The following is a 107,370-nucleotide window of genomic DNA, read 5'->3' on the forward strand; positions in this document are numbered from 1 at the left end:
CGCCGGCGAGCGCCTCCAGGGCCTCGCGGGCCGGCGCCATGTAGTGCGTGTGGAACGCGCCGGCGACGGCCAGCGAGCGTACGCGCGCACGCTCCGGCGGGGCCGCGGCGAGCTTCTCCAGGCCGTTCAGGGAGCCGGCGGCGACGATCTGACCGGCGCCGTTGCGGTTGGCGGCGGTCAGGCCGGCGGCCTCGATGGCGGCCAGCACGTCCGCCTCCTCGCCGCCCAGCAGCGCGGTCATCCCGGTCGGTTCGGCCTCGCAGGCGGCGGCCATCTGGCGACCTCGTACGCCGGCCAGGGCGACCGCCGTCTCGGTGGACAGGACGCCGGCCATCGCCGCCGCGCCCAGCTCACCGACGCTGTGGCCGGCGACTACCGCGGCATCGCCGACCGGCAGCGCGGCGGCGGCGACCAGCGCGGCCGCGGTGAGCAGCGGCTGGGTGGTCGCGGTGTCCTTGATCGCGTCGGCGTCCGCCTCGGTGCCCAGGTGGACGAGGTCGAGCCCGCTCAGCGCGGACATCCAGCGCAGCCGCGCGGTCGCGCGCTGGGCGCCGTCCCAACCGGACAGCCAGGGGAGCAGGAAACCGGGCTTCTGCCCCCCCTTGTCCGGGCGCGACGATGGCAAGCACCCCTTAACACTGCGGGTCAACGCCCGTTCAGCTCCATGCTGAGCGGGACCAAAGGCTGGGACGCAGTTTGTAGGTGTCCTACAAGTCGGGCTCGTCGAGGCGGCCGAAAGCCAGCGCGAGTCGGAGACTGAATGCATCCCGAGGCACTGTGGGACTAAGACCACACACCTCGCCGATCCGGCGCAGCCGGTAACGAACCGTATTCGAGTGTACGAACAGGACGCGGCTCGCCGCCTCCAGCGCGCCGCCGGTGTCCAAGTACGCCGTGAGGGTGTCGATCAGCCCGCCACCGGCCGCTTCCAGTTCGGCGTACACGCTGGTCAGCTCGCGTCTGGCCGCCTCGTCGCCGGACAGCACCCGCTCGGGCAGCAGGTCCGCCGCGGCCACCGGTCGGGGCGCGGTCGGCCACGCCGGAATGGCCCGGATGCCCGCGAGCGCGCGCGCTCTCGCCGAGGCCGGCGCGCCACCGAGGTCTTGTACGGGATGGCCAACCACGACCGGTCCGTCGCCGAATTCGCCGAGCAGCGCGCTGGCCGCCTTGAGGACGTTCTCGGAGACGCTCGAACCGCCGAACACCACAACCAGCCGTCCGCCGTGCACGCCGGCGAGGATCTCGATGCCGGCGTTGCGGCCGGCCCGCGTCACCGAGTCCAGGACCTCGTCGGCGTCGGCCTCGGGCGTACCGCCGATCGCGACCGCGACCGGCGCGATGTCCGTCCAGCCGAGCGCGGCGGCCCGGCTGTTGAGCAGGTCGGCGCTCTCGTCGCCGCCCGCAGCAGCAGGGTGTCGACCAGCAGGGCCTGCAACCGGGCGTCCCACGCGCCGCGCGTCTCGGCGACTCGCGCGTACACCTGCGCGGCGGCGAAGGCGACCTCGCGGCTGAAGACGAGCACGGCCTCTTTGAGCGCGCGTTCCTCGCCGGCCGCCGCGATCCACGGGACCTGCTCCTCGACGACCTCGACAGTGACCTTGACCATGGCCACCACCTGCTGCAACGTGACTGCGCGCGCGAGATAGCGGGGCGCCGCGCCAAAGACCAGCCCGGTCGCCTCCAGCGGGTCCTCGTCGGGCCGGCGGAGCCACTCGGTCAGCGCAGCTACTCCGGCCTGCGCGACCAGCGTGATCCAGGACCGCTGGTCGGCCGGCAGCGACCGGAACCACGGCAGCGTCTCGTCCATCCGGGCGACACTCTGGGTCGCGCGCGAGCGCGCCAGAGGACCGCTCGAGCTTGCGGATGGTCGCTTCCAGCGGGTGTGGCGGCGGGCGTTCGGGCACACGACCCATACCCTGCCACCTATGGGACTGTGGTTCGAGGAACTAGAGGTAGGCAGGGTTGTTCATCACGCCATCAGGCGGACGGTGACCGAGACGGACAACGTGTTGTTCTCGACGCTGACGATGAACCCGCAGCCGTTGCACCTGGACGCCGAGTTCTCCGCCGGTACGGAGTTCGGCCAACGCCTGGTGAACAGCATGTTCACCGTCGGGCTGGTGGTCGGCATCGCGGTACCGGAGCTGACGCTGGGCACCACGGTGGCGAACCTAGGCTTCGGGAAGATCGACTTCCCGGCGCCGGTCTTCCACGGCGACACGCTGCGAGTCGAGACCGAGGTCGTCGTCGAGGCCCGGGCGTCCCAGTCGCGGCCGGACGCCGGGATCGTCACTTTTGAACACCGCTCGTACAACCAGCGGGACGAGTTGGTCTGCCGGGCGCGGCGGGCCGCTCTGATGCACCGCAGGCCCGCCTCGTGAGAATGCGCAGCCTGTTCTTCGTACCTGGTGGCCGCGCCGCCGACATGATCGCCAAGGTGCCGCGTTTCGCCCCGGACGTGGCCGTTGTCGATCTCGAGGACGCCGTACCGGTCGCGGACAAGGAGTCGGCGCGGGCGGTGGCGGTCCAGGCTTTGTCCACTTTGGACACTTCAGTGCCGATGCTGGTACGGGTCAACGCAACTGACACGCCGTGGTTTCTTGATGACGTGGCGGCTGTCGCTCCGCTTGGGCTGGCCGGTCTGGTGTTGCCGAAGCTGGAACGTCCTGCTGACTTGGAAATGCTCCGATCGGCGCTTTCGTCGGCTGGATGGGAGCCGTCGGTTGTGGTCGCTGGGTTGGAAACCGCTCTCGGTGTTGCCGATGCCCGGGTTTTGATTGCTCCGCCGGTTACTGCTGTGTTTTTTTTGGTGCCGAGGACTATTCGGTCGATATGGCTGGGCGGCGTACGGCTGGCGGGTTGGAGGTCTTGTACGCCCGCAGCCAGGTTGTGTTGGCCGCTCGGCTCGCCGGGGTGCCGGCTGTTGATCAGATTGTCGCGTCCGTACGTGACTCGGATGCCTTCCTGGCTGACGCTGCGGTGGGGCGGGATCTCGGGTATGCGGGGAAACTGTGTATCCATCCAAGCCAGGTTTCTCTCGCCCATTCTGTTTTTACGCCTTCTGAGGCGGATGTTGCGCATGCTCGCGCTGTCCTGGAGGCGCATCGGGCTGCTGCGGTTGGTGGCTCCGGTGCCGCTGTTGTTGACGGCCAGATGATCGATGAACCGCACGTACGCTTGGCGACGGCGACGCTTCAGGCCGCGGGGGAGTAGCGCGGGCTCGAAGGTCAAGACCTTGCCCTTCGGGCGGAGCCTCAAGGATGACTGGGTTTGGCGAGGCGTGTTGCGTAGGTGGGTAGTTGGCGTCTGGTTCGTTCTCCCTGTCGGCGCCTGAGGGCTAGCACGTTTCTGGGCCGGGCGGCGGAGCTTGGGTGCGTGGTGGCGTTGTGTTTGCCGCCACCCGGCCCAGAAAAACGTGCCAGGGCTGTGCCCGCCGACGGGGGGAGAACGAACCAGTCGCCACTTTTGTCAGAGCCTCGGTGTTCGCTCGATTTCGGGGGGGCGCTTTTTCGTGGGGCTGGAGTGACTCGTGTGACTTCGGGGCGAGATTGTCCAGATGGTGGGACGCGTCTCCCGGCCTGTGGCATTTTATCTGGTCAGGTACATTCCATGGTTACCAGAGTGGCTAATGTGACCAATTCCTACGGCCGGTCACCGGATTTGGGTACATGTCCGCCCACCTATGTCCGATTGTAACTTTGCTGCCCTCCTGAATTGATCCAGAAGGCCAACAGCGTCCCAATCGGACATACCCACGGCAGGTATCCGCGCTCAAACCAGTGACGGAGCGTAAGGTGCGGAAAGCCGCCGAGTTGGGGTGCCTGGGGTTGCTTTTGAACAAGCAGACCAGCCACCCACCTACGCACCAATAGACCGCAGATCCAGTTCTTCCTTGAGGCTCCGCCCGAAGGGCAGGTCTTGACCTTGACCTTTCGCGCACGCAAGCCAGTCTGCAAGAGGTGTCGAGTTTTTGCGTAGAGGACGGTAGGCTCGATGACGTGACGAGGCTTTCGGCGGTGGCGAAGTATGCGGGCGTGTCGGAGGCGACGGTTAGTCGGGTGCTGAACGGCAAGCCTGGGGTCGCCCAGGTGACGCGGGAGTCGGTGCTGACGGCGCTGGATGTGTTCGGGTTCGTACGGCCGCAGCCGTTGCGTCGGGAGGGCGGACGGCTGATCGGCTTGGTGTTGCCTGACCTGCAGAATCCGATTTTTCCGGCGTTTGCCGAGGTTGTCGGGGTGGCGCTGATCCAGCGAGGGCTCGTGCCGGTGCTGTGCACCCGTACGTCCGACAGTGTGTCCGAGGCGAACTACATCGAGATGCTGCTTGCCCAACGTGTTGGCGGCATCATTTTTTTTGTCGGCAGCAGCTACGCCGACGCCGGTGCCGAGCAGGGCCGCCAGCTCTCACCGCACGAAAGTTGCCGATCGTGCTGGTCAACGCTGCAGACGAGAACCTGGACGTGCCGCGGGTGAGTGTCGACGACGCCGGTGCCGCGCGGCAGGCGTTTGAGCACTTGGCGGGTCTGGGGCACCGGAACATCGGGTTGATTCTCGGCCCGACCGGGCACCTTCCCTCGGTCCGCAAGCTGGCCGGTTTTGTCGAGTTCTGCCAGGCCAGCGGCGTGCCGGCGGACAACGGGCTGGTTGATCACACGGCGTTCACGGTGGAGGGCGGGCGTGGCGCGGCGAACCGGCTGATCGCGGCGGGCGCGACCGCGCTGGTGTGTGCCAGTGACGCGCTTGCGCTCGGGGCGATCCGGGCCGCGCGCCGGCGCGGCCACGACGTGCCTCGGGACATTTCGGTCATCGGGTTTGACGATTCGATGTTCATGGCGGTCACCGATCCGCCGCTGACGACCCTGCGCCAGCCCGTCCGGGCGATCGCGGCGGCCGCCGTGACGTCGCTGATGTCGCAGCTCAACGGGGACGTGGTCAACCGCAACGAGGTGTTGTTCGAGGCGGAGCTGGTGGTCCGCGGAACGATCGGACCTTGCCGGTTGCGTCCCGAAGTTGCATAGTTACGCAAGCTTCTGACGATCGATTCTCAAATTTTTGCGTTGGAACGATAGACGTAGCCTCGATTGCTGTCCTATCCTGCTCGCACACCGCGGTCGTAACCTCCCAGCGATCTGGACGCAATACGCAGTCAACAAACGCCGACACGTAGCGCCGGCGGACTCCCTGGTCACTTGTTGCCCTGGCGTGTGCGCATGAAGGGGACCGGAGTCCATGAAAAACGGCATACAACGCAAAATCGCGGTCGTACTGGCAGGTGCCGCGATCACCCTGACAGGGGCCTGCGACGCCGGCCAGCCGGCCGCGGACGGGATCGTGACGATCACCGTCAACGGCCTTCCGCCGAGCACCGACCCGCTCAACCGCGCGAACTTCCAGGCCGACCTCAAGACATTCCAGGCCCAGCACCGCGATATCAGGATCATCGCGCACGAAGGTTTCATGGATCCCCAGACGTTCGCTGCGAAGCTCGCTGGTGGGCAGCTGGAGGACGTCTTTTACGTCTATTTCACCGACACCCAGTCTGTGATCGCCAAGCACCAGGCCAGCGACATCACGTCGGAGTTGGCCGGCATACCGGCGGTCAAGGACATAAAACCGCAGCTGATGAAGGTCTTTTCGGACTCTGCCGGCAAAGTTTACGGCCTGCCTTCGGCCAATTACTCTCTCGGACTGATTTACAACCGTATGTTGTTCAGCAAGGCTGGTCTTGATCCGAACAAGCCGCCGACCAGTTGGGCGGACGTACGCGCCGACGCCAAGCGGATCTCGGCGCTCGGCGGCGGGGGGTGAACGGATATGGCGACTACAGTAAGTCAAACACCGGCGGCTGGCATTTCACCGCTGAGCTCTATTCAGTGGGCGGTGAGCTCGCGGTCCAACAGGCGGAGTATGGAAAGCGGCGTTCAACAATGACAGAGGCCGTCAGGTTCTCCAACAACTGCACGACATGCGTTTTACCGACAACAGCATGGGGGAGCGCCAGCTGCTGCAGTATGCCGACCTCCTGCAGGCGATGGCGGCGGGAAAACTCGGGATGTACGTGGGATCGGCCGACAACATTCCCACCATTGTCGACCAATACAAGGGAACGTACACAAATTACGGGTTGGGTTCCATTCCCGGCGGTCAGGCCACCCTCGGCGGTGGTGATGGCTACATGTTCAAGGCGGGCCTCAGTCCTGCGCAGATCAAGGCTGGCCTCGCCTGGCTGAGTTTCAAGACGGTAAACCCGGACCGCATCGCTTCGGACAACCAGAAAGCGGCTGCGAAGGGGCGGCCGGTCGGGCTGCCTGAACCGAACATCTGGACCGGAGCGTCCGAACGTAAACTCCTGGACGCCACCAAAAAGTACGCCACTGTGCCAACCCAGAACTTCGCGCCCTTTGTGGCCGGCAACGCCACCGTGACCCTCCGGCTGGAACCGCCAGATGCGCAGCAGGTCTACGCCGTGCTCGACACCGCGATGCAGAAGGTGCTCACCGATCCGAATGCGGACATCACCCAACTTCTGAATACCGCCGAAACGCAGGTCAACCAGATTCTCGCCACCGTCAAGTGACCGGCGGCCGGCAGTGCAGAGGAGGTCGAAATGGTGTTACAGGCACCGGACATCGTTGAGAAACCGGTGACAGCTCGCATGACGACCGTTCCGCGCGGTTCCGTTCGCAACCGTACGCGGCTGCGTCGCAAGCTCGCCGACAACGCGCAGGCGTACGTCTTCCTCGCCGCCGGCCTGCTGTGCTTTGCTTTGTTCTCCTGGTATCCGCTGGTCAAAGGCATTGTTCTGAGCTTTCAGCAGGACAATTTCGTGACCGCTCCCAGCTGGGTCGGCCTGGACAACTATCGGGCCGTCCTGGCCGACCCGCTGTTCGCCACGGCGTGGATCAACACGCTGGAGTTCACCGGCCTCGCCTTGCTGTTCGGCTATGCGGTGCCTTTTGTGGTGGCCCTGGTCATCAACGAGTTCCGGCACGCCAAGGGGCTCTTCCGGATCGCCGTCTACCTGCCGGCGATGCTCCCGCCCATTGTCAGCGTGCTGCTCTGGAGATATTTCTACGACCCGGGATCGGGTCTGTTCAACGCGATTCTCTCGTTCGTGCACCTGCCGCCCGGGGGCTGGACCCAGTCGCCGCGAATGGCGATGATCTGCCTGGTCCTGGTCTCCACGTGGTCCAACATGGGTGGTGCCACGATCATGTACCTGGCGGGCTTGGCGAATATTCCCGCCGAGCTTTACGACGCCGTCGAGCTCGATGGTGCGTCGATCTGGCAGCGGATCAGGCACGTGACGATCCCGCAGATGCGGTTTGTGCTACTTGTCCTGCTGCTCCTGCAGATCGTTTCCACCATGCAGGTCTTCATCGAGCCGTACCAGCTCACGCACGACCAATCCGGCCACCATCACCGTGATGATCCTGATCTACCGGTACGCCTTCACGGTCAACAACGACTTCGGCATGGCGGCCGCGATGAGCGTGCTGCTTTTCCTCGTACTGGCCGGATTCTCCGCCCTCTACCTGCGCCTGACGAGTCGGCCGGAGTAAGGAGCCCGATATGAGTACGACCGCCCGTACGCTGATCTCTGACGCCGACCTGCGCCGACGTCACGGAAAACTGGTCTATCGCCTCGGTTTTGCCGGAATGGCGATTCTATTCGTGCTGATTTTTGTGTTCCCGCTTTACTGGATGTTCGTCAGCGCGGTCAAGACACCGGTCGAACTGGCCCAGCCCACCCCGACCCTGATCCCGCATGAGTGGCATTTTGAGACTTTCCTCGTCGCGTGGCAAAAACTGGAGATCGGTCACTTCATGCTGAACACCGCCCTCTACGCGGTCGGCGGCTGGCTGATCCAGTTGACCGTCGACGTGGCGGCGGCGTACGCGTTGTCCAAGCTGCGTCCGTTGTTCGGAAACGTGATTCTCGCTGCCATGCTCGCGTCGTTGATGCTGCCGGCGGCAGCCCTGCTGGTGCCGGCGTACCTGACGGTCGCCAACGTGCCGATCATCGGCGTGAACCTGCTCAACACGCCATGGGCGCTGTGGCTGCCGGCAGCCGCGAATGCCTTCAACGTCTACATTCTCAAACGTTTTTTCGACCAGATCCCCAACGACCTGCTGGACTCGGCCAGTATCGACGGCGCCGGCCGGTTCCGGATGCTCTGGAACATCGTCCTGCCGCTTTCCCGGCCGGTTCTCGCGGTGGTCTCGATTTTTGCGATCATCGCGTCCTGGAAGGATTTCCTCTGGCCGCTGCTGGTGCTGCAGGATCCTCAGTCGCAGACCATCAGCGTCGCGCTCAGCCGGCTCTCGTTTGCCAGCTATGTCACCCAGAACGAGATGTTCGCCGGTCTCGCGCTCGCCAGTATCCCGCTGATCGTCGTCTTCCTGATCTTCCAGCGCAGCATTCTCAGCGGACTGTCGGCCGGCGCGCTCAAGGGATAAAAACCGTCCCATCACAGGCAAGGAGTCAGCAATGAAGCCCCATCGCTCAACTCCAGCTCTGCTCGTCGCCGGCTTGGCGGCTGTCGTCGCCCTTGCGGGCGCAGTCCAGCCATCCGCGGCGGCAGCTGCCACCACCACGTACGAAGCCGAATCGGCCAGCCTGTCCGGCGGTGCGGCCGTGGCCACCGACCACACCGGCTACACCGGCAGCGGTTTCGTCGGTGGCTACACCGATACGAACAAAGGCAACGCCACCACCAGTTTCGCCGTCAGTTCGTCATCCGCCTCGATGGCCTCGGTGGCACTCCGGTACGCGAACGGCACCGGCGTGAACATGACGCTCTCGCTTTATGTGAACGGCACAAAACAGCAGCAGATCAGCCTGTCCTCGCCGGGGGATTGGAACACCTGGGGCACCGAAACCGAGTCGGTCTCCCTAAACGGCGGCAATAACACGATCGCGTACAAATTCGACAGCACCGACTCGGGAAATGTCAACCTGGACAATCTCACTGTCACCCCGACCACTCCACCTGGCACGGGCCCGACGTACGACCTGGAGACCGCTTTTGTCTCTGGGGGACCGTCGGTCGCGGCAACCACCGGCGGATTCACCGGAACCGGGTATGTCACCGGTTTTACCGGGGTCGGCGCACGGGCGATCGAAACCGTGAACGCGCCGGCGGCCGGCGCGTACACCGCGACCCTGCGTTTTGCGAACGGCACCGGTGCCACCAAGACGCTCAGTGTCTATCTCAACGGCCTCAAAACCGGCCAGCTGTCCCTGCCTGCTGGCAGTGGTTGGCTGACTGTCGACCAAAACGTGTCCTTGCGAGCCGGTCTCAACCTGATCGGCTATCAGTACGATTCGGGCGACAGCGGCAATGTCTCGCTCGACAACGTCACCGTCGCCGGGTCAGCGGCGCTGGCCAATCGCGGCGCGACCGTGCCATACACCGAGTACGAAGCCGAGTCCGGCAGCACAAACGCCTCGGTCATCGGACCGGACCGTACCTATCTCACCCTTGCCTCGGAGTCCTCTGGCCGGCGTGCCGTCCAGCTCAGCAGCACCGGTCAGTACGTGCAGTTCACTCTCACCAAACCGACGAACTCGATAGTGTTGCGCTATGCCATTCCGGATAACGCGGCTGGTACTGGCATCACCGCCCCACTCGCGCTTTACGCCAACGGAAACAAAATTCAGGACCTGAGCCTGAGCTCGACGTACAGTTGGGTCTACGGCGCCTATCCGTACAACAACGATCCGGCCGGCGGCTCGGGTCACCATTTCTACGACGAAATTCGGGCTCAGATTGGCAGCTGGCCAGCCGGTACGGTCCTGAAGCTGCAAAAGGACGCCAGTTCCACAGCCTCCTACTACGCGATCGATCTCATCGACACCGAACAGGTCGCGGCGGCCCTCGCGATGCCGGCGAACTACCTTTCGATCACCTCGTACGGCGCGGTCGCCAACGACTCCGGTGACGACACTTCGGCGATCAACTCGGCCATCTCGGCCGCCCAGTCGCAGGGCAAGGGTGTGTGGATTCCGGCCGGAACCTTCATCACGACCAGCCGCTTTAACGTATCGGGCGTCAGCATTCGCGGCGCCGGCCCGTGGTACTCGACACTGCGAGGAACAAACGGGAAAGGCGGTTTCTACGGCACCGGCGGAAATGTACAGCTCGCCGATTTCACCTTCGCTGGGGACGTACGCTATCGCGACGACCAGAATTTCGACAGCGCGCTCGATGGGACCTTCGGCGCTGGCTCGCTGGTTTTCAACGTCTGGATAGAACATGTCAAGGTCGGTATGTGGATCGACTCGGGCACCAGCGGGTTTTACGCGGCCGGCGTACGGATCCGGGACACCTTCGCCGACGGAGTGAACATTCACGCGAATGTCAGCAACATCAGGGTGGATCAGAGTGTCACCCGCAACACCGGTGACGACGCGTTGGCGATGTTCTCCGAAGGATCCGCGGTCACCAACAGTGCCTACACATACGACACCGCCACCCTGCCGCTGCTGGCGAACACCGTCGGAATTTATGGCGGCGATGGAAACCGGGTCGAGGACTGTCTGCTCTCGGACACGGTGAACGCGAGTGCCGGTATCGCGATCAGCACCCGGTTCGGCCCGGTTCCTTTCAGCGGTACGACCTCCGTCCAGCGCAACACCCTGACGCGTACCGGTGGATACGAGCCGAACTGGGCGGCCCAGCTCGGTGCCCTGTGGATTTACGCCGACACCGCGGACATCACCGCGCCGGTTCTGGTCAAAGACCTGTCTATTGTGGACAGTCGCTACCAGGGGATCCTGCTCAGCTTCCAAAAGACCATCAGCAATCTCAGTCTCGACCACGTGGCGGTCAACGGCGCCGGTACGTACGGTATCGAGCTCAACGCCGCCGGCAGCGCCACCGTGTCCTATGTGACGGTCACCGGCGCGGCCAGTGGCGGGCTCAACAACCTGACCGGCTACACCCTCATCCGCGGCGCTGGCAACAGTGGCTTCTGACCAACGAAAGCAGGCACCAGTGCCGCACGACAGCACCCGCGACTGGTGGCGTCATGCCGCCATCTATCAGATTTATCCGCGCTCTTTCGCGGACGGGAACGACGATGGTGTCGGTGATCTCGCGGGCATCCGGGACCGGCTCTGGTATCTGCGGGAGCTGGGGATCGACGCGATCTGGCTGAGCCCCTGGTTCCCCTCTCCGATGGCGGATGCCGGCTACGACGTGGCCGACTATCGGGACATTGACCCGGCTTTTGGGACCCTGGCCGCGGCCGAGCAGCTCATCGGTGAGGTTCACCGGGCCGGCATCCGGGTCATCATTGACATCGTTCCCAACCACTGCTCGGATCAGCATGCCTGGTTCCAGCGGGCACTCGCCGAGGGTCCCGGCTCGGCGGCCAGGGAGCTCTTCTGGTTCCGGCCCGGACGCGGCGAAAACGGCGAGCGGCCACCGAACAACTGGAACTCGGTTTTCGGTGGCAGGGCCTGGACCCGGGCCGCCGACGGCGAGTGGTATTTGCACCTGTTCGCGCCTGCGCAGCCCGACCTGAACTGGCGGCACCCGCAGGTGCGAACGGAGTTCGCGGACATCCTCCGGTTCTGGTTCGACCGCGGTGTCGACGGCATCCGCATCGACTCCGCGGCGATGTGCGCCAAGGATCCCGAGCTGACCGACTTCGACCCGGCCACGCCGCCCGACCCGCATCCGTACGTCGATCGCGAGGACATCCACGACATCTACCGGGAATGGCGGCGGATCGCCGACGGCTATCCAGAACCCCGGGCGCTGATCGGCGAGGTGTGGCTCGCTGACAGCGAAAGATTCGCGAACTACCTGCGCGCGGACGAGTTGCACGCGGCGTTCAACTTCGACTTTCTCGGCTGTCCATGGGATCCGAAGATGTTGCGAGCCTGCATCGAAAACACGCTTGCATCGCACGCTCGGGTCGACGCCCCGAGTACGTGGGTCCTGTGCAACCACGACGTGACCCGCACGGTCACCCGTTATGGGCGTACGGACACCGGGTTCGACCACGCTATGCGACAGGCCCGTCATCTCAGCCCCTCTGATGAGGCCACCGGGTTGCGCAGGGCCCGCGCGGCGGCGTTGCTGACGCTCGCATTGCCGGGCTCAGTTTATGTGTACCAGGGCGAAGAACTCGGCCTACCGGAGGTCGAGACGCTGCCGGACGCGGTCCGCCAGGACCCGATGTACGTACGTAGCGGGTGCACCGACCCGGGCCGCGACGGCTGCCGCGTACCGTTGCCATGGTCCGCGCCGCGGCCCCGCGTACGGCTTCGGGGCGGCGCAGCCGTGGCTGCCACCGCCTCCCGGCTGGGCGGCCCGCTCGGTCGCCGCGCAGCGCCCCGATCCGGCCTCGATCCTGCGCCTCTACCAGCGGGCGCTGGCGATCAGGCAGGCAGGCGCAGGCTGGGCTCGGCGACGGGCCGATGAGCTGGCTGGACACCGGCGAGGACGTACTCGCCTTCGGCCGGCCCGGCGACTTCGCCTGCGTGGTCAACCTGTCCGCGGACCCGATCGAGCTGCCACCGCACCGCACGGTCCTGGTCAGCAGCGCGGACCTGGTCGGCGGCCGGTTGCCCAGCGACGCGGCGGCGTGGTTGTGGACGGGCTGACCCGGTGCCTGTCTACCATCGGACGGTGGCAAGGAAACTGGCCGATGTGGCCGAGCATCTCGGGGTCAGCCAGGCCACCGTGTCCCGGGCGCTCAACGGCAAGCCGGGCATCTCCGACGCCACCCGCGCCGCGGTCCTCACCGCCCTGGACGTCCTCGGGTACGAGCGTCCGGCCAAGCTGCGTGGGGAGACCGCGCGGCTGGTCGGCGTCGTGCTGCCGGACATGCAGAACCCGATTTATGCGAGCTTCGCCGAAGCCGTCGCCGGTGCGTTGGCCAAACGGGGAATCACCGCGGTCCTGTGTCCACGTACGGTTGACGGCGTCAACGAGGCCGACTTCGTCGAGTTGCTGATTGAGCAACAGGTTTCGGGTGTGCTGTTCGCGAGCGGCCTCTACCAGTACGCGACGGCATCGAAGGGGCACTACGCGCTGTTACGAGCGCGAAGCCTGCCGACCGTGTTGATCAACGCAGCCGTCCCGGGTTTTGACGTTCCGAGTGTGTGTACGGACGAAGAACACGCGGTCGGCCAGGCGTACAGCCACCTGACCCACCTGGGACACCGCCGCATCGGTGCCGTTCTAGGCCCGCGTGAGCACATGCCGTCGGCTCGCAAACTGGCCGCGTACCGCGCCCTCGGCGGCAGTCCGGAGCTGGTGGCGCACGCGGGGTTCACGATCGAGGAGGGACACAGCGGGGCGCTCCCACTCATCGCGGCAGGTGCGACCGGCGTGATCTGCGGCAACGACGTGCTGGCGATGGGAGCTGTACGAGCCGCCAAAGCTTGGCCGAGAGGTCCCGCGGGAAGTGTCGGTTGTCGGCTTCGACGACTCCGGGCTGATGGCCTACACCGATCCGCCGCTGACCACTGTCCGGCAGCCCATCGTGGCGATGGCGCATGCGGCCGTCGACCTGTTGCTGCGGCAGATCGACGCCGAGGTGGTGCCGACCGACGCGATGCTCTTTGAACCCGAACTCGTCGTACGCGCCTCTACCGCGCCGGCGCCTCGCTAATGGCCTGTGGGGCCTCACGTTGGACGCGGGCGGAGCGGGCCCAGCCGATCCAGCCGTAGATGACCAGGGCGGCGAAGACGACGTATATCGCGGCCGAGAAGTAGAGGTGGCCGGTGATTTGCAGGGGAACGCCCACCGCGTCGACCAGCAGCCAGACCAGCCAGAACTCGACCAGGCCACGGCCCTGGGCGAAGAAGGCAACGGCCGTACCAACGAAGATCCACGCGTCCGGCAGCGGCGCCCAGGAAGCGTTCAAAGCGTTGAGCAACCAGGCGAAACCCAGAGTGCCGAACACCATGATGCCGGCGAGCAGGCCGCGTTCGGGCCAGGTCGATCGGCGTACGGCTATCCCGTAAACGGCGTCACGGTTGTGTTGCCAAGCCCACCAGCCGTAAATCGAGATCAGCAGGATCAGCACGTTGCGGGCGGCGAGGCCGCCCAGATGCGCGGACGCGTAGACGGCGACCAGCAGGACGGTCGCGGCGATTTGTACGGGCCAGGTCCACAAAGTCCGGCGCTGGGCCAGCAGCACGACAGTGAGCGCGCAGATCTGGCCGATCAGCTCGGCCCACGAGATGAACTGGCCGAAGACCGTCAACCCGGTCGTCAACAAGATGTGCACGTCCCGCTCCTTCGCGACAAAAACGCCACGGGGACAGCGGAAGGCGTGCGCGCGTACGGCAGCACCGTCGCGCGTGCGCTGCCTCCCATCCGGACTTTCACCGTCGGTCCCGGAATTCCACCGGATCAACCACTACCTGGCTGGCAGCGGCTCGCGGACTGTCACCGCCGGTTCGGATTTACACCGACCCCGGAGCGCACGAACTCTTACGTGTCGATCTAGCGCCTGCGAGTGTCGCACTATTCCCGGGCGTACGCAGCGATTAAAACCACAGCCCCGACATGCGTGAGTAGTTGTACGCACGCGATGATGCGGCCTTGATGAATACGCTCGCCGCACGACGAGCGGCGAAGGCGGGGCGGCGATGGGCGCACATCTGGCCGGCACTGCGGTGCAGCTGGCGGAGCGGCGGCTGACCACCGCCGAGACCGAGCGGCGGATCCGGGCAGCGAGCGGCACTTTCGGGCCGCCGGAAGGGCTGATCAAGCGGCTGACCGGGATCGAGTCGCGCCATGTGATGGGCGACCATGAGCAGGCCTCGGACCTCGCCGTCGCGGCAGCGCGCAAGTTGCTGGCCGAGACGGGTACGAGCGTGGCCGAAGTCGACTTGTTGCTGTTCGCGTCCGCGAGCCAGGACATGGTGGAGCCGGCGACCGCGCACATCGTGGCGGCCAAGCTGGAGCTGCGATGTCCGGTGATGGATGTGAAGAACGCCTGCAACAGCATGCTGAACGGCATCGAGGTGGCGGACGCGCTGATCGCCACCGGCCGCTATCAGACCGTCCTCGTCGCTGGCGGTGAGGCGCCGTCCCGGGCGGTCCGCTGGAGCGTGCCCGACCTGGCCAGTTTCGTGCGTACCTTCCCCGGCTACACCCTGTCCGACGCGGGGTCGGCGATGCTGCTGACCGCTGGGGCGGCCGGCGAAGGCGTGCTGGGCTGCGGTTTCAGCGCCGACTCCAGCCAGTGGGAGGTGGGTACGCTGCCGTCCGGCGGATCCGCGCACCCGCGGGACGTGGAGTTCTCGTACTTCGCGATGGACGGCGCCCGGATGAAGGCCGCTTTTCTGTCCCTGGGGCCGGAAATCCTGGATGGGACGTTGGACCGGCTCGGCCTGAGCTGGGACGATTTCGCCGTTATTGGTGTGTCATCATCAGGTGTCGATGCCGTATTTGGCGGAGATCTGCCGGCGTACCGGGGTGCCGACCGATCGGCTGGTGATTACCCTGCCTGAGCACGGAAATCTCGCGTCCGCGAGCCTGCCTTTCCAACTGGTCAAGGCTCGAGAACTGGGCCGCTGCGGGCCCGGCGACCTGGTCGCGTTGGTCGGTCTGGCCGGCGGGGTGAGCCTCGGGATCGTGGTGATCCGGCTGTGACGGCCGCGGAGCGGCGCGTCCAGTTCGGCGCTCATCCAGTCGCGTACCCGCTGGTCAGAGGGCTCGGGCTGGTTTACCCAGTGGTACGCGTGCCGCGCGTCGGGGTCGTCGTCAGCGATGCCGCGATCGCCCGCCAGGTGCTGAGCGACCCGGTTTCCTTCACCAAAACCGGTCCTGGCTCGCCGGCGGATTTATGGACGCCGGTGGTGGGGCCGCGGGTGCTGCTCAACATGGAAGGCGCCGAACACGCTGAACTGCGCCGAAAACTCGGCGGACTTTTCACCGCTCGCGCGGTTTTTCTTCCTTGTGCGCGGAGGTGGCGGCGGCTCCGATGGCTTTCCTATCATCCGAGCTGCGGGCCGGCCGTCCGGTTGACGTGGTCTCGGTGGTGAAAGACCTGGCGGGCGCGGTGATTTGCGCGTTGGTCGGCTTGCCGTCGGCCGATCGCGCGGAGTTGGCTCGGGCTTTTGCCGCTGGCACGGCGATGACGTCGATGGTCCGGCTCGGACGGCCGCGGCTGACGCCCAGCCAGGTCGCCCGATGCCGGTCGGTGCTGGCCGACCTGACCGCACCGGCTGTCCGCGCGTACGCGGACGGAGATCCGTCGACGGTCCCGGGCCGGATGCGCGAACTCGGCCTGACCGAATCGGAGGCGCTCGGCGCGGTCGCTGCTTTTGTGTTGACCGGCACCGAAACTCTCGTCTCTTACGTGCCGCGGCTGATCGCCCTGGCGATCGACACCGGCTGGCTTGCCCGACTTTCCCTTGACCGTACGCGCCTTGACGATGTCGTCAACGAAGGTCTGCGATTCACCGTCCCGTCGCCGGTCATGCTGCGTAGTGTGGCGCGTGACGCTTTTGTCGGCGGTAAACGGGTGAAAGCGGGAGAGCGGGTAGTGATCGCGACCATTTCCTGCGCGAAGACGCTCGGTCCGTTCGATCCCGACCGGCCGCATTCGCCGGCGCTGCGCCAGCTCTGGTTCGGCGCTGGCGCGCATTTCTGTCTGGGCATGCCGTTGGCGTACGCCGAGATCCGTACCGTTCTTGAGACTCTGCTAGGCCTTGACGGACTGTCCATTGTGGAGCGTAGGGTGGCCCGGCGAGTGCTGATCCCGGCGTACGAACGATTGGTGGTGCGGTGCGGATAGCCGTCACTGGCGCGACCGGCTTTGTCGGTGGCGCGGTCTGCCAGGCCGCTCGGGCTCGTGGTTGGGAGGTCCACGGCTTCGGCCGCCGCCGCGTCCCGGGCATCGGTCACTGGGACGTCGATTGCGGGGTTTTGGCCGCCCCGCCGGAAGTCGACGCCGTCGTACACGCGGCCGCCGCGGTGACCGACTGGGGCTCACCCGCGAGGGTGTGGAACACCAATGTGGACGGCACCCGGAATGTGGCGCTTTCCTTCCGCGGCAAGCGTTTCGTCCATATCTCGACGGCGAGCGTCTATGACCCGGCCGTGCCGACCGTGGCCGCCGTCGAATCCCGCGCGCCCGTCACTCGATACCTGAACGCCTATGCCGCGTCGAAGGCTTCGGCCGAAGTTCTGCTGTCCCGATGGCCTCACACGATCATCCTGCGACCTCACGCCGTCTACGGTCCGGGCGATCCGACTCTGCTGCCACGAGTCCTGGGCGCGATCCGCGGCCCACATCTTTTCGTCGTCGGCGACGGTTCCGCGTTACATTCCTTGACTTTCCTCGGCAACCTGGTCTCGGCGATCTTGCTCGCGTGCTTGCCGGACGCTCCGGCCGGCACGTACAACATCGCCGACGCCGAGCCGATCTCGCTGAACTCCGCCTTGGAATCACTGATATCCGAACGCAAACTGCCGGTACGTGTACGCCATCTGCCCATCGACGTGAGCTGGGCCGCCGCCGGGTTTCTGGAGTCTGCCCACGCTTTTCTTCGCATTGGTCAATCGCCACGGCTCACCCGCTATGCGATCAGCCACCTGGCGTACGAACGGACGCTGGACCTGACCGCCGCCCGGCAACGCCTCGGCTACCGTCCCACCCCAACCTCCTTCGCCGGCGCCGCCACCTGGTGACTCAGCTCGTGAGAGTGGTGGCAGGAATCAGCCGTTGTCGTCGGAGTAGCCCAGGTGGCAGTTGTGGTTGGCGCTGTACGTACGAAAGCGGGTGACGGTGTCGAGGTAGCTCTTCGGCAGCTGGAGATTGCTGCCGTTGAGCATCGAGTCGGCCTGCTGGTCGAACTGGGTCGTCAGGATGGTCACGTCGGCCTTCGCGTCGGCCGGCGCGGCGGCCAGGAACGCCTTGTCGTCCGACTTGGCCTTGGCGACCTGGTCCGGCGTCACCTTCTTGCTGGAGGTGACCGTTTTCGCGAAGCCGTCCTGGTCGTTGAAGGCGTTGTTCGCCGGGCCACACCACGCCGGCTGAACGATCGCGGCGGGGCCGGCGGCCTTGCCGGGGGCCGCCTTGCCGGGTGCCGCCTGGCCGCAGCCGGTCAGCACCACGGCCAGTGTGACAACGCCCGCCAGCGGCAGGCTTCGGGCCCACCGGTTCGTACGACTCATCCCCATGATCGCTCCACTCCCCGCGCGGGGGTCTGGAAACGCCCCGCTCCGCTGGGACGAGCGTGGCAGCGCATGCCGTACGCGCCAACGCCAATGCGGGCACTCCGAAGGGCACCACCGTGACGCCCGAAAGGGACCATTTGCGGCGCCGAACGCCGCAAATGGTCCGGTGCTAGCTTTCGCCGCCGGGGTTTTCGGCTGGGGGAGCGGCCGAAACGTCGTCCAGGCGGTACTTCTCCTGGCGGTTTTGAGTACATCCGCCGAAATCGCACCGGAGCGGGTGAGCTGGCGCAGCGTCGCGATGGCGATCGACTCCGCGTCCACGTGGAAGAACCGGCGCAACGCCGGACGGGTGTCCGAGCGGCCGAAACCGTCCGTACCCAGGGACACGAAATCGTTCGGCACCCAGCGCGAAATGAGGTCCGGCACGGCCCGCATGTAGTCGCTGACAGCCACTACCGGCCCGTGCGTCTCGGCCAGCACCTCGGCGATGTACGGGGTGGCCGGCGCCGGATCCGTGGACAGCAGCCCGGCCTGTTCGGCGGCGACCGCGTCGCGGCGGAGCTCGGTCCACGACGTGACCGACCACAGATCGGCCGCCACGCCCCATTCCTCGGCCAACAGCCGCTGCGCCTTCACGGCCGCCTGCATCGCCACACCGGACGCGAGGATCTGCGCCGGCGGCGGGGTTGCTCGCGGCCACCTCGGGCGCTTTCGCGTACCGGTAGATGCCCTTGCGGATGCCCCTCCACATCTACACCTTCGGGCATCGCTGGCTGCAGATACGGCTCGTTGTAGATGGTCAGGTAGTAGAAGATGTCCTCGGGCTTCTCGCCGTACATCCGCCGGATCGCGTCCTCGACGATCACTGCGACCTCGTAGGACCAGGCCGGGTCGTACGAGACGACCGCCGGGTTGGTCGCGGCCAGCAGCAGCGAGTGGCCGTCCTCGTGCTGCAGGCCCTCGCCGTTCAGGGTCGTACGCCCAGCGGTCGCGCCGAGCACGAAGCCCCGCGCCATCTGGTCCGCGGCGGCCCAGAAAGCGTCACCAGTGCGCTGGAAGCCGAACATCGAGTAGAAGATGTAGACCGGGATCATCGGCTCGCCGTGCGTCGCGTACGACGTGCCCACGGCGGTGAAGGACGCGGTCGAGCCGGCCTCGTTGATGCCCTCGTGCAGGATCTGGCCGGTTTTGGACTCCTTGTATGCCAGCATCAGCTCGCGGTCGACCGAGATGTAGCCCTGGCCGTGCGGCGAATAGATCTTGGCGGTCGGGAACAGCGAGTCCATCCCGAACGTACGCGCCTCGTCCGGGATGATCGGCACAAACCGGGCGCCGATCTCCTTGTCCCGCATCAGGTCCTTCAGCAGCCGTACGAACGCCATCGTGGTGGCGACCTTCTGCTTGCCGGAGCCCTTCTGCAGCACCTTGTACGTGTCCGGACCAGGCAGGATGAGCGACCGCGACTTGGTACGCCGCTCCGGCAGGAAACCGCCGAGAGCCTTGCGGCGCTCCATCATGTACTCGTACTCGTCGGAGTCCTTGCCGGGGTGGAAATACGGCGGCAGGTATTTGTCGAGTGCGGAGTCCGGGATCTCCATGTAGAGCCGGTCGCGGAACGACTTCAGGTCGTCGACGGTCAGCTTCTTCATCTGGTGGGTCGCGTTGCGGCCCTCGAAGTGGCTGCCCAGCGTCCAGCCCTTGATCGTCTTGGCGAGGATCACGGTCGGCTGGCCGGTGTGCTCGGTGGCCGCCTTGTACGCCGCGTACAGCTTGCGGTAGTCGTGGCCGCCGCGCTTGAGGTTCCAGATGTCGTCGTCGGACATCGGCTCGACCATCTTGCGGGTCCGCGGGTCCTGACCGAAGAAGTGCTCGCGTACGAACGCGCCGTTTTCGGCCTTGTAGGTCTGGTAGCTGCCGTCCGGCGTGGTGTTCATGATGTTGACCAGCGCGCCGTCACGGTCGGCGGCCAGCAGCGGGTCCCATTCGCGGCCCCAGATCACCTTGATGACGTTCCAGCCGGCGCCGCGGAAGAACGACTCGAGCTCCTGGATGATCTTGCCGTTGCCGCGTACCGGCCCGTCCAGGCGCTGCAGGTTGCAGTTGATCACGAACGTGAGGTTGTCGAGCTCCTCGCGGGCGGCCAGGCCGATCTCGCCGAGTGACTCCGGCTCGTCCATCTCGCCGTCGCCGAGGAACGCCCAGACATGCTGCTGGCTGGTGTCCTTGATGCCGCGGTTGCAGGTAGCGGTTGAATCGTGCCTGGTAGATGGCGTTGATCGGGCCGAGGCCCATCGACACCGTCGGGAACTCCCAGAAGTCCGGCATCAACCGCGGGTGCGGGTACGACGGGAGGCCGCCGTCGGCGTGGCTGAGCTCCTGGCGGAAGCCGTCGAGCTGATGCTCGGTCAGCCGGCCCTCCAGGTACGCGCGCGCGTACATGCCCGGGGAGGCGTGGCCCTGGAAGTAGATCTGGTCGCCGCCACCCTCGTGGTTCTTGCCGCGGAAGAAGTGGTTGAAGCCGACCTCGTACAGGCTTGCGGACGACGCGTAAGTCGAGATGTGCCCGCCGACCTCGATGCCCGGCCGCTGCGCGCGGTGCACGAGCATGGCGGCGTTCCATCGCGCGTATGCCCGGATCCGCCGCTCGACGAACTCGTCACCGGGGAACCACGGTTCCTTTGCCGGCGGGATCGTGTTGATGTAGTCCGTGTTGCGCAGCAGCGGCACGCCGATCTGGCGTTCGCGCGTACGCTCCATCAGCCGCAGCATCAGGTAGCGAGCCCGGGTCTTGCCGACGTTGTCGATGACCGCGTCGAGGGACTCGATCCACTCGGCGGTCTCCTCCGGGTCGATGTCGGGCAGCTGGCTGGGAAGGCCCCCGATGATGACTGGTGGGCGCTCGGGTACGGACGTCAAGGCTCTAGTCCTTCTCGCGTTGGTGGTCGCGTCACTGCTGGTGCGGGCCCTGCTCGCCCGCGGGTCACGCGGGAAGTGGACACCATGGGTCCATCTTAGGGTCGCCGGTGGATTCGTAGTCGTGTCAGCCGGCCCGGTGAGCGTCCGTGGTGCACATTGGTGGGATGGAAAGCACCCTCATATCGGTACGGACCGGACCGCGGCCGGCCGTCGTGGACCTGACGACCCGGTGTGGACGGTTCGTGGAAGACCGCGGCGACGGGTTGCTGCACGTCTTCGTACCGCACGCGACCGCCGGGGTGGCCGTCCTGGAGACCGGGGCTGGCAGCGACAACGACCTGCTCACAGCCTTGGACGCGCTGTTGCCGACCGATGACCGCTGGCAACACCGGCACGGCTCGTACGGGCACGGCCGGGACCACGTGGTGCCCGCGTTCGTCGCTCCGTACACGGTGATACCGGTCCTCGATGGACAGCTCGCCCTCGGGACCTGGCAGAGTGTCTGCCTGGTGGACACTAACAGCGACAATCAAGACAGATCGGTCCGATTGTCGTTTCTGGCCGGCTGAGCGGGCAAGTGGCGCTACTTTGTGTCGCACGACTTGGTATCGAACGACACCGGGTTGGGTAGCCGTACCACTTGCGCAGGTGGGCCGGAGTGTGTGGACTACCGGACAAGCGTCGTGGGTGGACGGCACTGGCGAACAGGAGATTGGGGGGGGAATGGTGGGCGGTACCGCGCCTCAGACCGAGGGCACGCAGAGCCCGGCTGAACGACTGGGAGTGCAGCCGGACGCCATCGTGTTGGAGATCGGCTACGACTCCGACAGCGATGACGAGTTGCGTAAGGCGATTGTCGAACGGTCGGGCAATGAGCTGATCGGCAGCGACACGAACGAGGTCGTGGACGTCGCGCTGCTCTGGTGGCGGGACGGAGACGGCGACCTGTTCGATGCGCTGGTCGACGCGCGCGAGCCACTGGCCGACGACGGGGTGATCTGGGTGTTGACCCCCAAGTCCGGCCGGGACGGGCACGTGCCGCCGAGCGACATCAGCGAGGCCGCGCCGGCCGCCGGTCTGCAGCAGACGACGAACCTGAACGCTGCCAAGGACTGGACCGGCAGTCGGCTGGTGACGCCGCGTTCACCGCGGCAGAAACGCTGACGTAGCGTCCTCTCCGAGCGGTTGACATCCATTCGGAGGAGATAGCCATGGCGGTTGAGGTCGGCCAGCACGCGCCCGAGTTCACGCTGAAGAACCAGAACAACCAGCAGGTCGTGTTGTCGTCGTTCTTCGGCGATGACGGCAAGAACGTATGCTGGTGTGTTCTTCCCGCTCGCCTTCAGCGGCATCTGCACCAACGAGCTGTGCCAGGTGCGCGACGACCTGTCCACGTACCAGAACGACGCCGTCCAGGTGATTGGCGTCAGCGTCGATCAGACGTACGCGATGAAGACCTGGGCGGACAAGGAAGGCTACGACTTCCCGCTGCTGTCCGACTTCTGGCCGCACGGCGCAGTCGCGCAGAAGTACGGCGTGTTCAACGAGGTCGCCGGCATCGCCAACCGCGGCACCTTCCTGATCGACAAGGCCGGCGTCGTCCAGTTCGCCGAGGTCAACGAGCCCGGCCAGGCCCGCGACCAGTCCGCCTGGAAAGCCGCCCTCGCGAAGCTCTCCTAAGGGGAACCCTTTCGTGCGTTGAGCATGGATCCAGCAATCTTGGTGCGGGTCAAGATCAAGACCTCTCCTCAGACGGCTCCCTGTCGCCGGTACGCGCGGAAGAAGTTGTTGATCTTGGTTGGTTGGTCTACCCAAACACGACATTTTTCGGACCGATGTCCGCTTTGGGTAGACCAACCAACCAAGATCAACATCAAATATTACGCGATTTGGTGACGGGGAGTGTTGAGCCTAGGAAAGGTCCCATGTGGACCTCGGCGGGGCGTGGCACTGAGGGCGTTCGGTAAGGTGACGAAGCCAAGTTCGGGCGCATAGCTCAGCGGAAGAGCACTCGCCTTACAAGCGAGGGGTCGCAGGTTCGAACCCTGCTGCGCCCACCCAGGTCAGAGCACCCGATTGATAGTCGCACTGCTTTATCGGCGGCAGCTAAGACCGTTGCTTGCCCAACCAGTGCCATCGCCTCATACACAACCTCCCCAGCAGCCTTGGCCGGATCGACCTCTAGGGCCATGTACGCAGCCTTGTATCCACGTGCATAACTGGTGGGAGGTCGAAGGTTTCTGCGCGGAAAGTCGAGTCGTCGCCTAGGTGGAAGAACAGCTGGCCCTCGATCGTCTTGTCATCGATGAGTACTGCCCAGCCGCGACCGGAGACCTGGTCACCCTCGTCAGCGCCTTGCCAGGTGAACTCGACACCGACCCAGCCGTTCCTCTCGGCTGGCCGGCAGTCCAGCCAGCCACTGACGGCGATGAACCCAAACTGGCCGCTGCCGTCCCTGGCGAACTCGATGAAACCTGGTTCGACCAGGTCGATGGCGTCGATGTGGCCCGAGCGTCGATCTCCGTGCAGTTCTGATCTCTAGGCGACGCCGTTGTGCAGTCGCCGGCAGGTCCACGCCCGGCGGTTGGCGGCACTCCACAACATGCTGGTGATACGCATCGTCGCCGGATCGACGGTTCGCAGTGCTTCAAAGAAGCCAGTTTCAGATGAGTTCAACTCGTTGGGTTCATGCCGAAGTTGTAGCCGGGCGTCGGCGGACCCCGTTAGGGTGCCGGGCGTGATCGATGGCAGAACGACCCGTCCCGTGCGTCTCCTGCTGGCCGTCACCGCGCTGGTGATTCTGGTGTGCGCCGCGACGGTCCTCCTGCTGCGCATCCAGGTGTACGCGCGGTGCCGACCGACTCGATGGTGCCGACCTTGCGGCCGGGTGACCGGTTGCTGGCGGACACGGGATGGCCGGGGCGTTCCACGGCCAGCCGGGGTGATGTGGTGGTCCTGGCCAATCCGGTGTGGTCGAACGGGCCGAGCGACGGATTCCTCGTCAAGAGGGTGATAGGCACTGCCGGTGATGTTGTGTTGTGCTGCGACAACCGGGGGCGGGTGGTGGTGAACGGCGTTCCACTGGTCGAGCCGTACGTGGCGCCCGGTGATGACCCGTCGGATGTGCCGTTTTCCGTTCGCGTGCCGCCTGGGGCCCTGTTCGTTCTCGGGGACCACCGGTCCGTATCAGCGGATTCGCGCGCGCACATGGGCGAGCCGGGCGGTGGCACGGTGCCGGCGCGACAGGTACGCGGGATCGTGGTGGGGGTGGTCTACCCGCGGCTGGGCGGCGTCAGCGGTGCCTCGTCAGGGTGACGGAGCCGGACTGGTGATGTCGATTCGCCAGCCGGTGAGACGGATTGGCCCGCCGACGATCAGTGGCTGGTCGTAGGTCAGGTCGGTGGCCGACAGGAGCGGCACTGGTACGCCGGTCGGCAGCGACACCGGAAGCAGTGCGGGGGTCAGGGTCAGGGGCAGCAGCCCGAGGCTGGTGCCGGGCACGGCGATCCGCGCGGTGAACGTCGTCGTGTAGAGGTCGATGTTGGACAGGTCCAGCCGAGTAGCCAGCCTGATCACCCCGCCCGGACTGTCCAGCCGGTAGTTCGTCAGGCTGGCCGCGCCGATCCGCAGATGCAGGACTGCCAGCGGCCCGTTGATCGTTGGCACCGTCGTACGCCCGAAGATGGTCACGTTTGTCGCCGACATCGTGGCCGAGGTCACCCGGGTACGGCCGGTCGCCACGACTAGCTGCCCGGGTGGCGCCGAGGCGTCGAGCGGCGTCGTACGGGATGAGGGTGGGGTCCCGGCCGGCCGCGAACCCCCAGGAACGGCCGGTGGAACCGGCGGCAGGACGGGCAAGGTCACGCCTGGCGGCTGGACCGGCGGACCGGCCGGCGGTAGGACGACCGGCGGTAGGACGGGCGAGGTCGCGCCTCCCGGCGGCGGCAGGTCGAGCGGCGGGCGGGCCCAGTTGCTGGCAGTCCTGGCTCGCCGACGGCAGGACGCCGGGCAGCAGTGACCCCAGCAGACCGGGGGCCGCGGTCGCCGACGGGCACGGCGCCAGCGGCTGGGGGACGGTGCCCGTGGGCGTGACGATGACGAGCAATACCAACGAAAGAATCGCTGGGTGACCTTCGGTCGTACGTCCGTCGTGCGCTTCGCCGTCGGCTGGAGTGGTGGGTTTGCGGGCACGGTACGGCCGCCAACCGAACGCCATGCTCGACCCGATCAGCCCGAGCATCATCCCGACGATAAAGCCCCCCAGGTTCGAGAGCACCAGCGAGGCGAGCGAGCAGAGCATGGTGACGATCGAGATGAACATTCGTTGCTGGGGCGCGAACCAGAAGAACAATCCGGCGGTGATCAGAATGAGGCCGATCGTGAGCCCGGCGACCGCCGCGGTACCGATGCTGATCATCGTGGCCAACGGCGCCAGCGGATAGAAGACGATCTCGACGCCGGCCGCGATGACGAGAACGCCGGCCCAGAACGGCCGGCTGCGCCGCCAGCTCCGGAACGGGCGCCGGGCAGCGGCCGCCGGCAGGACGCGGTCCAGCCAGCCGGTCAGTAGCACTGGTGGTCGCCGGGCAGGACCTTGATCGACAGTCCGGTGAGCCGCAGCGTCGACGCGTTGACCGTCGCGGCCGACAGGTGGACGTTTGTCGCCCGTAGCCCGGAAGCCTGCAGGCCGAACACACCGGGCGGACCTTTCAGAAGGTTGTTCTGGTCCAGGGTGGAGGCGTCCCGGCCGAGTTGGGCGTTGGTCAGGGTGCCGTCGGGGGTGATGAGTTCGCTCGCGTTGGCAACCATGCCGTCGATGGCCACCGGCTCCTGCTGGCCGGAATGGACCTGGATCGACATCGCGCCGACGAGCGGCACTTTTTGCAACGAGGAAAGGCAGAGGTCCTTGCCTTTGGCATTCTTCAGAGCCAACAGCACCGCCGGTCGAGAGCCCGAGCCGCTTGGCACGGAGCTGGCGTATCCGGTGATGTCTCCGCCGTCGAGGCTGGAGAAGCTCGCCTTCATGTCCGAGTTCGCGGCGCCGAACGAAGCGGCCACGGCACCCTGGGCGAGCGCCACGACGATCGCGCCAACGGCGAACAGTGACGGGACCAGCATCAGCGCGGTGCGGCCCCAGCTGGTTCCGCCTTCTAAGGCGGCCTCCGACGATGTCCGGTCCATGGCGTGTGCCCCTTTCGCGACCAGCCGCGTCCTGGTCAGCCGACGATCGCCGGCGCGCCCTGGACCGAAACCGCCCGCCTAGTGACTCGGGTCACAACCGGCTGCGGATGGCGGTCATCATCGCACCGGATTCCGGCCGTTTGCAAGACTTCTCTTTGTGGATAACAACTTGTTTGTACGTTCTTGTCGCGATTTTCGCGGTAAGTCGCCTTACCAAAGGCTTGATCTGTGACGCCGGCCACACGTACTGTCCGGATCACCGATCGGCACGTCCGGCGAAGGGGTGGCGGAAATGGCGATCCTCGCGTCGTTGCTTCCATTGGTGCACACGAGCGGCTGGGTTCAGTATCTGACGGTGCCGCTGTTCACCGGCGTCATCGGATACGTCACCAACTGGAGTGGCGTGTGGATGTTGTTCTATCCCATCACCTTTAAAGGACTGCGAATTCCTGGCCTCGGCCTGCTCGCACCTTTCCTGCCGCGCCGCCTGCAACAGGTGCCTTTGGGGTTGCGGCAGGGAAAGTTCGGTTGGCAGGGCATCATTCCTTCCAGGGCCGCGAAAATGGGCAGTATCGCGATTGACAAGGGTCTGTCGAAGCTGGGCAGCCAGTCGGAGTTCTACCAGCAGCTGGACCCGAACGCGATCGCCGAACACATCCTGGCCACTGCCCGGCAGGAAATCCGCGCGGTCGTCGACCGGATCATGGCGCGTACCTATCCGGCCGTCTGGGCCAACGTGCCGCAGAGCGTCCGCGAGACGATCCATGACCGCGTCCAGACGCAGCTGCCGTTGATCGTGCACCAGGTCACCGACGGGATCGGCGAGAACATCGACCAGCTGCTGGACGTGAAGCTGATGGTCATCAAGCACATGGAGGCGGATCCGACGCTGGCCAACAAGATCTTCCAGGAGGTCGGCAAGAAGGAACTCCGGATGATCATCAACTTCGGCTTTGTGTTCGGGTTCCTGCTCGGAATTCCGTTGCTGTTCCTCACGTTCGTCGTTCCGCAGTGGTGGGTGGTGCCGGTCGCCGGGATCATCATCGGCTACCTCACAAACTGGTTGGCGCTCTATGTCATCTTCGAGCCGGTCAACCCGGTCCGGATCGGCCCGCTGCGGCTGCAGGGGCTTTTCATCCGCCGGCAGCACGACGTCTCGGCGATTTACGGATCGATCATTGCCGACGACATCATCACGTTGCAGAACATCGGTGACGAGTTGTTCGACGGCGAGCGGGGCGACCGTACGAGCAAGATGATCGAGAACTACCTGCGGCCGGCCGTCGACCGGGCCGTCGGCATGGCCAAGCTGCCGGTCAAGGTCGCGATGGGGGGCGCGCAGCTACGAGCAGATCACCCAGTCCATGGCGGTCGAAGCGACAGGTTTCACCAGGGCCCCGCTGCAGGACGAGGAGTTCAACCGGCTGCAGAGCGGCAACATCCGCAACCTGATCACCAGCCGCATGCGGGTGATGAACCCAGTCGACTTCGCCGAAACCCTGCGGTCGGCGATCCGCGAGGACGAATGGCTGCTGATCCTGCACGGTGCGGTGCTGGGGCTCGCCGCCGGGCTGCTGCACACCGTCATTTTCGGAGTCTGACCGATGACCGAAAACGGCGACCCGGCGAACCCGGCGTACGCGCTGACGATCGGTACGGTGCTTCGCGCGGCGCCCGACCTCGCCAAGTTCGTCGCAAGCGCGGTCTGGCGGACGAACCAGTGGGCGGCCAAGGCCGGCGTACGCGTCGGCACGATCGCCCTGCAAGGCGCGATCTCTGGTCGACCACCCAGTGAGATCATCCAGCAGGTGACGGCGGATGCCCGCGAAGTGATCCGGGTGGCGCTCGGGGTCGTCGACGCGCCGGACCCGTTGCCCAAGGCGCTGCGTGACCGGGTCGTCCCGGCGGACTCCAGCGCGGACCGCAAACTCACCGTGCCGGAGCGCCTCGCGGCCCTCCTGGACGCGTCCGCCGACCTCACCTACCACGAGGAGAGCCACCCGGCGTACGTCCGGCTGCTCAGCGAACTTTCCACCGACGAAGCCAGAATCCTGCGTCTGATCGCCCGGCGCGGGCCGCAGGCGGCGGTGGACGTACGCACCAGCAAACCCTTCGGCGCCGGTAGCCGGCTGGTCGCCCCCGGCGTCACCATGATCGGGCGCTACGCCGGCTGCCGGGAGGTCGACCGGGTGCCGGCATATCTGAACAACCTCTTCCGGCTCGGCCTGGTCTGGTTCTCCCGCGAGTCGCTCCCCGAACAGACCGCCTACGACGTGCTGGAGGCGCAGCCGGAGATTAAGGACGCCATAGACGAGGCGGGCGGCAAATGCACCACCGTGCGGCGCAGCATCGAACTCACCGCCTTCGGCAAGAACCTCTGCGCCACTGGCGGTCTGTTGCCCGCCTCGGCCGCCCTCGCCCGAGCCACCAAGGCCGAGGCCACCCGCCAACTCCCCCCGCCCGACGCCCGCTAGCCCGTAACGATGGTGGCTGACAACACTGGGGGAGAGCTGCTCGAATGATCACGTCATACAAAGGAGGCACCGGAAACTCGTGTTCGCCACGAACGATGACACTGCGCCAAGCCATTAGCCAGAACTCGCTTGTCGGGATTTCGCGCGGCTACTTTGTGCTCAACCTGCCTTTTGCGTAGCGCTGGGGCCAGTTCGCCTTACCAGCGAGGGGGCCGCGCAGGTTCGAACCCTGCTGCGCCCACCTAGATAGTCTGAACTGCAGATACTACGCAGAGTAGTCGAAGAGATGGTGAGCGCAGCGCTCAGACAGTGGTTCTGGATCGGGGACCTGCTGGAGACCGCCAGCGCCGGGATGCGAACAACAAGTACCGGTCGATCCAGCAGATGTTCCAGTGGCTGATGATCGAAGAGGAGATCTCCAAGAACCCAATGGAGGGCATGTCGCCACCGAAGGTTCCGGAGAAGCTCGTACCAGTGATTCCGACCGACGATCTGAGCAGGCTGTTCAAATCCTGTGACGGCAAGACCTTCGTGGCGCGCCGCGACCTGGCGATCCTCCGTACGCTCGCGTCCACCGGGTCACCGACCGTGAGCAGCAGATCCAGGACCGGCTGAGTGACCCGATCCGCTGCCGGATCATTATGCGCGAATCGGGCCGCCGCACCAGCGACGGCCAAACCCGCCGAGATCACTGCCGCTATACGGCCGCAGATCGAGAACGTCCTCGCCGAGCTGGACCGCTGGCTGACCAGGTAATGGGCGCCCCTACAGAGCTGCCGGATCTGCGTGACGAGCCGATCGTTGGGTGAGGATCTGGGGGCCGGTTTCGGTGATCGCGACTGTGTGTTGGGAGTGGGCGGTGCGTGAGCCGTCAGCCCGAGCGGATGGTCCAGCCGTCGGGGTCGAAGACGATCTGGTCGGTCGTACGCGCGAACCAGGGTTCGAGCGCCAGGGTCATGCCCGCCCGGAGCTCGGTTCAGCTGGCCTGGTTTTTTTTGCGCCGAGAGTGGGGAATTTTCCCTCTCTCGGCGTCGAGTGTGGGGTTTTGTCCCGCACTCGACAGGTGTGCCGCGACGGAACGGTTCCGGTGGGGCTGGTGTGACGTGTGGGGCCGTCCTTGCTGACAGCTTGTAGTTGATCATGGAACAATCGACGGCGTTCCGTTTGGTCAACTCGCGGGCTGCAACCGCTGCGAGCAGGGCCTCCTTGTCCGGGAAATGCCGGTACGGCGCGTTGTGGGAGACCCCGGCGCGGTGACCGACCTCGCGGAGGGTGGCCGCGGCGACCCCGCCGCCGTCGAGCAACTTCGCCGCCGCCTCCTCCCAGCGCGTCGCACGTGTTCACCGCCATCGGGTGATCGAAGGACAGCACGACGCTGCGCTTCTTACCCGCGTGACCCGCCGATACCGCTGTCGTGGTCGGCTGGCGATCGCGAAACGGCGGCGACGTGCAGGTGGACGATGTCGTACGCCGCGGGGATCGCTTCGTCGGGCCAGTCATGGTCGGTCTTATGGATGCGCAGCGAGACGAGGCCGTGCAGGGCGACCCACAGCCGGGTGGCCCACCGGAGGGCGTGTTCGGTGTCCGTGGACGCGAGATCGGCGAGCAGCTCCGCGGTGTGGACGATGATTTCCCAAGCAGGGCCCTGATTCCGGTCATGCGGCGAGGAAGAGATCCAACCGATCCTTGCTCTCGAAGAGCAGCTGGTACGCGCCCGCATTGCCGAATCCCCACTCGACGTACGCGATCGCGCGGCGCTCCAGCCGTTCGGTGACCGGAAGCGTCAGGTCGTCGGCGTCGGCGAGATGCGCGGCGAAACGGCTGTTCAGGTCCTCGACGACCGCCTGGATCAGCTGCTCCTGGGAGGAGAAGTGGAGGTAGACGGCGGTCGGCGAGACCCCGCATTTCCGGGCGACAGCGCGTAACGAGGGAACGGCCGGCGGCTGTGGCGCGAAACAGCAGCTCGCTCGCCGCGGCGACCATGTTTTTTCCCGCAGCCGTACCCCCTCGCCTTTCGGATTCTGCAGTCGCGCCATCTCCTTGCATCCTCCCGGTTGTGGGTGTACACATGTTAACCATACAGGGTTGACAGGCGTAAACCTACTTTTGGAGTGACGTTGCGATGGCACCAATCGACTATCGGACACAGACCGCCCTGATCACCGGACCCAGCTCCGGCATCGGCGCCGAATGCGCGCGGCAACTTGCGCAACGGGGCGCTGCTCTTGTCCTCGTGGCTCGGCGCGAAAGCAAACTCAAGGACCTCGCCGGCGAGCTTCACAGCCGGTTCGGCGTTTCGGTGACGGTCATCCCGGCCGACCTCGGCGCGCCGGACGCGAGCACCCAACTGGCGCATGAGGTCGCGCGCTTGGGCCTCACCGTCACCACGCTCATCACAACGCCGGCTTCGGGACCTACGGCCCGTTCGCCGATGAGGATCCCGAACGCATTGCCGCGGAGGTACGGCTCAACGTGGAGGCAGTCGTCACGGTGACCCGGGCGTTCCTCCCCCAACTGCTCGCCGCCGGCAGCGGAGCGCTGGTGAACGTCGCGAGTACGGCCGCCTACCAGCCCGTACCGAGAATGGCCGTCTACGGAGCGACAAAAGCCTTCGTCCGGAGCTTCACCGAAGCACTTTGGCAGGAGACAAAGGGAAGTGGCCTACGGGGGTGACCACCCTGTCGCCCGGGTCGACCCAGACGGAGTTCTTCGATGTCGTCGGTACGAAGGAGGCCGGAGTCGGCAATTTCCAGACTTCCGAACACGTCGTCAGGACCCTGCTGTCCACTTTGGACCGCAGGAACCCGCCACCCGACGTCATTTTGGGCTCCAGCAACAAACTCAATGTCTTCGCGTCACGATTTCTGCCCCGCCGGCTGTTGATCTCCACCACCGCGAAAATCATGCAGCCAAAAGAAGCCTGAGACGGCGGAAGTGCGGTGACCAAGAGATTTTCCGAGCATGTATCGCTACATGACCCGGCAAGTCTCTTGATCACCCCGCCACGTCCGAGCCACCGGGATTACATTGGGAAACGTCATTTATCGAGGGAGTGCCACCATGCCCGAGTCGTTGCCGGCAACCACGGTCGTACGCGTCTCACGCGGCAGCTTCGACCCGGGCCGGTTCGCCGAGGTCGACGCCGTGAACAAGAAGACCTCGCAATACCTGGTCCCCCGGCCATCAGCCGACTGCCGGGGCTGCTTCACTACTACGTTGGCATCTCGCCCGAGGGCTCGATCGTGAACGTCAGCGTCTGGGACTCCCACGACCATGCGGCGCAGATGGGCCAGCTGAAGGAGATGGCCGTTGACGCGCGCGGGGAGATGGAAGCGGTCGACGTGTCCTTCGCTCCGATCGTCAACTACCCGATCAGCTGGAGCATCTGACCTGTGTACGCAGATCAGTCGCCCGGCGCCGGTACGGACAGGTGCTGGTGGATCATCTGCCAGTCGCCGTCGCGCTTCTGAAAGACACGGGTGCCGCGGGACCGGACCTCGACACCGTCCATGACGATGCGGTCGAGTCCCCACGCCACCGCGAGGTCGCCGGACGCGCGGACGGTGAGATCGGGGATGTCAAAGGCAATCTGCTCAGGTGACGACTCAAGACCGCGCCGGCAGACCTCGCGGGCGTCACCGATGCCGACGTACTGCAGCGGCCCGGCGTGTTCGTACGACACGATGTCCGGCGCAATGTGCTCCATCAGCCCGTCGAGATCCTTCCCAGCGGTACGGGAGAATCACTGCTCGTGCACTGCCTGGACCTCGGCGGCGGAAGTCTCGGGCGGCTCGGTGGCGTCGGCGAACGAGTGGTGCTCGTGGGTGACGATCCATCGGCCGTCCACTTTGGTCAGGCCGATCGTCAGCCGCAGCCGGTGCTCGGGGTCGCGATCGAAGTCCTCGGGCGTACCGCACCTCAACAAAGCGAAGGCAAACGCGACGTCCGCGCCGGCCGTGACCTGAAGCGACTCGATCTCGAACACCGCGCCGGATGCCTGCCACTCGAAGAAGCCCGGCCAGGTCTCGCGGTAGGCCTCGATGCCACGTACGCCCTGCTCCGGTGGCGGGACATCGAACATCACGATGTCGGGCGCATGGTCGGCCAGTACGGCAGACATGTCTGCGTCCTGGACGGCGGTGGTCCAGCGTTCGATGAGTTCGTGGATCTGCTGTTCGTCGGTCATGGCCAGTTCCTCCTTGTGGATGCTCTCTACAGGTGGAACCCCGGGCACCGCGGGAATTCATCGCAGCGGCGGCGACGATCGGGCACGATGGGCGAATGACAGCGCCCGCCGAGCTCGTCGCCGCTGCTCGCGGCGGTGACGCGGAGGCGTTCGAACTTCTCGTCGCGCCATACCGAAGCGAGTTGTTGGCCCACTGCTACCGGATGCTCGGCTCGTTGCACGACGCGGAGGACGCGCTGCAGGAATCGCTCGTACGAGCGTGGCGGAGCGTCCAGAATCTCGACGACCGCGCCTTTGTACGAGCGTGGCTCTACAAGATCGCGACCAACCGCTGCCTCACCGCAATCGAGCGGTACGGCCGCCGCGAGCTGCCAGCCGACCTCGATCCAGGAACATCCGCCACCGAGATCAAGTGGCTCGAGCCGTACCCGGACACTTCGCCCGAGGAGCACTATCTCGCCCGCGAGAGCGTCGAGCTCGCCTATGCAGCAGCCCTGCAACACCTGACCGCCACCCAACGCGCGGTGCTGATCCTGCGCGAGGTGCTCGGCTTCTCCGCGGCCGAAGTGGCGCAGCAGCTGAACACCTCCACCGCGGCGGTGAACAGTGCCCTGCAGCGAGCCCGCAAGGTGATCGACTCCGCCACACCGACCCAGCAAACAGTGTTGCGCGACCTCGGCGACGAGACAGTCGACACGATCGTGCGCCGCTGGACCGATGCCTGGCACCTCGGCGACGTCGACGCCATCGTCGCGATGCTCGCCGACGACGCTCGTTACTCGATGCCGCCGCTACCCGAGTGGTACAGCGGCCGGGACGACATCCGCGCCTTCCTGGTCGGCGGCCCTCTTCAATCTCGCTGGCGGTTCCTGCCCACCACGGCAAACGGCCAGCTCGCCTTCGGCACCTACCTGTGGGACGACACCGCCGGACAGTACGTGCGCGGCGGCCTTGACGTCCTCACGATTCGGGGGCGGCCGTGTCGCCGAAGTGACCGCCTTCCTTACCGCCGATCTCACCCGGTTCGGACTGCCGGCGGGACTTCCTCGGTAAGCGCAGCACTCGGGAGCACCAGCTCGAGAGTGCCGAGCGTACGGCGATCGCGAAGTGGGACTTGCGGTGGTCGCCCGCCTTCCAGATTTCGTCGACGACCTGGAACACGGCGTACGTGATGTGCGCGGTGATGCTGACAAACAGGTCTCCCGCGGTGGCGGGCACGCGCTCGGCGATGGCACCATTCAGGTTGCTCTGAGCCTGTGCGGCCAGATCCCAGAGCTGGGCTCGGGGCACCGGCGCGTTGTCGACGATGCGACGTAGCGCCACCAGACGCCCATCACGGTCGACGAGGTCTTCGAGGGTCGTACGGATCACGGCTCCGAGCGCCACATTCAGCGGCTCCTCGGCAGGACGGTCGCGTAACAGCGTCCGGAGGTCGATCGACCGCGCGAACCGGTCCAGGATCAGCAGATCGTTGCTGGGGAAATAACGACAAAGCGTCGTGCTACGTCCCAGCGATGAGTTCCCGCGCCCAACTGGTCATGCGATGACGAAGCTCTTTGATGTCCTGCAACGCCAGGCCATGACGCTCGAATGCCTGGTCTGGAATACGGTCAACAGCCAGCAGGGCTTGGGAAAGCATGCTTTCCTCTAGGCCCGGGTCAGATTCCTTCGCGAGCCTGAGCAGATCCTCACGCCGGTAACGTCCAGTGCGCAGCACCGCGTCGATGTCAACGTAGTCGCGATCCGCCGCGCGTCCGTAAAGTGCCGCCATCTTGTTCGCCACAGCATCGTCAGGATGCAGCACCGGACCGATGTCCAACTGGACCGGTGGATGAGCACGCCAGTCGATGCCGAACTCGACGCGAACCTGTTCACCATCGACGCTGGTGAGGACAAGTCTGGCAAAAGCGGCATTCTGCAGCGTCGTTTCGACGGTGAACCCGCCGTCACGGTAGGCAGCCACCGCGGCTGCGACGGCTTCCCCGAATTGCTCTTCTGCGTCAGCAACCGTGAACAGGTCCACATCCTCGGAGAGCCGTTCAACGAAACCGTGGGCTTGTACGGCGTACCCGCCCGCCAACGCAAATCCGAACGGCTTTGTCGCGATTAGTCCGATCTTGGCGGCCTGTTCGTGCAGCGGGTTCATGCCGCCTACGTCACGTGGGTCAGCTGGGGGAACTGCTGCTCCCACGCCTGCCGCTGGCCAGCTGGAAGCCAGAGCCGATGCCACATACGGCGCAGGATTGCCGCATTGAGATATCCGGCCAGGTCAGCCGTACTCATCGCCTCACGGATGACCGTCTCATAAAGCATGCCAAGCTGGCGATCGTCACCGAGGTCGAAAGAGCGTAAGCCAGACCACGCGAGCCGGGTCGGCAGTTCGACAATGCCGCTGGTCGGGCCAGCCAGGGTGTCGAACGCGTCGGGCAGCACGATCGGACGCACGTCCGAGTACCGCAGTCGACCAGCCCACGCCACTATTGTGCCGTTCCACCGCCTCGCCCGCCAACAGCTCCTGGTACGGCACCTCTCCTTCGTCGAAGGAGAGAAAGTTAGTGATTGTCGCTGGCCTATCCTTGGGCGCGTGACAGGTCACGCGGGGGACGAGGAGCTGCCGGAGTCCAATACGGCGGATCCGTGGGCGGCGCACCTGCCGGGCCAGGAGCTGGTGCCGGCCTACCTGGTGTCCCGGTTCGCCGCGCAATACCGAGTGATCGTCGAGGTGCTGCTTGAGGCGCAGGACACGAGCCTCACGGGGTTGTCCTTCGATGAGGTGGCAGTCGGTGTACGCGGCTATCTGGTCGAGCGACTGTCCGCGCCGACAGCTGACAACTTGCGGGCGGATGACGCGTTCAGCCTGGATGCGCGGCTGGACCGTCTCGTCAAGTGGGGTGTCCTGACCCGATGGCAGGACCCGGCGCGCACTGGCGAGGATTTCCTCCGTCGGCGCGACCGCTATCAGCTGACGCCGCCGGCCGCCGCGCGGCTGCACGCCTTCTGGACGCAGGAGCTGGCATCCGAGGAGGACGCGGCGGCCGACCTGACGCTCGCGCCGCGGGCTATCCACGACCGGCTGCAAGTGTTCGCCACCGCAGTGTCCGCTCGCGACTACATGGCGGCCGCCGCGGAGTTCCAGCAGGTCATCGGGCTGCATCACGGGATGGCAGTGGCGGCGCGTACGTGGCAGCGCAGCCTCGCGCACGCGCTGTCCGGCGGGCCCGACCCGGACAAGCAGGACGTACTGTGGCGGACGCTGCGGGCTTATGTCGGCATGTGGGGTGAGCAGGTCGACGTACACACGCCGAGGATCGCGGCTCTTATCGAAGAGTTGACGCCAAAGTTGACTGAGTCGGTGTGGCGCGCATGCGTACGGTCAGCGCTTGCCGAGGATGCAATTGACGACGTGATCGACCTCCAAGCGGCTCGGTGGACACAGACTTGGACCGCGCTGACCGGCTGGTTCTCTGGTGCCGAGGGACAGGCGGGGCGGCTACGCCGGCAATTGCGCGACCTGGTGGCGCCATGGGCGCGCAACATGCACATCCTGATGGACACCGGTGGAGTGGTGACCCGTCGCGCTGAGTTGTTGCGGCTGGCGCGGGCGATCGAGCGGGCGCCCGACGACGAGGTCGCATGGCGGATCTGGGACACCGCGGTTGGTGTTTTTCTCCGCGCGACACCTGCTCTTGCCGGCAGACGCGGCGGACGACAACACCCAGTCCTGGGCGGACGGCCCCGCGGCGCCGGTGACCGCCCGTTTTCGTGAACACGGCAAAAAAAGCGACCGTCGGAGTACGTGCGAAGAAACTCGACTATTCTGCTGGCCGGGCAGCCGCCCGACGTACCAGGGCGGCCACCGCTGCGGCACGGGCCGAGGCGGAGGCGTCGTTGCGCGGACGGTCGGGGACCCAGCTGGCGGGGTGGGCCGAGCTCTCCGAGCCGGAGCTCGACCTTCTGGTGGAACTGCTCGGTTCGCGCGCGCGGGAAAGTCCCGGTCAGTCGGCGCGGGTCGGCGTCACCGGCGACGGCAGGTGGCGGGTGACGTTGACTCCAGCGGACAGCGGCTCGGGCTCTGCCGTGGTGCCGAGCCCACGGGGTCGCCTGGTCACCGTGAACTGGTATTTCGAGTTGGACTCGGCCCGATGAGTCGCGACACGGATGACCGGCAGAAGGCGTTCACTGGATTGTTGGCACATCCTGTGGTGGACCGCCGCCGCGATCCCGAGATGTTCGCGCTTGTACGCAGTTCGAAGCATCGGCGTGTCCTGGTCGACTGGTTTTTTTCTGAGCGGCTGGGCTACCGGCTGGTGGTCACCGACGCGACGCGGCGGCGCGGTTGTTCCGGCTGCCACTGGAAAATGAGACGACCACACCTCGGCGCTACGGCCCTCCGGGTCGCCGTGTGTTGGTATTGGCGGTGCTGGCCGCGGCAGCGGCGGAGGACACCGAGGACATCACCACGACTCAGGACCTTTCGGACCGAGAGTACGGGCACTCACCCGACACGAAGACGTGGATCTGGCGCCCTACGAGCCGGACCGATTCGTCGAGCGGCAGTTGTTCGTGAAGGCGGCGGGGGGTTGTTGGTCGGTACGGGTGCTCTGCGGCCGAGCGGTCGCGGTTCCGATGAGGAAAGGGAAAGTTGGGCATCGCACCGAAATTCGGTCGGCGGCGCGTACGACGTCGAACGTGAACTTCTGTTGCGGATGGTCGATCCGGCCGCACTCGCCGCCGCGCTGGGGCAGCGGCCGACCGGAATCTTGGTGCCGGAGTCCAACACGCGCTTTCGGTTGATGCGCCGGCTGTTGGAACTGCCGGTGTGCCTTTTCGCCGATCTCACAGAGCCGGAGCGGACGTACCTCACCAGCCAGAAGTATCGAATCCTGGCCTGGTGCGAGGAGATGACCGGCTGGGTGGCCGAGCAGCGCGCCGAGGGTCTGGCGCTGATCGCTGGCGGAGAGGATCAAACCGACCTGCCGTTTCCGCGGGTGAAGGCGGTGGATTTCGCCGCTCTGATGGTGTTGGACGAGCTACGTCGGCGGCAGGATCCGCGCGGCATGCTTGATGATGACGAGGTGGACCGAGCGGTGGCCGACGTGCGGGCCCGTCATCCCAAGGCGAAGACGAAGGAACTCAACGACGACATGACCGTACGGACGCAGGTGTTGGAACTCCTGCGCGCGCTGGATTTGGTCCGCCCTACAACCGACGGCCGCTGGTGGATTTCACCGGTAGCTGCCCGTTTCCGTGACCCACGCGTGGTGGCGGTTTCATCCACATTGGACGGTGACGACCGATGAGCGGGGAATCCACTGGATTTGCACAGGAATGGCTGGAGGCGGCGACGACCGGCGGGCTGCCGGAGCCGGTCCGCTCACGCTGGCAGCCGCTGCGGGTCGGCATCGTCGACCTCTGGGAATACGACGAGGCGGAGTTTTGGTTCGCGGACGGACGGATGGTGCTGCGCGGCGGCAATGGCGCCGGCAAGACCAAGGTTCTCGAGCTGACTACCTTGATGTTGATGCGCGGCGAAATCCTGCCGTCCGTGCTCGATCCGTTTGGTTCGCAACACCGCACGATGCGGTTCAATCTGCTGCCAACCGGCGAAGGCGACGATCCGCGGCCGCTCACCGACGCCGGCCTCGGTTACGCGTGGGTGGAGTTCGGCCGCCGCGACGAGACCGGCCAGCAGCGGTTTTTTCGTCTGCGGCATGGGCGCGAGCGCTCGTCGCGGATCGGGTACGGCTGGCGTGTCGACTTGGCACTTCGTCACCCGACACCGACCAGGCAAGGATTTCAGTCTGACGCCGGCCGGTCGCGCGATCGAACAGAAGGATCTCAAGAAGATCGACGGCGTCACAGTGCCTGGCAGTGCGATGGCGTACCGAGGCCTGCTGGCCAGCGAGCTGTTCGACCTTTCCGCGGAATCGTACGACAATCTCACTGAGCTGTTGAAACAGTTGCGCAAACCAAAACTCGGTGAGCGCGACTCAACCCAGCCAGTCTGGCTGAGACTCTGCGGGACGCGCTGCCGCCACCGTCGACCCATGAGGTGACGCAGCTCGCGGAGGGCTGGGAACACCTGGAACAGCTGCGAAGTGCCGTCCAGGAAACGGAGAAGGCGGCCACTGCCGTAGCGGATTTCGTCCGCGGCGGCTGGCGTCCATGGATCCGGCTGCTGCTGCGTTCACGTGCGGACGACTTTGCCGCGGCGACCACTCGCCTGGACAACACCACGCGCGATCGGAACACCGCCGAGAAGAATCTCGCCATCGCGAAGGACGAGGTCGTCGCGGTCGAGAAGAACTTGACCGACGTAAAAAGGGAAAAGCAGGACCGCGGCACGGAGCTTCGGGAACTGCTGGACTCCCAGTCTTATCAAGATGCCGCCGCTGCGGCTGGACGTGTCGAAGGGCTGGAACGGGATGCCAGAAGCCTGACCGGCCAGCTAACGCGAGCGCGGAGCAAAGTTTCGCGTGAACAGGCAACGGTCGCGGGCGCTCAAGTCCGTTTCGAGAAGGCAACTGGTGACGTAGAGAACGCGGAGGTGGCCGTACGCACCGCCTCCGGCGTGTTGACCGAAGCCGCCGGACCGGCAGGACTGACCGGATCAATCGAGCGCCATCTGCCGGGCCGGGACGTGGAGGCGCTGTCCGCGGATCTCACCAGCCGTACGGAACGTTTCACACACCTGAGAAACCTGCACGCGTCGTACGCGGTGACTGACGGGGAGGCGACCGAGTCGGGACATGCTGTGGAGCGGGCCATGAAGGCCGTGGATAAGGCCGTCGAGGAGGAGAATGCTGAGCGAGAGACGGTCGAGGAGTGCGTGGAAACGCTCTGGCGCGGCATCCGCGACTGGGCCGACCTGGCGACGGTCGCGCCGTGTTCTGCTGAACTGGCCGAAGAATGGCGGGATCTGGCGCACGGCCTGACCGTGATCGACACGGAGAGCGGCCGTCCGCAACCCGGGCTGCTGGTCACCGACGCTATGCGCGAACACATCACGATCGCTCAAAACGCTTTAAAAGAGCGGGCTTTTCGCGTACGCGAACGCCGTGCGCCGATCGCCAACCGCCACCAGGAGGCGACCGCCGAACTCGCGGCGGTCAAGGTTCGAACCGAGTCCGCGCCGATGCCGCCGACGGCATGGCAGCGGCAGGAACGGCCGGACGGTCATGGTGCGCCGTTTTGGCGAGTGGTGAATCCCGTCCTCGACGGCGACCGCCTGGACCGGTTGGAGGCGGCGCTGGCCGCGTCTGGCCTGCTCGACTCGTGGCTGGCGCCGGACGGCGAGCTGTCCACTGTGGACGGAGTCCTGATCGCCGACGTGCAACCACTGCCTGCCGGCGTACGCGAGGACAACAATCTTTTAGACGTACTGGAAACCAGTGAAGAGGCTGGTGTTTCTGCCTCTGTAGTCCGCCGTTTGCTGGCCGGCATCGGATGGTACGACAAGGCGCCGACCGATTCCGCCGGCACTGGTTCGCGGCCGACGGCAGTTGGCGAGTTGGTGGCCTGACTGGTCGAGCCGTACCGGCCGCACCGGCGTCTTTTCTGGGCGCGGCGGCGCGCGAGGCCGCGCGGCAGCGGCAGATCGCCCGACTGGAGGCTGAGCTTGCCGACCTTGCCGCGCGACTGTCCGAAGTGGACACTGAGCTGGGCCGCCCTCGGCTCCGACTCCGACCGGCTCGCTCGCGAGGAGCGTGCGATTCCACTCGATGCGGAGCGGAACCTCACCAATGCCGTCGCCAGGCATGCTGATCGAGCGCGCCGTACGGGGACCTGCCGGGTCGACCTCAGCGTCGAGCAGAGACGCCACGATGACCTGCTGACCAAACGTGACCGCGCCTGGGGCCGGTTCGCCGAATATGCCAGTGATCATGGTTTTGGCCTGCGAAACCTCGACGAGCAGGCGACGGCGTTGCGTGAGTTCGAGCGCGGACTCGCCAGCCTGCTCGGCCGGATTGCTGTCCTGGAGGCAAAACGCGAGGCGTTGTCGACCGCTGAAGTTACGCTTTCCCAGCGGCGGGAGGAACTGGAGGTCGCTGCCGTCGAGGAGTCCGAAGTGGACCTTCAGTTGCGGGATGCCACCGTACGTCTGCAGACCGCTCGCAACGCGCTCGGATCGGACCAGCGCCAGCAGTTGCAACGGCGCGACGACCTGGACAAAATCCTGGCCGAACTGGAAAAAAAAAACAGTTCGAAACACTCAACGACAAGTGGAACAAGGCCAGTGTCGCCGCAAATAAGGCGGAGGTGCAGCTGGACGGGTATGAGCACAGCCGTGCGGACGCGGAACGTGAGCGGGACGGCGCGATGGACTCGCTGTGGGCGGTGGTAACCGGCGGCCTCGCCGAGCCGGCCGGAGTTTCCCCGCCAGAGAAGCGAACCGTCGCCGCGGTCCGCGAGTTCACCGCACTCGTACGCCGACAGATCACCGCGCAGGCCCAGCCGGAGGATGTGGAGCGCGCCTGGCGGCGGTGTGTTACCGCGAAATGGAAATCTTGCGGCAGAGCCTGCTGCCGGATCGGGACGCCAAGATCGTGGAGGCGGACGAGGTGTCGCCGATTCCACGAGTGGAGGTGTTGGCCGACGCGGCCAGCGGATGGCAGCAGCCACACCAGGCCGCCGACGCCTTGGCCGGGCGGGTACGGGAACAGCAGGACACTTTTGACACCGAGCAGCAGCACGTCCTGACCACGCTGCTGGAGTCGACCTTCATTGAGCATCTAAAGCTGCGACTGGACTACACGACCCATACTTTCGCTCGGATCAACGACCAACTGGGGAGGCATCCGACCCGGCAGGGTCACGTTGTTCGAGTGCAATGCGAAGCTGACCCGGCCGATCCGGACGCGAGTGCCGTGGTCACCGCCCTCACCCGGGGATATCAGGAACTTTCCGCCGATCGTCAGGACATGGTGCGGTCGTTCCTGGCCCGCAAAATCGATGAGGCGCACAGCGACGCCAGTGCGGAGGGTGTGGTCGATTGGAAGGAACGGCTGTCCGCCGCGCTGGACTACCGGCATTGGTTGAAAATCTCGTTGCAGTACCGACCTGGCGCGGGCAGTAAGTGGACGCCGTTCGACGCCGCCAAGCATGCCGCGAAATCTGGCGGCGAGAAGGTCGTCCTGCTGTCGCAACCGCTGTTCGCGGCGGCGGTCGCCGCGTACGACGCAGCCGGTCCGCAGGCGCCCCGTTGGGTGTGGCTAGATGAGGCAATGACCGGCGTGGACGCCGAGATCAAAGCCTCCTTCATGGGCCTGACGGTCGATTTCGAGCTAGACGTGATGCTGACCGCGCACGATGAATGGTGCACCTACCTGACAGTCCCGGCCGTCGCGGTTTACGACCTGCACCGGCACGAGGCGCTGGCTGGCGTGGATGTGCAGCCTTACCTGTGGTGCGGCGGCGAATGGTCCGAGCTGGCGGTCGACCAACTTGGTGCATCAGCCTCGGAGCCGGAGGCACCGACCGGCGGACTTTTCGATGAACTCGAAGATGAGTGACCTGCCAGCGGCACTGGTCGCCTGGGCGCGACTGTCCGGCCCGACCATCGTGCTTGATGCCATCCGGCTGCGTGCCGGACGCGGCGCTCAATTGGACCGCGGGGACGTACGCGTCGATTTGACCGCGGCGCAACGCCGTGAGGTCGCTCGTCTGCTCGGTACGCCTTGGGACGTGTCGGGCCGGCCGCCGCGCCTGCAGGATCTTGCCGCCGGTCTCGCCGAGCACGGGCTGACCGTACGGGCCTATCTGGAATCCCTCGACGGCGCGCCGATTGTCGATCGGCGTAAGGCGCGTGCCGCGCAGCGTTTTGCTGTTGAGGCTGAGCATTCGACTGTCCTGGACCTGTTGTCCGCCGAGATCGACAGTGCCAGCAGCGAAATCTGGCTGTCCGACCTCGGGCTACCCCGGCCAGGTGACGGGGCTCTGCATGCGCTGGTTGAGCAGGTTCTCCAGGTATGGCAACAATTACCAGGAGAAGACGGTCCGCCGGTGCGGCGGCTGGCGTACTTGGCGGCTGGTGTGCTGGGAAACGCGCATGCCTTGGACTACAACGAACTTCTCGGTCGAGCGGTGTGCCGGTTGATCGCGACCGTACATGGCCTGCCCCGACCATTGAGTGCCAGTCGCGACTGGCGTCGGGCCTGGGCGGCGGCGGGCGTACGTTGCGATGAGATCTCCTCGCGGGTCCTTGCGCTGAACCTTCCGCTGCGCGGCGCATCGGCTGCCGCCCGCTGGTGCGAGGCCGCGGATGGCGAACCGCTTTGGTTGTCATTACGGGCAATCTCGGGCGACTGGTCCGTTCCATCGGGCATCCGGGTATACGTGTGTGAGAACCCCACGGTTGTCGAGGCGGCTGCCGACGCGCTGGGCGACCGCTGTCTTCCGTTGATCTGCACAGATGGTCTCGCGTCCTTGGCTGCCGTCAATCTGGTGGCAGGTTTAGCCAAAGCTGGCTGTGAAATCTTAGTTCGTGCCGACATCGATGACAGTGGTTTCGTCCTGGTCGATCAGCTCCGGACCGCTGCACCAGCCGCGACCACCTGGCGGTTCGACAGCGCGACGTACGCACAACATCTCGGCTTGTCCGATGTAACCGGTGAAAAGCCGCTACTGCGGGAGCTATACGCGCGCTACCGCGTACCGCTGCACGAAGAAGCAATCCTCGATGACCTCGTCAGCGACCTCGGTGCCTGACAGTCTCACTCAGTCGGTCCGAGGTGTCCGTGTGTGCGGTGGGGTGCGATGCCGTCTCCCGTGCTGGTGCTTAGGCAGATCGACGGTCGGGTGTCGTTCGACGCGAGGTGACGTGGCCCGAGCGTCGATCGTTTCGGCTGGCTCTTGATCCGAAACGACGCGATCGTGACCCAGCACGGAGGGCCTCTCCTGCTGACCAAATCGCTGGAACGACTGTGTGAGTTCTCGGACAGCTTCAGCCGGCAGGTCCGGTATCACCCTCTGAAACGCTTCGATCGTGTCTTGCGGGACAACTTGCGGACGAGCCATCTCCGCAAGTTGCAGTGCTGATCGAGGGATGCCGGTCTCGTCGAGGAAGCGGCGTACCAGGGCGCGGCCATCACCGAGCGGGGCGCCGTAGCGATCTGCGTACGGCCGCAGGGTTGCGGAGACCTCCGCAAGGTCCAGATGTTTCACCGCCAGTGCGTCGCGGACGACTCCAGCGAGATGTCCACCGTCAAGATGACTGGACGGACCTCCGGATTACGCACGTCCCGACGGGCCGGACCGACAAATTCGAGCAGATCCGCATCGAGGTCGCCGATTCCGTGGAGCTGTGTGGCGCTGCGGTGGGAGACAACCTCCAGTATGTCGCTCATGGCTCGCAGCGATGTCCGCGAGTTCCAGCTTAAGGTCATTAGTACGGCTCATGACGGCAATAGTCACACCTAGGCCGCAACTAATGCCGTCAACGAGCGTCTTAGCTCATGCCCGCTGCGTCTACGGACGGGTTCGATGTTCACCGGAGGTCGGGATCTAGAGCGGATCGGACCGGCGTGGTGTCCTGCGGTGGCGCGGGCGCGTCGAGTGGAATACCACGTTTGGTCAGCCGTACGCGCCGATTGCGATTACAAGCCAAGAGCCGCGCGGATACGGGTCGGGCTCATCCTCGTCGGATTCCCGTCGTCGGGGAAAGACTCGAGTAGCCGGATGAGGTCGTCGCGGCGGGTGGGGTCGTTGGCGGCTTGGCGTGGGGTCAGGCCGGCGAGGGCGGGGATGGAGTCATCGAGCCATTTTTGCTCGTAGTCAAGGATGAACTGCTCCATCACCGAGGTAGCGTCGGCGTCGCTGAGGGCGGGTCCGGCAGGGGCCATTCGGCCGAGAGCCTCGGTGGCTGCGCGTGTGTCGGGTACGGGTTCGCGGGACTCGTCGACGATGGTGAGGATCGGATCGAGCGTACGCAACTCATCAAGAATGCGGTCGAGTCGATTTTCGCTGTTGGTCTCGATATGCAGCAGGTCCGTCGAGGCGGATCCGCGCGCGGACATGGTCGTCGCCGTCGAGGTCGAGCCACTCTGGCGCCCCGTCCTCGGCACGCTCATACGCGCCGTCGAGAGCCTCGGAAAGGGTATCTGTGACCGATAGCGTTGCCGAGCACATCGCGAGCGGATCGCCTTCGGTGTTGACCAACTTTGGTGGAGCGAAGCGAGCGGTCAGGAAGGCGACGAGTTCGACCGGGTCCGGATCGTTGTCCAGCAGCTTGATGAGCTCGTCGCGTTCCCGCAAACCGATCGGCTCCAGTCCGCCGAAGATCTGCATGGTGTCACCGGCCGGTACGATCCGCGCGCAGACCAGGGAGCCCGCGGTCAGTTGTCGGCTGGCGGCACGCTCCCGCACATCGTGGGTGTCGCCGGTGCGCAGGTCGCGTACGGTCAATCCGATACCTGCGCGGACCCGCTGGATTTCGAAGACTGACCGCTCGATGAGGGTCCATTGTTCGCCGAGCAATCGTTCGTCGGCGGGCAACAAGGCGCCACGAGTCACCAGGAATGCGGCGAACGCGCCGCCCTGAAAAAGTGCCACGTCATTGATCAGCGGGTCATTGAGCGCCTGCATCCACGTTCCGGAATGGCGGGATCGCTCGGTTGCCAGTTCGATCAGGAGATCCTGGTCGAGATGCATGCCTGCCTTCTGATAGAGCCAGGCCGCCCGTACGTCCAGCGGCAGCTGCTCGCTGTTTAGATGGCAGACCTTGCATTTTCGCCCCGACCCGCACCAACATGGCTTGTTGCGGCCCAGTTCCGGGCGCGGCTGGGGCTGGAACTGCTTCAGTAAGCGAAAAAGTGGGTGCCCGGCGGTGAGCCCGGCACGCTGCGCCAATGCCAGGCCGCGTACGGCGTCGCCTCGCTCGCTCGCATACTCGGCCAAGTCGAGCAGGACTAGCGACGTAGGGCCTAGTTTTTCGGCTTCCAACAAGGTCTTCTCGGCGGCGATGAGGTCACCGGACAGTTCGTGCGCCGCCTTGGCGGCCAGCCATCGAGCCGCCGGACGTGCCCGCGGTGCGACCGCTGGCTCGATGAATTCGGCGAATTTTCGCAGTTTGTCGGCGTCATCCGGATCCAAGTCGAGCTCGTCAAGAACCGCGTACGCGACAATGGGCGTCGAGAGTAGCGACACGAGGTCGTCGACCTTTTCTGTCTGCCGTCCGTAGAGCGAGACGATCGCCAATACGGCGCGAGCTTGATCCTCGCTCACGCCATGCCGTTGGCGCAGCTCGTCGAGCCGGGAGTCCTCTGAGCTCGGCCCGAAGTCGAATCCGTCGCCGGCGAGCCAAGCGCCGTGTCGAACGAGGCCGTACCGCTGGATTACGGTTGAGAGCGGCGGAAGCGGCTGGGGTGAACAGCGACGCATCGTCCGCGCAGGCGGTCAGGACACCGATAGATGACTCGACCGGCTCGCAGTAGTCGAGGATCGAGTGCAACACCTCGCCGAGCCGGGTGGTGTCGGGAGACACCGTGTCTCGTCGTCGACGGGTTGGAGCACGATTCCGCGATCGGTGAGCCGCAGGCCGATCAGATCGCCGGCCCGCAGATGGCTCAGATAGCCGCGGGGGAGCAGCAGGCATTGCGAGCTGTCAGCCTCATCCACCTCATCGGTGGGAATGCCGCGTTCGACCAGCAGTTCGCGGTCGAACGGCAACAGCGCCGGTACGACCGGCGACCCGTCCGCGAGCAGGCGGCCCTCCAGGTTGTCCGGCATCTCCGCGACCGTTTCCAGATCGGAGGTCAGCGCAAGCGTGTCGTACTCGACCTCCCAGTCCGCCAATCGATGGGTGAAACCCGGTCGACAAGCAGCGCCGGGGCCCATGCCCACCGGTCATCGGCCAGGAGCGTGACACGATCGTCCGTCTCGTCCATCCCCTCCAGGAGCGCCTCGTCGGGATCTTCACCGAGGTCGACGCCGTCCCCTTCCAACAGCGTGATCAGCTGCTCATCGGTGGCCGGGCGGCCGTGGGCGATGAGTACGCGCACGACGGCGTCATTGAGCAGCTCCTCGGACATGAATCGGACACTATCCGGTCGCTTGGACACCGCCCAAAACAACCCACGAAGGGAGTCGGGCTGTGAGGCTTGACTTGCGGTTCGGTAAGTCGTAGCTTTCCGTTCGTGACGACTTACCAAGATCGGGACGGGTGGGAAGTGCTGGGGGATCCCAGCCGGCGGCTCATCGTCGCCAGTTTGGCCGAACGTCAGCAGGCCGTTGGCGAGCTTGCCCAGGCGCTGCCGATCAGTCGGCCAGCGGTTTCCCAGCATTTGAAGGTGCTCAAGGACGCCGGGCTGGTTACTGATCGGGCGGTGGGGACTCGTCGGGTTTATCGGCTGAATCCGGCGGGCGTGGCCGCCTTGCGAGATCAATTGGAGACGTTCTGGAATCGTGCGCTTGGCGGTTATCAGGATGTCGTCGAACAAGACACCGAGGAGAATTCATGACCCAGGCAGATGTCGTGGTGCGTCGGCAGATCATCGTCGAGGCGTCGGTGGAGAAAGCTTTCACCGTATTCACCGAGCGGTTCGGTGATTTCAAGCCTGTTGAACACAACCTCCTTGGCGTCGCGATTGCCGCGACTGTGTTTGAACCCAAGGTCGGGGGTCATATCTACGACACCGGCGTCGATGGCAGTGAGTGCCGCTGGGCGCGGGTCCTTGCGTACGAGCCGCCGGATCGTTTGGTGTTCAGTTGGGACATTGGGCCGACCTGGCAGATTGAGACAGAGCCAGAAAACACCAGTGAGGTCGAGGTCAGGTTTGTCGCAGAAACCCCACAACGTACTCGAGTGGAACTGGAACACCGTCATCTTGACCGGCATGGCGACGGATGGCTGTCGGTCAGGGATGGGGTGGCCGACGACGCTGGCTGGCCGCTGTATCTGGCTCGCTACGCTGCCTTGTTCACCGCGGGCAGCTGAATGCCTCCATTAATTTGGCGGTGAAAGGGCTGGGGCCGACCGTCGAGTGGAGCATGTCTCGGACGATACCGATCAGAGTGCCTGATGCGACTACCTGACAGGTAATTGTGCCGCCAGGCGGAGGGCAGCACTGTGGTGGTGGGCCAAGTCCTTTCCCTGCAACCTCAAAAGGATCTCCATGCCTTTCGTCACAGCCGAAGACGGCACCCCTATCTTTTTCTGCGACTGGGGTTCCGCGGCAGCACCGCCGGTGGTGTTAGTCCATGCGTGGGCACTCAACTCCGATATGTGGAGCGCCCAGGTTCCAGACCTGACAGCGGCTGGATTTCGGTGTGTCACCTACGATCGCCGCGGTCACGGCCGCTCCGATCGGCCAGGTAGTGGTTACGACCTCGACACCCTGGCCGATGACCTGGCCGCTGTCCTGGACTGTTTGGACGTCTCAGACGCTTTGCTGGTAGGTCACTCCATGGGTGCTGCGGAGATCATCCGCTACCTCACTCGCCATGGCACCAGCCGTGCGGCTGGAGTCGTCCTAAGCGCACCCATGGCGCCCTTTCTCTGTTGCGCACCAAGGACAACCCCGGCGGGATTGAGGAGTCCTCGTTTTGAGAGTGCGCGCCAGGCCATGCGCGACGATATAGGTGCGTTTGTGGACGCCGCCCCGTGGAGCGACTATTTCGGCGCCAGCCTCGAAGTCTCTCCGGCGCTCGCCGACTGGACTCGCCGCCAGATCGTCGACACTCCACTTCAGATCCTGCTCGAGACCCAGCGCGCGTTCACCCGCGCAGACCTGCGTCAGGAGCTGGCCCAATTCACCCTACCGACACTCGTCATCCAGGGCAGTGCCGACCGCTCCGCGGCGATCGAGCTTACTGGCGAACGAGCGGCGGCGCTGGTGCCAGGCAGTCGTTTTGGTGGTGATGAACGGCGCCGGTCACGGCCTTTACGCAAGTGGAGCGGGCCGGTACGACAGCGAGCTGATCGCATTCGCCCGCGACTGCCTACCGCGTTAGCGCCTGCCGTACACCCGTTGCCCTTCCAGGAAACTCCGTTCTCGTCGCGGACACAATACCGCGACGCGGTGATCGTCAAGTGCCAATGCGCTCGGCGAGAATCTGCTGTCCTGGACCGGAGAGCTCTTTGACGATGCCATGGCGTCCGGCCATGGCCATCAGCAGGGCCTCGGCGGGTCCCTCAACGGCCGGCCCTGTCCCGGCGACCCAGTCGAGATCGGACGCCACCAGCGTCAGGCCTCGGATGCGTTTAGCCGCGCCGATAGTGGGAGCGGTGCGTCCGAATGGCAACACGGCGTGCATTCTTTCGGCGGGAATGTCGCGGGGTATGCCGAGCGGGCGGCGGATGTCCTGGTGATGGATAACTCCGTCGGTGAGGGCAATTCGGCCACCGAATCCCGCGGTGAGCCCGCGTGGATGGAGGTGGTCCTTCACCAGCGCGACAAGGGCATCCGTGCTGTAGTCAGCATATGCGGCGACACCGGCAGCATTGACCTTGGACGGAAGGATGCCGCCGGTCACGAAGCGGCCTATAAGGCGCCCGGTGCCGAGTTCCTCGTAGCTAAAAACATGTGCGCGACGACATCGCGCACTCGCCATCCGGCACACAGCGACGGCGTTAGCCATTGCGCTGGGGTCAAAGCGATGAGCAGATCGGCAAGGTCGGCTCGCTCATCGCGAGCCAGCTTCATCGCATCGATGGGTGCGGTCATTTCTGGTTCGCCACCGTCTCGGCAAATCCATCCAACAGGATCGACCGGACGCCGCCGTAATCAATCGTGTCGAACGAGCGGGTAAGGGCTCGAAATGCCTGCTCTACGGGGACGCCGATCGTGGCTGGCCCGTTGACAGACGGCATCGACGCCGTTGTTCTCATGAGTTTTTCTCCTCTTCGGGCAAGAATCCGCCACGGATGGGGTCATCGAGTACGTGTGCAAGCGCCCGCCTCCGTAAGTAGCCACGAACGGTTAGCGTAGACGCACATTGGGCGGTTAGCAACCGGAGAGACGAACCCGCGTACCGAGGTGACTGCTCGAAGTGGGTCGACGACGGCGTCCTCATCGAGGTTGCCGCGGTTAGCCGCTTGTTAGGGATCGTTTAGCGCCCCTCCGTAGGTTCTGCGCAGTTGTCCCCAGACCCTCCAGGAGGAAATCGCTGATGTTTCGCATCCGGCATGGCAAGACGAGATTGCTTCTGAGTCGAGCGGTCACGGTGTTCGCAGCTACCACAGCGGCTGTGGTCACGACAGCGTTGCTGGCGCCGGCGGCAGCGCAGGCGGCTGGTGCGCCTTGGGCTGTCACCGCGATGAGTGGAAGCACGCCGATCGCCAAGGCTTACGGCGACTTCGCCAAAAACGGCCCGTTTGCGACGGTAGGAATGAACTGGGTCGACATGTCCAACAACGGTAACCCCGTCTATGTCGAGGTGTACTGGTCTTATTGGATTCAGGACGCCAGCGGGAGCTGGTATTGGGCGAGCGGAGGAGGCAAGCAACAGAGTGCTCGGTCATCCCGCATGAAGTACGTGTCAGGAAACCTGTCTGATCGGTATTATCCTGAGGGTAATCGTGCGCGCGCAGAAATCAAGGTGTGTGAGGACAGGTCCAAAGCGTGGGACAAATGCTCGTCAACCGCGACCGTCTATTTCAACTACTGATCCCAGGCAGCGGGGAACGCGTTTATGTCGGCGGGTACGGGCCGCACACGCTGCGCCTCGTGCTGCGTGCCCGTCGACTCCGGCCTTGAAAGCCTCCCTGTTCCGGCTGGCGACAGGGAGGCTTTCGCTGGCGTGCTATCTCGTACGGCGAGTCTTTCGCACATTGGTGCTGAGGCTGGTGATATGCCAAGGCCCGCAGGACGCAGTGTCCTGCCATCCGACGGTGGCCGTCCCGTTCTGGCCGGGGCCAGTGAAAACCAGGCGCCCAATGTCGTCCTGCGACAGCATGACGTCGTCGGTGAGCATCGCGTACGTGTGAGACGCGTTTCGGATGACCGTGTAGTGCCACGGGCCGTTGTCCGCGTGGTCCTGCCAACCGTGCAGCACCTTGCCATCGGCGGTTCGTACGACGAATGTCAACCGCCCACCGGAGTCCAGCGACACCACAGGATCACCGGCGACGGTAGGTGTCACGTGGGCGCCGTCGTCGTCCACGTCCGTGGTCGGCGTGAGGGTGGCCCAGAGCCACGGCCCGTTGCCCGGCGTGCTCTGCCATCCGTGCGACAGCTTGCCGTTGGGGTCACGCGCCATGAAGCACAGCCGGCCCGGAGCGCCCTGGCCCATGCCTATCCGGCCGGCCACCGGTACGGCGGCACCGTTGCCGTTGTTGAGGATGACCGCGGTGTGCCAGGTCGAGGAGCCGGGCGTGTCCTGCCAGCCGTGTAGCAGTTGATTTCCATTGGTCTGGACGAAAAAAAACACAGCTTGCCGCTGATATCCAAGGCGACGCTTGGATCGTCCAACGCCACCGCCTGGGAACCAGTGGCCACGTCAGCGATCGCCGCGGTGTGCCAGCTGTCCGAGATCGGGCTGTCCAACCACCCGGCCACCAGCGAATTGTCCGCACCTCGGGCCAGGAAGGTGAGCCGTCCAATCGAGTCGATCGCGGCCGCCGGTGAGCCGGTCAGTTTCACGCCCGGCCCCGGCAGGTTCTCCCAGCCGGTTACGGTGGCCCGGCGCCATACCAGCGCGCCATTTTGGTCGATACCCAGCAGATTCATCCTGCCGCGCAGGTCCAGCACGGACACGGCCGAACCGGCGAGAGGCCCCGGTACGGACGACTGCGTCCAGTTGTCGCCATTCGTACGCCGCGCGTACCCGATCGACCCATCGGCCTTGGCCAGCGCGTACGTGAGCACCCCACTGTCGTCCAACCGCATGGCCGTACCAGGATTTTCCAGCACGACGCTGTTCGACTCGAACCGCAGATCGTCTATGTAGAGCGTGGTCGGCGCGGGCTGTTTGGTAGTGGAGAACTGCACGGACGTCAACGTGCTGAGGTCGAAGAGGCCGGACTGCGGGTGGTAGATGTCCGCGAGCGCGTGCCACAGCTTGATCCGTACGGTCTGCCACACTGCCGCGCCGCGAGATAGACGTGATGCTCCGGATCTTTCGCGCCCTCGTTGTAAAATGTGCAGTCCAGTCCCAGCACTCGGTCGGAGTCGTTGTACGCCTCGAAAGCGAGTTCGCGGAACCGACTCCAGTCTCGCCGCCCGACGTGCTCGGCGCCACGGATGAACAGGCCGGAGCTGTCCTGGCCGGCGCCGAAGGTGATTTTCAGACTGGACTTGCCGGTCTTGGGATGGTCGGTCGAGCGGCTGACCGTCGCGGTCGCGTCCCCGAAGCGGGCGGCGTCCGCGTCGGTCTCGAAGGAGTTGATTCGTACCGGGTGCGGCAGCCCGATCGGACCGACCTGGACCGACCGGGTCAGGGTGTCCGAGCCGGCGGTCACGGTCACCTTCTGGTAGCCGGCCGGCAGCGGCACGATCGTACGATGTACGTCCGCCTTGGCGGTTCGTTCCACCGGGGTACCGGCCTGGCCCCTGGATCGTCACCGGCACGCCGTTTCGGACGTACGGACGTACACCGTCACTGGTACGTGGTAGGCGCGCGGCTGGCCACCGATGAGGACGATCGCCGGCTCGCCGTTGATCGCCCGGTCCAGCTGGACACCGACTTCGGTACGGATGCTCTCAAACAGATCGGGGTTGTCCCGATAACTGTCCAGCCAGTCATAAAGTACGCCGAAATATGGCTTGAGTAGCTCTTCGACCGTGAATCGATCGTCCACGCCGAGCTGCTGGGCGATCTCGACACCGCGCTTCTCGAACAGGAACAAATGCTCGCGGTCCTGCATGCCGGCCTCGACCGCGTGCAGCCGAAGTGACCCGACCGGACCAGGAACATTGGCCTGCGCGCCTGGATAAAGCAGAAAACCATCGCCGGCCGAGTCGTTGTTTGTGTACGGGTCGTTGAAAACATTGCGCGGATGGTAGTCATGCCCATCCCAGGAGCCGAAACAAGTCGTCGACCAGTAGAGCAGGCCGTGTGTAACCCTGCGAGTGTTGGAACCAGGGGACCAGTCGTGAACCGACCAGCGAGTCGTTGATCATCACACCCGGGTACGGCCACATGTCGCCGATGCAGATGTAGGTCCACACCAGGTCGCCGCGGGCCTTCAGGGTGTCGACGGCGCGTGGCTCGTCCAGCATCGCGACGGCGTGTTCTTCGAGGACCCAGGCATTGTTTTTTCGTTGAGCAACGACTGACGCGGCCGGTGCGTCAACGTCATGATCGTCGGCACTTCGGGTGCGTACTGATGCAGCGTTTTGTACGCACCGACAAGGGTGTCCTCGGCATGGTCGTCGCCGGGCTCGTCGCCGACATAGAAATACGCCTTGTTGATCAGGCCCTGTTGACGCAGGTAGGTGGCGACCTTGTCGAGCTTGGCCGTGTCGACGGTGATGCTGTTGGTCTGGTCGCCGCGGGCGTAGGACGGCATCTGGAATTTCACCACGCGTGGATCATTGACATACGCGGCGATCTGCGCGATGTATGCGTCCGGCTCGGCTTCGCCGGGTGACGCATAGTACGGCCCGGGGCCGGGGTCACCAATGATCGGCGGATAGTTCGGCATGACCCGGTGGTCCATTTGATAGTTGTAATAAGCGTCCATTCGGGTCTTGAACTCCGGCGTTCCCCATTTCACGTTCTCGGCCTGCGCCGCCAGCGGATACCACGGCCAGAAGGCACCGACGGTGCTCGGCACCACCGGAATCGAGAAACCCCAAACGGTCAGCGTGACCGGCACGGTCGTCGGTGCGCCGCCGCCAGTGAGCGTGACGGATCCGCTGTATACCCCAGCCGGCTGGTTGGCCGGAATCCGCACTGTCACCATGAACGCGTTGTTGCCGTTGGCGCCGGCCGGGACCTGGTTGCTCGGCACCACCGCGTCCGGCCACCAGCCGCTCAGATACTTGGAGTTCTGCGGTGGCCGACTGACGTTGACGTAGCGCTGGTAGAAAAACGCGACGGCGGACGCCGGGATTTTCGCGCCGTTCGGGCCCGCCAGGTCAGAAGCCGTCGCGGTGACCGTCGTGTCGGATCCAGCGGTGACCACGATCTGGCCGTAATGGCGTTCATTTCCAGCGCCGAGGAAGCGCAACGTGTTCGGTGGCGTACCTGGCCAAGCCCGGTCCGCCCGCACCTTGTCCAGCGAGGCGGCCACCCATGCGTTGACCGACGCGGCCGCCCCCACCTCTGCCGGCTGGCTGGCGGCCGCCGGCAGGTCACCGATGAACGGTGTCGCCGCGGCCGCCCCCAAAAGCGCGAGAATTCCGCGTCGAGGAATGCCTTGCATCTCCCACCCCATCCCGAGATTCCAGTGAGGGCGGGAGGGTAACCAAGCGCATCGACGGGCCACAACTGACATCTGCCATATCGCCGAAAATATCCGGCCGGAAAGGCCTCAACTGGTCTCGTTCCGGCTGTAGAAACAGTTTTCGACGTTTACCGTTCCGCCTGGAGAAATCAGATAATCTCCCGAACATTCGTCCTTGGGATCCAAGAAGGCGGCCTCGGCAGCTCCTAACCCTGCTGAAAACAGCACCTTGACCGACAACAGCGAGGTGCTGTTGTCTATCTACAGAACGAATCTGGTCTCCAGCTGACCCAGCTCTATTTCTTCGGTCCCTTCTTGCTCGCACGCGGCGTCAAGCTCTGCCCGAGGTTGAGGGGCTGACGCAGGTCTGGCTGCTCCGAAGGTGCTTGGTCTGCCTGATTTTCTAGCTTCGGCTCTGGACCGGTATATCCATGCCCAGTACCGGCCTGCCATGGGGCCGCAGGTGCGTTCTGGTCGTGAACAGATTGGTACGGCACGGCTGGCTGAGGGTTGGCCCCTTGCTGACGCTCGGACACCGCCGCCTCGTCCCGTGCTCGACCGGCTTCTTTTGCCTGCTCGTTTCGATCTTTGTGCCACTGCTCATTCGGCGTCAGCTTCGGCTCCCGCCCCTGCAAACGGTCGATGCTGTCCGCGAAGCGCCGCAACGCCCCCTTACGTGTAACTGGTGGTGGGCCATTGTCCCCTCCAATCGATGCCGGCGTCTGACGCCCTTGCAGCGAAGGGCCGGACGCCTGCTGACCTTGCTGGACGGCCTGTTGTTGTGAAGCAACCGGTGCAAGAACTCCAGCAGCCAGTAGCCGTTGGACCTCCGCGGCAACAGCTTGAGGAACCTGCTCAGCTACAGCCTGCTGAACCCGCTGTTCGAAGTACTGGTTCTGCTGCTCAACAGTCTGTTTGAGCCGGTCGTCGAAATGTTGGTTCTGTTGGTCGAAAGCCTCGCGTACGGCGTTGAAAAACTGTTGGCTGTCGTTCTGCAACTGATTCTGCTGCGCGGCCTGGTGTTGCATTTGTTGCCGGACTGCTGATAGCTGCTCGCCTTGCGCCTCAAGTTTGTTGTGGTCCATCCGGACGGCTTGGACAACCTGGCCCAGTTTCTGCCCCTGATCAAGCTGTCTACCTTCAAGCGACTCGATCTTCGCGACCGGCTCGGAGTGTTCGGCGACCGCCTGCTCCAGGGCATCGATCCTGTCGCGCGCTTCCTTGTGCTGCTCCAACGGATCCGTGTCAACGTCGAGCTTCTTGGCGAGTTGTGCCTCGCGTTTCTCGATCGCCGCCTGGTCCTTCAACTTCGACCGGACAATCGTCCACGCGACATCCACAGCAACACCGGCGCCGAGCACCGTGATCAATTCCCACGACCCGCTGTTCAGCGCCAACCCGCCCGCCAAAGCCACCCTGGTAGGAAGCGTTATCGCGAACTTCGCGCCAGCGTCAGCCGTCTTCTCCCAGAAACTCTTCGTCTCATCCTTGTCCTGGATCGTAACGAGGCGAGCAAAACGCGACCGAACCTTGGGCGACGTTGCCGCTGGCAACGCCGCCCGAGGCTGGCTCTGGATCGGGTCGGGCGTGGTCATGACGGTTGCAGATACCCGCAGCGGGTAGCGACTATCGACGGAACCGCCCGAGCAAACATCACGGACAGCTCATCAAGGGTGAACGTGCCATCGGTCGGCAGCGCTTTGGAGTAGGTCTGAATCTCCACTGACATGCTCGACACGTACGGCATGCCTCGAAGCATCGCGTAGGCATCGTGATACAGCTCAAGCACAACTTCGCCCCGGCGACTCAGGCGAAACGTGTCGGGATGCTCCTTCGTGTTTCCGGAGCCTTCGGCGAGCAGGTGCAGCTTGTAGTCCTGAAGGAACCGAGCCGGATCATCCGGGTCGTACTCGACCAAGATCTTGCTGTTCAGCAGTTTCTCGATCATGACTTCAGGATCTGGGATCCGCTCGTCGCCGGTTGTAAGTTTGAGCAGGTCAGCACGGTTGAAACGAACTTCGGCGTGCGCTTGCCGGTCCAGCATGGCGGTGGCCCACACCAAGTAGGCATCCTCGGTGAGCTGAAGCGATCCGTCTCCGAGTAGAACCTCATAGCAGGTCGGCTGATCGGCTGGTTCAAGTGGCCAGACCGGCCCGCTGTCGAAGCCGACCGGGACGATGACCTTGGGCATGTACATGCACCTTCCGTTGACTACGCGATGACGCTGCGCTCAGTCTAGGGACGGCGTCGACGGATATCACCCGATTCCATCGCACTCGGTAGTGGCCGAAGGCAACCGATCGCGCAACCAAGATCATCGCCTGCCGATACCCAGCAAGCACCGCTGTGGCGTAGTGTCGCTGGCCTCCGCATCTGGGAGCCGTTGAGGCGGCTTAGCGTCGCGGCCATGCCCAAAATCCCCGCCAGCGTCCCCATTGCGTTGGGAACCGGATCGCTGGTCGGGGCGGCCGTCTTCGGCGGGACGAGGTTTGGCTAGGGGGCTGAGGATCTCACTGAACAGGGTGCCGGTTCCGCCGTCGAAGGAGCCGCTGAAGTTCAGCCGTCCGTCGCGTCCGGTGTGCAGGTTTAGTTCGCGCCTGGGTTTCTCGTTCTCCCGTTCGGTGGGTGCGGGGCCGTCCGGGTCGAGGTGGTCATGGATACGTTGGCCGAATTCGACCAGGCGGCGGGCGGGGTAGCTTTTCGCGTGCTCTACCAGGGATGCCTCGGCGTCTTCGCGTTCTTTGATGTTGACGCGGGCGGGGAGTTTGTTGACGATGCCGATGATGGTGTCGATTCGAGAGTCGGCGAGTTCGCCTCGACGCATGGATTCGCTGACAATGCCAAGCTTGGGTGCGAGGGCTTCACCGGTCAGGGCTTCGCTGTTGCACAGATTCAGGGCTCGTTTGAGACGTCGTCCTGCTTCGGTGGGCGATAGCAGCAGGTTGTCTTGGAGCATGCCGATGGTGGTTTCGTGCCCGAGAGCCTTCCCGACCCTATTCTGGTGAATCGCCGCGACAATATCCAGCACCCGCGCTTGCCGGCGCCGGACGTCCTGCTCAGCTTCGCGTAGCAGGTCCGCCAGCTGCCGGGGGCGACACATCCAGAGCTCTGGAGCGTTGAGTTCCTCGCCGGCGGCCATGACACTAATTCTACCGCCGCCGCCGACAGTTTGACCGCGTTTCGCCTATCAGGAAATGGTCGTTTCTCAATGTCCCCAACAAAACGCAGAGCGCGCGCGTTCAACTTATCTGGACCGGAAGATTCTCGACCTACGCGAAAGAAGCGGCCTGCGGACAAGGTTCCAGCGGGCATGCATACCTCGGGATGTATCGTCTTTCTCAGACCAGGGCGCAAAGTTCGGTACGGGTTGTGATGCCGAGTTTGGGGTAGGTCTTGTAGAGGTGGTAGGCGACCGTACGCGGGGGCTGAGAAACAGCTGCGCGGCGATGTCCCGGTTCGACATTCCCTGGCCGGCGAGGACCGCGATCTGCAGTTCCTGAGGCGTCAGCGCCGCGAGTATGTCTTGGCGTACGGCCCCGGGCACGGTCGCTCCTGAGGCGCCAAGCTCCGCCTTGGCCCTCGCCGCCCACGGCCCGCAACCCAGCTCGTCGAAGGCACGCAGCGACGCCTCCAGTTGGACACGCGCGTCGACCTTCCGGCGTACGCGCCGCAGCCACTCGCCATAGAGAAGCTGGGTTCGGGCCAGTTCGAGAGGCCGGTCTACCGGACCGGCCAGGGCCGTCAGGAAGTGGTTCTCGGCGTTCGCGTCGGTGGCCGTCAAGGCGTGGCAGCGGGCCACGAGCGCGTCCAGCCAGGGCTGCCGAACGACCGCGGCCCAGCGCCGGAACTCGGCGAACGGCTCGGCGACCGCGTCCAGCCGACCCAGCCGGGCGGCAGCCTCGACCAGGTCGGGCCGGCATCGCAAGGCCGCGCCATGGTGCCGCGCCGGGCCGCTGACCAGCCGCGAAAGGCGGTTGAAGCAGTCCTGGACGCGGCCGTGACCGAGGTCGAGCAACCCGCGCGCGGACTGCGTCCAGGCGACCGCCGACAGGTGCGCACGAGGCTCGGCGGCGGCGATCTCGTACGAGGTGAGGCAGCCGCTCTCGTCGCCTCGGGTCGCGGCCACGTAGGCGAGGATGCTCGCCGCGTACGTCCGCCAGTGCGCCAACCCGGTGTGTGCTCGGCGAGCCGGGCCGACTCGGTGCCGGTCACCAGCGCTTCGCGGGGCCGGCCGGCGAAGGTCTCGCAAAGCGTCAGGGTGCCCATGCAGTCGGCCAGCGGCTCCACGGTGCCCTCGCGACGTGCGTTCGCGACGCTGCGTGCGGCGATCCGCGCGCTGTCGGCGTCCAGGCCCAGCGTGAAGGTGCAGTTGGCCACCTCGGTGAGGATCCGCGGGTCGCTGCCGGCGGCGGCGGCCTCGGCCTTCTCGACCAGGTCGGCCAGCGGCGGGTAGGTGGTGGTGTCGCGGCGCAGGATCGCCGCCGTACACCAGCGGGCAAGCCACACCACCGCCATCAGCGGGTGGTCGGCCGGCAGCCCGATTTCGCCGAACTGGTCGACGGTACGGGCGAACATCTCAGCGTCGGCCGGTGCCGACCACGCCGCGTGAAGCGCCTCGGCGACCAGCCAGAACGCCGGTTCCGGGTCGCCGCCGGCCAGCAGCGCGGCTCCTTGGGACAGCAGGTCGTGGGAGAGCGCGATGTTGCCGGAGTTGTATTCGGCCCGCGCCCGTACGGCGATCAGCCGGGCCCGCATCACCGGGTCGATGACTGCCGGCGCGGCCCGCTCGGCCCGCGTCCGAGTCCGAGCCCACCCCGGCCGGCCGCCGTGCAGACCGCTCTCGCAGGCCAGCACCAGCCGCCGGATCGTCGCCGCCGAGTCCTCACTCAGCTGGGCGGCCCGCTCGTATCCGCTGGTGGCGGCATCGAAGCCGCCGCGCGCGACGGCCCGGTCGGCGGCCGCCTCCAGCTCACCGGCGATCCGCTCGTCCGGTGCGGTGGCCGCCACCGCGAGGTGCCAGGCCCGCCGGTCGGCGTCGTGCTGGCGGCCGTACGCGGCGGCCAGCGCGCTGTGCGCGGCCAGCCGCCTGACCAGCGGCGCGCCGTGGTAGACGGCGGAGCGTACGAGCGGGTGCCGGAAGCTGAGCGTGCCAGCGGATTCGGTCACCAGCCCCGCGCCTCGGCTGGTTGCAGGTCGGTGCTGCTGGCGCCGAGGTCCGCGGCCGCGGCCAGCAGGACCAGCAGGTCGCCGGTGTCGTCCGCGGCCGCGACCAGCAGCAACGCCTGGCAGGCGGGCGGGAGCGCGCGCACCTGGTGGTGGAAGGCGTCCTGCACACGACTGGTGAGCGGCAACGGCAGCGGCCCGGCCGTGGTCGAGACGACCGCCGGCAGCTCCAGCAGCGCGAGCGGGTTGCCGTGGGTCTCGGCGACGAGTTGTCGGCGTTGGTCGTCAGTCAGGTCCGCATGGGCTTTGAGCAGCAGAAGCGCGTCCGGCTCGGCCAGCCCGGCCAGCCGGCGCTCCGGGAGTCCGGTCGAGACCAGCACCTCGGCGTACTCGCGGGCGGCGAAGAGGACGGCGACACCCTCGCGGTCCAGCCGGCGGGCGGCGAACAGCATGGCCGCCACCGACGAACGGTCCAGCCACTGGGCGTCATCGACCAGACAGAGCAGCGGGCCAGTCTCCGCGGCCTCGGCCAGCAACGCCAGCACGGCCGCGCCGATCGCGAACGGGTCGGTGGGGACGCCACCGAGCCCGAAGGCGCCGTCCAATGCCGCCCGCTGGGCCGGCGGGAGCTTGGTCGTCTGGCCGAGCACTGGCCGAAGGACGAGGTGCAGGCCGGCGTACGGCAGCGCCGCCTCGGACTCCGCTCCGACGCAACGCAGCACCTGCATGCCGTCGGCCTTCTCACGCGCGTAGTCCAGCAGTGCGGTCTTGCCGATGCCGGGTTCGCCGCGCAGCACCAACGCGCCGCTGACACCGCTGCGTGCGGACGCGAGAAGCGCGTCGATCGCGTCCTGTTCGACTGCCCTGCCGGAAAGCACGGAACATACCCTACGGGCCGAAGTACTGATGCCGATGCGGATTCCGGCAGTCCCCGCCGTCCGTACGTTCGTAGTCACCGACAGTCGTACTGACCAGGGAGAACTGAGATGAACCTCGAAGACCGCAATGCCATCGTGTACGGCGCGGGCGGCTCGATCGGCGGCGCGGTGTCGGCCGCGTTCGCCCGCGAGGGTGCCCGGGTGTTCCTCGCCGGGCGTACCCGCGAGCCGCTGGAGCTGGTGGCCAAGAAGATCACCGCGGCCGGCGGCCGGGCGCAGGTCGCGGTGCTGGACGCGCTCGACGAGCAGGCGGTCACCGACCACGCGCAGTTGATCGTGGACACCGCCGGGAGCATCGACGTGTCCCTCAACGTGGTGAGCGCCGGCGACCTGCAGAACGTCCCGCTGGTCGACATCACGGTCGCCGACCTCACCCGGCCGGTGGTCAACCGGCTGACCACTAACTTCATCACCGCCCGCGCCGCCGCGCGGCACATGGTGCGGCAGGGTTCGGGGGTGATCCTGGCGCTGGACAGCGGGTCGGCCCATGGCAGCCCGATGATGGGCGGAACGGGACCGGCGGACGCCGCGGTCGACACCTTCGTCCGCAACCTGGCCCTCGAGATCGGGCCGCGGGGTGTACGGGTGGTGGGCATCTGGACGGCCGGCCTGCCCGAAACGCTGTCCGCCGAGAAGATCGCGGCGCAGAGCGGGACGCCGATCGACGAGGCCACCTTCCAGGGCATCCTGCAGCACCTGGACGGGATGCGGATGACGAAGCGATCGCCGACGCTGGCACAGCTGTCCGCCACCGCGGCGTTCCTGGCCTCCGACCACGCCGGCGCGATCACCGGCACCTTCGTCAACGTCACCAGCGGCGTCTTCGCCAGCTGACCCGTTCATCAGCAAGGCCGGAGGGAAATTCCCATGAAAACAGTGACAATAATGCTCGTCGCGGCGGTTGCCGGTGCGCTGCTGACGCCGGCCGCCGCCGCGACGGCGAGCGATCCGATAGCCCGTACCGAAAACGGGCTGGTACGCGGAAAGTCCGCCGCCGGCTACCAGGTCTACAGTGGCGTCCCGTTCGCCGCGCCACCGGTCGGCGACCTGCGGTGGCGGTCGCCGCGGACAGCGCATCCATGGACTGGCGTACGGGACGCGACCCAACCGTCGCCACGGTGCGCGCAGACCGATGGCGCGCACGCGCGTACCGAGGTGGAGGACTGCCTCTACCTGGACGTGACCACACCGACCACGGCCGGTCGCAAGCCGGTGATGGTCTGGCTGCACGGCGGCGGCAACAGTTTCCTGAACGCCAGCGACTTCGACGCGCACCGGCTGGCCGTTGGCGGGAACGTGGTGGTTGTCTCGATCAACTTCCGGCTCGGGGTGTTCGGGAACTTCTCCTTGCCGCAGCTGGGAAACACGTCGAGTTTCACGCTCCAGGACCAGCAGGCCGCGCTGCGCTGGGTGCGCCGCAACGCCGCCGCGTTCGGTGCGAACCCTGCCAACGTCACGCTTTTCGGTGAGTCCGGTGGTGGTTACGACGTGTGCGGGCAGCTCGCCTCGCCGGCCGCGCGCGGCCTTTTCGACCGCGCGATCATGCAGAGCGGATCATGCTCGATGACGTGGCCTGTCAATGGCATCAAGGTCGGCGATCCAGCCGGCTCGCCGTGGATTTCGGTGCCGCAACTGCGATCCCGCAGTGCAGCCCTCGCCGCCAAGGTGGGGTGTACGGACCCGTCGACCGTCGCCGACTGTCTGCGTCGGACGCCGGCCGGCGCGATCATCGACGCCAGCCCGACCCCCGTCACGACCCCGCTCGCGTACGGGAATTCGACGTTGCCCGAACGCCCGGACCTCGCCCTCGCGGCCGGCCACTTTCCCCGCGTTCCAGTGATGTCCGGGACCACTCGGGACGAGGCCGCGCTCACCGTCGGCTTCATGACTGACGAACAGCTCGCGTACGGGCGGCTGCTCCAGCAGGAATTCGGCGCGGCGGCACCGCGGGTACGGGCGACTTATCCGGCCAACGACACCGATCCGTGGGCGACCCGAGCGGTCGCGCTGACCGCCGCGCACACCGACCGGGTCTGGAGCTGTGGGCACCTGACAGACGACCGGCTGCTCGCGCAGCAGACCACGGTTTACGCGTACGAGTTCGCCGACCGTGACGCCCCGACCGGCTTTTTCGCCTTCCCGCCTGGCTTCCCGCCACGCGCCTACCACTCATCGGAGGTGACCTATTTCTTCGACCAGGGCTTCCCGTACACCTTCCGGCCCGACCAACAGCTACTGTCCGACCAGCTGATCAGCTACTGGGCGACCTTCGCCGCGAACGGCGATCCGAATCGCGCCGGGCAACCACACTGGGCGCCATTCACCGGCCGCAACGCGCAGTCACTGGCGCCGGCCGCGGTGCGCGGCGTCGATCTGGACGCCACCCACCACTGCCAGTTCTGGTCTACTGTCTGACCCGTCCCGCGCCACTAACATTCTATCTCTCGAAGGGAATACTCTAATGGATCACCAAAAGGTCATGAACGAGTTGACCAAGCCCATCTCGCAGGAACTGATCAACTCGGCCATTCCGGCACGGTTCGCTTTCAACGGTGAAGACGGCTTTCCGCGCGGGTCGTTCCGATGGCGTTTCACTGGAACGGGGCGGACATCGTCATGTGCACCACGACAAACTCACTGAAATACCCGGCGCTGCGAAAGTTTCCGAAGGTGGCGCTGACCATCGACACCGAGGGTTTCCCGCCGCGGGTGTTGCTGATTCGTGGCACCGCCAGCACCGAGGTGGTGGACGGGATTCCGCAGGAGTATATCGACGCCTCGCACAAGATCGTGCCGCTGGCGGGGCACGCGGAATGGGAGGCGGGCGTACGGTCGCTCTATCCGCAGATGGTGCGGATCACCATCCACCCGGAATGGGCGCGCCTGCAGGACTTTCAGACCACCCTGCCGCAGAACGTGGAGAAACTGATCCGCGTCGCACAGGCCGCACAAGGCGGCAGCGCTTAGGGGCGATCTCGGCCAGCAATTGTTCCCCAACCTGAAGAATCAGCCGCGCGGGGTCCGGGCCGTGGTGCTCTCGCACCACCTCGGCCTCGATCCGGACCCCGCCGGACAGGTCGACGGCGTGGAACAGCAGGGTGGCGGGCCGCGTCGGATCGGCCGGTCGACCGCCATCGTGCGCCGGCCGACGACCAGTCGCGGCGTGGGATGGGCGTGGTCGTAGCCGAGATGCGAGTGGCTCCGATTAAAGCGCGCCTGCGCTTCGGTACGTGGCCACTGTTACCGAGTACGGAGGTAGCACGATCGAGGTATTGCCAGCCTGGGACCACGTCGTGATTCCGCTGGCACTCGTCTGGCTGACCCTGACCTCAGTCGTGGGGCACGCGCCATCGACGGAAATCGTCTCTGGTTGCGTTGTTGCACCACTTGTGTTGATCAGTAGGACTTTCACCGTCGCGTTCGGCAGTCGTACCGCGTGCGTGGAGACCCCAGCGGTGGCGGTGGCGGTCGCGATCCACGTACCGGTCGGGACGGCGACCGAACCGAACAGTTTCTCCGCGTAATAGGTCGCGAACGGAGTTCCGGCCGCACTCTCGCACACTTGACCGGAGTTTGCGGGAAGGCAACTTCCGCTGGAAATCAGGCCGAGGTCAGCGCCCGGTGCTGGTTGGTTCAGTCCGCTGTAGAGCGCGAACCAGTGCGCCGAGGTGACGCCGTGTTCCAGCAGTGTTGCCTGCGCGTCGGCGAGGTACGCGGCATTTCCTGTTGTGGTGGTGTATTCGTTGCCGGCGGGAAAGGAATTCACCTCACCGACGGTGATGGTCACCTGGTGCCCTTGGTGGTGGTCGAGGTCCGCTCGCATGGCCGCCAGAGTCGCCGGCACCGTACGCACGGCCGCGAGCGCTCCGGTGATCGTCGGGTCCTCGTCAGGGTGCCTGGGCAGTCCGTGGATGTCCACGTAGTCGATGGCGCTGGTCAGTCCCGGCGTGGCGACGACCGCACGGTTCCACGCGGTGAAGTATTTCGCCTGGTCGTCCGCGTTTTCCTGGCCAGCAACGACGGTCGCCAACTCGACGCCGATCCTGATCGTCGGATCGACCGCCTTCATCGCCGCTGCGAACGCGATCACGTCCTTGGCGTACCGCGTCCCGTCGAGCTCTGGAGGTTCCGGGCTGGTGGTGGACACCCGGTTGTTGGGCTCAAAAATCTGGTCGAGCCACACCTCTGCGCCGATCATCCAGTTCTGGACGCGGTCATGGCGGACGTTGTTCGCGTAGTTCACCCAGGCCGCCGCCTCAGCCGCGGTGCCGGTTCCGTAATTCACGTGCACAGTGGTGCGCACGCCTGCGCGACGGGCGGTCGCTTCGAACTCATCGAAGGTGAAGGTGGGGGCGCAGGCCGGTCCAGTCGCCAAAAAAAGGGGGGCGTCGCGAGCGGCGTCGGGATCCGGTCGCAACTGATTGTGCCGCCAGTCGTAAAGATCCAGCGGCGCGCCAGCATCAAAATCGAGGGTGCCTATGCCGGCGCCCCGGATCAGCTGGGTCGTTCGCGCATCCTTGAGATGCGGGTTCCAAAACGGTACGTCGGCGCCAACCGCGCCCGGCTCGATCCTGGCCAGCGCCTTCGTGGGATGCACTTGGACTGTGCCTGTTGACTGGGCCGCGGCTGGGTTCGTGCTAGCTGTCAGCACCGTGGTGGTGACAGCTAGTACGGTGGCGACTGCTCTCTTGATGCGCATCGTTTCTCTCTCCACGTCCCAGGTCTGGATATTTGGAGCTAACGAAAATATGCACTGACTCCAAGTTTGGGATGATAGCAGAAGGTGATAGCATGTCGACATGGCCGAGATGGGGTTGCGGGCAAGGAAGAAGCAGCGCACGCGGCTGACGATCTCGACCGCGGCGACGGCCCTGTTCGAAGAACGCGGGTTTGAGCAGGTCACACTCGCGGAGGTCGCACGGGCGGCGGAGGTCTCCGTCAACACGATCTTCAACTATTTCGGCACCAAGGAAGACTTGTTCTTCGATCGGCAGGACGAGGCGATCGCGGCGCCGGCTGGCGTTGTTCTCGGTCGCGCGACCGGCCAGTCCGCGTGGTACGCGTTGGTGCATGACAGCCTGCGATCCGATCCGCTCTTCACCGCGGACGAGCTGAATCGGGACTGGTTGCGCACCATCGACGAGAGCCCCGCACTGCGAGCGCGCGTTCGCGAGATCATGGATCGCCGTGAAGAAGAACTGGCCAGCGTCCTGGCCGCGGCCGGTGACGGTTCCGCGAACCCGGCCGTCGTCGCGGCCCTCATCGGCGGGGCTCATCGGGCGATCGCCGCGGACCGCCAAGCCAGGTTTCGCGCCAACCAGGCGATAAGGACGATCCGAACGGCGTTGGCTCGGCTCACCGCTGGTTCCTATGCCTTGCTGGAGCCATCAATCGGCACGTACGCCACCAAGGCAGCCCCGCTCGACGGAACCAGCGCGTCGGTTACTTAGGGAGAACCAGCCCGTACAGTAGAGGTGGATCTCGCGGGCCGGCCGAAGCGGCGAAAACCTGCGCAGCGCGTCCGACGCGGCACCCGGCTGGGAGCGCATCGACGCCCGCTTCGAACGCGCCAGCACCCTGCTCCTGCCGTCCGACCGAGCCGCCGAAGGACGTACCGAACCGGTCCAGATGTCCTGATCAGCGGGTTGGGGTCGTGCCGCCGTCGATGGCGTATTCGACTCCGGTGATCCAGCTCGCGCGGTCGGAAGTCAGGAAAGCGACCAACTCAGCCACCTCTTCGGGTCGGCCTGGCCTGGCCGGCCCAGCGGTACGCCACCGAGCTGCCGCATCAGTTCCTGTCGGGCGGCTTCGCGATCGCCATCGGTGGCGATTCGGTCGAGCACCGCTTGGGCCCCTTCGGTCTCGATGAACCCGGGCAGCACCGCGTTGACCCGTACGCCCACTGGGCCCACCTCGGCGGCGAGTCCCTTGCTGTATATGGAAAGCGCGGCCTTGGCTGCGCTGTAGAGAAGTGGACCGGTGGTCGGCATGCGGCCCGCGATGGACGTGATGTGCACGATCGCTCCGGAGCCTTGGGCGATGAGCGACGGCAGGAATGCCCTGTCCAGCCTGACCGCGGAGAGCAGATTCAGCTCCAACGTCCGCTGCCAGTGCTCGTCGTGGTAGGTGGTCGCCGGCCCCGGCTCAACGTCGTACCCGCCAGCGTTGTGTACGACGATGTCGATCCCGCCGAATATCCGCAAGACCTCCCTCGCAACCTGGTCCGTCCCTTTGCTGGTGCCAATGTCGGCCTTGATGAACAGCTCTGCCTTTGTTGGCGCGGATGATCGCGCGGTGGTGGCTACTCGTACGCCCGCATCGGCCAATCTGGCCACGACGGCGGCACCAATTCCTTTGGTACCGCCAGTGACCAGGGCGCGTTTGCCTTGAAGGGATGGCTCGATGAATGCCGTGCCGGTCATGGTGGGGGTCCTCTCCGGTGTCCTGGTGAGAACGACGTTATCGGCGGCTCGTGAGACGATCCATGGTTGAATATCTCAACTTTATGTCCCATCGTCTCAATGCTGATACTCTGAGGCAGTGGATCTGATAGGCGACGTGCTGGCTTCGATGCGGTCGGGAGCGCCGCTGTCGTCCCGGTGCCGCCTTCAGGCGCCGTGGGGCATGCGGTTCGCGCCGGTCATGGGAGTGGGATTCCACGTGCTCCTGCAGGGCTCGGCCTGGCTCGTGCCACCCGGCGGCGGTGACCCGCTGCGGCTGCAGGTCGGCGACATCGTCTTTGTTTCGCACGGTCGCGGTCACGCGCTGGTCGACTCCCCGGGCGCCATCGAATACGAGGTGCCGCCGGACGCGCAAGGCGATGTCCCGGAAGATCTCGCCATTCCCAACGGATCCGGGGCGCCGACGACGTTGCTTTGCGGGTCGTACATTTTCGGTGACCGCCGGCCGCATCCGCTGATCACCGCGTTGCCCGAGGTGATTCACCTGCCCGCGCGGATCGGCCCGGACCCGGCGATCCGGTCGGTCGTCGATTTGCTCGGCGCCGAGCTGGCCGATCGCGGCGCCGGCTCCAGCGCCGCCGTGCCGGCGCTGCTGGATGGATCTGCTGCTTTGTACGTGCTGCGTGGCTGGTTCGAGCAGCAGGCTCGTACCGGCGCTGGCGGTTGGGCGGCGGCACTGAACGACCTGTCCATTCGCAACGCCCTCCAACACATCCAGAATGAGCCCGCCGAGCCGTGGACGGTGGCCACGCTCGCCGACCGCGCCGGAATGTCCAGGGCCACCTTCGCCCGGCGCTTCAGCTCCTTGCTGGGCGAGTCGCCGCTGGGCTATCTCACCTGGTGGCGGATGACCAGGGCCGGGCAGCTGCTCACGCTGACCGACGATTCGATGGCCGCCATCGCCAGTCAGGTCGGATACCAGTCCGAATTCGCGTTCGGCAAGGCATTCAAACGTGAGTTCGCGGTGGCTCCCGGCGCGTACCGCCGCCAGCGCCGACCCCTGGACGGTAGACTGACGGCCGTTTGGCCGTACGAATGGAGGAGATCGCATGGCGCTCGACAGGCCCGAGGTGGACCCGCCCGAGGGTCCGGCGCCGGACTACCTGGATATTCAGGATCTGGTGGTGGGGGACGGAGTCGAGGCGACCAAGGGCACCAACGTCTCGGTGCATTACGTCGGGGTCGCCCACTCGACTGGTGAGCAGTTCGACGCGTCCTGGGACCGCGGCCAGGCCTTCACCTTCCCGCTCGGCGGTGGACGGGTGATCAAGGGCTGGGACATGGGCGTCGTGGGCATGAAGGTCGGCGGCCGTCGCAGGCTGGTCATCCCAGCGCACCTGGGCTACGGCGACCGGGGAGCGGGCGGGGCGATCAAGCCCGGCGAGACGCTGGTGTTTGTCGTCGACCTGTTGAGCGTCGGCTAGCCCCAGCCCATCCGGGTGAGCACATGTCGGACCTGGTAGCGCGGCTCGCGGAACGCATTCCGGAGATCACCGAGCTGGCGGTCCAGGCGGTGTTGCGTGAGTTGCCGTATTACCACCAACTGCCGCCGGCCGCCATCGAGGTCGACGTCCGCGAGATCGCTCGCTTCAATCTCGAGCTTTTCGTTCGTGGTATCGAGCAAAGCCGTCCACCGACCGAGCAGGAGATAGCTCGGATCTCGCATTCGGCGTCCCGGCGGGCGCAGGAAGGCATTCCGCTCGGGCACGTGTTGGCGGCGAACTACATTGGCACTCGCGCCTGCTGGGAGGCGGTCGCCGCGATGGCGGGTCCCAGCGAGGCCGCCGATGTCAGCAGGCTCGGCTCGTACGTCATCGACTATCTTTTGTTGCTCAGCCAGGCGGTCACCGATGGCTATATCGAAACCACGATGGCGGTGGCCGGCCATGATCAACAGGCCCGCGCGGAACTGATCGAGGCTGTCGCGGCGGATCGGGAAGCCCCTGAGCTCTGGGAAAAGGCCGGGCTGCAGCCTTGGCGTGACCGTACCGTGGTGGCGTTGCGGCTGGCGCCGCCCGCTGTTGGCAGCGACATCACCATCGCGGTGGACGGTCGCCGGCGTAATCGGGAAATTCGGGAGGCGCTGTCGGTCGCCGGTCCGATCTTGGACTCGCTCTCCGCGACCGGCGGAATTGTCCTGCTGTCCGGCCGATTCTCGTACGAGCGACTGACCGCCCTTATCCAACCGCTGATGACCGCGAACTGGGCCGGCGGCTGGTCCTGTACGGACGTGCCGGCGGACACCGGGGCGGCCATTCAAGCGGCAACAGAAATCGCCGAAGTGGCGCAGCGGTTGAAATTCCCACCCGCGGTCTACCCCTTGACACAGGTCCTGTTCCAGGTGCAGGTGACCCGGCCCGGTCCTGCCCGTACGGCTCTGCTGGAATCTCTTGCTGTGGTTGAGAAAAAAACGCCGACCTTTGGTCGACTTTACAGGCGTATCTGGACTGCGGCGGGAATCGCCGGGAATGTGCGCGGCTGCTGACCGTACACGTCAACACCCTCGACTACCGGCTCGGCCGGATCCGGATGCTGACCTCGATCGATCCCACCCAGCGCGAAGGCTGGCTGACGTTCGGAGCGGCCCTGACCGCGCACCGGTACGTCAACGGTTAAGCGTCCTTTGGAGATTGTCACAAACTCGCGAGACAAATTTCGGGACGTTGTCCACTAGCTGTGGCGGTGGCCGGTAGACGATGCTGTGTCCCAGTTCATACCTGGGAGGGGACGCGGATGCGCTCGTCTACACGCCTGCATCGTCGGGCCGGTCTGACCGCGGCAGCGATGGCTTGCCTGGTGATGTCGCCGGTGGCCACGTCGGCTGCCCCGCTCAACTACGTGAACATGGGCGACAGTTACAGCGCGGGCAGCGGAGTCCTGCCGCTGGCCAGCGGAATCACCCCGCTGTGCGCGCAGTCGTCGCGGAATTGGGCGCACGACCTCGCGACCACCGCAGGCTTCCGGCTGACCGATGTCTCCTGTGGCGGAGCACAAACTTCCCATTACACAAACGCCCAGTATCCTGGCACGCCACCGCAGCTCGACGCGCTCTCCTCGGCCACCCAACTGGTCACGATGACCATCGGTGGGAACGACGAGAACACGTTCATCTCCGCCATCGTGGCGTGTGGCTCCGCCGGCGTCCTCACCGGCGGCCAGGGCAGTCCCTGCAAGAACGCGTACGGCGACATGTTCGCGAACACCATCAACAACAAGGTCTATCCGAACATCGTCAAAGCCTTACAGGCTGTGAAAACCAAGGCGCCGAACGCTCGGGTGCTCATCGCCGGCTATCTTTCGATCCTCCCGCCGACCAATGGCTGCTTCCCGTCCATCCCGATCGCGACCGGCGACGTTCCCTATCTCGGCGGAATCCAGGCGACGCTCAATGGCGCGGTAAAGCGCGCCGCGGCGGCCACCGGCGCCACGTACGTGGACCTGACGGCGATTTCGCAAGGCCACGATGCCTGCCAGCCAACCAAAAATCGGTGGGTCGAGCCGCTGTTCGGTGCCAACGGGCTGAGCATCGTCCACCCCAACGCGACCGGTGAACAAGCGATGGCACAACAGACCTTGGCGACTTTGTAAACGGGGGTCTTGGTTTGGTTGCACCCCCCGATCGGGAATTTCTCCTTGATCGTCCCGGCTGACGCCCGTCCTCTCGGGTTGCCGAAACCTCCATGATGGAGAACGACCTGCGGTCCGCGGGCCATCTTTGTCAGTCAAGGAGAGGAAAAGCATGTCCATCGCAGTCGACGACTTCGACCTCGACATCCGGCTCGACGAGGCACTTACCGTGCAGGCGTACGAGATCCCGTCGTGCTCGGATACGAACATCACGGTCGGCCGACCGTGTATCAGCATCAACGCGAGCTGTCACCCGGACTGCAACCACACCACGAACTGCGGCTAAAGGCAGCGGTGAGGCAGCGGGCGGGTCAATTCTGACGACCCCCGCTGCCTCACCGCACATCAACGTCACCGGTCAGTGATGGAAGCTGCTGGCGGCCTCGATGGCCTGGACCGGGCCGGGCTGGTTGGCCAACTCCGGGAGCAGCCGCTCGATGTCGGCGACCAGCATGTCGGCGAGGTCGGGGGAGAATCCGTTCCGTACGACGATCCGTAGCGCGGCCAGGTCGGTGCGGTTTTCCGGGAAAGTGTAGGCCGGCACCTGCCAGCCGCGCTCGCGCAGCCGCCGGGACACGTCGAAGACGTTGTACGCGGTGATCTCGGGTTTGGTGGTGAAGGCAAAGACCGGAAGCTCGTCGCCGCGGGTCAGCAGATCGAACGGCCCGAGTTTCTCCACTCGCAGGGCCAACTCCATCGCGGTGTCGCGGGCGGCTTGCTGGACGACTCGGAAACCTTCTTGGCCGAGCCGCAGAAAAGCGTAGTACTGGGCGGCGACCTGGGCTCCCGGGCGGGAGAAATTCAGCGCGAAGGTCGGCATGTCGCCGCCGAGATAGTTGACCTTGAACACCAGTTCCGCTGGCAGCGCGTCATGATTCCGCCAAACAATCCAGCCGACGCCCGGGTAGACCAGACCGTATTTGTGGCCGGACGTGTTGATCGAGGCGACCCGAGGCAGCCGGAAATCCCACTCGAGGTCCGGATCCAGGAATGGCGCGATCATCGCGCCGGACGCGCCGTCGACGTGCATCGGGATGTCCAGGCCAGTACGGGCCTGCAGGTCGTCGAGGGCGGCGGAGATTTCCGCGATTGGTTCGTAGCTGCCGTCGAAAGTGGACCCGAGAATGCCCACCACGCCGATGGTGTTCTCGTCGCACAGCGCGGCCGCCTCGGTGGCCGAGATCCCGAACCGGTCCCCTTCCATCGGGACGTAGCGCGCTTCGACTTCCCAGTAGTTGCAGAACTTTTCCCAGCAGACCTGCACATTGATGCCCATGACCAGGTTCGGCCGGCCTTTCCCGCCACGATTCTGCCAGCGCCGCTTGAGCGCCATGCCGGCGAGCATGCAGGCCTCGGACGACCCGGTGGTCGAGCAGCCGATCACGTCGGCGGGGTCGGGGCAGTGCCACAGGCTGGAGAGGATGTTCACGCAGCGCTGTTCCAGCTCCGCGGTCTGCGGGTATTCGTCTTTGTCGATCATGTTCTTCCTCGGCGCATTCGGCGATGAGCTTGGCCGCCTGCGGCTCCATCCAGGTGGTGACGAAGGTGGCCAGGTTGAGCTTGGCGTTGCCGTCCAACATGAGTTCGTCGTGGATGATCTGGTACGCCGTGTCCGGCGCGATCGGTCCGTAGTTGAGACAATGACAGGGTGGCCGGACATCCTGGCAGGGCACCGGATGCGCCTCGTTCAGGATGGGGTTCGCGGTGGCCCGTACGGGCTTGGCCCGGTGATTGCCGCGGTGCAACGCCATCGGGGAATCCTCTCGTCGTTCTCTCGAATTGCGGCCACGGTCGCACGGGAATGCGAGGTCATGGGGCGGCCCCGGTGGCGGCGATGCGCATTCGGGCAGCGCTTGTATCTTCAGTTTTTCTTGAATAATGCCGATCCCGGCTTTACGGCCGGCTCGCAAATCGCTCGAAGAATCCCACTGTGGCCGGCCGGCGCCAGGTGTTTGGCGCTGTTTCGGTACGGCTTAGTGGTCGCCCTGGGGAGCGGAACGGTCCGATGGACCGCTCCTTCGGACCGGCAGACGTGCCCGAGCAGACTGCCTTTCGTGCTGGCGCCGAACAGCCGGGCTGGCGCCGCCAGTCGAGCCGGTGGTGTCCGTCATCTCCACATAGGACAGTCCAGGGCCGGGGGTCGAGTGTCGCGGAACCGGCGGATAGGGCATGATGTCAGTAAGCGCCGGGACCACATCGCAGCCAGCGCCGACCGATCTCACGGTTGGGCAGGGGCGGGTTATGAAGGTCAGCGCGTCCCGTACGCGGGAAGGCCTCGTTTCCCTGATGTCCCAGGGCGAGGTCGCTTTCCAAAAGGCCGTTAGCTGGGCAGCGGGCAGGACTGTGGCCCGCGGTTTTGGCCGTGGCCGGTGAGAGTGATGCCGACCGGGCCAGGGGCTGCTGCCTGGGTGCTCAGGGTGTCGCGGGCGGTGCAGACGAGTTGGTCGGCGGCCATGGTGGAGAGACTGTTGACATCCGCGGCCAAAGTGAGGGGTGGCTTGGCCGGTCTGACCGTACGACAGGGTGACAGGTGCGATATTTCCTGGCACGGCACTGCTGAAACCGCGAGTACGCTCGCTGGGATCCGGTCCGGCGGCGAGCAGGTTGAGGGTTTGCTCAGGGGTCAGCTGCTCACTGGTGGCTCGTAGCACCTGGCTGAGTTTTCCGTCCAACACCAGATAAAGGGTGACGCCCTCGGCCGGGCCGCTCGGGGCGGCGTTGCCGGTGATGACGCCGCTGGAGCGTACGCCGCAGCCGGCGACTGCCATCGCCAGCGCGACGACGGCCAAGAATCGAAGCGTACGAACCATTACTTACCTCCGGGGTGGGCCTCGCGGGGCAGCCGCAGGGTGAAGACCGCGCCGCCGCCCTCGCGGTTGCCGGCCACCAGGCTGCCTTCGCGGCCTGCCGCGTCGCGGTGCAGGCGGGCGTTTTCCCAGGAGATGGCGAGGCCCAGGCCGCTGCCTTCGGAGCGCGTACGAGCCGTGTCGGCCTTGTAGAACCGGTCGAACACCTTCGGCAACACGGCCGGGTCGAGGCCCGGTCCGTGGTCTTCGACCAAAATCTCGACACAGTCGGCGTTTGCCCCCAACCGTACCGATATCGGCGGGGCACCGTGCCGCAGGGCGTTGCCGACCAGGTTCGCGACCATCACGTCCAGCCGTCGTGGGTCCAGCCGTGCGAAAACCCGCGGTGGCAGCTCGGTTCGCACCTGGTCCGACCAGCCGCGGCTGCGCAGGGTGGCGGCGATGGCGGCGGCCACGTCGACGGTGTCCAGGACGAGCGCCGCGCCGCCGGAGTCGAACCGGGAGATTTCGATGAGGTCGTTGACAAGCCGGGTGAGGTTGTGGGTCTCCTGGCTGACCTGCCGGGCGGCTTTGCCGGCATCGCCCGGAAGTTGTGGCGCTTCCTCGTCGAGCACGTCGGTGACCGCGGTCATCGCGGCCAGCGGAGTACGCAGCTCATGCGAGACGTCGGCGACGAAACGCCTCGCGTCGCGTCCGCTTCCATTCTGCGCAGCTCGGCGACGAGCCGTTCCAGCGCGTCGGCGGTGTTGTTGAAGGTTTCCGCGACCCGCGCCAACTCGTCCGAACCTCGTACGGCCAACCGGGTCGTCAGATCTGCGTCACCCAGCCGGCGGGCCGCCTCGTCGAGCTCGCGTACTGGTCGCAGCACACTCCTTGCCGCCAACAGGGCCAGCAGAACAGCGAAAACCAGCGCGAGGACGCCGTACGAGAATGCGGTCAGCTGGATCTGGCTGATGCTGTTCTGTTCGGCGGACAGGCTGTGCACCAGATAAACTTCCAGGCCGGACGCGTGGGCAGGACCGTTTGGCGCGCCGATCAACAACTCGGTGCCGACCACCACGACCGGCTCGCCGCGGAACCACATTCGCTGCCAGACGACCTGGCCGCTGGTCACCGCCTGCCGCAGTTCGGCCGGGAACATGTCCGGGTCCAGGCTGCCGGCGGACTTTTCGCCTCGGTAAACGACCACCGCGGAGTCGAGTCGGTTCGACAGGGGGTGCCGGCGATCTGGTCCAGCCGATCCTGGCTGGGTGGCAGGTCGCGGAGCGGGAAGAGTTTCGCGAGCCGGTCGGTCAACGAGGTGACCGCGGTGTCCTGGGCTTTTTGCAGAATGACGTTGCTGGCCTTGTAATAGACCGCACCCGCGACCAGGGTCGCGGTGAGAACACCGAGCAGGGCAAAGGAAATCAGCAGCCGGGTACGAAGGCCCAGAGTTCGGGCGTCCAACCACCAGCGGAGTTTCACAGCGGCCCGAAGCGATAACCGAAGCCGCGTACGGTTTGGACGTAGACCGGCAGGGCCGAGTCGTCCTCGATTTTCGAGCGCAGCCGTTGGACGCACGCGTCGACCAGCCGGGAGTCGCCGAGATATCCGTGTTCCCACACGGCTTCCAGCAGGTGCTGCCGGCTCAACACCCGGCCAGCCGCGCCGGAAAGCTCGAGCAGCAGCCGAAGTTCGGTGGGCGCGAGCGCGCGCGATCGGCGTGCCGTTCTTGCTGATCACCAGCCCGGCCCTGTCGATGACCAGGCTGCCGTAATGTTCCAGCCCCGGCTGCTGCGCACCATTGTGCCGCGGCTCCGCGCTGGTACGCCGAAGCACGGCCCGAATGCGGGCCTCCAGCACCCGCGCCCGCACTGGCTTGACGATGTAGTCGTCGGCGCCGGCTTCCAGGCCGGCCACCACATCCATGTCGTCGTTGCGGGCGGTCAGCATGATGATCGGCAGGTCCCCGCTGGCCCGGATCCGCCGGCAGACCTCGAAACCGTCCATGCCGGGCAGCATCAGGTCGAGCACCACCACGTCGGCGGGCGCCGTTCGCAACCGCTCCAAACCCAGCTCGCCGGTCTCCGCCGCGTCCACCGTGTGGCCGTGCCGGGACAGCGCCATCCGCAGGCCGTCCCGTACGGCCTGATCATCTTCGATCAACAACACCCGTGGCATGGCCCCAACTATCCCAGCGCCACCCGGAGTCCGCTTGTCCACCTGTCGCGAGGTCGTGGCCACGCTACCTACCATCGCGCGCGTACGTACCGAAATTGTCCGCGTCTCGTCATGGTTCGGTAACAGCAGGCCAACTGTTACCTTCCGGTGACAGAGCTGAGGACTGGGTCGCACAATCATCGTCGACAGTGGACTCATGACCGTGCTCGCCGCCCGTCCCGGCCGCCTGCGGGACCGCCTTTTCGAGGCGGTCACCAACGTGCTGGCGATCCTCCTGCTGCCGATCGCGTTTGTGCGCCGGCCGGGCAACGCGGCGCAGCTGGCTTGCCAGTGGGCGCTGGGGCTGCGGTTTCCGGCCGAAAATCTGGACGGTCTCACCGTGCTGGCGAAAGCCGCTTTCCAGGCGGCGCGTACGGACGCGTTTTGGTGCGACGGCCAGCTGATCGGCCTGACCTCCGGTCACCGGGACGCGGCCGAACAACATCAGCTGTTCAATGACGAGGTTGTTCGCACTGGCTCGGTAAGCGCGGCCCGCCGGCACGTGTTACCGCCGGAGGAATCCACCCATGTCAAGGGAATCGCGATGGACGTACGGCCGGTGGAAGGCGCGCGCTGGCTGGAGGACAACGGCTGGCGCTATGACCTCTACCGTACGTACGACAACGAGTGGTGGCATTTCGAGCACCGGCCACAAAACCCGGGCCAGGCCCCGCGCCGGCTGCCACATCCGGGCTGGACCAGCCGGCCGTATTTGGTCAGCAGTGGCGAAACCACGCGTTGACGACTATCACCGGCCGTAGCGGCCGTAGCGGCCGTAGCGGCCGTAGCGGCTGCAGTGGTCGGCGATCAGCGTCTGTGTCGGCAAACCCGGCGCCCTCGAAGTAAACCACCGAATGTAGCGAAACGGCGCAAATCCGCACCGTTTCGTTGCGTGCGCGGGAACGCCGTACGCTGGACGGGCGGATCTGTTGCCGCTCCGGGAGGTACGGGTGGGGAGACGATGACGGTCGCGAAGCGTCAGGTGCGGGTGGGGGTGCGAGTTCCAGTACACGGCTGAGATCGAGACCGCGACGGTCTTCCAGGTCCAGGCGCTCGGGACCGCGCCGGCCACCGTGCTCAAACAGGAGTGGGCCAGCCAACCGGTTGTCGACCGGCACAGCTACCTGGACTTGTATGGCAACGGGTGCCAGCGCCTGACGCTGCCGGTGGGGGACACGACCGTGCGGTACGAGGCGCTCGTGATGGTCCCGGACGCCTCCGAGGAGGTGGACCTCGACGCGCCTGAGGTGCCGGCGGCGCTGTTGCCCGACGACGTGCTCGTCTACACGCTGCCGAGCCGCTACTGCCTGCCGGACGCCCTCGGCGACGAGGCGTGGCGGTTGTTCGGCGACCATCCGCCGGGCTATCGGCGGGTACGAGCGATCTGCGACCACGTCAACAGCCACCTGAGGTTCAGCTACGGCAGCAGCAACGGCACGACCACCGCGGCTGACGCGTACGCGGCCGGATGGGGTGTCTGCCGCGACTTCGCGCACGTCGCGATCAGCTTCTGCCGGGCGCTCTCGATCCCGGCCCGGTATGTGTTCGGTTACCTTCCGTTCCTGGACGTGCCGGTCGCCGACGAGCCAATGGACTTCGCCGCCTGGATGGAGGTCTACCTCGATGGCCGGTGGTGGACCTTCGACCCGCGCAACAACGTGACCCGCAAGGGGCGAGTGCTGATCGGCCGCGGCCGCGACGCTGTGGACGTGGCGATGGCTACCACTTATGGAGGTCCGGAGCTGCGCAGTATGGAGGTGTGGGCCGATGAAGCCTGAGCAGCGGACGTACGTCTTGAAGCAGCGGTTCGTCTACACGTACGACGAGCCGATCCGGCAGCTCGACCACCGCCTCATCGTCGTCCCACCACCCCGGCACGGTGACCAGCGCCGGCGAGGCTACTCACTGAGTGTTACCGGCGCCGACGCGCAGGTCACCCATCAGCGGGACGCCGCCGGCAACACGATCACCCGGACACTGGCGCCGCTCGTACCGGAGCGGGTGGAGTTCCTGCTGGAGGCGGTCGTCGAGCGGGTCGGGCCGGCCGAAGGCGTACCCGTGCCGACGGTTCATCCGTGGCTGCTGCAGCCCACCCGGTTGACCACCCCGGACGCGAAGATCCGGGAAGTGGCGGCCGCACTGAGTGACGGTGACGCGCTGGCCAGCGCTGAGCGGTTCTGTTCGTACGTACACGACGCCATCGCGTACACACCAGGCTCCACCACCGTCGACACGACCGCCGCACAAGCGCTCGCGGCCGGCCACGGGGTGTGCCAGGACTCCGCCCACCTGATGCTCGCTCTCTGCCGGTCCGCCGGGCTGCCGGCGCGGTACGTCTCCGGCCATCTGCTCGGCGAGGGCGGCACTCATGCGTGGGTCGAGGTCGTCGTACCCGAGGCGCGCGCGGTCGCGTTCGACCCGTGCAACGGGCGACGAGCTGGTTGGGACTACCTGACCGTCGCGACGGGCCGCGACTACGCCGACGTTGCGCGCCGACCTCTGGGACGTATGTAGGTGCGGCCGGCGGGAGCTTGACCGCCTCTAAACAGGTCGAGGTCGTGTAGGTCTTTTAAGCGGCTTCGCGATTAGTCGGTCAACTTCCGCGCTCCCGTTGTCCCGTTAGCGCGCGGATATCACTCGAGGTAATCATTACTTCGCTGCAGGCATGGATAAATTCTGAATCTTTCCCGAGGCGAGCATTTCTCGATAGCCAATAACATCCCACCAATTTCGTCACCGAACCGTAAGAACACAAGCGAACCAGTTTCCAAAGAAATCGGAGCGGTTGCCGAAGGGTCGGCGAAAAATTAATGCAGAGGATGCAACCATATCGGCAGCTGGAAGGTTCTTGTTGGCGCTAAAGGAAAACTAGAGGGTGAGCTGCCCGTCGAGCAGGGCTGAACCGAGAGCCGTCAGGTCGTGTTGGACGGACATTCCGTTGCGCCGGGTGGTGAGGAGGCCGGCTTCGCGAAGCACCGTGGCGTGGTAGCTGGCCGAGGCGGGGGAGATGGCGCGGCGCGCTGGCCGAGTTCTGTGGTCGTACATCCGGCGGCGGCCGCGACCAGGACTTTTGCCCTGGTAGGGCCCAAGAGAGCGATCAGTGGCGCGTGATCTTCGGGATCCGGTCGGACGCTGTGGGGGGCGAGCCAGGACGAGCCGCCGTCGATGGGATAGACCAGGACCGGTGCGAGGTCGGCGTCCTCCAACACGGTGGGTACGCCACGGCAAAAAAAACGAGGGGATCAGCCGAAGGCCGCGGCCCTGCAGTCGCAGATCGCCGTTCACGTGTTGGCCGGCCAGCTCCAAATGTGGGGCCTGCCAGCGCAAACTTGGATGTAGCCCGGTCAGGAGGCTGCCGACGCCGTCGGTGGCCAGCGCCTCCGTACGGCGTGCGCGATCACTGTTCACTCGGGAAGTGATGTATGACCAACGGGGTTCCAGGACGCCGCGGTGGAATTCCCGGATCGCGACGGACAGGTTCTGCATGGCCGGGCGAACGCCCGTCGGCCACGTCCCGCGCCCACGGTCCCAACCGGTGGCCGGCGCCGAGTTTTCCCATTTCCGTTCGTAGTCGAGCCCGTGGAGTGGTCAGGACGGCGTCCAGACCGGCGTCCAGCCCGGCGGCGCCCTCGGCCGGGGTGAGGAAATCGGGTGAATACCCCTGCGCCGGCGCCAGCAGCAGGAGTTGTTTCGCCGCGCCGCTGAGTTGGGTCGCTCCGCACCAGCGCCGGAAGGCCACCGAGGTCGCCTTCGCATTGACCAGATGTAGCGCTAGAAGCGTTTCCCACAATGGGTCTGGCGTGCGGGAAATCGTTATCTTCGTGAGGTCCTGAGGGGAAAACTCGATCCGAAGCGTCATCGAATCGCCTTCGTTGGCAATGTCTTGGTAGTTGCAGCGAACGTTCCCACAACACCAGCATCCCACACCCCGCAACCTGGTCCAGGGGAATTGTGAGCAAGCACAGATTTGACATCTGGCGACAGCCCTTCGAGCCACGCCGAAAGGGTTGCCCGTTCGGGTACTTCTGGGCACTATGCCGATATGTCCGCGAGCGGTCCCACTTTTCTCGCCTCCGCCGGAAAGCCGGCGGCGACGGACAGCGCCAGCGCCGGCCTTCGTATTAGTACACGTCCTTCGTGTTGGTACAGGGGTATTGGTATGGGCCAGTTGAGGGAGCGGGTCGTTAGTCAACACATAATGAATACGGAGTACGCCACCATGGATCTCCTTACAGCTACAGCCGTGCGATCAATCCGGGTTCTGATCGCAGAAGACATGAACTTGATTCGCGGCGCGTTGGTCGCGTTGCTGACGTACGAGGACGGCATTGAGGTCGTCTCGGATGTCGGACGCGGCGACGAGATCGTGCCGGCCGCCGTACGCAGCCGTCCCGATGTCGCGGTACTGGACATCGGCCTGCCGGGCCTGGACGGGATCAGCGCCGCCGCTGAACTCACCAGTCGGCTGCCGGACTGCCGGGTGCTGATGCTCACCGCGATCGGCAGCCCGGCGACCGTACGGCAGGCACTCGCCGTCCCGGTCCGCGGGTTGCTCGCCAAGGACGCACCGGCGGAGCAGTTGGCCAATTCGATCCGGCGGGTGCACGAGGGCGAGTTCGTGCTCGACCCGGAGTTGGTCGGGGCGGCTCTGGAGCACGGCGAAAGCCCACTCACCATTCGCGAGGCAACGCTTTTGCAGGAGGTCGCGAGCGGTGCGCCGATGGTCGAGATCGGCACCCGGCTGCGGCTGTCCAGCGGGACCGTCCGTAACTACTTGTCCAACGTCATCGCGAAACTTGGCGCCCGCAACCGGCTGGACGCCATTCGCATCGCCCGCGAGGCCGGCTGGATCTAGTAGTAGCCGAACCGAATGCGCGTACGTCCGGCCCATGTGGAAAGTCCACATGGGCCGGACGTACGTTTTTTCCCAGGACGAGAGGGCGTGCGCGGCCTCGGCCTGTTGAGCTACATCCCGCGGATGTGCAGGTAACGCCGGATGTCTCCGACCGACATGAGGCCCATGACAATGACAGTCAGGACGGCGATGGCGAGCAGGACGACGAAAATGTAACCGAGAACCATCATGGGAGTCTCCTCTACCCGGTCCAGAGAGTGAGTGTACCGCCGCGGAGCGGATCGGACCATCCCACGCGGTTGCCTCCGATGGGGGATGACCACGGCGGGCGGCGATGGGCGGGAAACTGGTACCGGGCCGCGGGAACCGCGGCGAGGAGGCGGCAATGACCCCGCATGGGCTGGGGTTGGCCGACCCGGAGCGCGAGAACGCCCTGTTGGTGGGCATTATCGAGGCGATTTCGGCCGGACCCGAGGTGGGTGCGCTGGCGGCCCGGGTGGCCGCGCTGATCGTGGCGGCGACCGCCACCGACATCTGTTTCGTGCACGTGCTCGACGACACCGACCGGTCGTTGACGCTGGCCGGCGCCACCGCGCCTTTCGACCGCGAGGTCGGCAAGATCAGCCTGCCGCTGGGGAAGGAGTGGCCGGCTGGGCGGCGTACCACCAGCGGCCGGTTTTCATCCTGGAGGGCAAGGAAAACGACCCGCGCTACCGGTATTTCCCACAGCTGCGTGGTGAGGACTACACGTCGATGGCGTCGGTGCCGATGGCGAGTTCGCCCGGCGGGTTGGTGGGGGTACTGAATGTCCACACCCGGATGCGGCGGGAATTCACCGATCGGGACGCAAGGCTGCTGACCTCCATCGGGACCCTGATAGCCGGCGCCATCCACCAAGCCCGGATGCACCGCCGGCTGGCCGCCCGAGAGCGGGCGCATGAGCGGTTCACCGAGCAGGTAATCCAAGCGCAGGAAGCGGAAAGACGCCGCCTCGCCGCGGATATTCACGATGGCATCACGCAACGCCTGTGCAGCCTGCAATTCCATCTGGACGCGGCGATGGAGGCGCTCGCCGACGACCGCGACTTTGCCTTGGAACAACTGACGAAGGCGCATGAGCACACCCATCTGACCATTGCCGCCGAGGCGCGGGCCGCGATCAATCTGCTGCGCCCGCCGGTGCTCGACGACCTCGGCCTCGCGGACAGCCTCGCGAGCCTTGCCCGCTCGGCGCCGGGCGTTGAGGCGCACGTCGAGGTGGACCAGTGTGCGCTGTCCGAACATGTGGAAATAGCGCTCTATCGCATTGCTCAGGAGGCAATGCAGAACGTTGTCAAACACGCGCACGCGGCCCGGATCGAGCTGCGCCTTTTCCGGCGTGGATCCGGTGTCGTCCTGCAGGTGACCGACGACGGCCGCGGATTCGACCGCGAGGCCGCGGTGCAAGACATCTCTCAGGGCGGATACGGAATGGGCAGCATGGCCGAGCGTGCCGAGCTGATAGGTGGCCGACTGGAAGTCGAGTCACGGCCTGGTGTCGGGACGACGGTTTCCGCGACCGTCCCGGTTTCCTGACGTCCTATGTGGAGGACCTGGCGCGACGCGATGGAGATCGCTTTGTACGGCGACGGGGGCTTCTATCGCAACGCGGTGCCGCGGAGCGACCATTTCCGTACGTCCGTACACACCTCCCTGCGGTTCGCCGATGCGGTGGTGAAAATCCTGACAAGAATCGACGGTGAACTGAGGAGTCCCGCGCGGTTGGATTTCGTCGACGTTGGTGCCGGTGGTGGTGAGTTGGTGGAGGCTGTGTGGCGGCTGGCGCCAACGGAACTGCGGGACCGGTTAGTGCTGACGGCGGTGGAGGTGGGTGACCGGCCATCCGGACTGACCGAGGCGGCGCGGTGGCGGAGCGAGATTCCGATGAGCATTCGTGGGTTGCTTTTTGCCAACGAATGGCTGGACAACGTGCCCGTCGACGTGGTCGTACGAACGCCGGACGGGCCGCGGCTGGTGCTGGTCGACCCGGCTGGTCGCGAGCGGTGTTCGGCGGATCTGGTGGACGGTGAATGGCTGGATACCTGGTGGCCACTGTCCACAGTGGACGACCGGGCCGAAGTTGGGCGTACCCGCGATGTCGCCTGGGCTTGCGCGGTGCGGCGGCTGGCGGCCGGCGCGGCCATCGCGGTGGACTACGGGCACGTACGATCCGCGCGTCCGTCAGCCGGGACCTTGACCGGTTACCGGCAAGGCCGTCAGGTCATACCGGTGCCGGACGGGCGTACCGATATCACCGCGCACGTGGCGATAGATGCCTGCGCGGAAGCGGGAATGCGAGCGGGTGCCGGGATCCGTGGAAGTGGCGACCCAGCGAGAGGTGTTGCGATCGCTGGGATGTGACGGCCGGCGCCCCGCGTTGGACTGTGCTCGTACCGATCAGGTTGGCTACCTCGGTCGTTTTTGCGAGCCGCCAGCGAGGAAGCGGAGCTGATCGATCCGGCCGGGCTCGGCGGCTATTTCTGGCTGATTCATTCGGTGGGCATATGTTCACCGGTGTCTTTACATGGGACAATAAGGCAATGACGACCGACCTGACCGTCGGCGTTGGGGTGGATGCGGCTGAATTCGACGGTGGCCAGGACATGGTCCTCAACATCGGTCCGCAGCACCCGGCGACCCACGGTGTCCTGCGGCTGCGGCTGATCCTGGACGGCGAGCGGATCCGTACGGCCGAACCCATCATCGGCTATATGCACCGCGGCGCCGAAAAACTCTTCGAGGCTCGGGATTACCGGCAGATCATCATGCTGGCCAACCGGCATGACTGGCTGTCCGCCTTCTGCAACGAGCTCGGGGGGTGGTGCTGGTGGTCGAGCGGATGCTCGGCATCGAGGTGCCGGTCCGCGCGGTCTGGCTGCGAACGCTGCTCGCCGAGCTCAACAGGGTGCTGAACCACCTGATGTTCCTGGGGTCCTATCCGCTGGAATTGGGCGCGATCACCCCGGTCTTCTATGCGTTCCGGGAGCGGGAGAAGCTGCAGCATCTGATGGAGGAGGTCTCCGGCGGCCGCATGCACTACATGTTCAACCGGGTCGGCGGCTTGAAGCAGGACCTGCCGACGGGTTGGCTGGACCATGCGCGGCTGACCGTCGCCGACGTTCGGAACAGCCTGTCGGACCTGGAAAACCTGATCTTCGGCAACGAGATCTTCCTGGCTCGGACCAAGGGCATCGGCGTGTTGTCAGTCGAGCAAATCGACCAGTTCGGGATCTCCGGCCCGATCGCGCGGGCCAGCGGAGTGGATGTCGATTTGCGCCGAGACGATCCGTATCTGGCCTACGACGAGCTGGATGTTCCTGTCGTCACTCGCAAAACCGGGGACTGTCTGGCTCGTTTCGAATGTCTGCTGGAGCAGGTCCACGTGTCTTTGACACTGGCAGACGACTGTCTGGACCGGATCGTCGACCTGCCGCCCGGGCCGATCTGCGCGCGGACATCCAAGGTGATTCGCCCGCCGGCCGGGCACGCGTACGCGTGGACCGAGAATCCGCTCGGAATCAATGGCTACTATCTGGTGTCGCGTGCGGAGCGGACGCCGTGGCGGCTGAAGCTGCGATCGGCTTCTTTCAACAATATCCAGGTGCTGTCCGAGCTGCTGCCGGGCAACCTGGTCGCCGACATGGTGGCGATTCTGGGCTCAATGTTCTTTGTCGTCGGCGACATCGACCGGTGAAGGCAGTGCGAAGGTCGACAGGGTCAGCGCGGTGACCTCACCCGCCGCGACCCGGATCCGCACTCGTTGGCCCGGTCGCAAGGTCCGCAGTCCACTGTGGAGGAAGACGGCGGTGCTGAAAGGCAGTAAATGGCCGTTGTCCAGGATCACCGATCCGGACCGATCCGGATCCAGGCGTGCCACGGTTGCCTGCATAGTTGCCTTCTCTCACGGGGAAAAGCCGAGCACAAGCCCGGGAACCACGGACAACAGCGCGGTGCCGGCGGTGGCGGCCGCGATGGCGGCGGCGGCGGCGGCCACCGGCCGGGGGACCGGTCCGGATCCCACTGTCAGACCGGCCGGGCGGCGGTCGAACAGCCGGACGGCCCAGGAAAGGTAGTACGAGAGCCCGATCACCGCGTTGATCGCCATCAGCACGGCCAGCCAGCCGTAGCCGCCGGCGACCGTGGCCCGGAACACGAAGATCTTCGCGAAGAAGCCGGCCAGGCCGGGTGGAACCCCGGCCAGGCTCGCGAGCAGGAAAGCCAGGCACAGGGCCACCAACGGGTGTGATCGGGCGAGCCCGCGATAGTCGTCCAGCGCGCCGCCGCCGTACGGGCCGACCCAGCCGGCGAAAGAGACCACGGCGAAGACGCCGATCGTCATGAGGGCGTAGATCGCGAGATAGCCAACCGCGGCGCCGACGAGGCCGCGCACCAGCTCCGGCCGGTCGGCGACGCCAGCTAACGCGGCCAGCGGCGTCAGCATGTAGCCGGCGTGCGCGATCGACGACCACGCGAGCAATCGGACGATCCGGGTTTGTCGCAGCGCGACCAGGTTTCCCATTGTCATGGTGATCGCCGCGAGCACCGCGAGCCATGGCCCCCAGATCACCGCGTACCGGCCGAAAGCGGTGACCAGGACCAGGATCAACCCGGCGAGGCCACCAGCCTTGGAGATCACCGACAGAGAAAAACCGGCGACCGACACCGGCGCGCCCGAATAGGTGTCCGGGGCCCAGAAATGGAACGGCACCAACGAGATCTTGAAGCCGAACCCGACCACGACCAGGAGTATCGCCAGCCAGGTCAGTGGTCCGCCGCCGTCGAACACCGCGATCCGGCTCAGGAAAACCGTGCCGGAGATGCCGTAGATCAGGCTGACACCGTAAAGCATCACGGCTGTGGAAACGAGCGAGAAGAGGAACATCTTGACGGCTGCCTCGGAGGACCTGCGGTCCCGGCGGCGAATGGCCGCCAGTGCCAGGACCGGCAGCGTCAGCGTTTCCAGCGCGCCACCACGAGAGTAACCAGGTCACCGGCGGCGGTCAGCACCAGAATGCCGGCCAGCGACGACAACAACAGGAAGCCGAATTCACCGGCCGGCAGTTCGGTGGCGCAGATTTCGGCGCTGGCGATCAAACCACCACCACCGCGGCCGAGAACAGTACGACCAGATCGAGCAACAGGGTGAAGGAGCTCAAGTGGTACGAGCAGGCCGCCGGCCCGCCCGGTACGCAGAACGTGGTGCGGGGCAACGGACCGACGGCGAGCAAGCCCACCGCGACAGCGGCGGCGAAAATGCCGGCCAGCGACAGGGTTGCCACCTGCCGTACGCCGGCATCAGGCAGGAACGCCTCGAAAAGCAGCAGCGCGATCGCGGCGACCGCGAGAATCAGCGGTGGCGCGACGGCCAGGTAGTCGATGCTTTGGATCATGTCAGCCCAACCCGAGAACGGCTCGTACGGCCGGCGCGCTGACTGTCAGCAGGGTGGCCGGCCAGACGCCGAGCAGGACCACCCCGGCGATCAGCGGCGTCCACGCCAGCCATTCCCGGCCGCTCACGTCCGAGATTCGGACGGCTCGCCAGAGTGGGCCGACCGGTCCCTGCGCCACCCGGTGGAGCATGGCGAGGAAATAGCCGCGGCGGTGAGGACGGCCCCGATGCCGGCGGTCGCCATCAAGACCAGGTAAAGGCCGCGGCTGAGTCCGGCGGCGGGCTGGAAAGCCGCCTGCAGAGCCAACATCTCGCCCCAGAATCCGGCGAGGCCGGGCAGGCCCAGGCTCGCCACCGACGCGAACACCAGCAGGCTTCCCAACCTGGGTGCCTTGGCCAGCAGACCGCCGCCCAGCCGGTCGAGCTCGGTGCTGTGGTATCGCTGGGAAATCCCGCCGACCAGGAAGAACAGCAACCCGGTAATGAGCCCGTGAGCGATGTTGGCGAACAGGGCCGCGTTAAGGCCGATCGGGGTCAGCGAAGCGATCCCGAGCAGTACGAATCCCATGTGGCCGACGCTGGAAAAGGCGATCAGGCGTTTCAGGTCGCGCTGCGCGAGGCAGGCCAGCGCCGCGTAAATGATCCCGATGACGGCGAAGGTTCCCAGCCAGGGCGCCCATAACCGGGCGCCGTCCGGCAGGATGGGCAGCGCGACTCGGACAAAGCCATAGGTGCCCATTTTCAGCAGGACACCTGCGAGCAACACCGACCCGACCGTTGGTGCCTGGGTGTGGGCGTCCGGCAGCCACGAATGCAGCGGCCACATGGGTGTCTTGACAGCGAAACCGATGGCCATCGCGAGGAACGCGATGATTTGCACGGTCCGGTTCATCCCCGAGCCGGCGGTCAACGCGACCATGTCCAGCGTGCCCGTCTGAACAGCGACGATGAGGATACCGACCAGCAGGAAACCAGATCCGAGCAAGGTGTAGAGGATGAATTGATTCGCCGCGGGTCGTCGCCGTGATCCGCCCCATCCGGCGATCAACGAGTACATCGGGACCAACACCAGCTCGAAGGCGACGAAGAACAGCAGCAGGTCCAGCGCGATGAAGGTGCCCAGCGTGCCGACTTCCATGAGCAGCACCAAAGCGACGAAGGCGCGGGGCCGCTCGGGCCGGCTCGCCCGCGGCATCAGGTAGGCCGTGCAAAGAAAAGTCAGCAGAGCGGTGAGGACGATGAGTGGCAGTGAGATGCCGTCGAGGCCGAGGTGGAAGCGGCTCCCGAGCTCCGGGATCCACGGTTTGTCGACCTGGAACTGGATTTTTCCCGAGAGGTGGAAAAGCGCGATCACCGCGACTGTGTCGGCGAGCACCGTCGCGGTGGTGATTACGCCCATGAGAGTTGCCCATCTTTCCGGCAACAGCAGGGTGAAAAGACAGCCGGCGGTGGGTACGAGCAGCAACAGGACGGTCAGCCAGCCGGTCATCATCGCAGCACCACCAGACCGAGGGCGAGCAGCGCGGTGCCGGCCAGCATGCCGGTCAGGTACGCCTGCAGGTTTCCGTTCTGCGCCAGCCGAAGTACGGCTCCCAGTCGACCGGCGGCACGGCCGGTGCCGGTGACTGTGCGGCTGATCGCCCGGTCGTCAAAGCGGGCAACCGTACGGGAAAGCTGCATGACTGCTGGCAAACGGTCCGGTCCGCTCGTACATCGTGTCGGTTCCAAAGGCGCTGGCCAGCAGCGGCCGCGCGGCGCCCAGCAGGGCGGCCGGATCGCCGGCCGATCGCAGCCGCCATGGCACGTACGCGGCGATGATGCCCGCGGTGACCAGGACCGCGGATTCGGCCGCGACGAACGGATCCGGGAGCAGCTCAGGGACGTAGCGCACGGCAAGACCGAGCAACAGGGCCGTACCGGCCAGCCCGACCAGCGGCGCGGCCATGCTCGGCCCCGGATCGCCCATGACCGTTTTCGTCCGCTCGCCGAAGAAGATCAGCAGCCATGCTCGGGTGGCGTAAGCGGCGGTGACCACGGTGGTGAGCATCGTGCAACCGACGACGAAGACAGCAGTCGCAGGGGACACCACCGAGCTCGGCTGGGCGGCCGCTGCCAGAATGGCGTCCTTACTGAAGAATCCGGCCGTCGGTGGCACCGCGGCCAGCGCCGCCCAACCGATGGTCATGCAGACGCAGGTCAGCGGCGGCATGGTGCGGCGCAGGCCGCCCATCCGGGCCAGAAGAGTGCTGCCGACCGCGACGATCACCGTGCCGGTGGCCAGGAAGAGCAGTGCTTTGAAGGCTCCGTGGGAAATCAGGTGTGCGATGGCGGCCAGCCGGCCGCCGACGGCCAGCGCGGCGAGCATCAGCCCCACCTGGCTGATGGTCGAATAGGCCAGCAACCGCTTGAGATCTTCGGCCGCGAGGGCCGCGAGAGCTGCGCCGACGGCGGAGATTCCGGCCAGCACCGCGAGAACTGTGAGGGCGGCCGGCGCGGCGAGGAAAACCGGGTAGAGCCGGGCCACCACGTACGAGCCGGCCGCCACCATGGTGGCCGCGTGGATCAGCGCGCTCACCGGGGCCGGGCCGGCCATCGCGTCGGGAAGCCAGCCGTGCAACGGAAACTGGCCGGCCTTCGCGACCACGCCGAGAGTCAGGAGCACGGCCGCCAGCAGCACCAGACCGGCCGGCAGCCGCGGCACAGCGGCCAGCACTGTGGAGATCCGGAATGAACCGGCCGCGAAGCCCAAGGTGAAAATGCCGAACAGAAAGCCGACATCGCCCACTCTGGTCATCAGGAATGCCTTGATGGCGGCAGTTGTGTTCTTTCGTTCCTCCCACTGGTGCCCGATCAACAGGTACGAGCAGAGGCCCATGATTTCCCAGCCGACATACAGCACCATCAGGTCGGAGCCCAGCACCACGAGCAGCATTGCCGCGGTGAACAAGGAAACCATGGCCGCGTAAGAGCTGTGCCTGACCCGTACATATCGGAGGGAGAACACCTGGATGGCCAGCGCCACCGCCGAAACCATCACCGCGACGGAGGCCGACAGCGTGTCGACCCGTACGCCAGCGGTGATCGCGATGCCTCCGGTAGGGGTGAGGGGAACCGCGTAGTCGACGGCCTGGGGCAGCGAAGATATCATCACCAGCAGGAAAACTGAGGCAGCGGTCGCCGCCAGGGTGCCGGTGACGGCGATCGCACCCGGGCCGCCGGGCACCTGGGAGCCGTGCAGGAGCCCGACGGCCGCGGCGATCAGCGGCGCCAGCACGGCGAACGCGGCCAGCGCCGCGATCAGGTCGTCCGCCTTCATCACGAGGCTCTGTCCACGGTCGCCGGGTCTCGGTCGGCGTGATCTCGTACGGCGTCGATGGCGATCGTGCCGTGGTTTCGGTACACCAGCAGCACAATGGCGAGGCCGAGACCCAGCTCGGCGGCCGCGATGGCGATCACGAAAAGTGCGAGGACCTGACCGGACCGCAGCCGATCGTGGTGCAGAAGGTCGAAAGCCACCAGGTTCAGGTTGACCGCGCCGAGCATCAGCTCGATGGACATCAACACCAGGATGGCATTGCGGCGTACGAGAACTCCGTAGACGCCGACGGTGAACAGGGCCGCGGAAAGAGCGATCGCAAGAGCGAGATGCATTACCGTCTCCCGGCGCCGATGGCCGGCCCACGGCCGCTGCTGGAACGCGCCAAAACCGGCCGGTCCGAGCGGCCGGTCTTGGCGCGGGTCAGGACCACTGCCGCGACCAGAGCGGCGAGCAGCAGCAACGAAAGCAGCTCGAAAGGCAGTACCCAGAACCGGAAAAGGGCCGTGCCGAGCACTTTCGCGGATCCGGCCGAGCTGGCGCTGAGCGGAAGATACGTCGACCAGAACGGGCCGATCGCCGTGCTGGCCAGCAAAGCACCGACGGCGAGCGCGACCGTGCGGGCCGGCCAACGATTCCGGGTGTCCACATCGGACGATGGACCGGTCGGAGAGCGGGTGAGCATGATGCCGAACAGCAGCAGGACCACGATCGCGCCGACGTAGATCAGCACCTGCACCCAGGCCACGATTTCGGCGGTCAACAGCAGGTAACAGGCTGCCAGGGCGGCGAAACTGACCACTAGCCAGAGGGCCGCGTGCACCAACTGTTTGGTCGTCACCACCGCCACCGCAGCCGCCAGCATCAGTAAGCCGAAGCCAAGGACGGCGACATCGAGGCCGGTCATGAGGGGACCGTGGGCAACCAGGAGGCAAGCACGTCCCGCTCCTGGAGCAGCTCGGATACATCATCGGTGGCATAAGAAAACTCTCGGCGACCAGAACAACGCGTCGAAGGGGCAGACCTCAATGCAGATGCCGCAGTACATGCACAGCGAATAATCGATCGCGAACCGGTCGAGCGAGTTCGTCGTACGCGCTCGGCCGCCTTCGACCTGGGGTGGCGCGGTCTCCTTGTGCGACTCGATATAGATGCACCAGTCCGGGCATTCTCGCGCGCACAGCATGCAGGAGGTGCAGTTTTCCGCTAGTAGTGCGATAACTCCGCGGCTGCGTGAGGGGAGGTCGGGCTCCGCGTGTGGATACTGCCGGGTTACTGATCGGCGCACCATCGTCCGCGCCGTGATCAGCAGCCCGTGCACCAGGCCGGTCCCAGGTACCCGCATCTCACCCCACCACCCTCACCACGCCGGTCACGGCCAGTTTGGATCAGTGCCAGCGGAACCAGGACTTTCCACGCCAGCTGTTGAAGTTGGTCCGCGCGCAGCCGGGGATAGGTCGCGCGCATCCAGATGACCACAAAGGACAGTGCGAAGGTTTTGAGCAGCATCCAGAGCCAGCCGAGCTGCTGTTCGTACGGGCCGCGCCAACCACCGAGGAAAAGGGTCGCGGTCAACGCACATAGCACCACGATGCCGGCATATTCGGCCAGCAGGAAGAAGGCGAACCGCAGGCCGGTGTATTCGGTGTAAGGGCCCATGATGATCTCGCTGTCGGCGACCGGCATGTCGAATGGCGGCCGGTGCAGTTCGGCGAGTCCGGCGGTAAAGAAGACCACCGCGCCGATGCCCTGCCAGCCGAGCCACCACAGCGACCAGGCCGCAACGATGCCAGGCAGCGAAAGGGTGCCGGCGGCCATCGCGACCGATCCGGCCACCAGCACCAGCGGTAGTTCGTAGGCCATCAGTTGGGCGGCGGACCGCATGCCGCCGAGCTGCGCGTATTTGTTTCCGCTGGCCCATCCCGCCATCACCGCGCCCAGCACGCTCACGCCCATCGCCGCCAGTACGAACAAAAGTCCGGCGTCCAGGTCGACGCCCAGCAAGCTCGGCCCGAGCGGGATGACCACCAGGATGACCAGGTACGGCAGTAAAGCGAGCGCCGGCGCGAGCGAGAACATCGCCCTGTCGGCGCGGTCGGGCAGCACGTGTTCCTTCTGGACGAACTTGACGCCGTCGGCGACCAGTTGGGCCCAGCCGTGAAACCGGCCGGCCTCCATCGGACCGAGCCGGGCCTGCATGTGCGCCATCGCCTTGTGCTCGAGCTGGCCAACCAGCAGCGGCAGCACCAAAAACCCGGTCAACACGGCGGCCAGCCGGATCCCGATCGTCAGCACGGCCATCATGTCGTACCGCAGGTGGAGCCGCCCCACTCGTCGGGCTTCGGTACGCCGAGCGGAAGTTTCGGGCGTCTACGGCCGCGAGTTTCGCTGGCGGACTGGCCCGGATCCACCGCTCCGGGCCATTGTTTGACCACTCGGGAGGCGAGCACGAAGCTCTTCTTCAGCGGACAACCTTCGAAAACCGTCGGGCAGCAGCAGCGGCCGCGGGTAGGGATGGCCGTCAAAGCGAACCCCAAACATCTCATGGGTTTCTCGTTCATGCCAGTTAGCGCCCCGAAAGATTCCGCTGGCGGTCGGCAGCACAGGCCAGCCCGGTGGCAGCAGAGTGCGGACCAACAGGTGGTGTCGACGGGTACGGGACCACAGGTGAGCCCGCACCGAAAGGCCGTTCTCCAGTTCGTCGACGGCGGAAAGCCAGTCAAAATACGTACAGCCAAGATCGTCACGGGCGTACGTGAGCGCCTCGATCCACTGTTTTGGTTCGACATCCAGGACAAGCAGGCCGTGGCTGACGCTGGTCGCGTCCGGGCCGAACCGATCGGCGAGGTGGTCGGTCAGGCGGCCCGTCACGGGACCGGGTCCCGATATCGGTCGCCGAGCGTCTCGGCCGCGATCTTCTTCTGCAGCAGGACAATGCCCTGAAGCAGTGCTTCCGGTCGAGGTGGGCATCCCGGTACGTACACGTCGACCGGCACGAGCTGGTCGACGCCTTTGGTGACGCAGTACGAATCCCAGTACGGGCCGCCGGAGTTGGCGCAGGAGCCGAACGAAATCACGTACTTCGGCTCCGGCATCTGGTCGTACAACCGCCTGATCGCCGGTGCCATCTTGTCGGTCACCGTGCCGGAGACGACCATCAGGTCGGCCTGGCGCGGGCCGGGCGCGAACGGAATCACGCCGAGCCGAATGAAATCGTGCCGGCTCATCGAGGTGGCGATGAACTCGATCGCGCAGCAGGCCAGCCCGAAGTTGAAGCACCACAGCGAATACCGGCGGCCCCAGTTCAGGACGAACTTGATGGGTTGTGGCACCTGCGCGGCGAGCCCGGCCCGTCCGGCCGGCGGCCCGACGCCCGGGCTGGGCAGGTCGGTCGATCACACCCATGACAGCACCCCTTTTCGCCAGGTGTAGCAGATGCCAGTGGCCAGCACACCGAGGAAGACGAACATTTCCAGCAGCGTGGCGGTGCCGAATCCGACGGTGGCCAAGATGGTGGCCCACGGGAAGACGAAGACGGCGTCGACGGCGAAAACCACGTACAGATAAGCGAAAACGTAATAGCGAATGTACGACTGTGCCCAGCCGCCGTCGGTGGGCTCGACACCGCATTCGTAGGTGCTTTGCTTTCCTGGCGAGGGGCGCGAAGGCCGCAGCAATGCGTTGGCGCCGAAGCTGGTGGCCACGAATCCGATGCCCAGCACGATCAGGAGCCCGACGAGCGCGTATCCGCTGAAATAGTGATCCACCGCGTGCACCTCCCTGGCCGGACCTGATTCCGTGTGCCGCCTGACGGGGCGTTCATGGAAGATAAGCCGTGCGACCATCGCACTGTCCATCAGGAGTTCGCAGCTGACACTGAAGCGCAAACCTCGGTTTCGGGTTCACCCGTGGGCCTCCCCCGTTTGGGGGGATGAACGCCGCTTGATCGCTGGTAAGGTGGTCCATTCCAGGTCGAGTTTTGCTTATCTGAAAGGCATTTTCCCGGGAAATTTATCGTAGCCACGGTGGCTTCACGGCGTTGGGAGGCCATCGATGGGCGTACGAATGCGGGCCGAACCCGTACTCAGCCTGACCGAGGCGGTGGGGTCGCTGCCGGATTATCTTGCTGTCGGCGGTGGTGCTGGGCTCGCGCTGGTCCGCGAGCTCAGCCCGGACCAAGTCATCGCGCGAGTCCGTGAGTCCGGGTTACGCGGTCGTGGTGGCTCGGGCTTTCCGTCCGCCCCGAAGTGGGAAACCCTCCGTTCGACCGGACGGGCCGGCTACCTGACCTGTGGGCTGGCCGATGGCGAGCCTGGCACTTTCAAGGACCGGTTCATTCTCCGGCGCAATCCCTACCAAGTGGTGGAGGGGATGATGATCGCCGCGGCGGTGCTGGAAGTGGCCGGCGTTTTCGTGGTGATCGACAGGAGTTACCGGACCGAGATCATCGCGCTGCGCCGGGCACTGTCGGAAATGACCGCCGACGGGTTGCTCTCGGCGGCGTCGTGGTGCGATGGGTGCTGGACCCGGATCGGGATTCCTCCATCGGAGAAAGGTGCCGCGCAGGGGGTACTCACAATGTCGAGACCCTGGCGCACCTGCCGAGCATCCTGCGCCGGGGCAGCGAATGGTTCCGGTCGGCCGGCACCGAGAACTCTCCCGGAACAACGGTTTTCACTGTCTGTGGGGACGTACGGCTGCCTGGAGTGTACGAGCTGCCGCTTGGGTTGCCGTTGACGGTGCTGTTGGATCTGGTTTGCGCCGGCGCTGCGAACGGCGGTCGCATCAAAGCGGTGTTCCCGGGAGCGTCGGTGGCTCCCGTGCCGGCGTCACGGTTTGACACCCCGCTGGATTTCGACCAGCTGCGGGCCGTCGGGTCGGGGCTGGGCTGGGCGCCGCGGGCTTCATAGCGTACGACGACTCAGCCTGCGTAGTGGCGGCGACCCGGCTGCTGGCTCGTGACCAGTGCCCAGAGACCTCCGAGATCCTGCAAAAGATCGAGGCCGGCGACGCAAACGTAGCCGATTTACTGACGCTGCGGTCCAAAGGCCGGATGGTGGCCGGCGCGTTGGCCGCTTTTGAGGATGAGTTCGTGGCGCATCTGGGTCGCGGTTGCCCGCATCCGCGACAGCTGGAGAGGCCGAAACTGGTGGACTTCGATGAGGAGCGGGACTGTACGGTGAAGAGTTGAGGTTGGCACGATGATTCCTGATGGTGCGCAGAAGCATCGGTGGCCACGATGGAGTCGCTGGGCTACCTGCGGAGGTCATCGTGAGTGATCGTTGGAATGCCGGCGTTATCCCGTACGCCGAGATGGGCTACTGGCAACCGGACTACCAGCCGAAACCGTCGGACATTCTGTGCGCTTTCCGGATCAGCCCACAGCCCGGCGTCCCCCTCCGGAGGAGGCCGGCGCGGCCGTCGCGGGAGAGTCGTCCACCGCGACGTGGACGGTGGTGTGGACCGACCGGCTCACCGCATACGAGCACTACCAGGCCAAGTGCTATCGGCTGGAAGCGGTGCCGGGCGCGCCCGACCAGTTCATCGCGTATATCGCCTATGACATCGATCTTTTCGAAGAAGGCTCGATCGCGAACCTGACCTCCTCGATCATCGGCAACGTCTTCGGTTTCAAGGCCCTGCGGGCGTTGCGACTGGAGGACATGCGGATTTCCCCGCACTACCTGAAATCGTTCCAAGGACCCGCGCATGGCATCGTGATGGAGCGGGAATACCTGAGCAAATACGGCCGGCCACTGCTGGGCGCCACCACGAAGCCCAAACTCGGCCTCTCGGCCCGAAACTACGGCCGGGGGTGGTGTTCGAGGCGCTGCGCGGCGGGTTGGATTTCACCAAGGACGACGAGAACATCAACTCCCAGCCGTTCATGCGCTGGCGTGATCGCTATCTCTACTGCATGGAGGCGGTCAACCGGGCCCAGGCCGAGACCGGCGAAATCAAGGGCCACTACCTGAACGTGACCGCCGCGACGATGGAGGACATGTACGAGCGGGCCGAGTTCGCTCGCGAGCTCGGCACTGTCGTGGTGATGGTCGACCTGACGATTGGCTATACCGCGATTCAGTCCATGGCCAAATGGGCCCGCCGCAACGGAGTGATCCTGCATCTGCACCGAGCGGGCCACGGCACGTACACCCGGCAGAAGAACCACGGCGTGAGTTTCCGGGTGATTGCCAAGTGGATGCGGATGGCCGGCGTCGACCATATTCACGCCGGCACCGTGGTGGGAAAACTCGAAGGCGACCCGAACATTGTCGCCGGTTTCTACGACACTTTGCGACTCGATCATGTTGCCGCTGATCCTGTGAAGGGTCTCTATTTCGACCAGGACTGGGCATCCATGCCCGGCACCATGCCGGTCGCCTCCGGCGCATTCACGCCGGCCAGATGCACCAGCTGCTGCACTATCTGGGCGAGGACGTGGTGCTGCAGTTCGGCGGCGGCACCATTGGCCATCCGATGGGCATCGCGGCCGGTGCGACCGCGAACCGGGTCGCGTTGGAGGCGATGGTCAAGGCTCGCAACGAAGGCCGGGACTATTTCGCCGAGGGCGACGACATCCTTCGAGCCGCCGCCAAGAAAAGCCGGGAGCTCGACGTCGCGCTGGCGACCTGGGGGGACATCACCTTCACCTACGCGTCGACCGACACCCCGGATGTCATGCCCACCCCGACGATCTAAGGACGGAAGATGCGCATCACCCAAGGCACGTTTTCCTACCTGCCGGACTTTTCCGATGACGAGATCATCGCCCAACTTGAGTACGCGCTCCAGGAAGGGTGGCCGATTTCGGTGGAGTTCACCGACGATCCACACCCGCGCAACACCTATTGGGACATGTGGGGCCTGCCGATGTTCGACCTGGTCGATCCCGGCTGGAGTGCTGCTGGAGATCAATGCCTGCCGCACCGCGCACCCGGACCGTTACGTACGGGTCAACGCGTACGACGCGCGGCTCGGCCGGCAGACGGTGGCGTTGTCCTTCCTGGTCCAGCGGCCGGTCGAGGAGCCCGGTTTCCGGTTGGAACGGCAGGAAACAGCGGACCGCCGCATCGCTTACACGAACTACAGCTACGCCACCGGCCGCCCCGCCGGCGACCGCTACCAGCCGGGTTGATCGTGCTGGAACCGATGGGGCGGGCCGCCGAAGCCGTATCGCGACAGGGATTCGCGATGCGATCTGGTGGCGCGCCGGCACCGGAGAGCGTTCTCGACCCGCATGAGCGGGTGGATCTCGCCGAGTTGCTCGCCGAGTCGGGGTTGACCGACCTGTTGACGCGGCTGGACCGCGAGTTGGTGGGGCTGCGGCCGGTGAAGTCCCGGATCCGGGAGATTTCCGCGCTGTTGCTGGTGGATCGGCTGCGGGAGCGCTTTGGCATCGACACCGCCCGGCCGAACCTGCACATGTGTTTCACCGGCAACCCGGGCACCGGCAAGACCACGGTGGCCTTGCGGATGGCCGAACTTCTGCGGCTGATCGGATACCTGCGCCGCGGCCATCTGGTGGCCGTCACTCGCGACGATCTGGTGGGGCAGTAGTATGTTGGCCACACCGCGCCGAAAACCAAAGATGTCATCAAGCGCGCGATGGGCGGAGTGCTTTTTGTCGACGAGGCCTATTATCTTTACCGTACGGACAACGACCGTGATTACGGCCAGGAGACAATCGAGATCCTCCTGCAGGTGATGGAAAGCAACCGGGACGACCTGGTGGTGATCCTGGCCGGCTACGCCGACCGGATGGATGTCTTCTTCCAGTCCAATCCGGGCATGGGATCGCGGATCGCGCACCACCTCGACTTCCCGGACTTCACGGTGGATGAACTGGTCCGGATCGGCTTGCTGATGGCGGACCAGCTGGGATACCGATTTTCCGGACCGGCGTTGCCAGTGTTGCGGGAATACCTGGAAAGGCGGCGCGGTCGGCCGCTTTTCGCCAATGCCCGCAGCGTACGCAACGCGGTGGAGCGGGCCCGACTGCGGCACGCCGGCCGGCTGCTCGCCGCCCCCGGCTTGGTCGGCCGCGCCGAGGTGACCACCCTGTTGCCGGAAGACCTGTTGGCCAGCAGGGTCTTCGAGACCGGGAGCGCGCGATGACGACAAATGCCCGCCTGCGTACGCTGGTGGAATTGGCCGATACCGGCTCCGTCCGTGTCGCCGCCCAACGGCTCTTCGTCAGCGCGAGTCGTCGGTATCGGCCGCGATAGGCGCGCTGGCCGTGATGTTGGCGTTCCGTTGGTGGAAAAACAGGGTCGCGGGATCCGGCTCACCGCGGCCGGGCAGGTTTACGCACGTTATGCGCGGACAATCCTGGGCACGTACGAGCAGGCGCTGGCGGCGGCCCGCAGCCAGCATTGTTCGGAGACCGGCATGGTGCGGATCGGCGCCGCAACTACCGCTGGCGAACACATTTTGCCCCATCTGCTCGCCTCTTTCCGGGTGGCCTACCCGCGGGTGGAGATCGGGTTGGAGGTGGCTCGGCGGAGCCAGGTATGGGAGATGCTTGAGCACCGGGAGACCGATCTCGCGGTGGCCGGCCGGCCACCGCGACGGCTGCCCGTACGGACCAGGGCGGTGCGTACGAACGATCTGGTCGTGGTGGGATCCCCAGCTGTCGCTGAGAAGTTCGTGGCCGAGGAGGCGACCTGGTTGCTGCGTGAGGACGGCTCCGGCACCCGGGCCGCCTGTCTCGAACTGTTGACGACGCTGGACCGGATGCCCGGTGTGCTCACGCTCGGCTCAAATGGGGCCGCGGTGGCCGCCGCGGTGGCCGGACTTGGGGTGACCCTGGTGTCGCGCGACGCGGTACGGGTGCGCTGTGCCGCGGCGGAGTTGGTGGAGCTGCCGATGGCGGGAACGCCGATGAACAGGCCCTGGCACGTGGTGACCCACGTGGAGATTTCGCCGACCACGCGGCTGATGCTGCGGCATTTGCTGGCGGATCCGACCGACGGATGGCAGCGGGCCCGAATATCGCCGGCTGGGCCATAGCTACGGAACGAAAATGCGCAAAAGTCTAGTAGTGGCGGCGCTGGTAGGCATTCAGAGAGCGCTCGTCCAGCGCGAGCACTTTACAGACGGCGGTCAAAAAGGCCACGGTAGGGCCCTGGACACCCTGTTCTACCTTGCGCAGCAGCCAAATGCTCACGTTCGCGCGGGTCGCGAGCTCGCGTTGGCTGAGGCCTTGGGCCGTCCGAGCCGCGGCGATCCGGCGTCCGACGACCCTGGTGCGTTCATCCATCCTGGTCCCGTCCGATGCGTGAGAAGTGGTCAGCACGGGTTTCCCGGTTGACGACTTTCTCCATTTATCGAGACTCGTCGAGCATATGGTAGAGCAAAATCAGCTGGGTGATGGCCAACGGCTCACTGCGCTCGCCGTTGGCGAGGTGGCCCAGCGTGTGGATAGGGTCGCCCGGTTCCAGGCCCAACTGGGCCCAGATCGCTTTTTCCACCTCCTGGCTGTCCTCTCGCGGCGCGTAGCCGTGAATATGCAGGGCATCGACCGGACGTCCGTTTTCTTCGCGATCCAGCTTGAGATGAATTGTCCAGCGACGATCCCCGGCCAACACCTTGCTGAGGTCCGGATGTCGGATAGTGGGGCGAAGCAACAACTTCGCGGACAGTGGGGTGCCAGGTGGATCTTCGCGCTCGCTGATCGGCGCGAACCGGACGACCACGTCGGCGTACTCGCGTTGCGGGCGGATGAAGTCCGCGGACTCCTGCTCGCGGCGCTGCAACTCGGCCTCGACCTGATGTTTGTCGTACCCTCGTTTTCCCACGCCGCGGTCGATTTTCCAGCGCCGCCGGATCTCCTCGGGCGGGTCCAGGTAGACGGCGATGTCGAAGCAGGCCCGCGCGAGCTTGGTATGCAACGGAAGCAACCCCTCGGCGATCACGAAATCGCCTGGACAGACCAACTCCGGGCGGGCCAGCTGGCCGGTTCGGTGGTCGTACACAGGTTTCAGAATCGGTTCACCAGTGGCCAGCAGTTGCAGGTGCTGCTCCATGATGCCGATGTAGTTACAGTCCGGGTGCAGCGCGGTGAACGGCAGTTTTCGGCGTTCTTCGCGGTCATAGCGGTGATAGTCGTCCACGCAGATGGTGGTGACCCGGCCCGGCCCGAGAAGGGTGGCGAGGCCACCGCTGAGAGTGGTTTTGCCGGCCGCGCTGTCGCCGGCGATGGCGATCATGACCGGCCGCCGCGCCGGAGCCCGGACCGCCGTCGCCCTCGCGATCCGTTGCAGCCGCAGGACCCGGTCCGGCATCGAGCCTCCTTCGGGGGTCGCGCTGCTTTTTGAGGCTATCCGCGGTTGATCGGTCCGGCATCCCCCCGGATGGTGAGTGGCGAGGGGAAGTCCGCGCTTTTGTACGTCTTGCCACCTTCCGGACAGGGCTTAAACTTCCGGCATGCCTCAGCCGCTGCGGCTCGTCCTGGTCGACGACCATGAGATGGTCCTCGAGGGCATCAAGGCCGTCCTCGCGCGGTTTCGCGGTCGCGTACGGGTGCTCGCGCAGGCGGTGTCCGCGGACCAGGCGGAGGCGTTGGTGGCGACGCTGGATCCGGACGTGGTGGTCGCGGACGTACGGCTGCGGGGTCACAGCAGCGGGCTCGACCTGTGCCGCCGGCTGGTCCTGGCCGCGCCCCAGCGGCGGGTGGTGTTGCTCAGCGCGTACGACGATGAACAATATCTGTTCCAGGCGATCCGGGCCGGCGCGGCCGGCTATTTGCTGAAATCGATTGGCGGGGAGGAACTGGTCCGCCAGCTCGAGCGCGCCGCCGAGGGTGAAACGGTGGTGGACCCGACGATGGCTGGCCGCGCGGTGGGCGTCGGCGGCGCGGCTGCAGGCCGGCGAGTTCTGGCCGGGCGCGCATCTTGTCTCTCACCCAACGAGAAAGCGAGGTGCTGGGCTATCTGGTGACCGGGATGTCCAACCGGGCCATCGCGATGGAACTGGTGCTCGCCGACGAGACGGTGAAGAGTCATGTACGTTCGATTTACCGCAAACTGGAGGTGGGGGACCGGGCCAGCGCGGTCGCGGTCGCCCTTCGGGAAGGAATTTTCCGGTGACAGCAGAAGTTTTCCGCACGCCTGACGAGCGCTTCGAGAATCTGCCGGGATGGCCGTACGAGCCGCGCTATGTCGACGTGGACGGCCTGCGGATTCATTACGTCGATGAAGGCGCCGGCGACCCGGTGGTGTGTTTCCACGGCGAGCCGACCTGGTCCTATCTCTATCGGAAAATGATTCCGCCGCTGGTTTCCGCGGGACACCGGGTGATCTGTTTCGACTACGCCGGATTTGGCCGGTCCGACAAGCCAACCGATCGAGGCTGGTACACGTACGACAGGCACAGCGCCATCGCCGCCGCCGTGCTCGGACCGCTGGAGCTGCGCGCCGCCACTGTTGTCGTACAGGACTGGGGCGGCCCGATCGGGTTGCGGTGGGCGGTGGACAACGACGATCGGGTGAGCCGGCTGGTCATCCTCAATACCGGACTGTTCACCGGGCGGGTGAGCAGGGGATTCCTCGCCTGGCGGGGGATTTCGCCGCCCGGAATCCGGATTTGCCGGTGGGATCCGTGCTGCAGGGTGCGACGGCCACCGAGCTTGCCGATGACGTGGTGGCCGCGTACGAGGCACCGTTCCCGACCGTGGAGTCCAAGGCCGGCGCCGCGGAGTTTCCTTTGCTGGTCCCCACCGAGCCGGGTGCGGCCGGCGCGACCGAGATGGCCGCCGTGCAGGAATCGTTGGGACGGTGGGAGAAACCGGCGCTGATCGCGTTCAGCGACTCGGACCCGGTCTTCCCGTACCCGAAATCCGGCACTGTTTTCACCGACCTGATCCCTGGCGCCGGCGAGCAGGTACGAATCGAAGGGGGCGCGCGCATTTCCTCCAAGAAGACCAAGGAGAGAAAATCGCCGCTCACCTCCTGGAATGGCATTCATAATTCGCAGACAGACCACTAAGCCGGGAGTGTCATTTTGAAGGTGGCCGAATAGTCCGTGCCGGTTTTTTGTGGGTGAGCTGCGCGGACGGCATCGCTGGTGGCCCGGTGCAGGTGACCGTTTGGCCCTCCGACACATCGGGACAGGTGAAGGCATCCAGGGCCGGGGCCGCGGCGCCGACGGACAGCAGCGCCTTCTGGGCGATCGACCACACCGCGTATTTCGCTGGAATTCCGTCCTGCAGGGTGACGTCGTCGCTGACGGTGCCGTCGGCGGCGACCGGAAATCCCCATTTATACTCAGTGTTGGAGACCACATACGTGTATTTGCCAGAGGTCCTTTTGCCGACCAGGACGGACCCGGTCGCGTAGCCATAACGACCGTTTCCGTCCCGGAGCCGGCAATGCCATTCGTGGTCGGCCGATGGTGTTTCGCAGCAGACCGCGGTGACCGTGGTGTGCTGGTATGCGGGCAGTTGCTGGGAAAGTTGACGTTCGCTTTCGGTCTTGCTGGGCACGCTGGGTGATTTGCTCCAGATCACGTACGCGATGACCGCGACCACCGCCACCACGGCGCCGATGGCGATGGACAGCAGGGTCTTTCGCGGCGAACTCGGGCTCATCTGGTCAAGGTAGCAACCCTGGGCTAAGGACAAGTTTGCCGCGGAGGCCGCCTTTCGCGGTGAGTTCGTGGGCCACCGCGATGTCGGCCAGCGGCAGGGTTTCCTGGATCCGCAACGTGATCCGGCCGGCATCCACCAGAGCGGCGAGCTCGGCCAGCCGGCCGCCGTCGGCGAAGACCTCCTGGACGATGACGGTGGTGGCGCGCAGCGGCGGCGGCGCGAAGGGGGCTACCAGGGCGACGAAGGTGCCGCCGCCGCGCAGGGCTTCGTGGGCCGGTACGCCGACCACCGCGGCGTCAATGACCGCGTCCACCCCCGCCGGGGGCGAGCCGGCGTACGGCGGCTGGCGAAAAGACCTTCCGGGGTACGAAGTCGGTGGCGCCGAGGTCGCGTACCAGCCGCTCGTCGTCGGCGACCGCGATCGTACGGATGCCGCGCAGCGCGGCCAGTTGCAGCACGACCCCGCCGACGCCGCCACCCGCGCCGGTCACGAGCACTGTCTGGCCGCGGTGCAAGCCGGCAAGCCTCAGTGACCGGTCGGCGGTCAGCGCCATCAGGGGAAGAGCCGCCGCCTCTACGAGAGAGACGGTCGTCGGCGCCGGGGCGACCGCCGATTCGTCGAGTACGACGTAGTCGGCCTGCGTACCGCCGGCGGACAGCACGTCACGCAGCCCAACGACGGCGTCGCCGCTGGTGAACCGGCTCGCGCCAGGGCCGAGCGCGTCCACCTGGCCGGACACGTCCCAGCCGAGGTACGTCTGGGGTGCCGGCGCGAGCAACCCGGCCTGGGCGAGGGCTCCGTTGCGAGTGGAGATGTGTCGATCTTGTTGACGGCGGCCCCGGCTACCCGTACGCGGACCTGGCCGGGTCCGGGTTCCGGGTCGGCGACGGTGGCGATCTCTAGGACTTCCGGGCCGCCGAATCGGCGGACGAGTGTGGTTCTCATGACACGCACCGTAAGAAAGCTACGATCTGGTGGAAAGGACGCACTTCAAGGTGCGTAACCGACCCGGGAGGTCGACATGGCGACGCTGTCAGCGGCCGCCGGCGGGACGCCGAGAGCCGGGACTACAACGCCAACCTGGCCGAATGCCCTGGTCATCAGCTGTTGGCGACGCTCAGCGACAAGTGGGTGACGTTGGTGTTGAGCGCGCTCGCGGACGGCCCGCTGCGCTACAGCGGGATCTCCCGGATCGTGGCCGGCGCGAGCCAGAAGATGCTCACCCAGACGCTCCGCAAGCTCGAGCGTGACGGTCTCGTCGCACGTTCGGTCACCCCATCCGTGCCGGTACGGGTTGACTATGAACTGACGCGTTGGGCGAGTCGCTTCTGCCCGTACAACGTGCCATTAAGACGTGGGCCGAGACGCATATCGAGGACGTGGCGACGGCCCGCGAAGCGTACGACCAGCGCTGATCGGACGTGTGTTCGCACACTTCTCGGCCACGCTTACGCAACACAGTGTTCATTTGTCGTATCCTCAACCGTCAGTGCCGGACGGATCACCTGATGAGAGCACCGTCTGGATGAATGGTTGGCCTCGGAAGGTGTGAGATGGGCTTTTGCCTGGTCGTGTCCGATGACGTACGCGGCAGTGTTGCCGTTGTGCGCCGCATGAAGGCCGTTCCAGCCCGGTGACCGCCGTCCTCACCGCGACCGTCCCTGTTCGGGCCGAGGCGCCTCGTCAGCGCGCGCTCTTCGAGTCCGGGGCGGCCGCGCCGGCCCGGACACTCCTCGACATTTTCCGCGAAACGGTCGCACGGCACCCGACTGTGGACGCCATCGACGACGGCAAGACCGTCCTGACCTACCGACAGCTCGCCGACGAGGTCGAGGTCGTACGCGCGAGCCTCGCCGCCGCCGGTATCGGCACCGGCGAGCGGGTCGGCGTTCGGATCTCGTCCGGCCGCGCCGAGTTGTACGTGGCGATTCTCGCCGTCATCGCGGCCGGCGCGGCCTATGTGCCGGTCGACGCGACGACGACCCCGACGAGCGCGCCGAGCTGGTGTTCACCGAGGCCGGCGTGTGTGCGGTGCTGGGCGACAACGGCGCGATGGAGATCGTGGGCGCGCCGCTGGGCGGCGCCGCCGAACCGACCGTACGCGACGACGCCTGGATCATTTTCACGTCCGGTTCGACTGGCAAAAACCCAAGGGTGTGGCGGTCAGCCACCGGGCCGCGGCGGCGTTCGTGGATGCCGAGGCGCGGCTGTTCCTGACCGACGAGCCGATCGGCCCGGACGACCGGGTGCTGGCCGGCCTGTCGGTCGCGTTCGACGCGTCCTGCGAGGAAATGTGGTTGGCCTGGCGTTATGGCGCGTGCCTGGTGCCGGCGCGCGCGCTCGCTCGTACGCACCGGCGTCGACCTTGGTCCGTGGCTGGTCGCTCAGGGCATCACCATCGTGTCGACGGTGCCCACGCTCGCCGCGCTGTGGCCGACGGACGCGCTGGACGAGGTCCGGCTGCTGATTTTCGGCGGCGAGGCGTGCCCGCCTGAGCTGGCCGAACGGGTCGTCGTCGAGGGCCGCGAGGTCTGGAACACGTACGGACCGACCGAGGCGACCGTGGTCGCGTGCGCCGCCCAGCTGACCGGCGACGGTCCGGTCCGGATCGGCCTGCCGCTGGCTGGCTGGCAGCTCGCCGTGGTCGGCAACGACGGCGAGCCGGTGGCGATGGGGGAGACCGGCGAGCTGGTGATTGGCGGCGCCGGGCTGGCCCGCTATCTGGACGAGGCCAAGGACGCCGAGAAGTTCGCGCCGCAACGCGCTTTGGGCTGGCAGCGGGCATATCGCAGTGGCGATGTGGTACGAGCCGAGCCCGACGGCCTGCTTTTCGTTGGCCGCGCTGACGAACAGGTCAAGCTCTCGGCGGCCGGCGGATCGAGCTGGGCGAGGTCGACGCGGCTCTGCAGTCGCTGCCCGATGTCGCCGGCGCCGCTTGCGCGGTGCAGAAAACGCCTGCCGGCAACCAAATTCTGGTCGGGTATGTCGTCCCGCTGGGGAAGTCCTTCGATCAGGACGCGGCCGCCAAGCGGCTTCGCGAGCATTTGCCGGCCGCTTTGGTGCCGTTGCTCGCGGTTGTCGACGACCTGCCGACGCGTACGTCCGGCAAGGTCGACCGGGCCGCGCTGCCGTGGCCACTGTCCCATGTGGACACTTCGGGCCGCCGACCTGACACCCACCGAGGTCTGGCTGGCGGCCAGCTGGGCGGACATTCTCGGCATTGCGGTGAGTACGCCGAACGCCGACTTTTTTCTCCAACGGCGGCGGAAGTCTGACGGCCGCGCAGCTGGTCGCGCGGATTCGCGAACGGGCACCCGCAGGTCGCGATCGTCGACATTTACCAGAATCCGAAGCTGGGCGCGCTCGCTCGGGTGTTGGACGCCGACGACAGCGCACATGAGGCTCGTCGCGATGTCGCGCCGACCCCGCTCCGGACCGGCATTTTGCAGTCACTGCTGATGATTCCGCTGATGACCCTGGTCGGGTTGCGGTGGGCGGTGGTGGCCGCCGCGATCAGCAACGTGTTGCCGGTGGTCTGGGCGCCGTCGGTTTCCTGGTGGTGGATCGCGTTCGGCTGGCTGCTGCTTTTCAGCCCGCCTGGACGCATACTGGTCGCCGCTGGGACGGCCCGGCTGTTGCTCCGGGGTGTACGTCCCGGCACGTACCCGCGTGGCGGCTCCGTCCACTTGCGACTGTGGACGGCCGAGAAGCTGGTGGATCTGAGCGGTGTCACCAATGTCGCTGGTGCTTCGTGGATGACGCATTACGCGAAGGCGCTTGGCGCGAAGGTCGGCAAGGATGTCGATCTGCATTCGCCGCCGCCGGTGACCGGCCTGCTCAAGCTCGGTCGCGGTGCCGCGGTCGAACCCGAGGTCGACTTGTCCGGTTACTGGGTCGACGGGGATCGCGTTCATATCGGCAAAATCCGGATCGGCGCCGGGGCCCGCATCGGCGGTCGCAGCACCTTGCTCCCGGGCGTACGGATCGGCAAGGGTGCCGAGGTCGGCGCTGGCTCGACGGTTCGCGGCGCGGCGGCCGGCCGGACAGCGCTGGGCCGGCTCGCCGGCCGGTCGTACGACCGGTGGCAGCGGGATGAAGTGGCCGACCGCGACCAGCGAGCGGTCGCGTTTCTGGGCCGGAATGTACGGCGTGACCTCGCTGCTGCTCGGCCTCGTGCCGGTGGTCGCCGCGGTGCCCGCACTGGCGATTTTGGGTTGGTCGGTCTCGGGAACGACCACTGTGACGAGTGCGCTGGGCTGGGCGCTGGCTGCGGTGCCAGCTGCCACGGTCGCTTATTTTGTTGCGTACGCGCTGATCGTCGTGTTGATCGCGTACGCGGACTGAGCATCGGTCTGGTCGCCGGGTATCACCCCGTCCATGGGCGGCGGGCCTGGCAGGTGTGGGCGACCGAGCGGCTGATGGACCTCGCTCGGGTGGGGCTTTTCCCGCTCTACGCCAGCCTTTTCACGCCGGTCTGGCTGCGGCTGCTGGGCGCGAAGGTCGGTCGTGGCGTCGAGGCGTCCACGGTTTTGGCCGTGCCGAAGATGACCAAGGTCGCGGACGGCGCGTTTTTGGCCGATGACACGATGGTTGCCACGTACGAACTCGGCCACGGCTATCTGCACGTGGCGCCGGCCCGGATTGGCAAGCAGGCATTCCTTGGTAACTCCGGAATGACCGCCGCCGGTCGCGCGGTGCCCAAGAAAGGTCTGGTCGGCGTGCTGTCGTCGACGCCGGCCAACGCGAAGAAGGGTTCGTCCTGGCTCGGCATGCCACCGATCCCGTTGCGCCGCTCGGTCGACAAGACCGATGGCAGCCGCACTTTCCGGCCGCGCCGCCGGTTGAAGCTCGCCCGCGCCGCGGTGGAGCTGTGCCGGATCGTGCCGGTGATGTGCTCGACCGCGCTCGCGGTGCTCACCCTGGCGGCTCTGTTGGCACTGTCCAAGGTGGCCGTTTTCGGCGTCGCGGCCGTGCTCAGCGGCGTCGTTCTGCTGGCGGCCGGCGTTGTTGGTTCCGTGCTGACGACCGCGATGAAGTGGTTGCTGGTCGGGAAATTCCAGGCCACCGAGCGTCCACTGTGGAGCTCTTTCGTCTGGCGCAACGAGCTGGCTGACACGTTTGTCGAGGTCGTGGCGGTGCCCTGGCTGGTTGGCGCGCTCGGTGGTACGCCGCTGCTGCCGGCTTGGCTGCGTACGATGGGCGCCAAGATCGGCCGTGGCACCTGGCTGGAGACGTACTGGCTGCCGGAGTCCGATCTGGTCCGGCTCGGTGACGGCACCACGATCAACCGGGGGTGTGTTGTGCAGACGCACCTCTTCCATGATCGGATCATGCGCATGGACCAGGTCACGCTGGACGAGGGCGCGACGCTCGGACCGCACGGCATCGTGCTGCCGGGGGCGCGCATCGGTGCTCGTACGACGGTGGGTCCGGGCTCGTTGGTGACCCGCGGTGACGCGGTGCCGGCCGACTCGGCGTGGCTGGGCAACCCGATCTCGATCTGGTCGTCGGGTCGCGGGTGAGTCCGAAATCCCCACGGCCCGCGGTTCCGACCCCTGGCGCTGACCACTCGACCGATCCCTATCTTCCCGAGCACGGTAACGGCGGTTACCAGGTGGAGCATTACGCGCTCGACCTGGACTATCGGGTCGGGCCGAATCGGCTGGCTGGTCAGGCCAGCCTGACCGCGGTGTCGACGCAGCCGCCGCTCTCGCGCCTGAGCCTGGACCTGTCCGGGTTCCGGCTG

Annotated in this window: 127 protein-coding genes, 1 tRNA gene, 21 pseudogenes and 1 riboswitch (2 of these 150 cut by a window edge); of the genes and pseudogenes, 80 read left to right on the forward strand and 69 right to left on the reverse strand. The window is 65.8% G+C overall.

All coding sequences use genetic code 11. The features are described from left to right. The 3 genes and pseudogenes from GNX96_RS00315 to GNX96_RS47390 all read right to left on the reverse strand — a co-directional run. A pseudogene (locus GNX96_RS00315) lies at positions 1–629 on the reverse strand (ACP S-malonyltransferase) (it extends 323 nt beyond the left edge of the window). Between the two features lie 78 nt (positions 630–707). Further along, positions 708–1,379 (reverse strand): PucR family transcriptional regulator, encoded by a 672-nt coding sequence (locus tag GNX96_RS47385; protein ID WP_279579035.1) that lies wholly within the window; start codon positions 1,377–1,379, stop codon positions 708–710. After that, the gene (locus tag GNX96_RS47390) at positions 1,271–1,807 is read right to left on the reverse strand and encodes a hypothetical protein (protein ID WP_279578888.1); all 537 of its coding nucleotides are present in this window, start codon (positions 1,805–1,807) and stop codon (positions 1,271–1,273) included. The genes GNX96_RS47385 and GNX96_RS47390 overlap by 109 nt, the downstream gene beginning before the upstream one ends. A 118-nt stretch (positions 1,808–1,925) precedes the next feature. Here GNX96_RS47390 and GNX96_RS00325 point away from each other — a divergent pair, with 118 nt between their 5' ends. The 12 genes and pseudogenes from GNX96_RS00325 (at position 1,926) to GNX96_RS60765 (ending at position 13,631) form a co-directional block, all read left to right on the forward strand. After that, complete coding sequence (locus GNX96_RS00325) at positions 1,926–2,381, forward strand: MaoC family dehydratase (protein ID WP_163566581.1); 456 nt, start codon at positions 1,926–1,928, stop codon at positions 2,379–2,381. A gap of 44 nt (positions 2,382–2,425) precedes the next feature. Continuing rightward, positions 2,426–3,213, forward strand: a pseudogene (locus GNX96_RS00330) (HpcH/HpaI aldolase/citrate lyase family protein). A gap of 785 nt (positions 3,214–3,998) precedes the next feature. Further along, complete coding sequence (locus tag GNX96_RS47395) at positions 3,999–4,472, forward strand: LacI family DNA-binding transcriptional regulator (RefSeq protein WP_279578889.1); 474 nt, start codon at positions 3,999–4,001, stop codon at positions 4,470–4,472. Beyond that, the gene (locus tag GNX96_RS47400; protein ID WP_279578890.1) at positions 4,427–5,017 is read left to right on the forward strand and encodes a substrate-binding domain-containing protein; all 591 of its coding nucleotides are present in this window, start codon (positions 4,427–4,429) and stop codon (positions 5,015–5,017) included. Before GNX96_RS47395 ends, GNX96_RS47400 begins: the two co-directional genes overlap by 46 nt. A 211-nt stretch (positions 5,018–5,228) precedes the next feature. Continuing rightward, positions 5,229–5,807, forward strand: a complete 579-nt coding sequence (locus GNX96_RS47405; protein ID WP_279578891.1) for an ABC transporter substrate-binding protein — start codon at positions 5,229–5,231, stop codon at positions 5,805–5,807. Between the two features lie 157 nt (positions 5,808–5,964). Beyond that, complete coding sequence (locus tag GNX96_RS47410; RefSeq protein ID WP_279578892.1) at positions 5,965–6,576, forward strand: type 2 periplasmic-binding domain-containing protein; 612 nt, start codon at positions 5,965–5,967, stop codon at positions 6,574–6,576. A gap of 66 nt (positions 6,577–6,642) precedes the next feature. Next, entirely contained in the window at positions 6,643–7,575 is a 933-nt protein-coding gene (locus GNX96_RS00345) for a carbohydrate ABC transporter permease (protein WP_279578893.1), read from the forward strand. After that, positions 7,572–8,459: a carbohydrate ABC transporter permease gene (locus tag GNX96_RS00350; protein WP_163566582.1), complete on the forward strand. Its 888-nt coding sequence runs from the start codon at positions 7,572–7,574 to the stop codon at positions 8,457–8,459. Before GNX96_RS00345 ends, GNX96_RS00350 begins: the two co-directional genes overlap by 4 nt. A 31-nt stretch (positions 8,460–8,490) precedes the next feature. After that, positions 8,491–10,980 carry a CBM35 domain-containing protein gene (locus tag GNX96_RS00355; RefSeq protein ID WP_163566583.1) on the forward strand — a complete coding sequence of 830 codons (2,490 nt, stop codon included), beginning with the start codon at positions 8,491–8,493 and terminating at the stop codon, positions 10,978–10,980. A 19-nt stretch (positions 10,981–10,999) separates the two neighbouring features. After that, a pseudogene (locus GNX96_RS00360) lies at positions 11,000–12,618 on the forward strand (glycoside hydrolase family 13 protein). Positions 12,619–12,664: 46 nt separating this feature from the next. After that, a pseudogene (locus tag GNX96_RS00365) lies at positions 12,665–13,390 on the forward strand (LacI family DNA-binding transcriptional regulator); the annotation flags it as partial. A gap of 67 nt (positions 13,391–13,457) precedes the next feature. Then, the gene (locus GNX96_RS60765) at positions 13,458–13,631 is read left to right on the forward strand and encodes a substrate-binding domain-containing protein (RefSeq protein WP_313885560.1); all 174 of its coding nucleotides are present in this window, start codon (positions 13,458–13,460) and stop codon (positions 13,629–13,631) included. On the opposite strand, the gene GNX96_RS00370 is transcribed toward GNX96_RS60765, so the two are convergent. Then, entirely contained in the window at positions 13,609–14,253 is a 645-nt protein-coding gene (locus GNX96_RS00370) for a nicotinamide mononucleotide transporter family protein (protein ID WP_163566584.1), read from the reverse strand. The two genes, GNX96_RS60765 and GNX96_RS00370, sit on opposite strands and share 23 nt — an antisense overlap. 71 nt (positions 14,254–14,324) lie before the next feature. Next, a riboswitch (FMN riboswitch) is annotated at positions 14,325–14,455 on the reverse strand. Positions 14,456–14,617: 162 nt separating this feature from the next. Here GNX96_RS00370 and GNX96_RS00375 point away from each other — a divergent pair. From GNX96_RS00375 to GNX96_RS00385, 5 genes are read left to right on the forward strand one after another with little or no spacing between them, the layout of a single operon-like run. Next, positions 14,618–15,484: a 3-oxoacyl-ACP synthase III family protein gene (locus GNX96_RS00375; protein WP_279578895.1), complete on the forward strand. Its 867-nt coding sequence runs from the start codon at positions 14,618–14,620 to the stop codon at positions 15,482–15,484. Continuing rightward, complete coding sequence (locus tag GNX96_RS47415; protein WP_279578896.1) at positions 15,414–15,626, forward strand: 3-oxoacyl-[acyl-carrier-protein] synthase III C-terminal domain-containing protein; 213 nt, start codon at positions 15,414–15,416, stop codon at positions 15,624–15,626. Before GNX96_RS00375 ends, GNX96_RS47415 begins: the two co-directional genes overlap by 71 nt. Then, the gene (locus GNX96_RS47420) at positions 15,623–16,018 is read left to right on the forward strand and encodes a hypothetical protein (protein ID WP_279578897.1); all 396 of its coding nucleotides are present in this window, start codon (positions 15,623–15,625) and stop codon (positions 16,016–16,018) included. Before GNX96_RS47415 ends, GNX96_RS47420 begins: the two co-directional genes overlap by 4 nt. Beyond that, positions 16,015–16,773: a cytochrome P450 gene (locus GNX96_RS00380; RefSeq protein WP_279578898.1), complete on the forward strand. Its 759-nt coding sequence runs from the start codon at positions 16,015–16,017 to the stop codon at positions 16,771–16,773. The genes GNX96_RS47420 and GNX96_RS00380 overlap by 4 nt, the downstream gene beginning before the upstream one ends. Continuing rightward, entirely contained in the window at positions 16,764–17,669 is a 906-nt protein-coding gene (locus GNX96_RS00385) for an NAD-dependent epimerase/dehydratase family protein (protein ID WP_163566585.1), read from the forward strand. Before GNX96_RS00380 ends, GNX96_RS00385 begins: the two co-directional genes overlap by 10 nt. 27 nt (positions 17,670–17,696) lie before the next feature. On the opposite strand, the gene GNX96_RS00390 is transcribed toward GNX96_RS00385, so the two are convergent. Next, a complete protein-coding gene (locus tag GNX96_RS00390) occupies positions 17,697–18,155 on the reverse strand; it encodes a hypothetical protein (RefSeq protein WP_163566586.1) in 459 nt (152 codons plus the stop codon). A 172-nt stretch (positions 18,156–18,327) separates the two neighbouring features. Next, positions 18,328–21,074: pseudogene (aceE, locus tag GNX96_RS00395) on the reverse strand (pyruvate dehydrogenase (acetyl-transferring), homodimeric type). 164 nt (positions 21,075–21,238) lie between these two features. Between aceE and GNX96_RS00400 the strand changes: the two are divergent. The 6 genes and pseudogenes from GNX96_RS00400 (at position 21,239) to lepB (ending at position 24,389) form a co-directional block, all read left to right on the forward strand. After that, positions 21,239–21,643, forward strand: coding sequence for a YjbQ family protein (locus GNX96_RS00400; RefSeq protein WP_279578899.1), 405 nt, complete (start codon positions 21,239–21,241; stop codon positions 21,641–21,643). A 154-nt stretch (positions 21,644–21,797) separates the two neighbouring features. After that, positions 21,798–22,238 carry a DUF3052 domain-containing protein gene (locus GNX96_RS00405; protein WP_279579037.1) on the forward strand — a complete coding sequence of 147 codons (441 nt, stop codon included), beginning with the start codon at positions 21,798–21,800 and terminating at the stop codon, positions 22,236–22,238. Positions 22,239–22,285: 47 nt separating this feature from the next. Next, a pseudogene (locus GNX96_RS00410) lies at positions 22,286–22,754 on the forward strand (peroxiredoxin). A 305-nt stretch (positions 22,755–23,059) separates the two neighbouring features. Continuing rightward, positions 23,060–23,131, forward strand: a tRNA-Val gene (locus GNX96_RS00415). Positions 23,132–23,342: 211 nt separating this feature from the next. Continuing rightward, the gene (locus tag GNX96_RS00420; RefSeq protein WP_163566587.1) at positions 23,343–23,609 is read left to right on the forward strand and encodes a hypothetical protein; all 267 of its coding nucleotides are present in this window, start codon (positions 23,343–23,345) and stop codon (positions 23,607–23,609) included. 270 nt (positions 23,610–23,879) lie between these two features. Continuing rightward, positions 23,880–24,389 (forward strand): signal peptidase I, encoded by a 510-nt coding sequence (gene lepB / locus GNX96_RS00425; protein ID WP_163566588.1) that lies wholly within the window; start codon positions 23,880–23,882, stop codon positions 24,387–24,389. Here the strand turns inward: lepB and GNX96_RS00430 are convergent. Further along, positions 24,381–24,764, reverse strand: a complete 384-nt coding sequence (locus GNX96_RS00430) for a hypothetical protein (RefSeq protein ID WP_163566589.1) — start codon at positions 24,762–24,764, stop codon at positions 24,381–24,383. The two genes, lepB and GNX96_RS00430, sit on opposite strands and share 9 nt — an antisense overlap. On the opposite strand from GNX96_RS00430, the gene GNX96_RS00435 reads away from it, so the two are divergent. Next, the gene (locus tag GNX96_RS00435; RefSeq protein ID WP_163566541.1) at positions 24,757–25,092 is read left to right on the forward strand and encodes a hypothetical protein; all 336 of its coding nucleotides are present in this window, start codon (positions 24,757–24,759) and stop codon (positions 25,090–25,092) included. The two genes, GNX96_RS00430 and GNX96_RS00435, sit on opposite strands and share 8 nt — an antisense overlap. A 240-nt stretch (positions 25,093–25,332) precedes the next feature. Here the strand turns inward: GNX96_RS00435 and GNX96_RS62040 are convergent. Together GNX96_RS62040 and GNX96_RS00445 are read right to left on the reverse strand one after the other, a co-directional pair. Then, positions 25,333–25,647, reverse strand: a pseudogene (locus GNX96_RS62040) (DUF6114 domain-containing protein); the annotation flags it as partial. Then, the gene (locus GNX96_RS00445; RefSeq protein ID WP_163566591.1) at positions 25,638–26,153 is read right to left on the reverse strand and encodes a DUF6230 family protein; all 516 of its coding nucleotides are present in this window, start codon (positions 26,151–26,153) and stop codon (positions 25,638–25,640) included. The gene GNX96_RS00445 and the pseudogene GNX96_RS62040, both read right to left, overlap by 10 nt. A gap of 394 nt (positions 26,154–26,547) precedes the next feature. Here GNX96_RS00445 and GNX96_RS00450 point away from each other — a divergent pair, with 394 nt between their 5' ends. The 4 genes from GNX96_RS00450 (at position 26,548) to GNX96_RS47425 (ending at position 29,485) form a co-directional block, all read left to right on the forward strand. After that, a complete protein-coding gene (locus tag GNX96_RS00450) occupies positions 26,548–28,050 on the forward strand; it encodes a DUF445 domain-containing protein (RefSeq protein ID WP_279578901.1) in 1,503 nt (500 codons plus the stop codon). 13 nt (positions 28,051–28,063) lie between these two features. Beyond that, positions 28,064–28,729, forward strand: coding sequence for an Abi-alpha family protein (locus tag GNX96_RS00455; RefSeq protein WP_279578902.1), 666 nt, complete (start codon positions 28,064–28,066; stop codon positions 28,727–28,729). Positions 28,730–29,038: 309 nt separating this feature from the next. Beyond that, positions 29,039–29,344, forward strand: a complete 306-nt coding sequence (locus tag GNX96_RS00460; RefSeq protein WP_163566592.1) for a hypothetical protein — start codon at positions 29,039–29,041, stop codon at positions 29,342–29,344. Further along, a complete protein-coding gene (locus GNX96_RS47425) occupies positions 29,345–29,485 on the forward strand; it encodes a hypothetical protein (RefSeq protein ID WP_279578903.1) in 141 nt (46 codons plus the stop codon). A gap of 9 nt (positions 29,486–29,494) precedes the next feature. Here the strand turns inward: GNX96_RS47425 and GNX96_RS00465 are convergent. The 4 genes and pseudogenes from GNX96_RS00465 to GNX96_RS00480 all read right to left on the reverse strand — a co-directional run. Then, positions 29,495–29,699: pseudogene (locus GNX96_RS00465) on the reverse strand (type I methionyl aminopeptidase); the annotation flags it as partial. 226 nt (positions 29,700–29,925) lie between these two features. Next, positions 29,926–30,036: pseudogene (locus tag GNX96_RS00470) on the reverse strand (TetR/AcrR family transcriptional regulator); the annotation flags it as partial. A 77-nt stretch (positions 30,037–30,113) separates the two neighbouring features. Further along, complete coding sequence (locus GNX96_RS00475) at positions 30,114–30,449, reverse strand: hypothetical protein (protein WP_163566593.1); 336 nt, start codon at positions 30,447–30,449, stop codon at positions 30,114–30,116. After that, positions 30,385–30,765 carry a TetR/AcrR family transcriptional regulator gene (locus tag GNX96_RS00480; RefSeq protein WP_163566594.1) on the reverse strand — a complete coding sequence of 127 codons (381 nt, stop codon included), beginning with the start codon at positions 30,763–30,765 and terminating at the stop codon, positions 30,385–30,387. Before GNX96_RS00480 ends, GNX96_RS00475 begins: the two co-directional genes overlap by 65 nt. A gap of 86 nt (positions 30,766–30,851) precedes the next feature. Between GNX96_RS00480 and GNX96_RS00485 the strand changes: the two are divergent. The 4 genes and pseudogenes from GNX96_RS00485 (at position 30,852) to GNX96_RS47440 (ending at position 32,118) form a co-directional block, all read left to right on the forward strand. Further along, positions 30,852–31,402 (forward strand): annotated as a pseudogene (locus GNX96_RS00485) (SDR family NAD(P)-dependent oxidoreductase). Beyond that, positions 31,399–31,653, forward strand: a complete 255-nt coding sequence (locus GNX96_RS47430; protein ID WP_279578904.1) for an SDR family oxidoreductase — start codon at positions 31,399–31,401, stop codon at positions 31,651–31,653. The pseudogene GNX96_RS00485 and the gene GNX96_RS47430 overlap by 4 nt, the downstream one beginning before the upstream one ends. Before the next feature lie 136 nt (positions 31,654–31,789). Further along, entirely contained in the window at positions 31,790–31,975 is a 186-nt protein-coding gene (locus tag GNX96_RS47435) for a hypothetical protein (RefSeq protein ID WP_279578905.1), read from the forward strand. Continuing rightward, positions 31,972–32,118 carry a hypothetical protein gene (locus GNX96_RS47440; protein WP_279578906.1) on the forward strand — a complete coding sequence of 49 codons (147 nt, stop codon included), beginning with the start codon at positions 31,972–31,974 and terminating at the stop codon, positions 32,116–32,118. The genes GNX96_RS47435 and GNX96_RS47440 overlap by 4 nt, the downstream gene beginning before the upstream one ends. Positions 32,119–32,132: 14 nt before the next feature. On the opposite strand, the pseudogene GNX96_RS47445 reads toward GNX96_RS47440, so the two are convergent. Together GNX96_RS47445 and GNX96_RS47450 are read right to left on the reverse strand one after the other, a co-directional pair. Next, positions 32,133–32,447, reverse strand: a pseudogene (locus GNX96_RS47445) (YybH family protein); the annotation flags it as partial. A gap of 24 nt (positions 32,448–32,471) precedes the next feature. Then, positions 32,472–32,915, reverse strand: a complete 444-nt coding sequence (locus tag GNX96_RS47450) for a YybH family protein (protein ID WP_279578907.1) — start codon at positions 32,913–32,915, stop codon at positions 32,472–32,474. A 95-nt stretch (positions 32,916–33,010) separates the two neighbouring features. Between GNX96_RS47450 and GNX96_RS00500 the strand changes: the two genes are divergently transcribed. Next, entirely contained in the window at positions 33,011–34,087 is a 1,077-nt protein-coding gene (locus tag GNX96_RS00500; protein ID WP_279578908.1) for an RNA polymerase subunit sigma-70, read from the forward strand. Positions 34,088–34,416: 329 nt separating this feature from the next. Here GNX96_RS00500 and GNX96_RS00510 read toward each other — a convergent pair whose 3' ends face one another. Then, on the reverse strand, positions 34,417–35,061 hold the full coding sequence (locus GNX96_RS00510; protein ID WP_163566596.1) for a nucleotidyl transferase AbiEii/AbiGii toxin family protein: 645 nt from the start codon (positions 35,059–35,061) through the stop codon (positions 34,417–34,419). A gap of 5 nt (positions 35,062–35,066) precedes the next feature. Continuing rightward, positions 35,067–35,360 (reverse strand): hypothetical protein, encoded by a 294-nt coding sequence (locus GNX96_RS00515; protein ID WP_279578909.1) that lies wholly within the window; start codon positions 35,358–35,360, stop codon positions 35,067–35,069. A gap of 139 nt (positions 35,361–35,499) precedes the next feature. Between GNX96_RS00515 and GNX96_RS00520 the strand changes: the two genes are divergently transcribed. The 8 genes from GNX96_RS00520 (at position 35,500) to GNX96_RS00535 (ending at position 43,622) form a co-directional block, all read left to right on the forward strand. Beyond that, the gene (locus GNX96_RS00520; RefSeq protein WP_279578910.1) at positions 35,500–36,681 is read left to right on the forward strand and encodes a DUF2397 domain-containing protein; all 1,182 of its coding nucleotides are present in this window, start codon (positions 35,500–35,502) and stop codon (positions 36,679–36,681) included. Further along, complete coding sequence (locus GNX96_RS47455; protein WP_279578911.1) at positions 36,678–37,061, forward strand: DUF2397 family protein; 384 nt, start codon at positions 36,678–36,680, stop codon at positions 37,059–37,061. The genes GNX96_RS00520 and GNX96_RS47455 overlap by 4 nt, the downstream gene beginning before the upstream one ends. Next, positions 37,058–38,215 (forward strand): DUF2398 family protein, encoded by a 1,158-nt coding sequence (locus GNX96_RS00525; protein ID WP_279578912.1) that lies wholly within the window; start codon positions 37,058–37,060, stop codon positions 38,213–38,215. The genes GNX96_RS47455 and GNX96_RS00525 overlap by 4 nt, the downstream gene beginning before the upstream one ends. After that, positions 38,212–38,862, forward strand: coding sequence for a hypothetical protein (locus GNX96_RS47460; protein ID WP_279578913.1), 651 nt, complete (start codon positions 38,212–38,214; stop codon positions 38,860–38,862). The genes GNX96_RS00525 and GNX96_RS47460 overlap by 4 nt, the downstream gene beginning before the upstream one ends. A 105-nt stretch (positions 38,863–38,967) precedes the next feature. Next, positions 38,968–40,437 carry a hypothetical protein gene (locus GNX96_RS47465; RefSeq protein WP_279578914.1) on the forward strand — a complete coding sequence of 490 codons (1,470 nt, stop codon included), beginning with the start codon at positions 38,968–38,970 and terminating at the stop codon, positions 40,435–40,437. 96 nt (positions 40,438–40,533) lie between these two features. Continuing rightward, complete coding sequence (locus GNX96_RS47470) at positions 40,534–41,259, forward strand: hypothetical protein (RefSeq protein WP_279578915.1); 726 nt, start codon at positions 40,534–40,536, stop codon at positions 41,257–41,259. Positions 41,260–41,398: 139 nt separating this feature from the next. After that, positions 41,399–42,427: an SbcC/MukB-like Walker B domain-containing protein gene (locus GNX96_RS47475; protein ID WP_279578916.1), complete on the forward strand. Its 1,029-nt coding sequence runs from the start codon at positions 41,399–41,401 to the stop codon at positions 42,425–42,427. Beyond that, a complete protein-coding gene (locus GNX96_RS00535) occupies positions 42,408–43,622 on the forward strand; it encodes a TIGR02679 domain-containing protein (protein ID WP_279578917.1) in 1,215 nt (404 codons plus the stop codon). The genes GNX96_RS47475 and GNX96_RS00535 overlap by 20 nt, the downstream gene beginning before the upstream one ends. 452 nt (positions 43,623–44,074) lie before the next feature. Here the strand turns inward: GNX96_RS00535 and GNX96_RS00540 are convergent, their stop codons facing one another. From GNX96_RS00540 to GNX96_RS00560, 5 genes are all read right to left on the reverse strand, one after another. Then, entirely contained in the window at positions 44,075–44,260 is a 186-nt protein-coding gene (locus tag GNX96_RS00540; RefSeq protein ID WP_163566598.1) for a hypothetical protein, read from the reverse strand. Between the two features lie 249 nt (positions 44,261–44,509). Further along, entirely contained in the window at positions 44,510–44,929 is a 420-nt protein-coding gene (locus tag GNX96_RS00545) for a hypothetical protein (RefSeq protein ID WP_163566599.1), read from the reverse strand. Beyond that, a complete protein-coding gene (locus GNX96_RS00550) occupies positions 44,850–46,136 on the reverse strand; it encodes an SEC-C domain-containing protein (protein WP_163566600.1) in 1,287 nt (428 codons plus the stop codon). The genes GNX96_RS00545 and GNX96_RS00550 overlap by 80 nt, the downstream gene beginning before the upstream one ends. Positions 46,137–46,307: 171 nt before the next feature. Further along, positions 46,308–46,706, reverse strand: coding sequence for a hypothetical protein (locus GNX96_RS00555; protein ID WP_163566601.1), 399 nt, complete (start codon positions 46,704–46,706; stop codon positions 46,308–46,310). Then, the gene (locus tag GNX96_RS00560) at positions 46,667–46,942 is read right to left on the reverse strand and encodes a hypothetical protein (protein WP_163566602.1); all 276 of its coding nucleotides are present in this window, start codon (positions 46,940–46,942) and stop codon (positions 46,667–46,669) included. The genes GNX96_RS00555 and GNX96_RS00560 overlap by 40 nt, the downstream gene beginning before the upstream one ends. A 105-nt stretch (positions 46,943–47,047) precedes the next feature. On the opposite strand from GNX96_RS00560, the gene GNX96_RS00565 reads away from it, so the two are divergent. The 3 genes from GNX96_RS00565 to GNX96_RS00575 all read left to right on the forward strand — a co-directional run bounded on the left by GNX96_RS00565 (position 47,048) and on the right by GNX96_RS00575 (position 48,994). After that, the gene (locus GNX96_RS00565) at positions 47,048–47,371 is read left to right on the forward strand and encodes an ArsR/SmtB family transcription factor (RefSeq protein ID WP_279578918.1); all 324 of its coding nucleotides are present in this window, start codon (positions 47,048–47,050) and stop codon (positions 47,369–47,371) included. After that, positions 47,368–47,847, forward strand: a complete 480-nt coding sequence (locus GNX96_RS00570) for an SRPBCC family protein (RefSeq protein ID WP_163566603.1) — start codon at positions 47,368–47,370, stop codon at positions 47,845–47,847. The genes GNX96_RS00565 and GNX96_RS00570 overlap by 4 nt, the downstream gene beginning before the upstream one ends. Before the next feature lie 178 nt (positions 47,848–48,025). After that, a complete protein-coding gene (locus tag GNX96_RS00575) occupies positions 48,026–48,994 on the forward strand; it encodes an alpha/beta fold hydrolase (protein ID WP_163566604.1) in 969 nt (322 codons plus the stop codon). Here the strand turns inward: GNX96_RS00575 and GNX96_RS00580 are convergent. Next, positions 48,939–49,576, reverse strand: a pseudogene (locus GNX96_RS00580) (maleylpyruvate isomerase family mycothiol-dependent enzyme). The gene GNX96_RS00575 and the pseudogene GNX96_RS00580 overlap by 56 nt on opposite strands. Then, positions 49,573–49,740 carry a hypothetical protein gene (locus tag GNX96_RS00585; RefSeq protein WP_279579049.1) on the reverse strand — a complete coding sequence of 56 codons (168 nt, stop codon included), beginning with the start codon at positions 49,738–49,740 and terminating at the stop codon, positions 49,573–49,575. Before GNX96_RS00585 ends, GNX96_RS00580 begins: the two are co-directional and overlap by 4 nt. A 281-nt stretch (positions 49,741–50,021) precedes the next feature. Between GNX96_RS00585 and GNX96_RS00590 the strand changes: the two genes are divergently transcribed. Further along, positions 50,022–50,519, forward strand: coding sequence for a hypothetical protein (locus GNX96_RS00590; RefSeq protein WP_163566606.1), 498 nt, complete (start codon positions 50,022–50,024; stop codon positions 50,517–50,519). Between the two features lie 135 nt (positions 50,520–50,654). Here GNX96_RS00590 and GNX96_RS47480 read toward each other — a convergent pair whose 3' ends face one another. From GNX96_RS47480 to GNX96_RS47500, 13 genes and pseudogenes are all read right to left on the reverse strand, one after another. Continuing rightward, positions 50,655–51,110 carry a hypothetical protein gene (locus tag GNX96_RS47480; protein WP_279578919.1) on the reverse strand — a complete coding sequence of 152 codons (456 nt, stop codon included), beginning with the start codon at positions 51,108–51,110 and terminating at the stop codon, positions 50,655–50,657. A gap of 35 nt (positions 51,111–51,145) precedes the next feature. Beyond that, positions 51,146–51,934 carry a hypothetical protein gene (locus GNX96_RS00595; RefSeq protein ID WP_163566607.1) on the reverse strand — a complete coding sequence of 263 codons (789 nt, stop codon included), beginning with the start codon at positions 51,932–51,934 and terminating at the stop codon, positions 51,146–51,148. Next, the gene (locus tag GNX96_RS00600) at positions 51,847–52,383 is read right to left on the reverse strand and encodes a hypothetical protein (protein WP_163566608.1); all 537 of its coding nucleotides are present in this window, start codon (positions 52,381–52,383) and stop codon (positions 51,847–51,849) included. The genes GNX96_RS00595 and GNX96_RS00600 overlap by 88 nt, the downstream gene beginning before the upstream one ends. Positions 52,384–52,410: 27 nt before the next feature. Further along, entirely contained in the window at positions 52,411–52,716 is a 306-nt protein-coding gene (locus GNX96_RS47485) for a hypothetical protein (protein WP_279578920.1), read from the reverse strand. Positions 52,717–52,755: 39 nt separating this feature from the next. Beyond that, positions 52,756–52,902, reverse strand: a pseudogene (locus tag GNX96_RS62045) (hypothetical protein); the annotation flags it as partial. Then, on the reverse strand, positions 52,856–53,071 hold the full coding sequence (locus GNX96_RS00610) for a hypothetical protein (RefSeq protein ID WP_163566609.1): 216 nt from the start codon (positions 53,069–53,071) through the stop codon (positions 52,856–52,858). The gene GNX96_RS00610 and the pseudogene GNX96_RS62045, both read right to left, overlap by 47 nt. Further along, positions 53,038–54,219 carry a hypothetical protein gene (locus tag GNX96_RS00615; protein WP_163566610.1) on the reverse strand — a complete coding sequence of 394 codons (1,182 nt, stop codon included), beginning with the start codon at positions 54,217–54,219 and terminating at the stop codon, positions 53,038–53,040. The genes GNX96_RS00610 and GNX96_RS00615 overlap by 34 nt, the downstream gene beginning before the upstream one ends. Before the next feature lie 317 nt (positions 54,220–54,536). Beyond that, on the reverse strand, positions 54,537–55,835 hold the full coding sequence (locus GNX96_RS00620) for a hypothetical protein (RefSeq protein WP_163566611.1): 1,299 nt from the start codon (positions 55,833–55,835) through the stop codon (positions 54,537–54,539). Then, on the reverse strand, positions 55,832–56,431 hold the full coding sequence (locus GNX96_RS00625; protein WP_163566612.1) for a hypothetical protein: 600 nt from the start codon (positions 56,429–56,431) through the stop codon (positions 55,832–55,834). The genes GNX96_RS00620 and GNX96_RS00625 overlap by 4 nt, the downstream gene beginning before the upstream one ends. Positions 56,432–56,554: 123 nt before the next feature. Next, complete coding sequence (locus GNX96_RS00630; protein ID WP_163566613.1) at positions 56,555–57,379, reverse strand: DUF222 domain-containing protein; 825 nt, start codon at positions 57,377–57,379, stop codon at positions 56,555–56,557. Between the two features lie 105 nt (positions 57,380–57,484). Beyond that, on the reverse strand, positions 57,485–58,039 hold the full coding sequence (locus tag GNX96_RS47490; protein ID WP_279578921.1) for a helix-turn-helix transcriptional regulator: 555 nt from the start codon (positions 58,037–58,039) through the stop codon (positions 57,485–57,487). After that, complete coding sequence (locus tag GNX96_RS47495) at positions 58,018–59,406, reverse strand: ATP-binding protein (protein ID WP_279578922.1); 1,389 nt, start codon at positions 59,404–59,406, stop codon at positions 58,018–58,020. The genes GNX96_RS47490 and GNX96_RS47495 overlap by 22 nt, the downstream gene beginning before the upstream one ends. Next, positions 59,403–60,281 carry an ATP-binding protein gene (locus GNX96_RS47500; protein ID WP_279578923.1) on the reverse strand — a complete coding sequence of 293 codons (879 nt, stop codon included), beginning with the start codon at positions 60,279–60,281 and terminating at the stop codon, positions 59,403–59,405. Before GNX96_RS47500 ends, GNX96_RS47495 begins: the two co-directional genes overlap by 4 nt. A gap of 108 nt (positions 60,282–60,389) precedes the next feature. Between GNX96_RS47500 and GNX96_RS00640 the strand changes: the two genes are divergently transcribed. From GNX96_RS00640 to GNX96_RS47505, 4 genes are all read left to right on the forward strand, one after another. Further along, on the forward strand, positions 60,390–61,175 hold the full coding sequence (locus GNX96_RS00640; protein ID WP_163566614.1) for an SDR family NAD(P)-dependent oxidoreductase: 786 nt from the start codon (positions 60,390–60,392) through the stop codon (positions 61,173–61,175). Positions 61,176–61,208: 33 nt separating this feature from the next. Further along, positions 61,209–62,756, forward strand: coding sequence for a carboxylesterase/lipase family protein (locus GNX96_RS00645; protein WP_279578924.1), 1,548 nt, complete (start codon positions 61,209–61,211; stop codon positions 62,754–62,756). A 201-nt stretch (positions 62,757–62,957) separates the two neighbouring features. Then, positions 62,958–63,308 (forward strand): pyridoxamine 5'-phosphate oxidase family protein, encoded by a 351-nt coding sequence (locus GNX96_RS00650; protein ID WP_279578925.1) that lies wholly within the window; start codon positions 62,958–62,960, stop codon positions 63,306–63,308. A gap of 64 nt (positions 63,309–63,372) precedes the next feature. Then, a complete protein-coding gene (locus GNX96_RS47505; RefSeq protein ID WP_279578926.1) occupies positions 63,373–63,525 on the forward strand; it encodes a hypothetical protein in 153 nt (50 codons plus the stop codon). Positions 63,526–63,546: 21 nt separating this feature from the next. Here the strand turns inward: GNX96_RS47505 and GNX96_RS00655 are convergent, their stop codons facing one another. Further along, a complete protein-coding gene (locus tag GNX96_RS00655) occupies positions 63,547–65,040 on the reverse strand; it encodes a hypothetical protein (protein ID WP_163566615.1) in 1,494 nt (497 codons plus the stop codon). A 100-nt stretch (positions 65,041–65,140) separates the two neighbouring features. Here GNX96_RS00655 and GNX96_RS00660 point away from each other — a divergent pair, with 100 nt between their 5' ends. Further along, positions 65,141–65,791 carry a TetR/AcrR family transcriptional regulator gene (locus GNX96_RS00660; protein ID WP_163566616.1) on the forward strand — a complete coding sequence of 217 codons (651 nt, stop codon included), beginning with the start codon at positions 65,141–65,143 and terminating at the stop codon, positions 65,789–65,791. Positions 65,792–65,978: 187 nt separating this feature from the next. Here the strand turns inward: GNX96_RS00660 and GNX96_RS47510 are convergent, their stop codons facing one another. Next, positions 65,979–66,074 carry a hypothetical protein gene (locus GNX96_RS47510; protein WP_279578927.1) on the reverse strand — a complete coding sequence of 32 codons (96 nt, stop codon included), beginning with the start codon at positions 66,072–66,074 and terminating at the stop codon, positions 65,979–65,981. Further along, a complete protein-coding gene (locus tag GNX96_RS00665) occupies positions 66,050–66,763 on the reverse strand; it encodes an oxidoreductase (RefSeq protein ID WP_279578928.1) in 714 nt (237 codons plus the stop codon). Before GNX96_RS00665 ends, GNX96_RS47510 begins: the two co-directional genes overlap by 25 nt. Before the next feature lie 118 nt (positions 66,764–66,881). On the opposite strand from GNX96_RS00665, the gene GNX96_RS00670 reads away from it, so the two are divergent. The 6 genes from GNX96_RS00670 (at position 66,882) to GNX96_RS00695 (ending at position 70,715) form a co-directional block, all read left to right on the forward strand. Continuing rightward, positions 66,882–68,003: an AraC family transcriptional regulator gene (locus GNX96_RS00670; RefSeq protein WP_279578929.1), complete on the forward strand. Its 1,122-nt coding sequence runs from the start codon at positions 66,882–66,884 to the stop codon at positions 68,001–68,003. After that, a complete protein-coding gene (locus tag GNX96_RS00675) occupies positions 67,912–68,226 on the forward strand; it encodes an FKBP-type peptidyl-prolyl cis-trans isomerase (RefSeq protein ID WP_279579038.1) in 315 nt (104 codons plus the stop codon). The genes GNX96_RS00670 and GNX96_RS00675 overlap by 92 nt, the downstream gene beginning before the upstream one ends. A 23-nt stretch (positions 68,227–68,249) precedes the next feature. Then, positions 68,250–69,287, forward strand: coding sequence for a hypothetical protein (locus tag GNX96_RS00680; protein WP_163566618.1), 1,038 nt, complete (start codon positions 68,250–68,252; stop codon positions 69,285–69,287). After that, the gene (locus tag GNX96_RS00685) at positions 69,281–69,418 is read left to right on the forward strand and encodes a helix-turn-helix domain-containing protein (RefSeq protein ID WP_279579039.1); all 138 of its coding nucleotides are present in this window, start codon (positions 69,281–69,283) and stop codon (positions 69,416–69,418) included. Before GNX96_RS00680 ends, GNX96_RS00685 begins: the two co-directional genes overlap by 7 nt. 117 nt (positions 69,419–69,535) lie before the next feature. Then, positions 69,536–70,390: an SGNH/GDSL hydrolase family protein gene (locus tag GNX96_RS00690; RefSeq protein ID WP_163566619.1), complete on the forward strand. Its 855-nt coding sequence runs from the start codon at positions 69,536–69,538 to the stop codon at positions 70,388–70,390. Positions 70,391–70,541: 151 nt separating this feature from the next. Further along, on the forward strand, positions 70,542–70,715 hold the full coding sequence (locus GNX96_RS00695; RefSeq protein WP_163566620.1) for a hypothetical protein: 174 nt from the start codon (positions 70,542–70,544) through the stop codon (positions 70,713–70,715). Between the two features lie 72 nt (positions 70,716–70,787). Here the strand turns inward: GNX96_RS00695 and GNX96_RS00700 are convergent. From GNX96_RS00700 to GNX96_RS66950, 5 genes and pseudogenes are all read right to left on the reverse strand, one after another. Next, positions 70,788–72,180: pseudogene (locus tag GNX96_RS00700) on the reverse strand (glutamate decarboxylase). Positions 72,181–72,402: 222 nt separating this feature from the next. Then, a complete protein-coding gene (locus GNX96_RS00705; protein ID WP_279578930.1) occupies positions 72,403–73,197 on the reverse strand; it encodes a hypothetical protein in 795 nt (264 codons plus the stop codon). Between the two features lie 41 nt (positions 73,198–73,238). Beyond that, on the reverse strand, positions 73,239–73,868 hold the full coding sequence (locus tag GNX96_RS47515) for a sensor histidine kinase (RefSeq protein ID WP_279578931.1): 630 nt from the start codon (positions 73,866–73,868) through the stop codon (positions 73,239–73,241). Beyond that, positions 73,865–74,377: a HAMP domain-containing protein gene (locus GNX96_RS47520; RefSeq protein WP_279578932.1), complete on the reverse strand. Its 513-nt coding sequence runs from the start codon at positions 74,375–74,377 to the stop codon at positions 73,865–73,867. The genes GNX96_RS47515 and GNX96_RS47520 overlap by 4 nt, the downstream gene beginning before the upstream one ends. Beyond that, positions 74,347–75,459, reverse strand: a complete 1,113-nt coding sequence (locus GNX96_RS66950; protein ID WP_452124451.1) for a response regulator transcription factor — start codon at positions 75,457–75,459, stop codon at positions 74,347–74,349. Before GNX96_RS66950 ends, GNX96_RS47520 begins: the two co-directional genes overlap by 31 nt. Before the next feature lie 133 nt (positions 75,460–75,592). Here GNX96_RS66950 and vanY-N point away from each other — a divergent pair, with 133 nt between their 5' ends. The 3 genes from vanY-N (at position 75,593) to GNX96_RS00730 (ending at position 77,949) form a co-directional block, all read left to right on the forward strand. Then, positions 75,593–76,177, forward strand: a complete 585-nt coding sequence (gene vanY-N / locus GNX96_RS00720; protein WP_163566622.1) for a D,D-peptidase/D,D-carboxypeptidase VanY-N — start codon at positions 75,593–75,595, stop codon at positions 76,175–76,177. A 331-nt stretch (positions 76,178–76,508) separates the two neighbouring features. Further along, positions 76,509–77,213 carry a transglutaminase-like domain-containing protein gene (locus GNX96_RS00725; RefSeq protein ID WP_279578934.1) on the forward strand — a complete coding sequence of 235 codons (705 nt, stop codon included), beginning with the start codon at positions 76,509–76,511 and terminating at the stop codon, positions 77,211–77,213. Beyond that, complete coding sequence (locus GNX96_RS00730; protein ID WP_163566623.1) at positions 77,203–77,949, forward strand: transglutaminase family protein; 747 nt, start codon at positions 77,203–77,205, stop codon at positions 77,947–77,949. Before GNX96_RS00725 ends, GNX96_RS00730 begins: the two co-directional genes overlap by 11 nt. 354 nt (positions 77,950–78,303) lie before the next feature. Here the strand turns inward: GNX96_RS00730 and GNX96_RS00735 are convergent, their stop codons facing one another. Then, entirely contained in the window at positions 78,304–78,921 is a 618-nt protein-coding gene (locus GNX96_RS00735; RefSeq protein WP_279578935.1) for a hypothetical protein, read from the reverse strand. Continuing rightward, positions 78,833–79,294 (reverse strand): hypothetical protein, encoded by a 462-nt coding sequence (locus GNX96_RS47530; RefSeq protein WP_279578936.1) that lies wholly within the window; start codon positions 79,292–79,294, stop codon positions 78,833–78,835. Before GNX96_RS47530 ends, GNX96_RS00735 begins: the two co-directional genes overlap by 89 nt. 360 nt (positions 79,295–79,654) lie before the next feature. On the opposite strand from GNX96_RS47530, the gene GNX96_RS00740 reads away from it, so the two are divergent. Beyond that, positions 79,655–80,290 (forward strand): response regulator transcription factor, encoded by a 636-nt coding sequence (locus tag GNX96_RS00740; RefSeq protein ID WP_163566716.1) that lies wholly within the window; start codon positions 79,655–79,657, stop codon positions 80,288–80,290. Positions 80,291–80,400: 110 nt separating this feature from the next. On the opposite strand, the gene GNX96_RS62050 is transcribed toward GNX96_RS00740, so the two are convergent. Next, positions 80,401–80,517, reverse strand: a complete 117-nt coding sequence (locus tag GNX96_RS62050) for a DUF6893 family small protein (protein ID WP_390623867.1) — start codon at positions 80,515–80,517, stop codon at positions 80,401–80,403. A 158-nt stretch (positions 80,518–80,675) separates the two neighbouring features. On the opposite strand from GNX96_RS62050, the pseudogene GNX96_RS00745 reads away from it, so the two are divergent. From GNX96_RS00745 to GNX96_RS00755, 4 genes and pseudogenes are all read left to right on the forward strand, one after another. Next, positions 80,676–81,865 (forward strand): annotated as a pseudogene (locus GNX96_RS00745) (GAF domain-containing sensor histidine kinase). 30 nt (positions 81,866–81,895) lie between these two features. Continuing rightward, entirely contained in the window at positions 81,896–82,690 is a 795-nt protein-coding gene (locus GNX96_RS00750; protein WP_279578937.1) for an SAM-dependent methyltransferase, read from the forward strand. Between the two features lie 179 nt (positions 82,691–82,869). After that, on the forward strand, positions 82,870–83,241 hold the full coding sequence (locus GNX96_RS47535; RefSeq protein ID WP_279578938.1) for a hypothetical protein: 372 nt from the start codon (positions 82,870–82,872) through the stop codon (positions 83,239–83,241). Beyond that, positions 83,151–84,023: an NADH-quinone oxidoreductase subunit D gene (locus tag GNX96_RS00755; protein ID WP_279578939.1), complete on the forward strand. Its 873-nt coding sequence runs from the start codon at positions 83,151–83,153 to the stop codon at positions 84,021–84,023. The genes GNX96_RS47535 and GNX96_RS00755 overlap by 91 nt, the downstream gene beginning before the upstream one ends. Here GNX96_RS00755 and GNX96_RS00760 read toward each other — a convergent pair. The 15 genes from GNX96_RS00760 to GNX96_RS00810 all read right to left on the reverse strand — a co-directional run bounded on the left by GNX96_RS00760 (position 83,988) and on the right by GNX96_RS00810 (position 92,801). Continuing rightward, on the reverse strand, positions 83,988–84,218 hold the full coding sequence (locus GNX96_RS00760; RefSeq protein ID WP_163566624.1) for a hypothetical protein: 231 nt from the start codon (positions 84,216–84,218) through the stop codon (positions 83,988–83,990). The genes GNX96_RS00755 and GNX96_RS00760 overlap by 36 nt on opposite strands. A gap of 12 nt (positions 84,219–84,230) precedes the next feature. After that, positions 84,231–85,292 carry an NADH-quinone oxidoreductase subunit N gene (locus GNX96_RS00765; protein WP_313885564.1) on the reverse strand — a complete coding sequence of 354 codons (1,062 nt, stop codon included), beginning with the start codon at positions 85,290–85,292 and terminating at the stop codon, positions 84,231–84,233. Then, positions 85,280–85,423: a hypothetical protein gene (locus GNX96_RS47540; protein ID WP_279578940.1), complete on the reverse strand. Its 144-nt coding sequence runs from the start codon at positions 85,421–85,423 to the stop codon at positions 85,280–85,282. The genes GNX96_RS00765 and GNX96_RS47540 overlap by 13 nt, the downstream gene beginning before the upstream one ends. Then, on the reverse strand, positions 85,420–85,719 hold the full coding sequence (locus GNX96_RS47545; protein WP_279578941.1) for a hypothetical protein: 300 nt from the start codon (positions 85,717–85,719) through the stop codon (positions 85,420–85,422). The genes GNX96_RS47540 and GNX96_RS47545 overlap by 4 nt, the downstream gene beginning before the upstream one ends. Position 85,720: 1 nt before the next feature. Further along, positions 85,721–85,846, reverse strand: coding sequence for a hypothetical protein (locus GNX96_RS47550; protein WP_279578942.1), 126 nt, complete (start codon positions 85,844–85,846; stop codon positions 85,721–85,723). Next, positions 85,843–87,210, reverse strand: a complete 1,368-nt coding sequence (locus tag GNX96_RS00770) for a complex I subunit 4 family protein (protein WP_279578943.1) — start codon at positions 87,208–87,210, stop codon at positions 85,843–85,845. The genes GNX96_RS47550 and GNX96_RS00770 overlap by 4 nt, the downstream gene beginning before the upstream one ends. Continuing rightward, complete coding sequence (locus GNX96_RS47555; protein WP_279578944.1) at positions 87,207–87,398, reverse strand: hypothetical protein; 192 nt, start codon at positions 87,396–87,398, stop codon at positions 87,207–87,209. The genes GNX96_RS00770 and GNX96_RS47555 overlap by 4 nt, the downstream gene beginning before the upstream one ends. Further along, entirely contained in the window at positions 87,367–89,034 is a 1,668-nt protein-coding gene (locus GNX96_RS00775) for an NADH-quinone oxidoreductase subunit 5 family protein (protein ID WP_279578945.1), read from the reverse strand. Before GNX96_RS00775 ends, GNX96_RS47555 begins: the two co-directional genes overlap by 32 nt. Beyond that, positions 89,034–89,369 (reverse strand): NADH-quinone oxidoreductase subunit NuoK, encoded by a 336-nt coding sequence (nuoK, locus tag GNX96_RS00780; protein WP_163566625.1) that lies wholly within the window; start codon positions 89,367–89,369, stop codon positions 89,034–89,036. The genes GNX96_RS00775 and nuoK overlap by 1 nt, the downstream gene beginning before the upstream one ends. Continuing rightward, positions 89,369–89,941, reverse strand: a complete 573-nt coding sequence (locus GNX96_RS00785) for an NADH-quinone oxidoreductase subunit J family protein (protein ID WP_163566626.1) — start codon at positions 89,939–89,941, stop codon at positions 89,369–89,371. The genes nuoK and GNX96_RS00785 overlap by 1 nt, the downstream gene beginning before the upstream one ends. A gap of 60 nt (positions 89,942–90,001) precedes the next feature. Continuing rightward, positions 90,002–90,355 carry a 4Fe-4S binding protein gene (locus GNX96_RS00790; RefSeq protein WP_279578946.1) on the reverse strand — a complete coding sequence of 118 codons (354 nt, stop codon included), beginning with the start codon at positions 90,353–90,355 and terminating at the stop codon, positions 90,002–90,004. After that, positions 90,340–91,365, reverse strand: a complete 1,026-nt coding sequence (locus GNX96_RS00795) for a complex I subunit 1/NuoH family protein (protein ID WP_279578947.1) — start codon at positions 91,363–91,365, stop codon at positions 90,340–90,342. Before GNX96_RS00795 ends, GNX96_RS00790 begins: the two co-directional genes overlap by 16 nt. 39 nt (positions 91,366–91,404) lie before the next feature. Then, positions 91,405–91,905, reverse strand: coding sequence for an NADH-quinone oxidoreductase subunit C (locus tag GNX96_RS00800; RefSeq protein ID WP_279578948.1), 501 nt, complete (start codon positions 91,903–91,905; stop codon positions 91,405–91,407). After that, positions 91,902–92,366 (reverse strand): NADH-quinone oxidoreductase subunit B, encoded by a 465-nt coding sequence (locus GNX96_RS00805; protein ID WP_279578949.1) that lies wholly within the window; start codon positions 92,364–92,366, stop codon positions 91,902–91,904. The genes GNX96_RS00800 and GNX96_RS00805 overlap by 4 nt, the downstream gene beginning before the upstream one ends. A gap of 63 nt (positions 92,367–92,429) precedes the next feature. Further along, positions 92,430–92,801 (reverse strand): NADH-quinone oxidoreductase subunit A, encoded by a 372-nt coding sequence (locus GNX96_RS00810; RefSeq protein ID WP_279578950.1) that lies wholly within the window; start codon positions 92,799–92,801, stop codon positions 92,430–92,432. Between the two features lie 286 nt (positions 92,802–93,087). Here GNX96_RS00810 and GNX96_RS00815 point away from each other — a divergent pair, with 286 nt between their 5' ends. From GNX96_RS00815 to GNX96_RS00850, 11 genes and pseudogenes are all read left to right on the forward strand, one after another. Then, complete coding sequence (locus GNX96_RS00815; protein ID WP_279578951.1) at positions 93,088–93,771, forward strand: hypothetical protein; 684 nt, start codon at positions 93,088–93,090, stop codon at positions 93,769–93,771. After that, positions 93,768–93,944: a hypothetical protein gene (locus tag GNX96_RS00820; protein ID WP_390623868.1), complete on the forward strand. Its 177-nt coding sequence runs from the start codon at positions 93,768–93,770 to the stop codon at positions 93,942–93,944. Before GNX96_RS00815 ends, GNX96_RS00820 begins: the two co-directional genes overlap by 4 nt. Before the next feature lie 23 nt (positions 93,945–93,967). Then, positions 93,968–94,225 carry a hypothetical protein gene (locus GNX96_RS00825; protein ID WP_163566630.1) on the forward strand — a complete coding sequence of 86 codons (258 nt, stop codon included), beginning with the start codon at positions 93,968–93,970 and terminating at the stop codon, positions 94,223–94,225. Positions 94,226–94,347: 122 nt separating this feature from the next. Next, a pseudogene (locus GNX96_RS66955) lies at positions 94,348–94,419 on the forward strand (hypothetical protein); the annotation flags it as partial. A gap of 71 nt (positions 94,420–94,490) precedes the next feature. Then, positions 94,491–95,009: a RuBisCO large subunit C-terminal-like domain-containing protein gene (locus GNX96_RS66960; protein WP_279578952.1), complete on the forward strand. Its 519-nt coding sequence runs from the start codon at positions 94,491–94,493 to the stop codon at positions 95,007–95,009. After that, positions 94,904–95,736 (forward strand): annotated as a pseudogene (locus GNX96_RS66965) (RuBisCO large subunit C-terminal-like domain-containing protein). Before GNX96_RS66960 ends, GNX96_RS66965 begins: the two are co-directional and overlap by 106 nt. Positions 95,737–95,745: 9 nt before the next feature. Further along, positions 95,746–95,865: pseudogene (locus tag GNX96_RS00835) on the forward strand (ribulose bisphosphate carboxylase small subunit); the annotation flags it as partial. A gap of 70 nt (positions 95,866–95,935) precedes the next feature. Continuing rightward, complete coding sequence (locus tag GNX96_RS00840; RefSeq protein ID WP_279579041.1) at positions 95,936–96,172, forward strand: ribulose bisphosphate carboxylase small subunit; 237 nt, start codon at positions 95,936–95,938, stop codon at positions 96,170–96,172. A 434-nt stretch (positions 96,173–96,606) separates the two neighbouring features. After that, positions 96,607–96,846: pseudogene (locus tag GNX96_RS47575) on the forward strand (AAA family ATPase); the annotation flags it as partial. Between the two features lie 54 nt (positions 96,847–96,900). Continuing rightward, on the forward strand, positions 96,901–97,152 hold the full coding sequence (locus GNX96_RS47580; RefSeq protein WP_279579042.1) for a P-loop NTPase family protein: 252 nt from the start codon (positions 96,901–96,903) through the stop codon (positions 97,150–97,152). A 141-nt stretch (positions 97,153–97,293) separates the two neighbouring features. Continuing rightward, a complete protein-coding gene (locus tag GNX96_RS00850; RefSeq protein ID WP_279578953.1) occupies positions 97,294–98,046 on the forward strand; it encodes a LysR substrate-binding domain-containing protein in 753 nt (250 codons plus the stop codon). A gap of 25 nt (positions 98,047–98,071) precedes the next feature. Here GNX96_RS00850 and GNX96_RS00855 read toward each other — a convergent pair whose 3' ends face one another. Continuing rightward, positions 98,072–98,296 (reverse strand): helix-turn-helix domain-containing protein, encoded by a 225-nt coding sequence (locus GNX96_RS00855; RefSeq protein WP_163566631.1) that lies wholly within the window; start codon positions 98,294–98,296, stop codon positions 98,072–98,074. A 64-nt stretch (positions 98,297–98,360) separates the two neighbouring features. Beyond that, the gene (locus tag GNX96_RS00860; RefSeq protein ID WP_163566632.1) at positions 98,361–99,320 is read right to left on the reverse strand and encodes a phosphoribulokinase; all 960 of its coding nucleotides are present in this window, start codon (positions 99,318–99,320) and stop codon (positions 98,361–98,363) included. Between the two features lie 142 nt (positions 99,321–99,462). Here GNX96_RS00860 and GNX96_RS00865 point away from each other — a divergent pair. The 3 genes and pseudogenes from GNX96_RS00865 to GNX96_RS47585 all read left to right on the forward strand — a co-directional run bounded on the left by GNX96_RS00865 (position 99,463) and on the right by GNX96_RS47585 (position 101,022). Beyond that, positions 99,463–100,124: pseudogene (locus GNX96_RS00865) on the forward strand (response regulator). After that, positions 100,121–100,831, forward strand: a complete 711-nt coding sequence (locus tag GNX96_RS00870; protein ID WP_279578954.1) for an alpha/beta fold hydrolase — start codon at positions 100,121–100,123, stop codon at positions 100,829–100,831. Before GNX96_RS00865 ends, GNX96_RS00870 begins: the two are co-directional and overlap by 4 nt. Continuing rightward, positions 100,783–101,022, forward strand: a complete 240-nt coding sequence (locus GNX96_RS47585) for a hypothetical protein (protein WP_279578955.1) — start codon at positions 100,783–100,785, stop codon at positions 101,020–101,022. The genes GNX96_RS00870 and GNX96_RS47585 overlap by 49 nt, the downstream gene beginning before the upstream one ends. Positions 101,023–101,032: 10 nt before the next feature. Here GNX96_RS47585 and GNX96_RS00875 read toward each other — a convergent pair whose 3' ends face one another. The 3 genes from GNX96_RS00875 to GNX96_RS47595 are packed head-to-tail and all read right to left on the reverse strand — an operon-like array spanning position 101,033 to position 102,402. Further along, positions 101,033–101,623 (reverse strand): hypothetical protein, encoded by a 591-nt coding sequence (locus tag GNX96_RS00875; protein WP_163566633.1) that lies wholly within the window; start codon positions 101,621–101,623, stop codon positions 101,033–101,035. A gap of 4 nt (positions 101,624–101,627) precedes the next feature. After that, positions 101,628–101,936 (reverse strand): zinc-binding dehydrogenase, encoded by a 309-nt coding sequence (locus GNX96_RS47590; RefSeq protein ID WP_279578956.1) that lies wholly within the window; start codon positions 101,934–101,936, stop codon positions 101,628–101,630. Continuing rightward, a complete protein-coding gene (locus tag GNX96_RS47595) occupies positions 101,920–102,402 on the reverse strand; it encodes an alcohol dehydrogenase catalytic domain-containing protein (protein ID WP_279578957.1) in 483 nt (160 codons plus the stop codon). Before GNX96_RS47595 ends, GNX96_RS47590 begins: the two co-directional genes overlap by 17 nt. Before the next feature lie 329 nt (positions 102,403–102,731). Between GNX96_RS47595 and GNX96_RS00885 the strand changes: the two genes are divergently transcribed. Together GNX96_RS00885 and GNX96_RS00890 are read left to right on the forward strand one after the other, a co-directional pair. After that, positions 102,732–103,133, forward strand: coding sequence for a winged helix-turn-helix transcriptional regulator (locus GNX96_RS00885; RefSeq protein ID WP_390623869.1), 402 nt, complete (start codon positions 102,732–102,734; stop codon positions 103,131–103,133). Between the two features lie 124 nt (positions 103,134–103,257). Beyond that, positions 103,258–107,202 (forward strand): annotated as a pseudogene (locus GNX96_RS00890) (Pls/PosA family non-ribosomal peptide synthetase); the annotation flags it as partial. A 92-nt stretch (positions 107,203–107,294) separates the two neighbouring features. Here the strand turns inward: GNX96_RS00890 and GNX96_RS66970 are convergent. After that, positions 107,295–107,370 carry the end of a hypothetical protein gene (locus GNX96_RS66970; protein WP_279578958.1) on the reverse strand. It continues 233 nt past the right edge of the window, so only the last 76 of its 309 coding nucleotides appear in the window; its start codon lies off the right edge, out of view; it ends in the stop codon at positions 107,295–107,297.

The sequence above is a fragment of the Fodinicola feengrottensis genome, from assembly GCF_010993775.1.
In the GTDB taxonomy this organism is placed as follows: domain Bacteria; phylum Actinomycetota; class Actinomycetes; order Mycobacteriales; family HKI-0501; genus Fodinicola; species Fodinicola feengrottensis.

Bases quoted from the DNA above. Each gene is read 5' to 3' on its own strand.
- GNX96_RS47390 (WP_279578888.1), bottom strand. From the start codon at position 1,807: ATGGACGAGACGCTGCCGTGGTTCCGGTCGCTGCCGGCCGACCAGCGG.
- GNX96_RS00325 (WP_163566581.1), top strand. From the start codon at position 1,926: ATGGGACTGTGGTTCGAGGAACTAGAGGTAGGCAGGGTTGTTCATCAC.
- GNX96_RS47405 (WP_279578891.1), top strand. From the start codon at position 5,229: ATGAAAAACGGCATACAACGCAAAATCGCGGTCGTACTGGCAGGTGCC.
- GNX96_RS47410 (WP_279578892.1), top strand. From the start codon at position 5,965: ATGCGTTTTACCGACAACAGCATGGGGGAGCGCCAGCTGCTGCAGTAT.
- GNX96_RS00350 (WP_163566582.1), top strand. From the start codon at position 7,572: ATGAGTACGACCGCCCGTACGCTGATCTCTGACGCCGACCTGCGCCGA.
- GNX96_RS00355 (WP_163566583.1), top strand. From the start codon at position 8,491: ATGAAGCCCCATCGCTCAACTCCAGCTCTGCTCGTCGCCGGCTTGGCG.
- GNX96_RS60765 (WP_313885560.1), top strand. From the start codon at position 13,458: ATGGCCTACACCGATCCGCCGCTGACCACTGTCCGGCAGCCCATCGTG.
- GNX96_RS00375 (WP_279578895.1), top strand. From the start codon at position 14,618: ATGGGCGCACATCTGGCCGGCACTGCGGTGCAGCTGGCGGAGCGGCGG.
- GNX96_RS47415 (WP_279578896.1), top strand. From the start codon at position 15,414: ATGCCGTATTTGGCGGAGATCTGCCGGCGTACCGGGGTGCCGACCGAT.
- GNX96_RS00390 (WP_163566586.1), bottom strand. From the start codon at position 18,155: ATGAGTCGTACGAACCGGTGGGCCCGAAGCCTGCCGCTGGCGGGCGTT.
- GNX96_RS00400 (WP_279578899.1), top strand. From the start codon at position 21,239: ATGGAAAGCACCCTCATATCGGTACGGACCGGACCGCGGCCGGCCGTC.
- GNX96_RS00405 (WP_279579037.1), top strand. From the start codon at position 21,798: ATGGTGGGCGGTACCGCGCCTCAGACCGAGGGCACGCAGAGCCCGGCT.
- GNX96_RS00435 (WP_163566541.1), top strand. From the start codon at position 24,757: ATGGTCACGTTTGTCGCCGACATCGTGGCCGAGGTCACCCGGGTACGG.
- GNX96_RS00450 (WP_279578901.1), top strand. From the start codon at position 26,548: ATGGCGATCCTCGCGTCGTTGCTTCCATTGGTGCACACGAGCGGCTGG.
- GNX96_RS00475 (WP_163566593.1), bottom strand. From the start codon at position 30,449: ATGCGGGCGCGTACCAGCTGCTCTTCGAGAGCAAGGATCGGTTGGATC.
- GNX96_RS00480 (WP_163566594.1), bottom strand. From the start codon at position 30,765: ATGGCGCGACTGCAGAATCCGAAAGGCGAGGGGGTACGGCTGCGGGAA.
- GNX96_RS47435 (WP_279578905.1), top strand. From the start codon at position 31,790: ATGCCCGAGTCGTTGCCGGCAACCACGGTCGTACGCGTCTCACGCGGC.
- GNX96_RS47450 (WP_279578907.1), bottom strand. From the start codon at position 32,915: ATGACCGACGAACAGCAGATCCACGAACTCATCGAACGCTGGACCACC.
- GNX96_RS00500 (WP_279578908.1), top strand. From the start codon at position 33,011: ATGACAGCGCCCGCCGAGCTCGTCGCCGCTGCTCGCGGCGGTGACGCG.
- GNX96_RS00510 (WP_163566596.1), bottom strand. From the start codon at position 35,061: ATGAACCCGCTGCACGAACAGGCCGCCAAGATCGGACTAATCGCGACA.
- GNX96_RS00525 (WP_279578912.1), top strand. From the start codon at position 37,058: ATGAGTCGCGACACGGATGACCGGCAGAAGGCGTTCACTGGATTGTTG.
- GNX96_RS47460 (WP_279578913.1), top strand. From the start codon at position 38,212: ATGAGCGGGGAATCCACTGGATTTGCACAGGAATGGCTGGAGGCGGCG.
- GNX96_RS00535 (WP_279578917.1), top strand. From the start codon at position 42,408: ATGAACTCGAAGATGAGTGACCTGCCAGCGGCACTGGTCGCCTGGGCG.
- GNX96_RS00540 (WP_163566598.1), bottom strand. From the start codon at position 44,260: ATGAGCGACATACTGGAGGTTGTCTCCCACCGCAGCGCCACACAGCTC.
- GNX96_RS00545 (WP_163566599.1), bottom strand. From the start codon at position 44,929: ATGTCCGCGCGCGGATCCGCCTCGACGGACCTGCTGCATATCGAGACC.
- GNX96_RS00560 (WP_163566602.1), bottom strand. From the start codon at position 46,942: ATGTCCGAGGAGCTGCTCAATGACGCCGTCGTGCGCGTACTCATCGCC.
- GNX96_RS00570 (WP_163566603.1), top strand. From the start codon at position 47,368: ATGACCCAGGCAGATGTCGTGGTGCGTCGGCAGATCATCGTCGAGGCG.
- GNX96_RS00575 (WP_163566604.1), top strand. From the start codon at position 48,026: ATGCCTTTCGTCACAGCCGAAGACGGCACCCCTATCTTTTTCTGCGAC.
- GNX96_RS00585 (WP_279579049.1), bottom strand. From the start codon at position 49,740: ATGAGAACAACGGCGTCGATGCCGTCTGTCAACGGGCCAGCCACGATC.
- GNX96_RS00590 (WP_163566606.1), top strand. From the start codon at position 50,022: ATGTTTCGCATCCGGCATGGCAAGACGAGATTGCTTCTGAGTCGAGCG.
- GNX96_RS47480 (WP_279578919.1), bottom strand. From the start codon at position 51,110: ATGGCGCGTGACCCCAACGGCAAGCTGTCGCACGGATGGCAGAGCACG.
- GNX96_RS47485 (WP_279578920.1), bottom strand. From the start codon at position 52,716: ATGCAGGACCGCGAGCATTTGTTCCTGTTCGAGAAGCGCGGTGTCGAG.
- GNX96_RS00610 (WP_163566609.1), bottom strand. From the start codon at position 53,071: ATGCTGGACGAGCCACGCGCCGTCGACACCCTGAAGGCCCGCGGCGAC.
- GNX96_RS00615 (WP_163566610.1), bottom strand. From the start codon at position 54,219: ATGCAAGGCATTCCTCGACGCGGAATTCTCGCGCTTTTGGGGGCGGCC.
- GNX96_RS00620 (WP_163566611.1), bottom strand. From the start codon at position 55,835: ATGACCACGCCCGACCCGATCCAGAGCCAGCCTCGGGCGGCGTTGCCA.
- GNX96_RS00625 (WP_163566612.1), bottom strand. From the start codon at position 56,431: ATGCCCAAGGTCATCGTCCCGGTCGGCTTCGACAGCGGGCCGGTCTGG.
- GNX96_RS00630 (WP_163566613.1), bottom strand. From the start codon at position 57,379: ATGGCCGCCGGCGAGGAACTCAACGCTCCAGAGCTCTGGATGTGTCGC.
- GNX96_RS00640 (WP_163566614.1), top strand. From the start codon at position 60,390: ATGAACCTCGAAGACCGCAATGCCATCGTGTACGGCGCGGGCGGCTCG.
- GNX96_RS00645 (WP_279578924.1), top strand. From the start codon at position 61,209: ATGAAAACAGTGACAATAATGCTCGTCGCGGCGGTTGCCGGTGCGCTG.
- GNX96_RS00650 (WP_279578925.1), top strand. From the start codon at position 62,958: ATGTGCACCACGACAAACTCACTGAAATACCCGGCGCTGCGAAAGTTT.
- GNX96_RS00655 (WP_163566615.1), bottom strand. From the start codon at position 65,040: ATGCGCATCAAGAGAGCAGTCGCCACCGTACTAGCTGTCACCACCACG.
- GNX96_RS00660 (WP_163566616.1), top strand. From the start codon at position 65,141: ATGGCCGAGATGGGGTTGCGGGCAAGGAAGAAGCAGCGCACGCGGCTG.
- GNX96_RS00665 (WP_279578928.1), bottom strand. From the start codon at position 66,763: ATGACCGGCACGGCATTCATCGAGCCATCCCTTCAAGGCAAACGCGCC.
- GNX96_RS00680 (WP_163566618.1), top strand. From the start codon at position 68,250: ATGTCGGACCTGGTAGCGCGGCTCGCGGAACGCATTCCGGAGATCACC.
- GNX96_RS00690 (WP_163566619.1), top strand. From the start codon at position 69,536: ATGCGCTCGTCTACACGCCTGCATCGTCGGGCCGGTCTGACCGCGGCA.
- GNX96_RS00695 (WP_163566620.1), top strand. From the start codon at position 70,542: ATGTCCATCGCAGTCGACGACTTCGACCTCGACATCCGGCTCGACGAG.
- GNX96_RS00705 (WP_279578930.1), bottom strand. From the start codon at position 73,197: ATGGCAGTCGCCGGCTGCGGCGTACGCTCCAGCGGCGTCATCACCGGC.
- GNX96_RS47515 (WP_279578931.1), bottom strand. From the start codon at position 73,868: ATGACCGCGGTCACCGACGTGCTCGACGAGGAAGCGCCACAACTTCCG.
- GNX96_RS47520 (WP_279578932.1), bottom strand. From the start codon at position 74,377: ATGTTCCCGGCCGAACTGCGGCAGGCGGTGACCAGCGGCCAGGTCGTC.
- vanY-N (WP_163566622.1), top strand. From the start codon at position 75,593: ATGACCGTGCTCGCCGCCCGTCCCGGCCGCCTGCGGGACCGCCTTTTC.
- GNX96_RS00730 (WP_163566623.1), top strand. From the start codon at position 77,203: ATGAAGCCTGAGCAGCGGACGTACGTCTTGAAGCAGCGGTTCGTCTAC.
- GNX96_RS00735 (WP_279578935.1), bottom strand. From the start codon at position 78,921: ATGCAGAACCTGTCCGTCGCGATCCGGGAATTCCACCGCGGCGTCCTG.
- GNX96_RS47530 (WP_279578936.1), bottom strand. From the start codon at position 79,294: ATGACGCTTCGGATCGAGTTTTCCCCTCAGGACCTCACGAAGATAACG.
- GNX96_RS00740 (WP_163566716.1), top strand. From the start codon at position 79,655: ATGGATCTCCTTACAGCTACAGCCGTGCGATCAATCCGGGTTCTGATC.
- GNX96_RS62050 (WP_390623867.1), bottom strand. From the start codon at position 80,517: ATGGTTCTCGGTTACATTTTCGTCGTCCTGCTCGCCATCGCCGTCCTG.
- GNX96_RS00750 (WP_279578937.1), top strand. From the start codon at position 81,896: ATGGAGATCGCTTTGTACGGCGACGGGGGCTTCTATCGCAACGCGGTG.
- GNX96_RS47535 (WP_279578938.1), top strand. From the start codon at position 82,870: ATGACGACCGACCTGACCGTCGGCGTTGGGGTGGATGCGGCTGAATTC.
- GNX96_RS00760 (WP_163566624.1), bottom strand. From the start codon at position 84,218: ATGCAGGCAACCGTGGCACGCCTGGATCCGGATCGGTCCGGATCGGTG.
- GNX96_RS47545 (WP_279578941.1), bottom strand. From the start codon at position 85,719: ATGATCCAAAGCATCGACTACCTGGCCGTCGCGCCACCGCTGATTCTC.
- GNX96_RS00770 (WP_279578943.1), bottom strand. From the start codon at position 87,210: ATGATGACCGGCTGGCTGACCGTCCTGTTGCTGCTCGTACCCACCGCC.
- GNX96_RS47555 (WP_279578944.1), bottom strand. From the start codon at position 87,398: ATGCAGCTTTCCCGTACGGTTGCCCGCTTTGACGACCGGGCGATCAGC.
- GNX96_RS00775 (WP_279578945.1), bottom strand. From the start codon at position 89,034: ATGAAGGCGGACGACCTGATCGCGGCGCTGGCCGCGTTCGCCGTGCTG.
- nuoK (WP_163566625.1), bottom strand. From the start codon at position 89,369: ATGCATCTCGCTCTTGCGATCGCTCTTTCCGCGGCCCTGTTCACCGTC.
- GNX96_RS00785 (WP_163566626.1), bottom strand. From the start codon at position 89,941: ATGACCGGCCTCGATGTCGCCGTCCTTGGCTTCGGCTTACTGATGCTG.
- GNX96_RS00815 (WP_279578951.1), top strand. From the start codon at position 93,088: ATGGGCGTACGAATGCGGGCCGAACCCGTACTCAGCCTGACCGAGGCG.
- GNX96_RS47580 (WP_279579042.1), top strand. From the start codon at position 96,901: ATGGCGGACCAGCTGGGATACCGATTTTCCGGACCGGCGTTGCCAGTG.
- GNX96_RS00855 (WP_163566631.1), bottom strand. From the start codon at position 98,296: ATGGATGAACGCACCAGGGTCGTCGGACGCCGGATCGCCGCGGCTCGG.
- GNX96_RS00860 (WP_163566632.1), bottom strand. From the start codon at position 99,320: ATGCCGGACCGGGTCCTGCGGCTGCAACGGATCGCGAGGGCGACGGCG.
- GNX96_RS47585 (WP_279578955.1), top strand. From the start codon at position 100,783: ATGGCCGCCGTGCAGGAATCGTTGGGACGGTGGGAGAAACCGGCGCTG.
- GNX96_RS00875 (WP_163566633.1), bottom strand. From the start codon at position 101,623: ATGAGCCCGAGTTCGCCGCGAAAGACCCTGCTGTCCATCGCCATCGGC.